General features: G+C 67.0%; 97 protein-coding genes and 1 riboswitch (2 of these 98 cut by a window edge). Of the genes, 64 read left to right on the top strand and 33 right to left on the bottom strand.

What is annotated here, in order from left to right; all coding sequences use genetic code 11:
* Nucleotides 1-2532, bottom strand: partial view of a choice-of-anchor G family protein gene (locus IHE57_RS06035; RefSeq protein WP_209371664.1) — the 5' portion only. Its footprint begins 1113 nt before the window's first position; the window shows 2532 of its 3645 coding nt (coding positions 1-2532); it begins with the start codon at nucleotides 2530-2532; the stop codon falls past the left edge of the window.
* Between the two features lie 627 nt (nucleotides 2533-3159).
* Here IHE57_RS06035 and lhgO point away from each other — a divergent pair.
* Entirely contained in the window at nucleotides 3160-4374 is a 1215-nt protein-coding gene (lhgO, locus tag IHE57_RS06030; protein WP_209371662.1) for an L-2-hydroxyglutarate oxidase, read from the top strand.
* A 93-nt stretch (nucleotides 4375-4467) separates the two neighbouring features.
* Here the strand turns inward: lhgO and IHE57_RS06025 are convergent, their stop codons facing one another.
* Together IHE57_RS06025 and IHE57_RS06020 are read right to left on the bottom strand one after the other, a co-directional pair.
* Complete coding sequence (locus IHE57_RS06025; protein ID WP_209371660.1) at nucleotides 4468-4992, bottom strand: Dps family protein; 525 nt, start codon at nucleotides 4990-4992, stop codon at nucleotides 4468-4470.
* A gap of 76 nt (nucleotides 4993-5068) precedes the next feature.
* On the bottom strand, nucleotides 5069-6121 hold the full coding sequence (locus tag IHE57_RS06020; RefSeq protein ID WP_209371658.1) for a hypothetical protein: 1053 nt from the start codon (nucleotides 6119-6121) through the stop codon (nucleotides 5069-5071).
* A gap of 180 nt (nucleotides 6122-6301) precedes the next feature.
* On the opposite strand from IHE57_RS06020, the gene galE reads away from it, so the two are divergent.
* Both galE and IHE57_RS06010 read left to right on the top strand, forming a co-directional pair.
* Nucleotides 6302-7297: a UDP-glucose 4-epimerase GalE gene (galE, locus tag IHE57_RS06015; RefSeq protein WP_209371650.1), complete on the top strand. Its 996-nt coding sequence runs from the start codon at nucleotides 6302-6304 to the stop codon at nucleotides 7295-7297.
* 83 nt (nucleotides 7298-7380) lie between these two features.
* Entirely contained in the window at nucleotides 7381-8172 is a 792-nt protein-coding gene (locus IHE57_RS06010; RefSeq protein WP_366933866.1) for a DUF3626 domain-containing protein, read from the top strand.
* Between the two features lie 9 nt (nucleotides 8173-8181).
* Here the strand turns inward: IHE57_RS06010 and IHE57_RS06005 are convergent, their stop codons facing one another.
* Nucleotides 8182-8733, bottom strand: a complete 552-nt coding sequence (locus IHE57_RS06005) for a YdhK family protein (protein WP_366933865.1) — start codon at nucleotides 8731-8733, stop codon at nucleotides 8182-8184.
* Nucleotides 8734-8872: 139 nt separating this feature from the next.
* On the opposite strand from IHE57_RS06005, the gene IHE57_RS06000 reads away from it, so the two are divergent.
* Both IHE57_RS06000 and IHE57_RS05995 read left to right on the top strand, forming a co-directional pair.
* Nucleotides 8873-9433, top strand: coding sequence for a CueP family metal-binding protein (locus tag IHE57_RS06000; protein WP_209371644.1), 561 nt, complete (start codon nucleotides 8873-8875; stop codon nucleotides 9431-9433).
* Between the two features lie 112 nt (nucleotides 9434-9545).
* On the top strand, nucleotides 9546-11252 hold the full coding sequence (locus IHE57_RS05995) for a formate--tetrahydrofolate ligase (protein ID WP_209371642.1): 1707 nt from the start codon (nucleotides 9546-9548) through the stop codon (nucleotides 11250-11252).
* Between the two features lie 226 nt (nucleotides 11253-11478).
* Here the strand turns inward: IHE57_RS05995 and IHE57_RS05990 are convergent, their stop codons facing one another.
* From IHE57_RS05990 to IHE57_RS05970, 5 genes are all read right to left on the bottom strand, one after another.
* Nucleotides 11479-12273: an NAD(P)-binding domain-containing protein gene (locus tag IHE57_RS05990; RefSeq protein ID WP_209371641.1), complete on the bottom strand. Its 795-nt coding sequence runs from the start codon at nucleotides 12271-12273 to the stop codon at nucleotides 11479-11481.
* Nucleotides 12274-12395: 122 nt separating this feature from the next.
* A complete protein-coding gene (gene bla / locus IHE57_RS05985; protein WP_209371638.1) occupies nucleotides 12396-13310 on the bottom strand; it encodes a class A beta-lactamase in 915 nt (304 codons plus the stop codon).
* 308 nt (nucleotides 13311-13618) lie between these two features.
* A complete protein-coding gene (locus IHE57_RS05980) occupies nucleotides 13619-14455 on the bottom strand; it encodes a MetQ/NlpA family ABC transporter substrate-binding protein (RefSeq protein WP_209371636.1) in 837 nt (278 codons plus the stop codon).
* A 64-nt stretch (nucleotides 14456-14519) separates the two neighbouring features.
* On the bottom strand, nucleotides 14520-15194 hold the full coding sequence (locus tag IHE57_RS05975) for a methionine ABC transporter permease (RefSeq protein WP_209371634.1): 675 nt from the start codon (nucleotides 15192-15194) through the stop codon (nucleotides 14520-14522).
* Nucleotides 15194-16162, bottom strand: coding sequence for a methionine ABC transporter ATP-binding protein (locus tag IHE57_RS05970; protein WP_209371631.1), 969 nt, complete (start codon nucleotides 16160-16162; stop codon nucleotides 15194-15196). Before IHE57_RS05970 ends, IHE57_RS05975 begins: the two co-directional genes overlap by 1 nt.
* A 346-nt stretch (nucleotides 16163-16508) precedes the next feature.
* Between IHE57_RS05970 and IHE57_RS05965 the strand changes: the two genes are divergently transcribed.
* The 3 genes from IHE57_RS05965 to IHE57_RS05955 are packed head-to-tail and all read left to right on the top strand — an operon-like array spanning nucleotide 16509 to nucleotide 19645.
* Nucleotides 16509-17492 (top strand): glycosyltransferase, encoded by a 984-nt coding sequence (locus tag IHE57_RS05965; RefSeq protein WP_209371629.1) that lies wholly within the window; start codon nucleotides 16509-16511, stop codon nucleotides 17490-17492.
* Nucleotides 17489-19111 (top strand): hypothetical protein, encoded by a 1623-nt coding sequence (locus IHE57_RS05960; RefSeq protein ID WP_209371627.1) that lies wholly within the window; start codon nucleotides 17489-17491, stop codon nucleotides 19109-19111. Before IHE57_RS05965 ends, IHE57_RS05960 begins: the two co-directional genes overlap by 4 nt.
* A gap of 21 nt (nucleotides 19112-19132) precedes the next feature.
* The gene (locus IHE57_RS05955; protein WP_209371625.1) at nucleotides 19133-19645 is read left to right on the top strand and encodes a GtrA family protein; all 513 of its coding nucleotides are present in this window, start codon (nucleotides 19133-19135) and stop codon (nucleotides 19643-19645) included.
* A 14-nt stretch (nucleotides 19646-19659) separates the two neighbouring features.
* Here the strand turns inward: IHE57_RS05955 and IHE57_RS05950 are convergent, their stop codons facing one another.
* From IHE57_RS05950 to IHE57_RS05935, 4 genes are read right to left on the bottom strand one after another with little or no spacing between them, the layout of a single operon-like run.
* Nucleotides 19660-20862 (bottom strand): DUF6716 putative glycosyltransferase, encoded by a 1203-nt coding sequence (locus IHE57_RS05950; RefSeq protein WP_209371623.1) that lies wholly within the window; start codon nucleotides 20860-20862, stop codon nucleotides 19660-19662.
* A complete protein-coding gene (locus IHE57_RS05945; protein WP_253719940.1) occupies nucleotides 20849-21928 on the bottom strand; it encodes a polysialyltransferase family glycosyltransferase in 1080 nt (359 codons plus the stop codon). Before IHE57_RS05945 ends, IHE57_RS05950 begins: the two co-directional genes overlap by 14 nt.
* Nucleotides 21921-23312, bottom strand: a complete 1392-nt coding sequence (locus IHE57_RS05940; RefSeq protein ID WP_209371621.1) for a polysialyltransferase family glycosyltransferase — start codon at nucleotides 23310-23312, stop codon at nucleotides 21921-21923. Before IHE57_RS05940 ends, IHE57_RS05945 begins: the two co-directional genes overlap by 8 nt.
* On the bottom strand, nucleotides 23312-24283 hold the full coding sequence (locus tag IHE57_RS05935; RefSeq protein ID WP_209371620.1) for a glycosyltransferase family 2 protein: 972 nt from the start codon (nucleotides 24281-24283) through the stop codon (nucleotides 23312-23314). Before IHE57_RS05935 ends, IHE57_RS05940 begins: the two co-directional genes overlap by 1 nt.
* A 191-nt stretch (nucleotides 24284-24474) precedes the next feature.
* Between IHE57_RS05935 and IHE57_RS05930 the strand changes: the two genes are divergently transcribed.
* On the top strand, nucleotides 24475-26232 hold the full coding sequence (locus IHE57_RS05930; protein ID WP_209371618.1) for a polysaccharide pyruvyl transferase family protein: 1758 nt from the start codon (nucleotides 24475-24477) through the stop codon (nucleotides 26230-26232).
* A 165-nt stretch (nucleotides 26233-26397) separates the two neighbouring features.
* On the opposite strand, the gene IHE57_RS05925 is transcribed toward IHE57_RS05930, so the two are convergent.
* The 3 genes from IHE57_RS05925 to IHE57_RS05915 all read right to left on the bottom strand — a co-directional run bounded on the left by IHE57_RS05925 (nucleotide 26398) and on the right by IHE57_RS05915 (nucleotide 30687).
* Complete coding sequence (locus IHE57_RS05925; RefSeq protein ID WP_209371616.1) at nucleotides 26398-27285, bottom strand: N-acetylneuraminate synthase family protein; 888 nt, start codon at nucleotides 27283-27285, stop codon at nucleotides 26398-26400.
* Nucleotides 27282-28631, bottom strand: a complete 1350-nt coding sequence (locus IHE57_RS05920; RefSeq protein ID WP_366933864.1) for a cytidylyltransferase domain-containing protein — start codon at nucleotides 28629-28631, stop codon at nucleotides 27282-27284. The genes IHE57_RS05925 and IHE57_RS05920 overlap by 4 nt, the downstream gene beginning before the upstream one ends.
* Nucleotides 28632-28935: 304 nt before the next feature.
* Entirely contained in the window at nucleotides 28936-30687 is a 1752-nt protein-coding gene (locus IHE57_RS05915) for a dolichyl-phosphate-mannose--protein mannosyltransferase (RefSeq protein ID WP_209371614.1), read from the bottom strand.
* 229 nt (nucleotides 30688-30916) lie between these two features.
* Between IHE57_RS05915 and IHE57_RS16670 the strand changes: the two genes are divergently transcribed.
* The 12 genes from IHE57_RS16670 to IHE57_RS05855 all read left to right on the top strand — a co-directional run bounded on the left by IHE57_RS16670 (nucleotide 30917) and on the right by IHE57_RS05855 (nucleotide 44734).
* Nucleotides 30917-31693, top strand: a complete 777-nt coding sequence (locus tag IHE57_RS16670; protein WP_366933863.1) for a DUF4190 domain-containing protein — start codon at nucleotides 30917-30919, stop codon at nucleotides 31691-31693.
* A 164-nt stretch (nucleotides 31694-31857) separates the two neighbouring features.
* Entirely contained in the window at nucleotides 31858-32340 is a 483-nt protein-coding gene (locus IHE57_RS05905) for a DUF4190 domain-containing protein (protein WP_209371605.1), read from the top strand.
* A gap of 182 nt (nucleotides 32341-32522) precedes the next feature.
* Nucleotides 32523-33041 carry a DUF4190 domain-containing protein gene (locus tag IHE57_RS05900; RefSeq protein WP_209371604.1) on the top strand — a complete coding sequence of 173 codons (519 nt, stop codon included), beginning with the start codon at nucleotides 32523-32525 and terminating at the stop codon, nucleotides 33039-33041.
* Between the two features lie 77 nt (nucleotides 33042-33118).
* Nucleotides 33119-33970: a 16S rRNA (cytidine(1402)-2'-O)-methyltransferase gene (gene rsmI, locus IHE57_RS05895; RefSeq protein ID WP_209371772.1), complete on the top strand. Its 852-nt coding sequence runs from the start codon at nucleotides 33119-33121 to the stop codon at nucleotides 33968-33970.
* Between the two features lie 360 nt (nucleotides 33971-34330).
* Entirely contained in the window at nucleotides 34331-35506 is a 1176-nt protein-coding gene (locus IHE57_RS05890; protein WP_209371603.1) for a type IV toxin-antitoxin system AbiEi family antitoxin, read from the top strand.
* 167 nt (nucleotides 35507-35673) lie between these two features.
* Nucleotides 35674-37389: a methionine--tRNA ligase gene (gene metG / locus IHE57_RS05885; protein ID WP_209371602.1), complete on the top strand. Its 1716-nt coding sequence runs from the start codon at nucleotides 35674-35676 to the stop codon at nucleotides 37387-37389.
* Nucleotides 37389-38420: a TatD family hydrolase gene (locus IHE57_RS05880; RefSeq protein ID WP_209371601.1), complete on the top strand. Its 1032-nt coding sequence runs from the start codon at nucleotides 37389-37391 to the stop codon at nucleotides 38418-38420. Before metG ends, IHE57_RS05880 begins: the two co-directional genes overlap by 1 nt.
* Nucleotides 38421-38636: 216 nt before the next feature.
* Nucleotides 38637-39866 (top strand): ubiquitin-like domain-containing protein, encoded by a 1230-nt coding sequence (locus tag IHE57_RS16545; RefSeq protein WP_209371600.1) that lies wholly within the window; start codon nucleotides 38637-38639, stop codon nucleotides 39864-39866.
* A gap of 470 nt (nucleotides 39867-40336) precedes the next feature.
* Nucleotides 40337-40630: a co-chaperone GroES gene (groES, locus tag IHE57_RS05870; RefSeq protein ID WP_166973277.1), complete on the top strand. Its 294-nt coding sequence runs from the start codon at nucleotides 40337-40339 to the stop codon at nucleotides 40628-40630.
* A 36-nt stretch (nucleotides 40631-40666) separates the two neighbouring features.
* Complete coding sequence (gene groL / locus IHE57_RS05865; RefSeq protein WP_209371598.1) at nucleotides 40667-42259, top strand: chaperonin GroEL; 1593 nt, start codon at nucleotides 40667-40669, stop codon at nucleotides 42257-42259.
* A gap of 280 nt (nucleotides 42260-42539) precedes the next feature.
* The gene (locus tag IHE57_RS05860) at nucleotides 42540-43316 is read left to right on the top strand and encodes an ABC transporter ATP-binding protein (RefSeq protein WP_209371597.1); all 777 of its coding nucleotides are present in this window, start codon (nucleotides 42540-42542) and stop codon (nucleotides 43314-43316) included.
* Nucleotides 43313-44734, top strand: a complete 1422-nt coding sequence (locus IHE57_RS05855) for an FtsX-like permease family protein (RefSeq protein WP_209371596.1) — start codon at nucleotides 43313-43315, stop codon at nucleotides 44732-44734. The genes IHE57_RS05860 and IHE57_RS05855 overlap by 4 nt, the downstream gene beginning before the upstream one ends.
* 32 nt (nucleotides 44735-44766) lie before the next feature.
* Here IHE57_RS05855 and IHE57_RS05850 read toward each other — a convergent pair whose 3' ends face one another.
* Nucleotides 44767-45852, bottom strand: coding sequence for a bile acid:sodium symporter family protein (locus IHE57_RS05850; RefSeq protein ID WP_209371595.1), 1086 nt, complete (start codon nucleotides 45850-45852; stop codon nucleotides 44767-44769).
* A gap of 76 nt (nucleotides 45853-45928) precedes the next feature.
* On the opposite strand from IHE57_RS05850, the gene IHE57_RS05845 reads away from it, so the two are divergent.
* Nucleotides 45929-46831, top strand: a complete 903-nt coding sequence (locus IHE57_RS05845) for a LysR family transcriptional regulator (RefSeq protein ID WP_209371593.1) — start codon at nucleotides 45929-45931, stop codon at nucleotides 46829-46831.
* 79 nt (nucleotides 46832-46910) lie between these two features.
* Here IHE57_RS05845 and IHE57_RS05840 read toward each other — a convergent pair whose 3' ends face one another.
* Nucleotides 46911-48443, bottom strand: coding sequence for a class I adenylate-forming enzyme family protein (locus tag IHE57_RS05840; protein WP_209371591.1), 1533 nt, complete (start codon nucleotides 48441-48443; stop codon nucleotides 46911-46913).
* 93 nt (nucleotides 48444-48536) lie between these two features.
* Here IHE57_RS05840 and IHE57_RS05835 point away from each other — a divergent pair, with 93 nt between their 5' ends.
* Both IHE57_RS05835 and IHE57_RS05830 read left to right on the top strand, forming a co-directional pair.
* A complete protein-coding gene (locus IHE57_RS05835; RefSeq protein ID WP_209323552.1) occupies nucleotides 48537-49220 on the top strand; it encodes a TetR family transcriptional regulator in 684 nt (227 codons plus the stop codon).
* Nucleotides 49217-50899 carry an acyl-CoA dehydrogenase family protein gene (locus IHE57_RS05830; protein ID WP_209371589.1) on the top strand — a complete coding sequence of 561 codons (1683 nt, stop codon included), beginning with the start codon at nucleotides 49217-49219 and terminating at the stop codon, nucleotides 50897-50899. Before IHE57_RS05835 ends, IHE57_RS05830 begins: the two co-directional genes overlap by 4 nt.
* Before the next feature lie 37 nt (nucleotides 50900-50936).
* Here the strand turns inward: IHE57_RS05830 and IHE57_RS05825 are convergent, their stop codons facing one another.
* Nucleotides 50937-51389, bottom strand: a complete 453-nt coding sequence (locus IHE57_RS05825; RefSeq protein ID WP_209371587.1) for a hypothetical protein — start codon at nucleotides 51387-51389, stop codon at nucleotides 50937-50939.
* A gap of 148 nt (nucleotides 51390-51537) precedes the next feature.
* Here IHE57_RS05825 and IHE57_RS05820 point away from each other — a divergent pair, with 148 nt between their 5' ends.
* The 15 genes from IHE57_RS05820 to IHE57_RS05750 all read left to right on the top strand — a co-directional run bounded on the left by IHE57_RS05820 (nucleotide 51538) and on the right by IHE57_RS05750 (nucleotide 70005).
* Entirely contained in the window at nucleotides 51538-52536 is a 999-nt protein-coding gene (locus tag IHE57_RS05820) for a pseudouridine synthase (protein WP_209371585.1), read from the top strand.
* A 92-nt stretch (nucleotides 52537-52628) separates the two neighbouring features.
* Nucleotides 52629-53291, top strand: coding sequence for a GntR family transcriptional regulator (locus tag IHE57_RS05815; protein ID WP_209323548.1), 663 nt, complete (start codon nucleotides 52629-52631; stop codon nucleotides 53289-53291).
* A gap of 190 nt (nucleotides 53292-53481) precedes the next feature.
* Nucleotides 53482-55008, top strand: a complete 1527-nt coding sequence (gene guaB / locus IHE57_RS05810; protein ID WP_209371583.1) for an IMP dehydrogenase — start codon at nucleotides 53482-53484, stop codon at nucleotides 55006-55008.
* A 640-nt stretch (nucleotides 55009-55648) separates the two neighbouring features.
* On the top strand, nucleotides 55649-57148 hold the full coding sequence (locus IHE57_RS05805) for a pyridoxal phosphate-dependent decarboxylase family protein (protein ID WP_209371580.1): 1500 nt from the start codon (nucleotides 55649-55651) through the stop codon (nucleotides 57146-57148).
* Nucleotides 57145-58515 carry a lysine N(6)-hydroxylase/L-ornithine N(5)-oxygenase family protein gene (locus tag IHE57_RS05800; RefSeq protein WP_209371577.1) on the top strand — a complete coding sequence of 457 codons (1371 nt, stop codon included), beginning with the start codon at nucleotides 57145-57147 and terminating at the stop codon, nucleotides 58513-58515. The genes IHE57_RS05805 and IHE57_RS05800 overlap by 4 nt, the downstream gene beginning before the upstream one ends.
* Entirely contained in the window at nucleotides 58512-61112 is a 2601-nt protein-coding gene (locus IHE57_RS05795; protein WP_209371574.1) for a GNAT family N-acetyltransferase, read from the top strand. The genes IHE57_RS05800 and IHE57_RS05795 overlap by 4 nt, the downstream gene beginning before the upstream one ends.
* 183 nt (nucleotides 61113-61295) lie before the next feature.
* Nucleotides 61296-61880 carry a GNAT family N-acetyltransferase gene (locus tag IHE57_RS05790; RefSeq protein ID WP_209371571.1) on the top strand — a complete coding sequence of 195 codons (585 nt, stop codon included), beginning with the start codon at nucleotides 61296-61298 and terminating at the stop codon, nucleotides 61878-61880.
* A gap of 210 nt (nucleotides 61881-62090) precedes the next feature.
* Complete coding sequence (locus IHE57_RS05785) at nucleotides 62091-63158, top strand: LacI family DNA-binding transcriptional regulator (protein WP_209371556.1); 1068 nt, start codon at nucleotides 62091-62093, stop codon at nucleotides 63156-63158.
* Nucleotides 63159-63252: 94 nt separating this feature from the next.
* Nucleotides 63253-64347, top strand: coding sequence for a substrate-binding domain-containing protein (locus IHE57_RS05780; protein ID WP_209371553.1), 1095 nt, complete (start codon nucleotides 63253-63255; stop codon nucleotides 64345-64347).
* Between the two features lie 90 nt (nucleotides 64348-64437).
* Complete coding sequence (locus IHE57_RS05775) at nucleotides 64438-65262, top strand: ATP-binding cassette domain-containing protein (RefSeq protein WP_209323540.1); 825 nt, start codon at nucleotides 64438-64440, stop codon at nucleotides 65260-65262.
* Entirely contained in the window at nucleotides 65259-66470 is a 1212-nt protein-coding gene (locus IHE57_RS05770) for a sugar ABC transporter permease (RefSeq protein ID WP_209323539.1), read from the top strand. The genes IHE57_RS05775 and IHE57_RS05770 overlap by 4 nt, the downstream gene beginning before the upstream one ends.
* Before the next feature lie 59 nt (nucleotides 66471-66529).
* Nucleotides 66530-66648: riboswitch (TPP riboswitch) on the top strand.
* The gene (gene thiM / locus IHE57_RS05765) at nucleotides 66636-67559 is read left to right on the top strand and encodes a hydroxyethylthiazole kinase (protein ID WP_209371551.1); all 924 of its coding nucleotides are present in this window, start codon (nucleotides 66636-66638) and stop codon (nucleotides 67557-67559) included. It overlaps the preceding riboswitch by 13 nt.
* Entirely contained in the window at nucleotides 67556-68311 is a 756-nt protein-coding gene (thiE, locus tag IHE57_RS05760) for a thiamine phosphate synthase (protein WP_209371548.1), read from the top strand. The genes thiM and thiE overlap by 4 nt, the downstream gene beginning before the upstream one ends.
* Nucleotides 68308-69219, top strand: a complete 912-nt coding sequence (thiD, locus tag IHE57_RS05755) for a bifunctional hydroxymethylpyrimidine kinase/phosphomethylpyrimidine kinase (protein WP_209371546.1) — start codon at nucleotides 68308-68310, stop codon at nucleotides 69217-69219. The genes thiE and thiD overlap by 4 nt, the downstream gene beginning before the upstream one ends.
* Before the next feature lie 30 nt (nucleotides 69220-69249).
* Complete coding sequence (locus IHE57_RS05750; RefSeq protein ID WP_209371544.1) at nucleotides 69250-70005, top strand: TenA family protein; 756 nt, start codon at nucleotides 69250-69252, stop codon at nucleotides 70003-70005.
* 99 nt (nucleotides 70006-70104) lie between these two features.
* Here IHE57_RS05750 and IHE57_RS05745 read toward each other — a convergent pair whose 3' ends face one another.
* The 6 genes from IHE57_RS05745 to nadA all read right to left on the bottom strand — a co-directional run bounded on the left by IHE57_RS05745 (nucleotide 70105) and on the right by nadA (nucleotide 76011).
* Nucleotides 70105-70629, bottom strand: a complete 525-nt coding sequence (locus tag IHE57_RS05745) for a DUF1648 domain-containing protein (RefSeq protein WP_209371541.1) — start codon at nucleotides 70627-70629, stop codon at nucleotides 70105-70107.
* Between the two features lie 57 nt (nucleotides 70630-70686).
* Nucleotides 70687-70902, bottom strand: a complete 216-nt coding sequence (locus tag IHE57_RS05740) for a hypothetical protein (RefSeq protein ID WP_209323533.1) — start codon at nucleotides 70900-70902, stop codon at nucleotides 70687-70689.
* A gap of 103 nt (nucleotides 70903-71005) precedes the next feature.
* The gene (locus tag IHE57_RS05735) at nucleotides 71006-72220 is read right to left on the bottom strand and encodes a cysteine desulfurase family protein (RefSeq protein ID WP_209371539.1); all 1215 of its coding nucleotides are present in this window, start codon (nucleotides 72218-72220) and stop codon (nucleotides 71006-71008) included.
* A 1-nt stretch (nucleotide 72221) separates the two neighbouring features.
* Nucleotides 72222-73073, bottom strand: a complete 852-nt coding sequence (nadC, locus tag IHE57_RS05730) for a carboxylating nicotinate-nucleotide diphosphorylase (protein WP_209371536.1) — start codon at nucleotides 73071-73073, stop codon at nucleotides 72222-72224.
* The gene (nadB, locus tag IHE57_RS05725) at nucleotides 73067-74722 is read right to left on the bottom strand and encodes an L-aspartate oxidase (RefSeq protein WP_209371534.1); all 1656 of its coding nucleotides are present in this window, start codon (nucleotides 74720-74722) and stop codon (nucleotides 73067-73069) included. The genes nadC and nadB overlap by 7 nt, the downstream gene beginning before the upstream one ends.
* A gap of 5 nt (nucleotides 74723-74727) precedes the next feature.
* Nucleotides 74728-76011, bottom strand: coding sequence for a quinolinate synthase NadA (gene nadA, locus IHE57_RS05720; protein ID WP_209371529.1), 1284 nt, complete (start codon nucleotides 76009-76011; stop codon nucleotides 74728-74730).
* A 331-nt stretch (nucleotides 76012-76342) separates the two neighbouring features.
* On the opposite strand from nadA, the gene panB reads away from it, so the two are divergent.
* Together panB and panC are read left to right on the top strand one after the other, a co-directional pair.
* Entirely contained in the window at nucleotides 76343-77341 is a 999-nt protein-coding gene (gene panB, locus IHE57_RS05715; RefSeq protein ID WP_253719937.1) for a 3-methyl-2-oxobutanoate hydroxymethyltransferase, read from the top strand.
* Nucleotides 77341-78198 carry a pantoate--beta-alanine ligase gene (gene panC / locus IHE57_RS05710; RefSeq protein WP_209323528.1) on the top strand — a complete coding sequence of 286 codons (858 nt, stop codon included), beginning with the start codon at nucleotides 77341-77343 and terminating at the stop codon, nucleotides 78196-78198. The genes panB and panC overlap by 1 nt, the downstream gene beginning before the upstream one ends.
* Nucleotides 78199-78223: 25 nt before the next feature.
* On the opposite strand, the gene IHE57_RS05705 is transcribed toward panC, so the two are convergent.
* The gene (locus IHE57_RS05705; RefSeq protein ID WP_209323527.1) at nucleotides 78224-78931 is read right to left on the bottom strand and encodes a LysE family translocator; all 708 of its coding nucleotides are present in this window, start codon (nucleotides 78929-78931) and stop codon (nucleotides 78224-78226) included.
* Between the two features lie 144 nt (nucleotides 78932-79075).
* Here IHE57_RS05705 and IHE57_RS05700 point away from each other — a divergent pair, with 144 nt between their 5' ends.
* The 8 genes from IHE57_RS05700 to IHE57_RS05665 all read left to right on the top strand — a co-directional run bounded on the left by IHE57_RS05700 (nucleotide 79076) and on the right by IHE57_RS05665 (nucleotide 86744).
* Nucleotides 79076-79987, top strand: a complete 912-nt coding sequence (locus tag IHE57_RS05700) for a LysR family transcriptional regulator (protein WP_209371517.1) — start codon at nucleotides 79076-79078, stop codon at nucleotides 79985-79987.
* Nucleotides 79988-80079: 92 nt separating this feature from the next.
* Nucleotides 80080-81213: a GuaB3 family IMP dehydrogenase-related protein gene (locus IHE57_RS05695; protein ID WP_209323525.1), complete on the top strand. Its 1134-nt coding sequence runs from the start codon at nucleotides 80080-80082 to the stop codon at nucleotides 81211-81213.
* Nucleotides 81214-81244: 31 nt separating this feature from the next.
* On the top strand, nucleotides 81245-82258 hold the full coding sequence (locus IHE57_RS05690; protein WP_209371514.1) for an SURF1 family protein: 1014 nt from the start codon (nucleotides 81245-81247) through the stop codon (nucleotides 82256-82258).
* A gap of 2 nt (nucleotides 82259-82260) precedes the next feature.
* A complete protein-coding gene (locus tag IHE57_RS05685; RefSeq protein WP_209371511.1) occupies nucleotides 82261-82698 on the top strand; it encodes a DUF3817 domain-containing protein in 438 nt (145 codons plus the stop codon).
* Nucleotides 82699-82854: 156 nt separating this feature from the next.
* Complete coding sequence (guaA, locus tag IHE57_RS05680) at nucleotides 82855-84438, top strand: glutamine-hydrolyzing GMP synthase (RefSeq protein WP_209371502.1); 1584 nt, start codon at nucleotides 82855-82857, stop codon at nucleotides 84436-84438.
* A gap of 157 nt (nucleotides 84439-84595) precedes the next feature.
* A complete protein-coding gene (locus IHE57_RS05675; protein WP_209371500.1) occupies nucleotides 84596-85300 on the top strand; it encodes a biotin transporter BioY in 705 nt (234 codons plus the stop codon).
* Entirely contained in the window at nucleotides 85297-86025 is a 729-nt protein-coding gene (locus IHE57_RS05670; protein WP_209371497.1) for an energy-coupling factor ABC transporter ATP-binding protein, read from the top strand. The genes IHE57_RS05675 and IHE57_RS05670 overlap by 4 nt, the downstream gene beginning before the upstream one ends.
* Nucleotides 86022-86744, top strand: a complete 723-nt coding sequence (locus IHE57_RS05665; RefSeq protein WP_253719935.1) for a CbiQ family ECF transporter T component — start codon at nucleotides 86022-86024, stop codon at nucleotides 86742-86744. The genes IHE57_RS05670 and IHE57_RS05665 overlap by 4 nt, the downstream gene beginning before the upstream one ends.
* Nucleotides 86745-86802: 58 nt before the next feature.
* Here the strand turns inward: IHE57_RS05665 and IHE57_RS05660 are convergent, their stop codons facing one another.
* On the bottom strand, nucleotides 86803-87984 hold the full coding sequence (locus tag IHE57_RS05660) for a glycosyltransferase family 4 protein (RefSeq protein ID WP_209371494.1): 1182 nt from the start codon (nucleotides 87982-87984) through the stop codon (nucleotides 86803-86805).
* 206 nt (nucleotides 87985-88190) lie between these two features.
* Between IHE57_RS05660 and IHE57_RS05655 the strand changes: the two genes are divergently transcribed.
* From IHE57_RS05655 to IHE57_RS05645, 3 genes are all read left to right on the top strand, one after another.
* Nucleotides 88191-88796 (top strand): LemA family protein, encoded by a 606-nt coding sequence (locus IHE57_RS05655; RefSeq protein ID WP_209371492.1) that lies wholly within the window; start codon nucleotides 88191-88193, stop codon nucleotides 88794-88796.
* A complete protein-coding gene (truA, locus tag IHE57_RS05650) occupies nucleotides 88793-89647 on the top strand; it encodes a tRNA pseudouridine(38-40) synthase TruA (RefSeq protein ID WP_209371490.1) in 855 nt (284 codons plus the stop codon). The genes IHE57_RS05655 and truA overlap by 4 nt, the downstream gene beginning before the upstream one ends.
* Nucleotides 89648-89828: 181 nt before the next feature.
* Nucleotides 89829-92294 carry a bifunctional metallophosphatase/5'-nucleotidase gene (locus IHE57_RS05645; RefSeq protein WP_209371487.1) on the top strand — a complete coding sequence of 822 codons (2466 nt, stop codon included), beginning with the start codon at nucleotides 89829-89831 and terminating at the stop codon, nucleotides 92292-92294.
* Nucleotides 92295-92585: 291 nt separating this feature from the next.
* Here IHE57_RS05645 and IHE57_RS05640 read toward each other — a convergent pair whose 3' ends face one another.
* Complete coding sequence (locus tag IHE57_RS05640) at nucleotides 92586-94841, bottom strand: hypothetical protein (RefSeq protein WP_253719933.1); 2256 nt, start codon at nucleotides 94839-94841, stop codon at nucleotides 92586-92588.
* Nucleotides 94838-97327 carry a hypothetical protein gene (locus IHE57_RS05635; RefSeq protein ID WP_209371484.1) on the bottom strand — a complete coding sequence of 830 codons (2490 nt, stop codon included), beginning with the start codon at nucleotides 97325-97327 and terminating at the stop codon, nucleotides 94838-94840. Before IHE57_RS05635 ends, IHE57_RS05640 begins: the two co-directional genes overlap by 4 nt.
* Nucleotides 97328-97647: 320 nt before the next feature.
* Here IHE57_RS05635 and rplM point away from each other — a divergent pair, with 320 nt between their 5' ends.
* The 5 genes from rplM (at nucleotide 97648) to IHE57_RS16870 (ending at nucleotide 101809) form a co-directional block, all read left to right on the top strand.
* Nucleotides 97648-98091, top strand: a complete 444-nt coding sequence (gene rplM, locus IHE57_RS05630; protein WP_209323514.1) for a 50S ribosomal protein L13 — start codon at nucleotides 97648-97650, stop codon at nucleotides 98089-98091.
* Between the two features lie 32 nt (nucleotides 98092-98123).
* Complete coding sequence (gene rpsI / locus IHE57_RS05625) at nucleotides 98124-98636, top strand: 30S ribosomal protein S9 (protein ID WP_209323513.1); 513 nt, start codon at nucleotides 98124-98126, stop codon at nucleotides 98634-98636.
* A gap of 173 nt (nucleotides 98637-98809) precedes the next feature.
* The gene (glmM, locus tag IHE57_RS05620) at nucleotides 98810-100162 is read left to right on the top strand and encodes a phosphoglucosamine mutase (protein ID WP_209323512.1); all 1353 of its coding nucleotides are present in this window, start codon (nucleotides 98810-98812) and stop codon (nucleotides 100160-100162) included.
* Nucleotides 100163-100383: 221 nt separating this feature from the next.
* On the top strand, nucleotides 100384-101418 hold the full coding sequence (locus IHE57_RS05615) for an FAD-binding oxidoreductase (RefSeq protein ID WP_209371482.1): 1035 nt from the start codon (nucleotides 100384-100386) through the stop codon (nucleotides 101416-101418).
* Between the two features lie 193 nt (nucleotides 101419-101611).
* Nucleotides 101612-101809: a BBE domain-containing protein gene (locus tag IHE57_RS16870; protein WP_209371480.1), complete on the top strand. Its 198-nt coding sequence runs from the start codon at nucleotides 101612-101614 to the stop codon at nucleotides 101807-101809.
* Here IHE57_RS16870 and IHE57_RS05605 read toward each other — a convergent pair.
* The 3 genes from IHE57_RS05605 to coaA all read right to left on the bottom strand — a co-directional run bounded on the left by IHE57_RS05605 (nucleotide 101742) and on the right by coaA (nucleotide 106670).
* Nucleotides 101742-103478, bottom strand: a complete 1737-nt coding sequence (locus IHE57_RS05605; protein ID WP_209371478.1) for an AfsR/SARP family transcriptional regulator — start codon at nucleotides 103476-103478, stop codon at nucleotides 101742-101744. The genes IHE57_RS16870 and IHE57_RS05605 overlap by 68 nt on opposite strands.
* Before the next feature lie 96 nt (nucleotides 103479-103574).
* Complete coding sequence (locus IHE57_RS05600) at nucleotides 103575-105437, bottom strand: ABC transporter ATP-binding protein (RefSeq protein WP_436627483.1); 1863 nt, start codon at nucleotides 105435-105437, stop codon at nucleotides 103575-103577.
* A gap of 195 nt (nucleotides 105438-105632) precedes the next feature.
* Nucleotides 105633-106670 (bottom strand): type I pantothenate kinase, encoded by a 1038-nt coding sequence (coaA, locus tag IHE57_RS05595; RefSeq protein ID WP_209323508.1) that lies wholly within the window; start codon nucleotides 106668-106670, stop codon nucleotides 105633-105635.
* Between the two features lie 195 nt (nucleotides 106671-106865).
* Between coaA and glmS the strand changes: the two genes are divergently transcribed.
* The 4 genes from glmS (at nucleotide 106866) to IHE57_RS05575 (ending at nucleotide 112124) form a co-directional block, all read left to right on the top strand.
* On the top strand, nucleotides 106866-108740 hold the full coding sequence (gene glmS, locus IHE57_RS05590; protein WP_209371477.1) for a glutamine--fructose-6-phosphate transaminase (isomerizing): 1875 nt from the start codon (nucleotides 106866-106868) through the stop codon (nucleotides 108738-108740).
* A gap of 10 nt (nucleotides 108741-108750) precedes the next feature.
* Complete coding sequence (locus tag IHE57_RS05585) at nucleotides 108751-109215, top strand: holo-ACP synthase (RefSeq protein ID WP_209323506.1); 465 nt, start codon at nucleotides 108751-108753, stop codon at nucleotides 109213-109215.
* Between the two features lie 26 nt (nucleotides 109216-109241).
* Nucleotides 109242-110507, top strand: a complete 1266-nt coding sequence (locus IHE57_RS05580) for a M20 metallopeptidase family protein (protein WP_209371475.1) — start codon at nucleotides 109242-109244, stop codon at nucleotides 110505-110507.
* Nucleotides 110508-110570: 63 nt separating this feature from the next.
* A complete protein-coding gene (locus tag IHE57_RS05575; RefSeq protein ID WP_209371472.1) occupies nucleotides 110571-112124 on the top strand; it encodes a bifunctional ADP-dependent NAD(P)H-hydrate dehydratase/NAD(P)H-hydrate epimerase in 1554 nt (517 codons plus the stop codon).
* A gap of 67 nt (nucleotides 112125-112191) precedes the next feature.
* Here the strand turns inward: IHE57_RS05575 and IHE57_RS05570 are convergent, their stop codons facing one another.
* On the bottom strand, nucleotides 112192-112872 hold the full coding sequence (locus IHE57_RS05570) for a hypothetical protein (RefSeq protein ID WP_209371470.1): 681 nt from the start codon (nucleotides 112870-112872) through the stop codon (nucleotides 112192-112194).
* Nucleotides 112873-113014: 142 nt separating this feature from the next.
* Here IHE57_RS05570 and alr point away from each other — a divergent pair, with 142 nt between their 5' ends.
* The 3 genes in view from alr to tsaB are tightly spaced (each overlapping or abutting the next) and all read left to right on the top strand, a layout consistent with a single transcriptional unit that may run on beyond the window.
* Complete coding sequence (gene alr, locus IHE57_RS05565) at nucleotides 113015-114220, top strand: alanine racemase (RefSeq protein WP_366933862.1); 1206 nt, start codon at nucleotides 113015-113017, stop codon at nucleotides 114218-114220.
* A complete protein-coding gene (gene tsaE / locus IHE57_RS05560) occupies nucleotides 114217-114828 on the top strand; it encodes a tRNA (adenosine(37)-N6)-threonylcarbamoyltransferase complex ATPase subunit type 1 TsaE (protein ID WP_209371467.1) in 612 nt (203 codons plus the stop codon). Before alr ends, tsaE begins: the two co-directional genes overlap by 4 nt.
* On the top strand, nucleotides 114825-115343 hold the 5' portion of the coding sequence (tsaB, locus tag IHE57_RS05555) for a tRNA (adenosine(37)-N6)-threonylcarbamoyltransferase complex dimerization subunit type 1 TsaB (RefSeq protein ID WP_209371458.1). Its footprint extends 267 nt past the window's final position; only the first 519 of its 786 coding nucleotides appear in the window; the start codon lies at nucleotides 114825-114827; its stop codon lies beyond the right edge, outside the window. The genes tsaE and tsaB overlap by 4 nt, the downstream gene beginning before the upstream one ends.

The following is a 115343-nucleotide window of genomic DNA, read 5'->3' as shown; positions in this document are numbered from 1 at the left end:
AGATGCGGCGGCCGAAGCGGTAGCGTTCGCATTCGCCGTGGTGTCGTTGCTGGCATCGGAGACCGTGGAATCATCGGCGTCTGCTGCGGCGGCTGCCGAAGCTTCGGACGAGGAATCAGCAGTTGCTGCCGAGCTGGCAGCGGCAGAGGCGTTGGCATTCTTCGCGGACGAAGCTTGAGAGTTCATCGTACCCGAATCATCGGCGTTCGCCGCAGCGTTGGCTGCCTGCTGAGCTGAAGCGTTCGGGTCGGACGAGACATCCGCAGTCGTATCCGTCGATGCTTCCTCGGTGGCTGCTGCCCGAGCGGCCGCTTCGGCCGACGTGTCGGCTGCCGCAGATGCCGTTGTTTCGGCATCGTTGTCGGCTGCTGCCTGAGCAGCTGCCTGAGCAGCAGGATCGCCGTCGACGTCAGCGTCGGCAGATGCCGAAGCCGAAGCCGCTGCGTTCACGTTTGCATCTGCTTCATCAGCTGCAGCCGCGTCGGGGTCGGCGTCTGCGGTCGGATCGGCATCGGCGTCTGCCGCGGCATTTTCCGAGGCCGTTGCCGAGGAGTTCGCGTTCGACGCTACTGAAGCGGCCGCCGCCGGGTTGGCGTTTGCTGCTGCCGAGCCCTCGGCATTGGTGTCAGCTGAGTTGTCCGACTGCGCAGCAGCCGCCACTGTTGCCGAGGCGTTGGACTCTTCGGTGGCATCAGCAGATGCTTCCGACGACGCATCATTGGTAGCAGCAGATTCGGCCGCGGCTTCTGCAGACGCATCTGCCGCTGCTGACTGATTTGTGCTTTGGTCTGCCATTGCTGCAGCCTGAGCAGCTACCTGGGCAGATGCATTCGAGTCATCATCAGCGGTCGCCGATGCTGCGGCAGAGGACGCGGCGTTCGTGTTCGCATCTTCATCACCAGGCTCTTCAGGAGCCTCAGCTACAGCACGTACCGAGGACGACGCGAGGTTGATGTCGGCAAGCGGACCGCTTTCAAGGTTGGGCAACAGCTCAAGGCTCACTGCATTGACAGTGAAGCCTGGACCGTTGTCTCCGGCGACCTCACTCGAACCCAGGGAGGACTGGGCGTTGGCCTCCGACGATGGGTTCGGGGATTGTTCGTTGATCGTCAGGTCGACTACTTGGTTGAGGCCCTCGAGCACCGGTGAGAGTCCATCAAAGAGAGGATCTGTGATTCCATCCAGAGCTTCAGACAGCTGGTCAGTCGTCGCGGTAAGAATTGGACCGATCGCGCCCTTGATCGGCGTGAGCAACAGAGGCACGAGCCGGTCGGTCAATGGATCAAGCAATGCGTCGATCGATAGCCCGAGAAGATTGCCAGACGCGTCAACCTCGGGTTCGCCGTCGGCACTGCCTGCAAACTGACCCAGGGTTCCATTGACTGTGATGGTGATGTCGGATGTGCTCCCTATAGGGGGAAGTCCGACAGTGAGCTTAGCGGGAACAGTGATATCGAGTTCAAGGTTGTTCACGACGTCTGTGACTGCCGTAGTCGCCTTGGAAGTGACTGTTCCGAGTGCGTCGTCGAGCGCTTTGGTGATCGTCTTTAGAGTAGAGGCGCTCAAGACTTGAGTGTTTGGATCCAAGCCGTTGAGATCCGTGGCGTCTTCACCCGCCACGACCTTGGCAAGGTCGACCTTGATATCACCCTGCTTGAGGTCGATTGACACGATTCCATTGTCATCGACGAGTGGTTCCTCGATCAGCGTCTCTGCCGCATCTTTCAGGGCAGTATCGACGCCATTCACTTTGGCGGTACCTCCGCTCAGGTCGACCTTGGCGATGAGCAGGTCGAGGTCGGCCGCGTTTGTAAGGCCCTTGACGATCGAGTCGATTGCACCGTCTGCACCGACAGCCTCGTTAACCGCGGTGCCGGAGTCATTGATAACGCCTTGAAGAGTCGTGCCGAGCTCGCCCACCAGGTCACTCGAGACAGTGAGTGTTCCGTCTGCGACCACGTACTCAGAGTTGTAAGTTTTTCCATCACTGTCGGCGTTCGAAGCGATCGCGCCCAGATCGACGCTGAGTTCGTCGATAATCCCGTCCGTGACGCCATCAATTTCGAGCTGGTCGAAGACAGAGGTGAGATCGACGCTTGCGTTTCCACTAGCCGCAGGATTGTCGGGATCAAGATTGATGGCACCGTTTTCACCGACTGCACCGGTGCCAGCTGTTGCCGATTTGTAGCTCGGTGCGTGAGCGTAGGAGTTCAAGGCACCGGCATTTCCAATGTGAAGCAAACCAGCTCCACCCTCCGGAGCTACCAAGGGGAGGCCGATGTTTGGCAGTTGGACGCCCAGTGTCCGCAGTGCTTCGATGTTGAACGCCTGGTTGTCTGCGGTCTTGCCGTCATCCGTTGGCGAGCTTCGATACGCCGACGAGACGTTGAGGAGGTCAGCTGTGATCAGATCGGTGTCAATCAACTGAGCATATGCCTCCGCGTCTTCTTTCGGATTGACCTCGCCGGCTGTTGCCGGGGACACGGTCATCGCAGTCAGCGCCAACGCCGAGGCAGCGGCGACTGTGCCCACAGCTATCTTTCGACCGGCGCCAGGCCGGCCCCTCAGTATTCTCATGGTTCTCCACATCGTTCGGATCCTGATCATTCACAGACGGGAGTCTGGATGGAAACGGGCAGTCTCCTGGCAGATCCCTCACAAGATTACGGAGTCATTGAAAAGTAATCAGTGAATCACTCACAAAGTTATATGCTTGTTATAGTTACGCACGGGTAGAGGAGTTTCGTGCGCGTCGCAGTCCGTAATTCATCAAAGGTAACTTGTTTAGCACCTCTTGGTGCACGTTTGCGACCTCGTCGCGTGGTGTATCTGACGAAATGGAAGCGATTGGTGTTTTCCGAGGTCAAGCCCGGTGTCATCTCGCGTAGATAGTGTGCCGCACGCTGAGCTGGAGGATGTTCGTGGTCCAGGTACGGAAGCAGTGTGCTTGGCAGAGGGCCGACTCTGGCGGCTCCCAGTAGATGAAGCTTTCGTCAGCAGCATAGTTACGGCTCTGACCGAAATATTTCAGAAACGTTGGAAATCATGGCCTCTGAGCAGCCCGGAGAGCACAACGCTCACTTAGCGGACGCGGATTGCAGCGTCATCATGAGCTGAATAGAGTCTGAACGTCGAGTCATCCAATGGAGAGGTTGCGGAATGGCTGCCGAACGGTGGGCGGTGATCGGTGCGGGAATCATCGGCGCGGCCGTAGCGCGCGAGATCCTCACTCGCCACGAGCACGCAGACGTCACTCTCTTCGAAAAAGAGGGCCACCCGGCCGCGCACCAGACCGGCCACAACTCCGGTGTCGTCCACGCCGGCCTCTACTACGAACCCGGCAGCCTCAAAGCCAGACTCTGCCGCCGAGGCGTCTCCCTGCTCCTCGACTTCGCCCACGAACACGACGTCGCCGTCGACGAATGCGGCAAGGTCGTCGTCGCCACCGATGAGGTCGAGGTCGAACGCCTCCGCGCCATCCACGAGCGTGCACGAGCCAACGGCGTCCCCGATATCGCTATGCTCGACCGGGATGGGCTTCACACAGTCGAACCCCAGGCCGAAGGCTTGGCTGCCCTGCACTCACCCCACACCGGCATCATCGACTATCCGGGACTGACCGAAGCCCTCGTCGCCGACTTCCGTCGACGCGGCGGCCGAGTCCGGCTCTCCACTCCGGTCAGGGACATCGCCCGTCGAGGCAACCCGGCCGGCAGCGACTCCGCCATTGTCCGCACCCCGGTCGACGCTCAGGAGTTCGACAACGTCATCGTCTGCGCAGGCCTCCAGTCCGACCGCTTGGCATCACGATCGGGCGAGAGCCGGAATCCGACGGTCGTGCCCTTCTTCGGCCAGTACTTCATCCTCGAGCCGGAGAACAACGACCTCGTCAACGGGCTCATCTACCCCGTGCCCGACCCGAAGTACCCCTTCCTCGGGGTCCATGTGACCCGACGGATCGACGGGGGACTGATGATCGGACCCAACGCCTTCCTCTCCTTCTCCCGCGAAGGATACAAAGGGCTCGGGCTCAATCTGCCCGATGTGATGGCAGTAGCGACCGACCCCGGATTCTGGCGCTTCGCGTCCGGCAACATGGCCACAGCCGTCAGAGAACTGCCCGGAGTCATCTCGATCGAGAAGTTCGTCGACGAGGCGGCCCGCTACGTCCCCGAGCTCGCCGGTGCCGGCGGCCACCGGGCCACCCGCGGCATCCGCGCCCAGGCGATGAACCGGGACGGCACGCTCGTCGATGATTTCGTCATCGATCGCGCGGGAGCCACACTGTTCGTCAGGAACGCGCCCTCACCGGGAGCCACCTCGGCGCTGGCCATCGCCGAACACCTCGTCGACACAGCCGAGGGTCGGGCCTGACGGGATCGAGCGCACACGACGACGGGCCGCCTCCTCGTCGTGGGGACGAAGGAGGCGACCCGTCGTTGAGTGTGCCGGATCAGCCGCAGCGACTCACTTGGGTACGCGAGTCTCGGCGCTGACGAACCACGCCTGCTGCTCGAGCTGGGAGATGTAGTCGTGGAAGATGTCGGCGGTCGTCGGATCCGCCGAATCGACCTCGTCATGGCAGTTGCGCATCGAGGCCACGGTCGCCTCAATGGCGGCGACCATATGGTCGATGGCGTCGTGGGTGGTGATCTCCCCATTCGGGAACTCCGGCAGACCGGACTGCTCGGCCACCACCGCAGGGCGACCGTCCGGGGAGGCATGGAGAGCTCTCATCCGCTCGGCGATCTCATCGCTGCCGGCGCGGGCGATGTCCGTGACCTCGTCGAGGTTGAGGTGGAGGTCACGGAAGTTCGTCCCCACGATGTTCCAATGCGCCTGCTTGGCAGTGAGGCTGAGGGCGATGAAGTCGACCAGCACCGTCTGGAGGTTCTTGCTCAGAGCGTCGGAGGCGACGAAGCCGCGTTCGGCGTTCTCTCGTGTGGTCTTCTCCGAGCCGTGAGGATCGGGAACCGTAACTGTCTCTGTCATTGCACTTGCTCCAATCTCTTCGAAAGCTGAAGGATGTCTTCACCATAACGCCTGTACTGAAAGCCCGTAACCCCCTTCAGGCCGTGCCGGCCTCGCCATCGTCAGCGGTGTAGATGCGGGAACGCAGACGCTGGGCATGGGTGAGGTTCCGGACGTCGATGTCGCTGTCGAAGCTCGATCCCAAGGCGCCGGCGACGACACCCATCGCGGCGCTCAGCCAGGCGATGTCGAGATAGTTGTTCAGCCGCGCATCCGGGCGGTTGATGGTCTGGGCCATGAAATCCGGGTCGATGACGATGAGACCACCGGCGAGGATGCCCACCACCAGTGCGCCATAGAGCGCTGCCACGCAGACGAGGAGTGTGAGCACCGTGGACAGGTTGTAGTAGAACACGACCTGAGTCAGCCGCTCGTTGACCGGTCGGTCCCACAGTCGGTTGAGCGAGATCAGCCAGCCGACCATCACCGCAATGGCGATGGCGCCGATCGAGATGAGCCGGAGAGTCGACAGGTGGTGGGACATCTGCCAGATGGAGCTGTAGAAGATGCCGAATGCCCCCGTCGCGGTCGCGGCCGCCATGGCGCGCGAGAGCTTGCGGGACATCCGCAGCGGCTCATTGGCCATCGTCATCCCCAGGACGAGGCGCGGCCCGCCGGTGAAAGTGTGCGCGTGGAGCGTGCGCCGACCGGACTCGGCTCGGCTCGACCACCGACCCCAGCGGGGCAGACGATGCGTCTTCGCCGGAAGGTGCTCCTCGGGCAGGAGCTGGTTGAGGCAGCTCATATAGATCTTGAGCAGCCGACTCTTCGTCGGCACACCGAGAGTGGGAAAGGAGATCACGGCGACATTGCGGTCGGGCAGAACCTCGGCGATGAGCGGTTTGCCCTGGGTGTGGCGCGGAATGTCGGTGAGCATGATGACGAGATCGGCATCGGGGTAGCGATCGACGATCGCATCGAGCGTCGACAGCTCCAGCCGATGGTCGGCCTGGACGCGCAGCGTCTCGGTGCAGACGTCGACGGTGACCTCGGCATCGAAATCCTGCCGGAGGTGCTCGCCGAACTCATCCTTGATCGAGGCCACACGGCGGCTCGGGCGCCCGGGGTCGGAGATGAGGAGGAGGTGCATTTTCCCACTCTGGCAGTGCAGGCCGCCCTTGGCCAGGCCGACGGCGAATTCCGACGCTTTCCCCACAGCACTTTCAGGCGCGGCTGATGGCAGGTCGATGGACCCTGCGGCGAGCACGTATTCTGATACCGAGGATTTTCTGATGTCGACGAGTCGACGAGACGAAGGAGAGCGCGGCCCATGGCAGTTCTGGTGACCGGCGGAGCAGGATATATCGGCTCGCACGTGGTGCGGCTGCTGACCGACCGCGGCGACGACGTCCTCGTCGTCGACGACTTCTCGACCGGCCTCGAAGCCCGCGTCGACGGCCTTCCCGTCGTCGATCTCGACCTCGCGGCAGCCGACGCCGCAGAGCGCCTCATCGCCGCCATCGAGGAGCACTCCGTCGACTCGATCATCCACTTCGCCGCGAAGAAGCAGGTCGGGGAGTCCGTCGAGGAGCCGGTCATGTACTACCGGCAGAACATCGGGGCGCTGACGAACATCCTCGCCGCCGTCGAGGCGACCGGGATCGAATCGCTCGTGTTCTCCTCCTCGGCCGCGACCTACGGCATGCCCGACGTCGACATGGTCGCCGAGGACCTCGACTGCCGCCCGATCAACCCCTACGGGCAGACCAAGCTCATCGGCGAATGGATGATCGACAACGAGATCACCGCGGCGAAGATGCGCGGGACAACGTTCAACGCCGTCAAGCTGCGCTACTTCAACGTCGCCGGTGCCGGCTGGACCGAACTCGCCGACACCGCGGTGATGAACCTCATCCCGATCGTGCTCGGCCGCCTCGCCGACGGCAAGGTCCCGATCATCTTCGGCGATGACTACGACACCCCCGACGGGACCTGCATCCGCGACTACGTCCACGTCAAGGACCTCGCCGAGGCCCACATCGCCGCCCTCGACTACATGCAGGCGGGCGGGACCACGGAGACCGTGTTCAATGTGGGCACCGGAACCGGCGCTTCGGTCAAGGAGGTCATTGACACCGTCGCCGAGGTGACCGGTCGTGACATCGTCCCCGAAATGGGCGAGCGTCGTGCCGGAGACCCGCCGGCGCTGGTCGCCGACGTCTCACGCATCAGCGCCCTGCTGAGCTGGAAGGCCGAGTTCGGCCTCGAGGAGATCGTGCGCAGCGCCGTCGAGGCTGCGGGAATGCTGCCCGACCAGGAACGATGAGCGCGCCGGACCCGGTCGCCGCAGCGCTTGACCGGGTCCGATCACGCTCTGCGCCGGGGCAGGAGTTGCCGGCTGGTGCGCGGGTGGCGCTGCATTTCCATCCCGAAGCCGACGCCACGGGGGCCGGAGTGCTGGAGTCGATCCTCGAGCGCGGACAGTATGTCTCCCAATTCGTCACGGGCACGAGCAACGGAGGCCTGACCGCGTTTCCCGGTGGTGACCGATGGAACTGGGAGCAGCGGTTGTTCGGCGGAACCTATGATCATGTGGACGACGCGAGTCGACCGGTCTACGGGGCCCTCGACCTCGACGGCGACCCTTATGGTCCGGCACCACGGTTCGGGTCGGCCCACCTGCGGCTTCGCCCGGAGACCCTTGCTCGCTCGACCTTCGCTTACCCGGACAGCACCTTCAGTCCGGAGCTCTTCGGGGTCGCTGACCGCATGGGGCTCATCGCCGAGTATCGTCGCGACGGTCGGGCGAAGAGTGACCCGGGGAGCGGCTGGTGTCGCGACCCTCTCGATCACTACATCGAGGCGCATGTCCACGGAGGGGTGAGGGTGCCCGAGGACGTCGAAGCGCTGGTGATCGACCCCAGCTTCGACGATCACACGGTGGTGGAGGCGGCAGGCCGCTGCGGACTCGTCGTCGAGATTCACCCCGGCTATGTCGCCGGGATCGCCCACATCGCCGCGCATCCGGAATATCGTGGCCAGGACGTGGCCGACCTCGCAGAGCGGATCGCCGAGGTCCTGGCGAACTCGGCGCAGCTGAGGCCCATCCATGTGGCACGAGCCCGCCGGGCATGGGACCTCGACCGGCAGCAGATCAAGAAGGTCTGGCACTGCCTCGCACGATTCGGGCGGACCTGGTGAGCCGCACGGTCACTCGGCGGGCTTCATCTCGCTTTCGATGACCCACTTGTGGTTCGTCATCTCCATCTCGTCGGTCTCGATATCGACCATGTAGACGGTCTCATCGGTCGATGAGTCGATCGTCGCCTTCGCGCCCTTCATCCCGGGCATGTGATCGGCCTCGACGGTCGCCTCGGCGCCGTCCTGCAACGGTGCGTCGCCCGGATCCTTGAGCTCTTCGTGGACGACCCACTTGTGGTTCTTGACCGGGTCGCCGCCATCGGTGGGGGTGTAGCTGATCGCATAGGTCGTCGTGTCGAAGGCTCCGGACACGGTCGCCTCGGCGCCCTTCATCCCCGACATGTGATCGGCCGAGAGGACGACGGTGTCACCGATGTCGAACTTCGGATCGGCGGCCTTCTCGATTCCCTTCGGCGGAGCGCCGCCTTCCTCGGCGTGGCTGCCGTGGCCGCCGGAATCGGCGCCGGAGTCCTTGCCGCCACCATCGGCGGACGAGCAGCCGGCCAGGATCAGTCCGATCGCGGCGGCGACAGCTGAGAGGCGAATGGTGGGCTTCTTCACGTGCGATCTCCTTGCGGTGGCCGTCGTTTCCAGCGGCCGTCGGCAGGGCCGCTGCGGCCACCCTATACCCCTTAAGGGTATGATTGCGAAAACGGCTCTGGTGCTCTGCACCCGTAGTGACATGGGGAAACAGTTGACAATGAAGCGAATCACCATCGGCATCGCCGCGCTCGCCCTCGCGCTCACCGGCTGCTCCGCGCCCGAGGCGGACGGGGATTCGGCGACGGAGTTCCTCGCCGTGCACGACCTCGCCGATATGAGCGCCGCCGAGGTCATCGACCACCTCGACCGGCTGCCGGTGAGTGAACGCCCCGACGACCTCATGGCCTCCGTCCAGAACGCGGAGCTCGTGCTCACCGACGGGGCGCAGGAAGTCGCCATGGCCCTGCCCGAGGAGAAGAGCTACGTCTCGATCGCGCCTTTCGTCGATGAGACGCACGACTGCTTCTATCACAGTCTCACGACCTGCCTGGGCGAGATGAGCGAAAAGCCCGTCGACGTGTCGATCACTGACTCCGCGAGCGGGAAGGCAGTGGTCGAGGAGTCGGCCACGACCTTCGACAACGGGTTCATCGGCTTCTGGGTGCCCTCAGACACCAGCGGCACGATCGAGATCTCAGCGGCGGGCAAGACCGGGTCGACAGAGTTCTCCACCGAGGACGACGGCGCCACCTGCGTGACCGATCTGCAGCTGCAATGACTCTCCCGAGGAGTATGACTGAGCGTTGCGCTAGACGGAACTCAGCGCGCATTGCGCAAACTCTCGGGACGTCGATGGTCACAAATCTCCGCAGAAGCGGCATGATGGCCTTATGACCACAGATATGGATATTGCGCTCAGCGCCGAGCTCGATCCCATCGTCGATGTCGCCGCTGGGCTGGGTTTGGACGCAAAGGACATCATTCCCCACGGGTGGACCAAGGCCAAGGTGCCCATCGACGTCCTCGACAGGGCGGCCGAGAACGCCACGGACGGCAGACTCATCCTCGTCACCGCCATGAGTCCCACACCGGCGGGAGAAGGCAAGACCACGACGAGCATCGGCCTGGCCGACGGACTCAACGAGCTCGCCCGGAGCCGGCCCGAGGTCGGCCAGGCCGTGCTGGCACTGCGCGAGCCGAGCATGGGCCCGGTCTTCGGCATGAAGGGTGGCGCGGCCGGCGGCGGCTATGCGCAGGTCGTGCCGATGGAGGACATCAACCTCCACTTCACCGGTGACTTCGCGGCGATCGCGGCGGCGAACAACCTCGCCGCGACGATGCTCGACAACCACATCCACTTCGGCAACGACCTCGACGTCGATCCTCGCCGCATCCACATCCGCCGCGTCGTCGACCTCAACGACCGTGCCCTGCGCGGAGTCGTCGTCGGCCTCGGCGGCATCAACGGGGGAGTGCCTCGCGAGGACGCCTTCGACATCGTCGTCGCCAGCGAGGTCATGGCGGTGTTCTGCCTGGCCACCTCGCTGAAGGACCTCAAGGAGCGGCTCGGGCGGATCGTGCTCGCCCACAGCCGGGCCAGGGAGCCGATCACCGTCGCTGACATCGGTGCGGCCGGGGCGATGACTGCGCTGCTGCGCAACGCGCTGGCGCCGAACCTCGTCCAGAGCCTCGAGCACTCGCCGGCCTTCATCCACGGCGGACCCTTCGCCAACATCGCCCACGGCTGCAACAGCCTGCTGGCGACGAAGGCGGGACTGGCGCTGGGGGACTGGGTGGTCACCGAGGCCGGATTCGGTGCCGACCTCGGGGCCGAGAAATTCCTCGACATCAAGTGCCGGACCGCGGGCATCTGGCCCTCGGCCGTGGTGGTCGTCGCGACCCTGCGGGCGCTGAAGTACCACGGCGGCGTCGACGTCAAGGACGTCAACGACACCGACGTCGACGCGGTGCTCGAGGGCATGAGCAACCTCGAGCTCCACTGCCGGAACCTCCGCGAGATCTACGGGCTGACCCCGGTGGTGTGCTTCAACCGGTTCCCCACGGACACCGATGAGGAGATGCGTGCGGCGATCGACCATCTGCAGAGCATCGGGGTGGCCGCGGTCGAATCGACCCACTGGGCCGACGGCGGCAAGGGCGCACTGGCGCTGGCCGAAGCGGTCGTCGACGCTGCGACGGGAAGCGATGGGGGCGGCGAGTCCGGTGGGAGATACTCGTACGAACTCGACCGCCCGCTCGAGGAGAAGATCCGCACCATCGCGCAGCGCATCTACCAGGCCGCCGACGTCGATCTGCCGGCGAAGGTCAAGCGCAAGCTGCGCCAGTTCACCGAGGAAGGTTACGGCGACGCGCCCATCTGCGTTGCCAAGACCCAGTACTCGCTGAGCACCGATGGCAGTCTGCGCGGGGCTCCGACCGGACACATCATCGAGGTCAAGGACGTGCGGCTGTCGGCCGGCGCGGGATTCGTCGTCGTCATCGCCGGAGACATCATGACGATGCCCGGCCTGCCGCGGGAACCCTCCGCACTGAAGATCGACGTCACCGAGGACGGGAACATGACCGGGCTGTTCTGAGGCCGGCGGGCGTCCCTCGGACCGGGCCGGGCTGCGCCGCACTCGGCATTCGGCATCCCTCACCGCTAGCGCGAAAACCTCCTGCAGGAACGAGGGGTTGTGGCAGCAACGGTGTGGGATGCTGCGCGGTCGGGAGGGTGTGAAGCTTCCAGGTGGTTGTATCACGGCGGGGAGGCAGTGGCGGGAACGGTGGGGATGCTCTAACCGCGCATCCGCCTCGGCGAGTTCAGTCGGCCGAACCGGTCACGCGGGCGAAGACGGCGTTCAACGCGGCGGCGAGGCGGTCGCGGTTGGCCTCGTCCATCCACTCGTGATTGAGCTGCTCATTGAGCCCGCCCGGCGTCTCGTGGTCGGCGACGAGCTCCGCGATGGGAGTGTCGGTTTCGGCGAGGGTGGTGCCGAGTCCGACGAACTGCCCGCGGATGAAGTGGTCGGCATCGGCCTGCTCCCAGCCCTGGCTGACCAGCCACGAGGTGATCGTCTGCAGGAACGCGAAATGCGCCGACATCGTCGCTGTCGTCGCCGAGAGCGTGCTGAACATCGTCTCGTCCGCGGCCGTGACCGATCCGCCGAGGTGGCTCAGCAGTTCCTCGATCGCCTGGCTCGCGGGGTACATCGCGGTCACGCCCTTGCGCTCGCGCACCGCGGGCAGCGGTATGATGCGCACGATGGTCGGGGAGTGGGGCAGGTGCTCGGCGAGTCGATCCGTGGCCATCCCGGCGACGGCACTGACGAGGGTTCTGTCCGCGGGGATGTCTAGTTCGTCGAGAACGGCGGCCGCCTGCTGGGGGAGGACCGCGAGGACGATGAGTTCGCTGCGATCGACGACTTCCTGGTTGCTGTCGCACACCTCGGCGGTCTCGACCGTCGCAGCCAGATGCGCCGAACGGTCTGCATTGCGCGGGGAGAGGAGGAACGAGTATCTGTCTTCGGGCGCGGCGACGGTTTCGGTGGCCGCGTGCAGTCCTTCGACCATCGCCGAGGCGATCTCGCCGACTCCGATGAATCCGATCGTGGTCATGTTGCCCTCCTGCAGGTGACGTCGCTTCAGTCTCGCATTGTTCCATCGCGTGCGGAGCGCCACCAGTGTGCGTTCCCGACCGAGGGGAGGAGTCGCCTCGGTGAGGGGGTCGCTCGCGCACATCATTCGAAGCTGTGCAGAATCACCTCGGCGACGGCTTCGACGAGGGCCGGCCCCTCTTCGGAGTCGGGGTCATCGGTCTCGGTGAGCACGGACACGACGATCGGGTCCTCGCCGGGAGGGGAGACGACGGCGATGTCGTTCTGGATGCCGTCGGAGTGGCCGGACTTGTCCTTGACCGTCCAGCCCTCGGGAGCCCCGGCGCGGATGAGGGGATCTCCGGTCTCGTTGTCAGACATCCACTCCAGCAGCAGGTCTCTGTCATCGGTCGACAGCCGTTCGGGGTCGATCAGCCCCTCGAGGTCCGAGGTGAAGGCCTCCGGCGTGGTCGTGTTGTCGGCGCTGCCGGACTTGACGTCGTTGAGGTCCGGCTCCTCATTGACGACCTCGGTGGTCGCATCCCCGTGGTCTTCCAGTGCCGCGTCGAGTCCCTCGGGGCCGCCGATCTCGTCGAGCACGATGTTCATCGCGGCATTGTCGCTGACGCGCAGCGCCGCCTCGGCGATTTTCTCAAGCGGCAGGCCGTCATCGACGTGCTTCTCGGTCACGGGCGTCCAGCCTGCTTGATCGACATCGGCCTGTGACCATGTCACACGCTTGTCGAGCTCTTCGGGCGTGGTGCGGTCGAGAAGCTCGGCGACGGCGAAGACCTTCAATGACGAGGCGAAGCCGAAGCGCTCATCGGCCCGATGGCCGACCGTGGTGCCGTCGGAGGTGTCGAGGGCACTGACACCGACTCTGGCGTGGAAGTCCTTCTCGAGGGATTCGAGCTTCGCGGTGACCTCCGCCTGCTGTGTGCGGTCCTCGGTCGGCTCGGCGTTGCCGACCTCCGTCGGATCGGCGCTCGGGGAGCAGCCGCTGAGGGCGAAGGCGGTGAGCGCTGTGGCGGCGAGGATCTGCAGTGATGGTCTGGTCATGGTGTCTCAGCCTCTCATATGTCTGCGTGTGCCTCTGGTCGATGTCGGCATCGTGAACGGCACTGTGCTGAACTGGCGTTCGTCACGAGATGTTCGCATGCTTCTCCTACACATAGCGCCATAACATCCTGCAGGAACAGGAGGTTATGGCGCTAGCGGTGTTGGGTACTTTGCTGCGGGGAGGTTGTGACGCCGCCGGGCGGTACTGGCACTTACGGTGTGTGATGGGAGCGGCCCCCGCGCAGGAGCGGCCCCCGCGCAGGAGCGGCCCGCGCGCAGGCTCAGCCCCCAGTCCAGACCCTTCAGCCTCAGAAGCTCGGCAGAACCGACCCGTCGGACCACTTCTTCTCGATGAATTTCTTCACCTCGGGGGAGTGGAGCAGCTCGTCGAGCTTCTTGATGTTCTCATCGTCCTTGTTCTCAGTGCGCACGGCGAGGAAGTTGCCGTAGGGGTTGTCCTCGGCGGACTCGAGGAGGATGCCGTCCTTGGCCGGGCTCAGACCCGCCTCGAGGGCGTTGTTGCCGTTGATGACGGAGGCGTCGACGTCTTCGAGGGTGCGAGCCAGCTGCGCGGCATCGGCCTCGACGAACTCGATGTCCTTCGGGTTCTCCGCCACGTCGGAGAGCTTGGCATCGACGGCGTCGACTCCGTCCTTGAGGGTGATGACCTTGGCCTCCTCGAGCATCTTCAGCGCCCGGCCCTGGTTGGCGGGATCGTTGTTGATGCCGATCTTCGCGCCCTTGGGCAGATCGCCCACGTCCTTGATGTCCTTCGAGAACAGGGCGAAGGGTTCGAGGTTGATCGGGTCGAAAGCGGTGAGCTCGTACCCCTGGCCCTCGACCTCGGAGTCGAGGTAAGGCTTGTGCTGGAAGTAGTTCGCGTCGAGATCGCCGTCCGACAGCGCCTTGTTCGGCAGCGTGTAGTCCGTGTACTCGGTGACCTCGATGTCGAGCCCGGCGTCCTCGGCGAGGTTCTCATCGACGAAGCGCAGGATGTCACCCTGCGGCACCGGAGTCGCGCCGACGGTGAGCTTCGTCAGCTCCCCGTCCTTCTGCCCGACGGAGTCGGTGCCGCCGCCGACGAGTCCGCAGCCGGACAGCAGCAGTGTCGCACTCGCGGCGATGGCGATGAGCTTGGTCTTCATTGAGATTCTCCTTGGTGTGTTCGCTGTGTGTGGAGTGCGGAAGGCTGCAGTTCGCCGAGGCGGCTCAGCGGTGGTCGACCAGGCGGGCCAGGCGGTCGCCGATGAACTGGATGATCGTGACGATGAGGACGAGGACGATGATGCAGGCGATCATCGTGTCGCCCTGGTAGCGCTGGTAGCCGTAGGAGATCGCCAGAGCACCGAGTCCGCCGCCGCCGACGGCACCGGCCATGGCCGTATAGGACACGAGGGTCACCGAGGTGACCGTGGCGGCGCCGATGAGGCCGGGCTTGGCCTCGGGGATGTAGACCTGACGGACGACCTGGCCGTTCGAGGCACCCATCATCAGGGCCGCCTCGATCTTGCCCTCGGAGACCTCGCGCAGTGAGTTCTCGACGAGCCGGGCGTAGAAGGGGATCGCGCCGATGGTCAGGGACACGACGGTGGCCTGCCAGCCCAGTGCCGAACCGACGACGAATCGGGCGAAGGGGATGAGGGCGATGATGAGGATGATGAAGGGGATCGAGCGGGTGACGTCGACGATGAATGACAGCACCCGGTAGACGAATGCGTTCGAGTTCAGTCCGCCCTTCGATGCGGTGAACAGCCAGATGCCCAGGGGCAGCCCGACGAGCACGGCCAGTCCAGTGGACCAGGCGGTCATGAGCAGCGTCTCGACGGTCGCGGGCCACATCTGATCCGTGATCGCGGGGTTGTCGAACCATGTCGGGTCGTTCATCAGGCTGCCTCCTCCGCGTAGATTCCATCGGCTTCCAGGGCGCTGATCAGGCTCTTCGCCTGCTCGGCCGAGTCCACGGTGAAGCGCAGCCGGCCGATCTGCCGGCCCTCGATCGTCTCCACGGCACCGGCGAGGATCGCCTCGGCGCTCACTCCGGCCTTCTGCGCAGTGGTGAGCACGGTGGGCAGATCCGTGCCGGCCAGGGACACCTCGACGAGGCGGTTCGCCTCATCGTCGATCCCGACCGGGGGAAGGGGGACGAGGTCGCGGGCCAGGTCCGAGCCGGGCTCGGCGATCACCTCGGCGAGTCTGCCGGTCCTGGCCACCTGGCCGTCGGCCAGCAGCGTCACGGAGTCGCAGATCTCGCGGATGACGGACATCTCATGGGTGATGATGAGGACGGTGATGCCCAGACGGTCGCGCAGGGAGCGGATGAGGCCGAGGATCTGAGCCGTCGTCGACGAATCCAGCGCCGAGGTGGGCTCATCGCACAGCAGCACCTTGGGCTCCGCGGCCAGCGCGCGGGCGATGCCGACGCGCTGCTTCTGCCCGCCGGAGAGCTGGGCGGGATAGTTGTCGACGCGGTCGCCGAGGCCGACGATCTCGAGCAGCTCACGGGCCTTGGCCAGGCGCTCGGCCTTGGCCACTCCGGCGATCTCGAGGGGATGGGCGACGTTCTTCAGCGCGGTGCGCGAGTCGAGGAGGTTGACGTGCTGGAAGACCATGCCGATGCTGCGGCGGGCCTCGCGAAGCCCGGCGCCCGTGCGGCCGGTGAGATCGACGCCGTCGATCGAGACCGTGCCCGAGGTGGGGGACTCGAGACCGGTCAGGCAGCGGATGAGCGTGGACTTGCCGGCTCCCGAGCGGCCGACGATGCCGTGGATCTCTCCGGCAGGGACCGTGAGGTCGATCTCCTCCAGGGCGACGGTGTCCGCGAACACCTTTCGCAGTGCGCGCAGTTCGATCACAGGCGCCTCCTCGTGTGGTCGGTCAGCGCCGACCACGGTGGTGGGCGGCGGATCAGGGGATGGGTCGGCCCGCGATCCAGCAGGGCCGACGATTCAGGATGGCAAGGCAGCGCATGAACTTCACAGGCAGATGTCATAAAAGGACGCATAATCGGCAGTTCGTGACCAAGCGCATAACGCGGACGGTCCTGCATCCGTGCTTTTGGGTCATGCTCAGTCGAAGATGCCGTGCCGTTTCCTCCTTCGTAACCCCCAGTCCATGTCCGCCGCGTAGACCGGAGGAATCGACAGAGCAGACTGCCGGCACAGCCTCGGCGGTCGCAGACCCACCACGATTGGACAGGGCATGCACGAAGGACCGGACATCGCGGCGATCGTTCCCTGCCACAACGAGGAGATCACCGTCGCCAAGGTGGTCACCGACCTCAGGGCGGCCGTCCCCGGCATCACGGTCTACGTCTACGACAACTGCTCGAGCGACCGGACCGCGCAGCGTGCGGTCGAAGCCGGGGCCATCGTGCGCAGGGAGGACACCCCGGGCAAGGGCAATGTCGTCCGGCGGGCCTTCGCCGACATCGACGCCGACATCTATGTCATGATCGACGGCGACGACACCTACGAGGCGGCCCACCTGCCGGAGATGATCGACACACTCATCTCCGGCCCCTACGACCACGTGCTCGGCGTGCGACAGGATAATCAGGAAACCACCTCGTATCGGCCCGGCCATGAGACCGGGAACCGGATGTTCAACCAGCTGACCGGATGGCTGTTCGGCTCGCAGGTGTCCGACATGCTCTCGGGCTATCGCGTGTTCTCCCGCCGCTTCGTCAAATCCTTCCCCGCGATCAGCCGCCGATTCGAGATCGAGACCGAGCTGACCGTGCACACGATGTCCCTGCGCCTTCCCAGCACCGAGGTGGCCGTGGACTTCCGCGACCGACCCGACGGCAGCGAGTCGAAGCTGTCGACGTTCAAGGACGGCTTCCACATCCTCGGGCTCATCTCCGCGCTGGTCCGGCACGAACGCCCGCGCCTGTTCTACGGCACACTCACCGTGCTGCTCGCGGCACTGTCGCTGGTGTTCGGGCTGCCGGTGGTGTGGGAGTTCTGGCAGACCGGGCTCGTGCCCCGATTCCCGACGGCGATCCTGGCCGCGGCACTCATGGGGCTGGCGTTCCTGCTCGCCAGCGTGGGACTGACACTGGACGGGCTCCGCCGGGCCAGACGGGAGACCTCGCGGCTGGCCTACCTCAGCCTGCCCGCCGTCGGTGACCGAGCCGCTGCTGCCGGGGTCGACGCACGGGTGCGGGCACGCCTGGCTTCATGAGCGAACCACGACCGAAAACTGCGCGAATTCTCCAGTCCGCTCGTCGCCCCGTCGGCTCGGGGACGCCCCTGCGGCTGGACTCGCCGCTGCTGTGGGATCTGCTGCTGGCGGTGCTCACCGCTGTCTGGTCGCTGCTCTTCATCCGGCTGTTCTACCCCGGACGCGTCAACGTCGATATCGCCGAACAGTACCTGCAGGCGACGGGAGAACACCCCTTCACCGACTGGCACCCTCCGGTCATGGCCGTGCTGTGGCGCGGGCTGCTGGCACTGACCGGAGAGGCCGGAAGCCTGCTCGTGCTGCAGGTCGGCTTGCTGGCCGTGGCATCCTGGCTCATCGGTGTGCTGGTGCACCGCACGGGCGCTCCGAGGTGGGTCTCACTGCTGGGGCCGGCAATCATGATCACCCCGTGGGTCGTCTCGCAGATGACGACACTGTGGAAGGACACGCAGATGGCCGTCGCGCTTCTGCTCGGCGCGGTGCTCATCATCATCACTCGTTTCGCTCCGAAGACGTGGCCGCTATGGTTCCCTGCCTTGGCGCTGCTCGTGTATGCGGTGGCGGTGCGGAAGAACGCCGTCTTCGCCGTCGTGCCGATCGCCGTCTTCGGCGGATACTGTCTGCTCGGCCTGTGGCGAGAACATCGACGACTCGGGCATCGGCAACGCCGAGCCGGTCGCCGGGACCGCCCCTTTCTTCCCGTTGCCGTGATGTCGCTGGTCGTGCTTGCGCTCATCGGCGGAGGTCTCAAGGTCACCGAAGCAGCCATCGCTTCACAGGTGGAGGTCGAGAAGACCGGCCAGATCTCGCAGATCATGCTCGACGACGTGATGTTCTCCGTCCCCGATGCCGAGCTCATGGCCGCCGACGCCCCGACCGAGCTCAAGGAGCACATCAGCTCCGCCCGCGACAGATGCCTGGAGAAGAAAGAGATCTGGGACTCCTACTGGAACTGCTACGGCAAAGGGGAAAGCGGAGAGGACTTCTCTCCGATCGCCTACCAGGATGAGCTCCGTCAGCTGTGGCTGCACGAGGTGATCACCCATCCCTTGCGCTATGCCGAGTACCGCACGGCAGTGTTCTCCCACTACTTCTTCACCTCTGCCCTCGAATACTGGCCGGCCGAATGGCACGGCGAAGCCGAGAAAGCCGGGATCGAGCCCGGCAACGCCAAAGCCGACTACATCGTCAGACCCTATGTGGAGGACTTCGCGCTGGGGACGTTGCCGATGCTGTTCACCCCATGGTTCTGGACGCTCGTCGCCGTCGTACTGCTCGGTCTCGGATGGCGCACGCATAAGAAGAGAAGGCAATCGGTTCTCGAAGAGCGCGCCTCAGCCACCCGCGCACGCTCCTTCTGGCCCGAGATCACGGCCTTGGCCACCTCGGCGCTGTGCTATGTCATCGGATATTTCCCGATCGTGCCGGCCAACCATTTCCGTTACACGTTCTGGCCGGCACTGGCGGTGAGCGCGGCCATGGTGCTCGCGCTCGAGATGTGGCGACGCGACTCGCGAGTGCCGCCGAGCAACGCTGCGGCTTCGTCGGCCTCCGATGCGGTTTCGCCGGACAGCGCAACCACTCCGACCGGCCCGGCATCCAGCGAGTGCGAAACCTAGCGACATAGACTGGGGGCAGTTATGAAAGAGCCTGTTTCGGTCCGACTTCGGCGCCTCGCGGTGGAAGCCTTCAAGTTCCTCACCGTCGGCGGCCTCGGCTATATCGTCGACGTGGGACTGTCCAACGTGCTCGCCTACGGGCTCGGCCCGATCCCCGCACTGCTCGAGGGCAGTCCGATCAAATCGAAGATCATCTCGACCGTCCTGGCCATGATCGTCGTCTGGATCGGCAACAGACTCTGGACCTACGGAGACCGGACCACCCAGTCGAACATGCGCGGCGTCGTCCTCTTCGTCGCCGTCAACCTCGCCGGAATGATCATCTCCGTCATCCCGCTCGGCGTGACGTGGTACCTGCTGGATATGCGCGATCAGCTCACCTACAACATCTCGACGAACATCGTCGGCATCGGTCTGGCCACACTCTTCCGCTTCTACGCCTACCGGACGTGGGTGTTCAAGGACGAAGCCCCCGACACCGAGGTGGTCGTCCCACTGGAAGAACCCCGCACCGTCCCCGACGACCGCGGCTGAGGCTCACGATCTCCTCAGCCCAGGCAGCGCAGCTTCCGGTAGGCGCTGATGACGGGGGCAGGGGTGACCGTGCGCAGCTCGGCGCGCAGCAGCACACGCTTCTGCCTGAGCACGTCGGACCTACGGTTCGGCAGCTGAGCGGTCCGGGCGCGGGTGGCCAGCAGCCCCAGACTGCGGCGCAGCTGACTGTCCTCGGAGTGGAAGTAGTTCTCGGCCAACCATTCAGGGTCGGGAAAGCCGATCGCCCCGGCGGCCACCTCGGCGAGAGTCCCGGTCGCACCGGAATCCGCGAAGACCTCATTGAGCAGACCGGGGTCGAAGCCGAAGTCCGAGATGAGCAAGGTCGGGATGCCGCGGTCGATGGACTCGAGGGCCGCCGTCGACGACACGGTGACCAGCCCGGCCCCGGGAGTCAGGAAGTCCGAGAGAGGGCCGAAACCCAGCTCGATGTCTTCAGCCCCCGGAACACCCCGTCGGCGAAGGCCCTCGAGGATCTCGACGTAGGAATGGTGCTCGTGGTGGGTTTCGAACTCGCCGGGGCGGGAGCGCATCTTGATGATGGCCCTCGAACCGTCGTGACGATATGCGAATTCGGCGAGGGCCGCAACGATCGCCTCTCGCTCCTCCAGGCCGTCGGGAACCTTGGCCTGCGGGGCGAAGACCAGGGTGCGGGGAGCCTCGGCGATGAGCTGCGGGATTCCTGCAGATCGCAGCATCGGCAGACGCGCCAGCAGGACCTCGCAGGGCACCTGCGTTCGGTTGCTGGCCTCGGTATAGGCGGCCGCCTCGGCGAAGGAGTGGGTGATGAACGCATCCATCAGTCGGCGATAATTCATCCCCTTGCTGCGGGCGGGCAGCCCCATTCCCGGCAGGCCCGAGACCAGGGCCGGGCGATGCGCGAGCATATGTGCGGTGAGGAAGACCTGGGCGACGATCGGGCCGGTGGCGGCGCCGAGGACGATGTCGGGGGAGTGGTCGGCGATGACCCGTGCCAGGTCGCGGCGGGTGATGACGGGGATCTCCCGATGCTGCCAGGCGGTGCCGGCGACGGCGCTGGCGATCTGTTCGGCAGTCGGCAGGATCGGGTTGTCGATGAGGACGACGCGACCTTCGACGTCGGGCAGGCTGCTCAGCAGCTGGGTCGCCCATTTGAGGTAGGACTCGCTGTCGGAGACGGAGAGGATGCGGACGGTCTCCGGTGGTTCAGGAATCCACATCTGCCTTGACCGCCTGGGCGTTGAGGGACTTCCGCAGACTATCGGGCGAGGCACCGGTCCACCACTGCGCGGGAACCTCGGTGACGCTGATGGTCACGTCCGGATTGAGCACGGCCAGGGACACCGCCGCGGTCGAGGGCAGGCTGCGGATCGTCGAACCGGGCGGCAGGTTGACCAGGCGCAGTTCGATCGGCAGGCCGACGTGCTTGATCCGCACGCGGTCGTCGCGGGCGAGGTCGGCGAGGAATTCGTCGGTCTCGCGCCGATGCGGATAGTAGGTGATCGAGCCGTGGGTGTCGGTGATCTCGTCGACCCACACTCGGTAGGCGGCTGCGTCGATGAGCCCGTCGGCGGCCAGTGCCGAACCGATGACGGGGTTGTCGCGCGGGTGGCTGCCGCCGGTGGGCAGGGTCTGGAGGTGTTCGAACCTGTGTCGGGTGATCTCGCCGCCGGTCTTGAGGAAGGCCTTGCGCAGAGGTTTGGACACCGGCAGCGCAGTGTGCCAGCGCAGTCGGCCAGCCATTGCCAGGCCGCGCAGACGGTCGGCGACATGAGCGGCCATGACCGTGCGCGAAGCCTTGAGCTTCTGCCTGGGCCGGACGAGGGGACCGCGCTTGGCGGTGAGGATCTCGACCGTCGAGTAGGTGGCCAGACCGTCGTCGAGGATGACGACCTCGGGCATGCGACGCTCCAGATAGGCCAGCGACAGCGCCTTGTGCACCTGTCCCGAGCAGGCATCGCCGAGGTAGATCCGGTCGAAGTTCGCCTTGCGCAGCACACCCGGTTTCGCGCCTTCGCGTTCGAGGCGCACATTCTCCGGCAGCCAGGAGGTGTCGAAGGCGTCGAGGAACGAGGTCATGCCCTTCGCGTTCGCCCGCGCGCGGATGAGCAGGTCCTCGTGCGGCTCATGGGATTCGAGCGCGGAGAGGAACTGCAGCGGGGATTCGACGAACGCAACCGATGCCAGCCGGGTTCGCTTGTTGCCGGGACGCTTGCCGGGCTTCTCGTCGGGCTTCTTGTCGGGCTTCGGGGTGTCGTTCTTCGCAGTCATCAGCAGCTCAGCCATTCTTCCTCAGCTTCGATGCATCGACGGTGATGCCATAGTCCTTGAACACGCGTTGGGTGCGTTTCGCTCCGGCGGTCAGACGTCGCTTGGCCGCGCTGAGAGTCTTCCGGTGCAGCGGTGCCTGCAGCCGTCCCGGCAGGTCGAGCGCGGTCAGGCGCTTGCGTTTGAAGTACTTCATGTCCGGCCCGCCGACCGCCGAGCGCAGGAAGTCGATGGCGCTGCCGCGCAGATGCCCGGCGGAGCTCGGCTGCATGCAGTAGGTGACGGCGTCGATGAGCCCGTTGAGGTCGTCTGCGCCCCTCCCAGCCAGGCCGCCGGGCAGTTCGAACCGACCCGAGTGGAGGGCGTCGACGATCGTCAGCGGAATCCGGTTGCTGTTCTGATATGGAGCCAGATCGGCCAGCAGCCTCTCGGTGCCGACGGCGGCGGTCTGACAGCCATAGAGTCCCTTCGCCGTCGCCAGACCGGTCGAGAAGCAGGAGACGACGAGTTCGGGGCGGGTGGCCGAAACGACGATCTCGGCGAGCAGCGGGACATCGGCGAGGACGAAATCGAGGCCGGCCTCCTCACAGCGGCGACGCAGCGGTTCGATCGTCGTCCGCGCCGAGGTGGGGTGCGGTTTGAAGACCACCGTGCTCAGCCCGCTGTCCCTGACCACGTCGATCATCTGCCGGTGCAGCTCGAGCTCCTCCTCGCCGGTGATGAGGTCGAGCTGAGCGAGGTACTGCCCGAGCACGAGCGCACTGCCATCGATCCGCGAGTCCAGGCCGGCGGCTGCCAGTTCCTCGGCCACCTCGGCGGTCATATCGTCGATGACCGAGGCCAGTTCCGCGGTCGGCAGCACCTCCCTGTCCGGGTTGTGCTCGGCCAGCTGACGTGGGGTGATGCCCGGCAGCAGATCCGTGTAGAAGATCGCCCGCAGCCGCTGCCACTGCGGCAGGGTGAGCGGATTGCGGATCGGTCCGTAGCTCATCAGTCCGTCCGAATGGACGCTGATCGCGGCGGTGGCGAAGATCTGCGTCAGCGCCCCGGCAGGGTGGCCGGGCAGGGACTCGACGATGAGCTCGACCGGCTCACGATCGCCGATGTCCCACTCCCGCCGCAGGGCACGCTCCATGATCGGGGCGCGCTCGCCGGAGATGCCGAAGGCCTTCGGGTGATTCGGCCAGATCGCGGCATTCCAATCGATGACCGCATCGAAGTCGGCGAGCAGACCGCGCGAGCCGGGCATGGCATCGGCGGCCGGGGTCAGCTCCGGGGCGAAGGAGTTGTTGGCCACCACGAGGATGCGGCGAGCCTCGGCCTCACCGAGGCGGCCGGACCGGATGAGGGCGACGACGTTCGCCAGCTGGTACTGGGTGGAGATCTCGATGATCTGAGCCATCAGCGGACCCTCCTGACGATCGGGTCGATGACGGGCAGTCGGCGTTCGCCGAAGTTGGCCAGGGCGAGATCGATGACATCGCCGCCGACCGATCTCAGCGTGTTCACCGCCCCGATGTTCAGCTTCTCGCGCACGGCCCGCGACATCGACGAACCGCGGTTGACGATCTGGAAGTAGAGGATCGACAGGAAGTTGCGCACTGCCTTCTGCTCGAAACGGCGGAGGCCCGGGTCTGCCTCGAGCATCGCGAAGACGGAGCGGAAAGCGGGGATGAAGTCGAGTTGACGCTCGTCGAAAACGGCCGTCAACGAGGTGGTGCTGCCCTTGCGGTAGCACAGCCCCGCGGTGTCGACGACGGCGAAGGAATCGGCCTCAAGGTGGTGGCGCCACGTCCAGGGCCGGTCCTCGCAGGTGCGCAGGGACGGATCGAAGTCGAGCAGTCCGCGCTCGGCCATCGACCGGGAGTAGATGCCCGTCCAGCATTCGGGGAAGTCGACCATCGTCGAAGCGTCATGGGGAAGGATGAAGTCCCGCGGATTCAGGGCCGTGTTGTGCTGGGCGCAGGGGGCTCGGCGAAGCTTGCGGTTGAAGCCGTTGACGATGAGGTAGTTCGTCTTCACGAAGTCCACACCCAGTCCGGTGATGGCGCCGGTCAGGGAGCGCAGGTGGCCCGGGGCGTACCAGTCGTCGGCGTCGAGGTAGGTGATCGTCTGCCCGGTCGCGGCTTCGAGGGCGGTGTTGCGAGCCGTGGAGACTCCGCGGGAGTCCGCGTTGTGGATCTCGATGAGATTGAGCCGCTCGGAGTATTCGCCGATCACCCCGGCCGTGTCATCGGTGGAGCCGTCGTTGACGACGATGACCTCGAGTTCATGGGCGGCGAAGTCCTGGTTGACCAGGCTCGTGAGAGTCCCGCCGATGGTGGCCTCGGCGTCCTTCGCTGCGATGATGACGCTGACGACTGGTGTGGGCATTGGGTCCTTTCGCGCGCCGGATGGGGCAGGTGGTCGCCCCTTCCGCGGTTTCCGGGAGCTGGCCGGGGTCGGGTGCTGTGCACGTCCGAACGATCGTAGAGGCGGCAGGAGAACAGAAGGTGGCGAGCAGGTGTACGCACACGCCCCCGCCTGTTCACCCGGTGTTCTTCCGCCGGCCGTAGTCTTGGCCGATGGCGGCTCTGAGACTCTTCCACTTCGACATTCCGACCTGGGGCAATTTCGGCGACAAAGCACTGTTCCCCGTCGTCAGGGACGCCTTCCGAGTCCTGGGCGGAACGGATTCGGCAGGGACGGCGCCGAGGTTCACGTTCACCTCGGCGGCGGCCCTGCGACGCGAAGTCGACGAGGCGGCCGTCGAGCGGATCAACGCCACCGCCGATGCCGTGGTCGTCGGAGGGGGAGGGCTGTTCCTCCAGGACACGAACCCGAACCGCCTGTCCGGCTGGCAGTGGAAGATCTCCGCCGAGGTGCTCGCCGCCCTCGAGGTCCCGCTTATCGTCTATGCGCCCGGGGACAACCGTTTCCCCGGGCAGCCGGACTTCGACGAGCTCATGCGCTCCCATGTCGGCCGAGTGCTCGAGCGGTCGGTCTTCTTCGGCCTGCGCAACACCGGCAGCATGGAGACCATGGGGCGGCTGCTGGGCGAGCGGGACCGCATCGCCTATCAGCCCTGCCCGACGACGATCCTCGACCACCTCTATGCACCGCTGGCGGGCAGGCGTCCGGACCCGGCCGAGAGGACCGTGGCCATCCAGATGCTCGTCCATCCTCGCCAGATCGCCGCGGGCTTCGATGCGGAAGCCATCCACGAGGCAACGGTGACGGCCGCGCGGATCCTCGCGGGCAGGGGGTGGAAGGTGCTGAGCACGCCGTTCCACCCCGACGACGCCGAGGTGTCCAGGCGCCTGATCGCCGAGGTGCCCGGGGTGGAGGAGGTGCGCCTAAACGGTCATGACGTCGGGTTCTTCACCGGCATCGACGTCTTGAGCTCCGTGCCGTATGTGCTCGGCGGGCGGGGGCACGCGCAGATGATCCCCTTCGGGGTCGGGGCGATCCCGATCTCGCTGGATCTGCACGCCAAGCTCGGCTATTTCGCCGCCGACATCGGCCATCCTGAGTTCGTGGTGCCGGTCGGGCCCGAGGGGATGCGCGGTCAGACGCCGGGTGGGAGCATCGACCCCGCCGAGGCGGCCGCGAGCGGCGATGTGACGGACGGTGCGCGGCCCGCCGATGTGCGAAAGGCGCGCGCCGAGGCGCTTGCCGAGCGCATGGTCGCAGCCCTCGAGGATGCCTATGCTTCCGGCAGTGATCTGCAGGCCGACCTGGCCGATACCCGTGCCCGCTTCGCCGAGGTCACTGCCGAGAATCTCGCCGCCATCAGCCGCTCGCTGGGCCCGTGTTCCGGGGTGAAGGCCGTTCCGGCAGATGACGGCCGAAGCCACGCAGCCTTCGTCGGTGCGACTGGTGGCGTGCTCCGGACCTCGGAGGACATCCGCGCCGAGGAGTTCCATGTCGCCGCGGTCTCCGAATCCGAGGAGGTCGCCGCGCAGCAGTCCCGCACCCTCGCCCGCACTCGTCGAGAGCTCACACACGTCCGACGCGGCAACGAGCAGGCGCAGAGTGAACTGAGGGAGTTGAAGGCGCAGTCCGAGGCGCGACTGAATCTGATCGAGGCCGAGCGCGACGAGGCGCGAGCCGAACTCGCCCGAACACGTATGGACATCGCAGCCCTCGAGCGGGAGAACACACAGCTCGGACAAGAGGTCACGGCGCTCACCGGCGTGGTCGCGCGAGAGCGGGAAGCGCTCGCGGCCGAACGCAGCCGGACCGCCGGCGAAGAGGCGAGAGTGCTCGCTCGCAAGCTCCGGCACGGTGTGCAGTGGCGGGCCCGCCGGGTGATTCGGAGGCTCCGACGCCTCGGCGGGTGACGGCGCAAGAGAGGCACCATCCTCTGGGGACGGGGTCGTATTCGGTGCAGCCGAACGGGATCGGCCCCACCACTTCGGCGGGTGACGGCACCGAATCGGCCCCACCACCTCGGCGAGGTGATGGGGCCGAACTGTCGGCTGCGGTCGCGGCGGTCCGATCTCGGCTCAGACAGTGACCTTGCGCAGCGAATCGATCTTCGATTCCTCGCCCGGCATGACGCGCTTCTCGCCGTCGCCGAACGCGGTCTCGAGCACGCGGACGCCCTTGACGAGCGAGGCGAACTCGCGCGGTTCCATCGACGCGGACTGGTCCGAGCCCCACATCGAGGAGTCGAGGGTGATGTGGCGTTCGATGGTGACGGCTCCGAGGGCTGCGGCAGCGAAGGAGATCTCGAGGCCGAGTTCATGGCCGGAGTAGCCGACGGGCACACCGTAGCGCTGCCGCATGGCGGGGATCGCCATGAGGTTGACCTCGTCGGGAGGCAGCGGGTAAGTCGAGGTGGCGTGCATGAGCACGAGCCTGTCGCGGTCGAAGATCTCGACGGCGCGGTCGAGGGTCTCCCAGTCGGACATGCCCGAGGAGCACAGGACGGGCTTGCCGGTGGCGGCGATGGCCCGCAGCAGCTCGAAGTCCGTCAGCGAGGCCGAGGCCACTTTGAAGGTGAGCGCATCGAACTCGGTCTCGAGGAAGTCGACCGAATCGGTGTCCCACGGAGAGGCGAACCACTGCAGTCCGACTTCTTTGGCGTAGCGGTCGATCTCGGAGTATTCGTCGATGCCGAACTCGACGCGGTGCTTGTAGTCGATGTAGGTCATCTCGCCCCACGGGGTCGAGCGCATCTTCGACTTCTGGTGTTCGGGGACGGCGACCTCGGGGTTGCGCTTCTGGAACTTCACGGCCTGCGCGCCGGCGGTCACGGCGACATCCATGAGCTGCTTGGCGATCTCGACGTCTCCGTTGTGGTTGATGCCGATTTCGCCGATCATGTACACGGGCTGACTCGGGCCGACGAGGTGGTGTCCGATGGCCACGGGGGTGAGTCGATCAGTCATGAAACCTGCTTTCGGTTGGCACGCGCCGAGGCTGCGTGGTTGGTGAGCAACGGCTGTTGCTGTCGGATGGGCGGTTGACGGTCGGGGACGGTGGAGGGGTGTCCGCCTGGGAAGGCGGCGGACACAGGGGCCAGGGTCGGGCTCGGACCTGATCCGGCCGCCTCGGCGGGGATGGGGATGAGGTCGCAGACCTCACGGACTGCGCCCCTGCCGCCGGACCGGTCGAGGACGATGCGGGCGGCGGCGAGGACCTTGGGGTGGGCGTCGGCGACCGCGATCGGCCAGCCGACGACGTCGAAGGCTTCGAGGTCGTTGATGTCATTGCCGACGTAGGCCACGCGGGCGGGGTCGAGCCCGTTGGTCTCGATCCAGGCGCTGAGGATGTGCGCCTTGCTGTCGATGCCCTGCGCGACGTCGACCTGCAGCTTCTCCGCGCGGCGGGTCACGACCGGGTTGCGCTCCTTCGACAGGATCATCACCGGCACCCCGGACTGCACGAGGCGGGAGATCCCCATGCCGTCGCCGCGGTGGACGCGGACCTGCTCGTTGCCGTCCTCATCGACGTAGGCGCCGTCGTCGGTGTGGACGCCGTCGAAGTCGGTGACCAGCGCGTCGACGTCGATGACCTGCGCGGTCTCCTGAGTGGAGGCGATGGCGCGGACGAGGCTGAGGTCGGACATGTCGTCGATCTCGCGGGCGTGTTCGGGCGGGACCTCCTCGATGCCGATGCGGCCGAAGAAGCGGTGCCCGTGTTCGAGCAGGCCGGCGGTGCGCATGACGTAGAAGGCCCCGGTCTCGTTGAAGTGCTTGGCCCGGTCCTGGCGGCGCGGCCGGTAGGCGGCCTCATGGCCGACGGCCACCGCCTGGTCGCCGTCGTCGATCCGCCACAGGAAGGAGTGGTCCTCGACCGCGGAGAACACGACATCGGCTTCGTCGTCGCGGACGGCGCGCACCGCGTTCTCGACGGAGGCGGAGTCGATGAAGGGGGAGGTGCACTGCATGAAGACCGTGATGTCGTAGTCCTCGTCGAGGGTCGACAGGGTGTGGATGAGCGCGGATTCGCTGGTCGCGGTGTCGCCGGCGATCTCTGCGGGACGGTGGGACACCTCGGCGCCGGTGCGCAGGGCTTCGGCGGCGATGCCCTCGTGGTCGGTCGAGACGACCACGCGGTCGATGCTGGGGCTGGCCTGGGCGGCGTTGATGGCGCGAGCCAGCAGCGAGATGCCCGCGACCTTCTGCAGGTTCTTCAGGGGGATGCCCTTGGAGCCGCCGCGGGCCGGGATGATGGCCACCGCCCGATGTGTGCCGGGTGCGGTGGGTGCGGGGGTCGCCGAAAGATCATTCACAATGATTCGACGCTAACGACGCGGTGTTACCTCAAGGTGAACGTGCCATGTCGCCGAGGCGACCCTTCGATGGCGAAGCCGTGACGGACCGTCCGACGCCATGATTCGGCGGCGGGAGCCGCCTCGAACCGGCGGTCGGGACGACGTCTCGGATCGGCAGTGACGACGTCTCGGATCGGCGGGTTGACGGCGGAAGTCGCTTGTTCAACGACGCGTCAGGGTTTCGATGCGTGGCAGGCGCTAAATCCTGATTCGTCGTTGAACGAGGCATCGAGCCGAGCGTCTCACGCGCCGGGATCGGGGGTCAGCGCCAGGTGATGTTCCACATTCGGTTGTTCCACGCGGTGAACGGGATGACTTCGCCGGTGTAGATGGGCCAGAAGTAGGCGAAGGCAAGAACGGCCGCGGCCAGGATGATCCCGACGCTCATGCGGCGCGCGAACAGGGCGGCCGAGATCCGCGCGAGACGTGGACGGTGCCCCGAGGCTTGCCTCCCCGGTGCCCGACCCCACAGCAGGGTGAGGCAGTAGGTGACGGCGAGGACGACGAAGGGCACCATGACGATGGTGTAGAACGTGAAGATGGTCCGCTCCTGGTAGGCGAACCAGGGCAGCCAGGTCGCGGCCAGTCCGGCGAGGATGACGGCCGGGCGGACATCGCGGCGGATGATCCACACGATGAGGCAGATGAGGACCGCGAACGGCGCCAACCCCCAGATCACGGGATTGCCGACCGAGGTGATCGCCGAGGAGCACTTGTCCGCCAGGCACCCCATGTCGCCCTGGTCGTAGGACTCGTAGTAGAACGAGGTCGGCCGCCATTGGACGATCCACCCCCACGGGTTCGACATATAGGGGTGTTCGGAATCGAGTCCGACGTGGAACGAGTACGCCGTGTAGTGGTAATGCACGAGCGAGGGCAGCCACTGCAGCCATTCCGGCAGCGACTGCCACCAGCCGAAGTTCTCCGCCGCCCACTGCCGATCCCACGCATCGTCCGAGCGGATCCACCCGCTCCAGCAGGCGAGGTAGGTCACGAAGGCGGTCGGCACGAGTTTGAGGAACGAGGGAATGCTGTCGCGGATGAGCATGCCCAGCCACGGATGCACGACCCCGGCCCGATACCGCGAATGCACGTCCCACGCGACGAGGAGGATCCCGAACGCGGCGGCCGCATAGAGACCCGACCACTTCACCCCCATGGCCAGGCCCACGCTGATGCCGGCGGCGATGATCCAGGGACGCACGCCGAGGCGGGGCCCGAAGTTGATCTCATCCCTTTCCTTCCGGTCACGCCTGCGTCGGGCTGCCGCGGTCGGGGGAGCCGCCTCGGCGACGGGGGATTCCGACCGGTGCGGATCCGCAGTCGATGGCGTCCACCGGGCGAGGCGCTTCGTCACCTGTTCTCGGTCGAGGAGGACGAAGAAGAAGGCGAGGAGGACGAAGGCCATGAGCACGATGTCGAGCAGGCTCGTGCGGGAGTGGACGAAGTGCTCACCGTCGATGGAGAGGAGGCCGGCGGCGACGCAGGCGAAGAACGCCGAGCGGAAGAGCTTCCAGGCGATGACGCCGATGAGGAAGATCGTCAGGGTGCCGATGATCGCGACGGAGAAGCGCCAGCCGAACGAGTCGTCGGCGCCGAAGAGGTCGATGCCGATGCCGATGAGCCATTTGCCCAGCGGCGGGTGGACGACGTATTCGGGGGTCGGTTCGATGACGCTGGGGTCGCCGGCGTTGAAGGAGTCGTCGGCGTTCTCGGGCCAGGAGCGTTCGTAGCCGAAGTTGAAGACCGAGTAGCCGTCCTTGACGTAGTACGTCTCGTCGAAGATCAGGCGGTGGGGGAAACCGAGACGGAACAGGCGCAGGGCCGCGCCGATGCCGGTGATGACCAGCAGGGCAGGCCACATCCACACCGGTGCGCGGGTGGCCCACATGCCGGCGTGGAAGGTCTCCCGACGCATCGCCGCAGCTCCGGCGCGCACCTGTTCGCGTTTGCGCGCGAGGCGCTCGCGGGCGATGCGCCTGGCGGGGGAGGGGGAGTCTGCCGTGTGTGTCATCGTCTTACAGTCTAGAGTTCGCGCCTGCCCGGGCTCTCATGCGACCCGCAGGGCCGGTGGGAGTCTCAGGTGATCGGCAGGGGCGGGGACGCTTGCGATCGGCAGGGCAGGGACGCTTGTGTTCGGCAGGGCCGGGGACGACGAAGGGCGGGATCGTCGCTTGCACACGAGATTCTTGGGCATTCGCCGACGTGCACGACTAAAGTGGTGGGGTACAAGCAGTGTCTGAGTGAAAACGGTGCAGAACGTGTCCCACAACCCCGAATACCGCCCGAGTGATCCACCTCAGGTCGGCTCGCAGCAGTTCAACGCCAACTATGGATCCCAGCCGCAGAACGGTTCCGGGCAATACTCGCAGGGTCAGCCTGATGGGAGTGGACAGACATACTCCCAAGGTCAGCCGTACCCGCAGGGATACGGCCAGGGCGGGGGTTACGGTTCGCAGGGTGGAGGCTATGGTTCGCAGGGATACGGCCAGCTCGGCGCCTACGGTTCGCAGGGCGGGTACAGCCAGCCCGGTGCCTACGGTTCGTACGGACAGTCGGGATCGTACAGTCAGCCAGATCCATACAGTCAGTCCGGTGCCTACAGTCAGGCGAGTGCCTATGGCGCCTACAGCCACCCGGGTGTCTACAGCCAACCGATGACCTACGGTGCGCAGCCGATGTTCGTGCGCCCCGTGCCCAACAAGTTGGCCGTGTGGTCGATGTGGATGGGCATCATCGGAATCGGCGGTGGGTTCGTCTGTGGGCTGCTGTCGTTGCTGCCGCTCATCGGATTCCTGTTCAGCATCGTCGCGATGTTCCTGTGGGTCGCACCGATCCTCGCTGTCATCTTCGGCCACATCGGACTGCGCCAGATCAAGCGAACCGGCGAAGACGGCCGTGGTCAGGGGATCGCAGGTCTGATCATGGGTTACGTCAGCATTGCCCTCGGCCTGTTGGGGCTGATCATCATGATCGGCGTCTTCGGACTCGGCTTCATGGCGATGATGAGCGGCTACTGAGCCGCCTCGGCGGGTGCGATTTCGGCCCCGTCACCCGTGGTGCAGGACTGCAACACGATTCGGTCTCCGAGCGCTCCTCACCTCGATAGCGTTGTGACCAGACATCGGGGGCGCCGCTGACAGGCCTCCCGGAAGACGACCACAGCTTTCGGAGCGCAACTGATATGTACACTCGTCAACTGCCCATCGGCAGCACGTACACCGGATCGAGCCACTCCTCGGCGAAAGTCGGAACAGTCCCTGCCGCTCAGGCTCGGGTGGCGATGCGGGCGCCTGTCACTTACAGCAATTCGGCACCGGTCACGTACGGCAGCTCGGGTCCCGTCACCTATGGCAGCTCGGCACCGGTCGTCGTCTGCCAGCAGCTCGCACCGACGAACTCCTCAGCGATCGTCGCGTTCGTACTCTCCCTCATCTCGTTCGTCTCCTCCGTTTTCCTCCTCGGCTTCGTCGGCATCATCTTCGGCCACATCGCCCGCTCCCAGATCAAGCGCCGAGGCGAACGCGGCAACGGAATGGCGGTGGCCGCGCTGTGGCTGAGCTACCTGAGTGTGATCTTCTGGATCCTCTTCTGGCTGGCCTACTTCGGAGTCATTGCGCTGATGATCGGCTTCGTCATCGTTGCAGAAGGCGCGACGATCAGCTGATGCACCGTCACGATGCGCTCAACTGCTCCGCGGCCGATCGCGGGCCGGTGCCGCGCCAACACCCGGGCCGGGGCCGAGCCGCCGCCGCGCGCCCCGCAACTGTGACAGACCTGTAACCACGCCGCCTTTTGCCGGTATCGCCGACTCTGTACCGTTGAAGGCAGACGCAAGGAGAATTCGCCATGAGCAGTCAGGACAACTGGAACAACCCGGACATGTACTACCAACAGCCCCAGTCGAACCCCGACGGGGGACACGGTGCACAGTCCTACGGAACCAACACGGGCTACGGATCCAACACGGGCTACGGATCCAACACGGGCTACGGATCCAACACGGGCTACGGTTCCAACGCCACCTACGGTTCCAACGCCTACGCGGCGAACGCGCAGTACGCCGGTGGCCCGGGTTACGTCTACCAGCCTCTGCCGCCGACCAACGTGCTCGCCATCGTCGGTATGTGTGCCTCGATCTTCGGAGTCATTTCGTCGTTCTTCATCGGCGGCATCGCCGGGATCATCATGGGGCACATCGCGCGCAAGCAGATCCGGGAACGCGGAGAGCGCGGTGACGGCATGGCGGTCGCGGCACTGTGGGTCGGATATATCGGCACGGCTCTGTGGATCCTCTTCTGGGCCTTCATGGCGCTCCTGTATCTGGGCATGTTCGCTGTGATCTTCGCCGGAGCAAGCGCTTCGTGACGCAGGAATCCGATGTCGCGGAGCGGGAGCTCGACGTGGACGCTCCACTCGCCGCCACCGAGCCGAACCCCACCGAGATGAACCCCACCGAGCCGAACCCCACCGGGGGACGACTCGTCCTGGTCGGGACTCCGATCGGCAACCTCGGCGATGCGAGTCCGCGGATGCGGCAGACCATCGAAGCCGCCGATGTCATCGCCGCCGAGGACACGCGCCGCTTCCTCTCCCTGGCGCAGCGTCTGGGCCTGCGGCACACGAACCGCGTCATGAGCGTCTTCGACCACAACGAGAGCTATCGCGCTCCCGAGCTCGTCGAGCTCATCGCCGCAGGTCAGACCGTCGTCCTGCTCTCCGATGCGGGCATGCCCGCCGTGTCCGACCCCGGCTATCGCGTGGTCAAGGCCTGCGCCGAGGCGGGCCTTGCGATCACGTCCACGCCCGGTCCGTCCGCGGTGCTCATGGCGCTGGCGGTCTCCGGTCTGCCCAGCGACAGGTTCAGCTTCGAAGGGTTCCTCCCGCGCAAGTCGGGCCAGCGCAAGCGGCTGCTCGAGGAGCTCAAGGCAGAGAAGCGGACGATGGTCTTCTTCGAGAGCCCGCACCGCATCGCCGACGCGATGGACGACTTCGCCGAGGTGATCGGCGCCGACCGCCCCATGAGCATCAGCCGCGAGCTCACGAAGACCTACGAGGAGACCCTGCGCGGAACCGTCGGCTCACTGCGGGAGGCGGCCGCCGCTGGCCTGCGCGGGGAGCTGACCCTGGTACTCGCCGGTGCCACCGAGGTCGAGTCCGCTCCGGAGGACCACCTCGGCGAGGTCAGCGCACTGGTCGACTCCGGTGTACGCGCCAAGGATGCGGCCGGGCAGGTGGCCAAACGCTTCGGGCTGTCGAAACGGGAGGTCTACGAGGCCTGGCTCCACCGCGAGTGACGTGCTCGGCCGTGGCGTGCTTTCACCTATCGGGAGGTGGGCCCAGCGCGTGTGGTGCGCGCAGCCGGGGGCGACTCGTGCGCTTCTCGGTGTGGGTGGGCTGACGTTCAGCCGACAGCTCGGTCCACGATTGAGGGCTCGGTATGGAACTAGTGCTTTCTGTCGTAGATCGAGCTCTCGCAGGGGGCGGCGCGGACTAGGCGACATGTGAATGTCGCTCTCAGCAGGCTCGACTTGAGCACTGGTCACTGTGGGTTTCGCCATGACTCGCACGCAGATGCCTTGTGGGTGCATCGTCCGCTTCCACAAGCAGAGCGCGCCGGATGGCCACAGATGCTGCGAGCAGGCCAGCCTGGCCGGATGTTCAACATCGTCTACTACCAGGACCTGAGAGCGGCGGGGGCCGCAAGCGCTCTCGTCCGCGAATCCCTTGAATGCTGCCTGCTGAAGTTGGGGCGGGGCGTGTACTCGGTGATACGCCGTTGTGTGAACGAGCGTCACCTTCTGTTCGCACAGTTCATCGACAATGATGAGTGGATCCGCTATCACGAGGGGCAGGACCAGCGAGAACAGCAGGGGCGCGACCCGGCACTCGAAGCGCGCTATCGCGAGCACCTGAACCGTCTGAGAATCCTCAGCTACCCCTCGTATCGCAGCGGGGATGCGGCGTGGGGTATCTCTGCCGCATATCTTCATCGCATCAGGATGTTTGATGTGCCGCGAGGACCGATTTCAGTCATCCACCCCCGTGACAGCTCACGGACTGCTGAAATCGAACGGCGAAGGCGTCCGACCGGTGACGACGTGGAGATGCACGAGGGGATAGTGACGACAACTCCTGCACGAACTGCCGTGGACCTCATTTCAGTTCTGGGACCGGCCGCCGGATTCGCGGCTATGGAGCAGGTGCTGCGTCGGCATCTTCTCGGCGATGATGAAGAACTGATCTTCCGGCTCGGATATCCGCCGCAGCTGATGGACGACGTGCCCGGAGCGGTCGAAGAGCTGTTCGCCGGACCGATCTCGCGGATGACCCGCGGCAGTGTGCGAGCCAAGAAGCTGGCGAAGTTGGTCTCACCTCTGTCGGAAAGCTACGCGGAGAGCCGGACTTCGCTGCTTCTCCACCAGCTGGGGCTGCACGAGTTCGTTCAGCAAGTCACGGTATTCGACGGCAGAAAGAAGCTGACACGGCTCGACTTCCTCCTCGATGGGCCTGTGGAGCCGGGCCCAGCAGACGGTGTTGGAAGTTTCCGGGACCCAGCAGACGGTGCTGGAAGCTTCCCAGCTGGACGAGGGGCCGGAGCTCGTGCGAAACCTCGAGTCGCCCTCTATGTGGACGGCACACAGAAGTATGCGGATGGTGGTTTCGACACGATGAATAAGGAAAGCCGACAGCACAATCGGCTGCTGGCAATGGGCTACAAAGTCATCCGCTTCAAGTTCAATGAGGTGATGTCGCTGTTCACTTTCAAGCAGAAACTGTTCTCACAGGCACCTGAATTGAAGCAGCTGTGTGATCGCCACCTGCTGTTGTGAGTGGGCTGGAGGGTGCCACGGCGGTCGACGGAGCGGTCTACGACTGAGAGCTCGGTATGGAACCAGAGCTTTCTGTCGCAGACCGAGCTCCCGGGACACCCCTGCACTCTGCGCCCCCGCGGACCTGTGCGCGCCGGGAGCGGAGCGTCCCTTAGACTGAGTGGCCTATGGGTTACTACTTGACGACAGCGATTGCCTACCCGAACGGGGCCATTCACATCGGGCACGCCTATGAGTACATTGCGGCCGACACGATCGCCCGGTTCAAGCGACTGGACAATCACGAGGTCTTCTTCTGCACCGGCACCGATGAGCACGGGCTGAAGATGCTCCAGGCGGCGAACAAGCTCGGCATCACACCCAAGGAGCTCGCCGACGACAACGCGAAGAACTTCCGCGACACGCAGCTCGCCCTCGGCTCGACCTTCGACCGGTTCATCCGCACGACCGACGAAGACCACTACGCGACCTGCCAGGCCATCTGGCGCAAGCTCGAAGAGGCCGGTGACATCTACCTCGACACCTACTCCGGCTGGTACTCCGTCCGCGACGAGGCCTACTACACGCAGGACGAGACCGAGGTCGTCGACGGTGTCCGCCTGTCCAAGGAGACCCACACCGAGGTGACCTGGACGGAAGAGGAGTCCTACTTCTTCCGGCTGTCGAAGTACCAGGACAAGCTGCTCGAACTCTACGAGAACCACCCTGAGTTCATCGGCCCCGACTCCCGTCGCAACGAGATCGCCTCCTTCGTCGCCTCCGGGCTCAAGGACCTCTCGGTCTCCCGCACCACCTTCGACTGGGGCGTGCCGGTCCCCGGCAACGAGAAGCACGTGATGTACGTGTGGATCGACGCCCTGACGAACTACATCACCGCCGTCGGCTACCCGGACGACGAAGAGAGGTTCGCCAAATGGTGGCCTGCCGACGTCCACATCATCGGCAAGGACATCATCCGCTTCCACAGCGTGTATTGGCCGGCCTTCCTCATGAGCGCCGGCATCGAGCTGCCCGGACGCGTCCACGCCCACGGCTTCCTCTTCAACGCCGGCGAGAAGATGTCGAAGTCCGTCGGCAACGTCGTCGATCCCATCGACCTCGTCGACGCCTTCGGCCTCGACACCCTGCGCTTCTTCCTCTTCCGCGAGTTCTCCTACGGCAACGACGGGTCCTACACGAAGGACTCGATCATCACCCGCAAGAACGCCGACCTCGCCAACGAATACGGCAACCTCGCCCAGCGCTCGCTGTCGATGATCGCGAAGAACTGCGACGCCCAGGTCCCGCAGCCCGGCACCCTCACCGAGGCCGACGAATCCCTGCTCGCGCTCGCCCGCGCCGTGCCCGACACCGCACGCCGCCACGTCGACACTCAGGCCCTCCACCTCTACGTCGAGGCCTGCTGGAAGGTGCTGACCGAGGCCAACCGCTACTTCTCCGCCCAGGAGCCCTGGAAGCTGAAGAAGACCGACCCCGAGCGCATGGCCACCGTGCTGTGGGTGACGATCGAGGTCGTGCGCATCATCTCGCTCCTCATCCAGCCCGTCATGCCCGATTCCGCCGGCAAGATCCTCGACCTCCTCGGCGTCCCTGCAGGAGTAGGCGAGGCCGGTGCCAAGGTTCTGCCGACCGCCGTCGAGTCCGGGTCCGGCGCCGAGGCGATGGAGACCGTGACCGCGGGTGCCGGCATCGGTGTCGCCGCGGGTGCGGCCTACGCTTCGGCCGGCCTGGCCCCGGACGTCACCGAGGCGGCCGCCGGTGGGCTTGCCGCCGCCGAGGTCGATCCCCGGTCGTTCGCGGCCGTGGCGTTCCCGCTCGAGCCGGGCACCCCGCTGCCGAAGCCCGAGCCCGTGTTCCCGAAGTTCGTGGAGGAGACCGAATAATGGCTTCGCGCGCCGCCGGAACCTATCCACCGGTGCCCGAACCGCTCGCCTTCCCCGCCGTCGACACCCATACCCACCTGGACATCTGCACCGGTGTTCGGCTGCCGCTGGGTGCCGGCGAACCCGAGCCGGAAGTCCGACCCGATGAGGACGAGGAGTTTCCTTCCCTCGACTTCTTCTTCGACACCGCGCAGGCCGCCGGGGTGCAGCGGATCGTCCAGATAGGCTGCGACCTTCCGGCAGCCCGGTGGACGACCGCGCTGGTGGCATCGCAGTACGCCGGTGCCGCCGAGGCGGGCGCTGCGGCTGCGTCGGGTGATTCCGCTGCGCAGGCGGGGGCAGGTTCACCCGCCGAGGTAGCCGACTTCCGGACCGTGCCGACGCCCCCGTCTGAGGGGCGCACATGGATGCTCGGCGGTGCCGCCCTGCACCCCAATGAGGCACCGAGGCTGGCCGAACGCGGGCTGCTCGATGATGCGCTCACCGAGATCGAGTCGCTCGTGACCTCCCACGACCGCATGCGCGTGGTGGGGGAGACCGGGCTGGACTACTTCCGCACGGGTGAGGAGGGTATCGCCGAACAGCAGCGCTCCTTCCGTGCCCACATCGAGATCGCCAAGCGCACCGGCAAGGCCCTGCAGATCCACGACCGCGAGGCTCATGCCGATGTGCTGCGGATCCTCAAGGAGGAAGGCGCCCCTGAAGTCACGATCTTCCACTGCTTCTCCGGCGATGAGCAGATGGCCAGAGAATGCGCGGCCCAAGGCTACTTCATGTCCTTCGCCGGCAACCTCACCTTCAAGAACGCCGAAGAGCTGCGTCGCGCCGCGGCGGCCGCGCCCCTGGAGCTGCTGCTGACCGAGACCGACGCTCCGTTCCTGACTCCGCACCCGCACCGTGGGAAGCCCGGAGGACCGTACCTGACCGCGGTCACCGCCCGGAAGCTCGCCGAGGTGCGGGGTATGAGCGAGGAGGAGCTGTGCTCGGCCGTGTGGAACAACGCAGAGACGGCACTCGGCGGCTGGGACTGAACCTGCTGCACCTCGAAACGTGAGCGAGATTACGGCACTGCAGGGCCGCCTCGCCGGGTGAATGTCACGACCGCAACACTGCCGAAAACACGGGGAACTCCTGGTCAGGCGGCCACTCAGGAAACTCGCACCGTTACATTTCCGTGATGTTTTGCGAACCGTGTAACGAATCGGTTACAGTGAACGGGTCGATAAACTCTGCTCAGGGATATTTTTGTGATTGATTTTCTCAAGAACCGCAAGGTTCAGATCGCTGCACAGGCGGTAGTGATCACCGGACTCGTGGGTGGCACGGGGGCCGTGGTGACCATGAATAAGCCTGTGACCTTGGACGTCAATGGACAGAGCGAGGAGGTCCGGACCTTCGGTGGAACCGTCGGTGACATCCTCGACAGCCACGACATCGATCTCGACAAGCGTGACAAGGTCAAGCCCGGCGTCGATACGAAGGTCGACCGGGACATGACGATCACCGTCAACACCGCGAAGAAGGTCTCGCTCTCCGTCGACGGCAAGGAGACCGACGAGTGGACCAACGCGAACACCGTGGGCCAGGCGCTGGCCGACCTCGGGGTCGATGCGAAGGGCGCCGACCTCAACACGAAGGCCAACCAGCGGCTGAAGGAAAAGGGCAACGACATCGATGTGACCACATCGAAGGACCTCACCGTCGTCGCTGATGGCAAGGACCACAAGGTCTCGTCCGCCGTGGGCACCGCGAAGGAAGCGCTCAAGGAGACCGGCATCGAGCTCAAGAAGGACGACTTCCTGTCCGTCCCGATGTCCGCCAACGTCTCCGATGGTCAGGTGCTGACCGTCAACCGCGTCGAGAAGAAGACCGTCAAGGACAAGCAGGCCATCGAGGCCAAGGTCGAGACCAAGAAGTCCTCCTCGCTCTACGAGGGTGAGACCAAGGTCGAGTCCGAAGGCAAGGACGGCGAGAAGCAGGTCGTCTACAAGGTCAAGACCATCAACGGCGAAGAGGTGAAGAAGGAGAAGAAGGACGAGAAGGTCCTCTCCGAGCCCAAGGCGAAGGTGGTCATCCAGGGTACGAAGAAGAAGGAGGAGGCTCCGGCCGACACCGGTGGCTCCGACTCGGGCGATTCGGGTGACTCCGGTGACGCCGGTGATTCCGGCGGCTCTGATTCCGGTGACTCGAGCACCGGCGGCGACTCCGGTTCGGGCGGCGGCTCCATGAGCACCGCAGAGATCAAGGCGATGCTGGGCGGACCCGGCTCCAAGTGGTATTCGGTCGTCGAGTGCGAGTCGAACTTCGACCCGAAGGCCTCGAACGGCACCCACTTCGGTCTGTTCCAGTTCCTGCCTTCGACCTGGCACAACATGGGCGGCAGCGGCAATCCCTCGGATGCCAGCCCGCAGGAGCAGTTCCAGCGTGCGAAGAAGCTGCAGGCTCAGGAAGGCTGGGGACAGTGGACCTGCGCCTGATCGCCGACCAGTCCTGACCGCAATCGACACATGAGCTGAGCCGGTCAGTGAGAAGCGCCGGTCCCGGGAGTGATCCCGGGGCCGGCGCTTCTCTGCGTCCAGATATCGGCTCGGTGGGTGAGGTCCGCATACGCGGGGCTGGCGCTTCTCTGCGTCCAGGCATCGGTTCCGTCAGGTGAGGTCTGCGTGCGCCGGTGCCGGCGCGGGCGCCGGCGTCGGCTCCGTCGGGCGGAGTCCGCGGGTGCCGACAGCCGCCGATCTGAGCTTTCGCCCAGAGCATGACGAATTGCTGGCACTCAAGTTGACCGAGTGCTAAGAGCGTTCTAAAGTCGAATTAGCACTGACGCTCAATGAGTGCCAGTTTCACAGGACGGTCGAATCGCTCGGCACCCGCGACGACGAGAGGTTCATGGCAGCAGCCGCCGTCTGACTCAACGAAGAATGAACCCAGCGAAGGGAGAGGGCCCGATATGTCGGTCTCCATCAAGCCACTCGAAGATCGGATTGTCATCCGTCAGGTCGAAGCAGAGCAGACTACCGCCAGTGGTCTGGTCATTCCCGAAACCGCCAAGGAAAAGCCTCAGGAAGGCGAAGTTGTCGCAGTGGGCCCCGGCCGTGTCGCTGACAACGGAAACCGCGTGCCGGTCGACGTCGCCATCGGCGACAAGGTCATCTACTCCAAGTACGGAGGCACCGAAGTCAAGTACGCAGGCGAAGAGTTCCTCGTGCTCTCGGCTCGCGACGTGCTCGCCGTCATCGGCTGAATCCTCTGAACAACTACTTCACTGATAGGAGGACGAATGCCTAAGACTCTGGAATTCGACGACGAAGCTCGTCGCGCACTCGAAAAGGGTGTCAACACTCTCGCCGACACCGTCAAGGTGACGCTGGGACCCAAGGGCCGCAATGTCGTGCTCGACAAGAAGTGGGGCGCCCCCACGATCACGAACGATGGCGTGACCATCGCCCGTGAGGTCGAGGTCGACGACGCGTACGAGAACCTCGGCGTCCAGCTGGCCAAGGAAGTCGCCACCAAGACCAATGACATCGCCGGTGACGGAACCACCACCGCGACCGTACTCGCTCAGGCCTTCGTCAACGAAGGACTGCGCAACGTCGCCGCAGGTGCTGCTCCCGGTGCCCTCAAGCGCGGAATCGAAACCGCCGTCGAGGCCGTGTCCGAGCAGCTCGGAACCATCGCCCGCGATGTCGCCGACTCCTCGGAGATCGCGCACGTCGCCGGTCTGTCCGCTCAGTCCGAAGAGATCGGCAAGCTCATCGCCGATGCCTTCGACAAGGTGGGCAAGGACGGCGTCATCACGATCGATGAGTCCCAGGCCGCATCGGTCGAGCTCGAGATCACCGAGGGAATGCAGTTCGACAAGGGCTTCCTCTCACCGCACTTCGTGACGGATGCCGATCGTCAGGAGGCTGTGCTCTCCGACGCTCTCATCCTCATCAACCAGGGCAAGATCTCCAACATCCAGGAGCTCCTGCCCGTCCTCGAGAAGGTGCAGCAGGCCGGCAAGCCGCTGTTCATCGTCGCCGAGGACATCGAGGGCGAGGCTCTGTCGACTCTGGTCGTCAACAAGCTGCGCGGCATCATCAACGTCGCCGCCGTCAAGGCTCCCGGCTTCGGTGACCGCCGCAAGGCCATCCTCGAGGACCTCGCCGTCCTCACCGGTGGCCAGGTCGTCACCCCGGACATGGGCATGAAGCTCGACCAGGTCACCCTGGAGGAGCTCGGCAACGCCCGCACCATCACCGTCACCAAGGACAACACCACCATCATCGATGGTGCTGGCTCCGACGATGCTGTTGCCGGTCGTGTCGCCCAGATCCGCGCCGAGGTCGAGAACACCGACTCCGACTGGGACCGCGAGAAGCTGCAGGAGCGCTTGGCCAAGCTCTCCGGCGGTGTCGCCGTCATCAAGGTCGGCGCCGCCACCGAGGTGGAGCTCAAGGAGCGCAAGCACCGCGTCGAAGACGCCGTGTCCGCAACTCGTGCCGCCATCGAAGAGGGCATCGTCGCCGGTGGCGGGTCGGCTCTGATCCACGCCGCCAAGGTGCTGGCCGGAGACGACCTGAACCTGACCGGCGATGCGGCCACCGGTGCTGACATCGTCCGGCGCGGAGTCGTCCAGCCGCTGCGCTGGATCGCCGAGAACGCCGGCCGCGACGGCTACGTCGTAGTGTCGAAGGTCGAGGACCTCGAGTCCGGCCAGGGCTACAATGCCGCGACCGGTGAATACGGCGACCTCATCGGCGCCGGAATCATCGACCCCGTCAAGGTCACCCGCTCGGCGCTGCGCAACGCCGCTTCGATCGCTGCCCTGGTTCTCACCACCGAGACCCTGGTCGTCGAGAAGAAGGACGAGGAGGACGAAGACTGAGCACTCCGCTCGGCCTGAGTCGCCTCTGAGAGACACCCCAGTGGCCCGGAACAGCTTGTTCCGGGCCACTGGTGTATTCACACGCACCACTGGTTCGCCGAGAGCTCGCTCTACGACAGATGGCTCTGGTTCCTCGTCGAGCTGTCTGTCGCAGAGCGAGCTCTCGGCGGATGCCCTCGGCACAGCCTGCTCACAACTACTGGCCAGTCAGCTCTCATGTTCCTGACCGCGGATCCTCGTTAGTCTGGACAAGACCGATTGCAGCAACCGTTGAGGACCCATGACGACTGTCTCGCCGATGCCCATCGCCCGACTTCGCAACGTCTCGAAGATCTTCGACCCCGACGGGGCGGCAGTGACCGCTCTCAACCGTGTCACTCTCGACATCGCCCCGGCCCGGCTCACCGCCGTGATGGGGCCCTCGGGTTCGGGCAAGTCCACCCTCATGCACATCCTCGCCGGACTCGACCGTCCCACCTCGGGCACAGTCCATCTCGGCGAGAAGGAGATCACGGGTCTGCGCGAGGAGGAGCTCTCGGCCCTGCGCAGGCGGAGGATCGGGTTCGTCTTCCAGGCGTTCAACCTCGTGCCCACGCTCACGGTCAAGGAGAACATCCGGCTGCCGTTCGAACTCGACGACCGGCGACCCAATGCCGAGGAGCGGGCCTGGATCTCGACCATCGTCTCCCGGTTGGGTCTCGAAACGCGCCTGAAGCACCGGCCGGGTGAGCTCTCGGGCGGTCAGCAGCAGCGCACCGCGATCGCCCGGGCACTGGCGACCAGGCCCGACATCCTCTTCGCCGACGAACCGACCGGCAACCTCGATGCCCGATCGGGTCGCGAGGTCATGGCGATCATGTCCGAGGCCGTGCGCGACCTCGGGCAGTCGATCGTCCTGGTCACCCACGATCCGCTCGTCGCCGCCCACGCCGACCGTGTCGTCTTCATCGCCGACGGCACTCCCGTCACCGAGATGAACGAAGCGATCAGCGCCGAGGCGATCGCACAGACGATGCTCGACCTCGACGAGCGCGCCGAGAGCGGGAGTCGCCGATGAATCCGATGCGAGAGATCCTGGCCAATCCGCGCCAGTTCTTCCCCAGCTTCCTGGTCGTCTTCATCGCCGCTCTCTTCGGCACCGCCATCATTCAGGGCATCACGATACTGACCGCCTGGCTGTCCTCGGCCAAGATCGTCGCGGAGTCGGACACCGCACAGAAGCTGCTGACCACCGTCGGATTCGCCTTCTTCCTCATCGCGCTCTTCGTCTCGGCGATCGTCATCGCCAATACTTTCTCGATCATCATCGCCGGTCGCAGCCGTCAGCTGGCCCTGCTCCGGCTCATCGGTGCCTCGTCGGCACGGCTGCGTCGGGCCGCCTCGGTGGAGGGGCTGCTGATCTCCGTCCCCAGCGCCGTCCTGGCATTCCTCGCCTCGACCGCGCTGGCGTGGGCGACGCTGCACTACCTCGGCGGGCGGATCACCGAGGAGGTCGGACTGTTCGACCCGATGATGGCCGTCCCCGCAGCCGCCACCATCGTCGTGACCTGGCTGTCGGCGTATCTGGGCGCCCAGCGCATCACCGGTATCTCCCCGATCGAGGCCACCTCGCAGGCCGTCGAACGGCGCCCCGAGGATGCGCGCGCCTCGATGGGGGCGCTGACGGCGGCTCTCATCCTGCTGTCGACCGGGCTCACCTTCCTCGTCAGCGCCGTCATCGGGGCCAGTGAGAACCGGTTGAGCATCGTCGGCGTCTTCCTCGTTGCGCTCGGGGCGGCGCTGACCTTCCTCGGCATCATCGTCGGCAATCCCTGGATCCTGCCGCCGCTGCAGGCGGTCGTCGGATGGCTGCTCGGTCGCACTGCGGTCGCTCGCCTGGCCGCCTCGACGATCGCCCGCCACCCCACGCGCAATGCCCGCACGGTCATCGGCCTCGTCATCGGCATCACCCTCATCGTCATGTTCGCCACGGCCATGACCACCTTCCGCGACCAGCTACTCGCCTACGCCCGCTCGCTCGGCGAGGAGGGCTGGAACGGCTTCGAGGACGCATTGGCGACGGTCGTCGACAAGACGATGCTCTTCTTCCTCGGCATGATCCTCTTCTCCGTCATCATCGCCGTCATCGGCGTCGCGAACGCCCTCATGCTCTCGGTGCGACAGCGCACTCAGGAGATCGGACTGCTCATGGCCCTCGGCCAGACCCCGAAGCGAGTCCGGCGCATGATCGTCGCCGAGGGCCTGCAGCTGAGTCTGACCGCGTGCCTCGTCGCCGTGCCGCTGGGCGTGGCCTACGGCTGGATCGGGGCGCTGACCCTGCTGTCGCCGCTGACCGGACTCTTCGCCCCCAGCGTCCCCTGGTGGGTCATCGCCGCCGTCGTCGGCGGCACCTTGGTGGCCGTGGTGGCCGCCAGCCGCGAACCCGCCCGTGCGGCGACGTCGATCAGTCCGGTCGAAGCGCTCGAAGCCGTGTGATCGGTCGGCTCACCGACTCGCCGAGGCGGGGCTCAGGATTTCGCGTCCGTGTCCTCACGCTCGGCGACGGCTGCAGCGGCGTGGGAATCGTCGACGCCGGGTTCTCTCCCGGCCGCGTCGAACCGATCCTCTTCCCCGGCCGCGTCGAACCGGTCCTCCTCCTCGGCCGCCTGGCGTGCGTAGCGCTTCGCGATGACGGCGCAGACGAGGAGCTGGATGATGTGGAAGATCATCAGCGGCAGAACGTAGACGCCGACATCCTCTGCGGGGAAGAGGAGGAATGCCATCGGCAGGCCGCTGACCTGACTCTTCTTCGAACCGCAGAACAGCAGGACGATGCGGTCGGCGCGATCGAATCTGAAGACCCGCCCAAGGCCGATGAAGAGGCCGAGCACGAGCGCGAGCAGGACCGAGGACAGGGCGATGACCTTGAGCAGATCGACCGGCGGAACGATCGTCCACAGCCCCTGGGTGACGCCGGTGCTGAACGCGGCGTAGACGACGAGCAGGACCGAGCCCTGATCGACGATGGAGACGAGGATGCGGTGCTCGGCAAGCCAGGAGCCGATGTACCGGTGCAGGAGCTGACCAGCGATGAAGGGCACGACCAGCTCGCCGATGATCTCGAGGATCGACTGTGGGGTCACCTCGACGTGGGAGCCCAGCAGTGCGGCGGCGAGCATGGGGGTGAAGACCACTCCGAGGACGTTCGACACGGATGCCGAGCTCACGGCCAGTGCCACATTGCCGCGCGCGACCGAGGTGAACGCGATGGAGGACTGGACGGTCGATGGCAGCAGGCAGAGGAACAGGAATCCGGTGGCGATCACCGGGCTGATGACGGCCGTCGGCAGAAGCGTGATGAGCAGACCGATGGCGGGGAAGATCACGAATGTGCCGACGAGGACGAGGATCTGGAACGGCCACCGCCGGAAGCCCGCGAGCGTCTGAGCCGGAGCGAGCTTCGCACCGTGGAGGAAGAAGAGCAGGCAGATCGCAGCGATGGTCAGAGTGTCGAGGGCCTCGGCGGCGCCATCGCGAACAGGGAACAGCGTCGCCGCCACCGGGATGAGCAGCAGGGCGGCGAGGAACGGATCGATGCGGCGGAAGATACTCATATGACCACCGTCGCATCGAACCGGCATGCTGATATCGTCATTGAGCTGGACACTGTTATCGGATAATTTGATAAGCATGTCAACCGAGCTGAGCCAGCGACATCTGCGGACCTTCATCGCGGTGAGTTCCGAGGAGAGTTTCACCCGCGCTGCGCGGCGGCTCGGCATGAGCCAGTCCGCGGTGAGCAGTCAGATCCGCCAGCTGGAGGCCACGGTGGACATGCCCCTCCTCAGCCGCGACACCCACAGCGTGGAGCTGACTCCGGCGGGGGAGCGCCTGCTCAGCTACGCGCAGCGGATCACCGCCACGATGGACGAAGCGATCCTCAGCGCCCGAGACCTCCCGCAGCGCGAACGGGTCCGCTTCGGCGTCTCCGAGGATTTCGCCTTCACCCACCTGCCCGACTTCCTCGAGCGGCTGCGCAGCGAGCTTCCGAATCTCGAAGTCGTCCTGTCAGTCGAGCTCAGCGCCACGCTGCATAGGCAGCTGCGCGCCGGGGAGCTTGACATCATCCTCGCCATGCGCCCGCCGGCGAGCGTCGACTCCGTGTCGTTCGCCTCCAGTGAGCTCTTCACCGATGCTCTGGCCTGGGTGGCTCGGCCCGGGTTCGGCCTCGAGGAAGAGGAGCCTATCCCGCTCGTGCTCTACCCCCGTCCCAGCGTGACCAGGGAGATCGCCTTGGATGTGCTGGAGCGACATGGTCACCGGTTTGCGACGGCCGCGACATCGACCAGTTTGGCGGGACTCCGGGCGGCAGTGCTCGGCGGCCTGGGCATCATGCCGTTCGCGAAGTCGCTCATTCCGGAGGGGGCGGTCGTCATGGACGAGCCGCGGCTGCCCGGGCTGCCGGACCTGACCTTCGTCGTCGTGACGAGGAACCCGAGCACTCGTGCGGCCGCAGCAGTCGCTTCCGTCCTTCAGCGCCACAGCCCCGAACTGCGCACCCGACGACCGGAAGGGGCCGCCGAGCCGGGCTGAGCGCCGCGAGACGCTCACCCTGCGGCGATGCTCGCCGCGACGCGGCGCCTCACCGGCGGAGCGCCTCGCCGCGAGACGCTCACCCCGCGGCGGGGGTCCCCGCGGCGACCTCGGCGCGCAGCTTGTGTTTGAGCAGCTTGCCCGAGGGGTTGCGCGGCAGATCATCGGTGAGGATGACCTCGCGCGGAAGCTTGTAGCGGGCGAGCTTGTCGGCCAGATAGTCCCGCAGCTCCTCGACATCGAATTCCGAACCGTCGGTGGTCGTGATGAATGCGACGACCTGCTCGCCCCACTCGGGGTCCGGTTTCGCCACCACGGCCACATCGGCCACCCGCTCATGGGCGATGATGGCCTCTTCGACCTCGAGGGAGTAGACGTTCTCACCGCCGACGATGATGACGTCCTTGGACCGATCGACGATGAACAGATAGCCGTCCTCATCGAGTTTCGCGATATCGCCGGTCCGGTACCACTCTCCTTCGAACGCCGCAGCGGTCGCTTCGGGGCTGCCCAGGTATTCGCGCATGCGGGTGTCACCGGAGAACCAGATCTCACCGGACTCTCCGGGGCCCGCCTCGGTGCCGTCGGCCTTGACCACGCGCATCGCATTGCCGAGCATCGCGGTCCGCCCGACCGAGCCCGCCTTGCGCAGCTGGTCCTCGGGGCGCAGCAGGCAGCCGGTCGGACCCATCTCGCTCATGCCGAAGAGGTTGTAGAACTGGTCCGTTCCGTAGGTCTCGATGAGCATCGCCGCCGTCGAGCGGTCGATGGGCGAACCGCCGTAGTTCCAATAGCGGATGGTCGAGAAGTCATAGTCGGCGAAGTCGATGCCGAGCTTCTTTGCGGTCATGATCGGGGCGACATAGGCCACGGTCGGGCCGAAGAAGGTCGTGATCTTCTCCTCGGCGATGATCGCCATCGAGTCCACCGGGTGATAGGACCGCTGCAGGACGACGGTGCCGCCGGTCTGAAGCGTCGGCATGAGGCTGATGTTCAACGGCGCCGAATGCCAGATCGGCATGCACACGAGGTAGCGGTCGTCGCTGCGATAGCCCATATTCAGATTGATGAGCGTGGCGACCTGCGCGATGCTGCGGTGGGTGTGCACGCAGCCCTTCGGCGCGCTCGTCGTGCCCGAGGTGTAGAGGATCTGCGCCACCTGCTCATCGGTGAAGTCGCCGGGCACGGTCTCCTCGGCGGCTGCGAGCTGAGCGTCGAAGCTGTCGGGCGCATCCGATTCGGTCTCGAGCCAGGTGATGTCCGGGGCCCCGGACCGGGCGGTCTCGGCCAGTTCGGCGCTGACGATGCCGAGCCCGGCCCCGGAATGCTCGATCGTGTATCTGACCTCCGGCGCCTGCATCTTGTGGTTGACCGGCACGACAGTGGCGCCGAGGTACCACGCGCCGAAGGCTGCGAAGACGAAACCGGGGACATTGAAGGTCATGATGCCCACGACATCTCCCGCGCCGATGCCGTTGTCCTCGAGCACGCGGGCGGCCCTGAGCGCGCGGCTGCGCAGCTGCGCATAGGTGAAGCGCTCGTCCCCGTAGACGAGGGCCTCCTTCTCGGGGTCGCGCAGAACCGTCGTATCGAGCATCATGCCAAGCTTCATTGCTTCTCCTTGTGACGAGTGTCATACTCAGTACAATTGAATCATGATTCATTTCTTGAAGGAAGTGAAATCCGACGCCGAGGAGGGGGAGCTATGGCGTACAGGCCCACCGCCCGCACGCGGGCCAATGCCCAGCAGCGGCGGTTGAGCATCGAAAGTGCCGCGCGCCATGTCATCGCCCGAGGCGGGTTCGCCGCCGCGAGTGTCGCCGCCGTCGCCCGCGAAGCCGAATGCAGCACCGGGCTCATCTACACCTACTACGCCAATCGCGATGAGCTCCTGCGAGCCGTGTTCGCCCGCGCCTCCGGACACGAGCTCGCCGTGATCGAGACTGCCGTCGCGCAGGCGAGCACCGCCGCCGCGATTGCGGAGTCCGTCGCCGAGGTGTTCGTTCGCCGCGCCGTGACCGGCCGCAGGCTCGCCCACGCACTGCTGTTCGAAGAGGTCCCCGATGCGGTCCAGCTCGAACGTCTCATCCTGCGCCGCGGCTATGTCGCGTCCGTCGCCGCGGGGCTCGACCGGGCCAGTGGCCACTCGCACCCCGTTCGGGCCGGGGCCGAATCGCCCTCCGCCGCCGGAGGAGCGGCCCGGGACGTCTCCACCGTCCCCGCCGAGGTGGCCGCCCGGTTCATCGTCGGCGGGATCGCGGAGAACCTCGTCGACGTCCTCGACCCGACCACGCCGCCACCGCGCCCCGACGAGATCGAGGCACTTATCAGCGCACTGTCCGCCTTCACCCGATCCGCTCTGGGATCCGATCCTCTAGGAGAGAAATGACCGCCGAAGCCCTCGCCACACCAACGGCCGCCCCGCACACCACGCATACGGTGTTCAACCAGGCCCTGCCTCGGCGGGATGTCAACGAATTCACCCTCAACACAGCGCTCCTCGACGGGCTCGACCGCTACGGAGCGCAGGCTTCGCGGAGCGAACTCGAACGCATCGGAGCGCTGGTGGGAAGCGCGGACTTCATCGAAGACGCGCGTCTGGCCAACGAACACGGTCCGCAGCTGCGCACCCACGACGAGTGGGGCAACCGCATCGACGACATCGAATTCCACCCCTCCTACCACCGGATCATCGGAGAGTCGCTGCGCAGCGGGGCCCACTCGCACGCCTGGACGAATCCCGGTCCCGGAGCCAATGTCGACCGGGCCGCACGGTTCATGCTCTTCTCCCAGATCGAACCCGGTCATGCGTGCCCGGTGTCGATGACGCACGCCGTCGTACCCTCGCTGCGGGCGGACCGGGAGCTCGCCGACTTCTGGCTGCCGAAGGCCACGGCGAGCGACTACGATCCGCGACGCATCGATCCGGCGGAGAAGACCGCAGTGACCTTCGGCATGGCGATGACGGAGAAGCAGGGCGGATCGGACATCCGGGCGAACACCACCCGCGCAGTCCCCTCGGGCGACCACTACCTCATCACCGGCCACAAATGGTTCTGTTCGGCCCCGCAGTCCGATGCCTTCCTCGTCATCGCCCAGCTCGACGAGGGACCCAGCTGCTTCGTCGTACCCCGAGTGCTGCCCGGGGGCGGGCTCAACACGGTGCGCATCCAGCGGCTCAAGGACAAACTCGGCAACAAATCCAACGCCTCCTCCGAAGTCGAGTTCGATTCGACGGTCGGCTGGCTGCTCGGCGAGCCCGGCAGGGGAGTGCGCACGATCATCGAGATGGTCTCCCAGACGCGGCTCGACTGCGTCCTCGGGTCGGCGGCGGGCATGCGCCAGTCCGTCGCCGAGGTCGCCTGGCACACCCGGTCCCGAGCGGCCTTCGGCTCCACGCTCATCGACGCCCCGCTCATGCGCGCAGTTCTCGCCGACCTCCAGCTCGAGTCCGAGGCCGCGACCTATACGTCCCTGCACCTGGCCGCTGCCTATGACGACGACAGCTCCGATGCCGCGGACTTCCGTCGGCTGGCCACGGCGGTCGGCAAATACTGGGTCTGCAAACGCGGGCCCGAACACGCCTATGAGTCCCTCGAATGCCTCGGCGGCAACGGCTATACGGAGGCCTTCCCGCTGGCCAGGCGTTACCGCGAACAGCCGGTGATGGCCGTATGGGAGGGCTCGGGCAATGTCATCGTCCTCGACGTGCTGCGCGCCCTGGCCCGCGAGCCGCGGACGGCGAAATCGTTCCTCGGCTTCCTCGAAACCGGTCTGGGCAGGCACGCGGACTTCGACTCCGCCTTTGAATCCCTGGCCGGCTCACTGCAGGCGGCGGTCCAGGACGTGTCCGGGGGCGATCCGAGTGCGCTCGCCGCGCTTCAGGCCCGCGGTCGAGTGCTCGTGGAGAAGATGGCGCTGCTCATGCAGTCGGCGATCCTCTTCGAATCCGCCCCCGCCGAGGTGGCCACGAGCTTTGCCGCCGCCCGTCTGGGGGCCGACCGGGGTCGGGAGTACGGTGCTCTTCCGGCCGGTGTCGACATCGATTTCCTCGTCGCGCGGGCCTGAAGGGGCTGAATCCGGCGGAGTTCGTCCGACCTCGGGCTCAGCCGCGGCGGTGAGCCGACAGGCAGCGTCGCCGGTCGAGCCGCAGGACTCGGGCGCCGATCCGCAGCCGGCGCAGCGTGCAGTCCGCGGGACCGTGAAACTCGGGCCGAGGAGGACGGCTGATCGCAGACGGCCAGAGTCCTCCGTAGACGGCGCCGGCTTCCCAATCCGAGGTTCGGTGGGCGCCGAACTCCGACGCCTCGATGAACGATGTGAACTCGTCGACGAGCCGCTGCTGCATCTGCAGGAGGCTCTCTGTGCTTCCGGGATAGTCGAGGAGGACTTCGACGGCCTCCCCGCAGACGACGATTCTTGCGGTGAGCCGTCGTGCATCCTTGGGATCGCGGATCATCGCAATGCTGTCCCATTCGTCATCGGCGAACATGCCGAGGACGACCGGAGTGACGACCTTCTCGCTGAAAAACTTCTCCGTCAGTTCGGTGTGGTCCATGCCTTCCACCATAGGCCCAGTCGGATCGAGAAGTCCTCTTGGCCGCGGATGTCCCGCATGTCGAGAGGTCCTCTGCACGGACGGGGAGAAGTCTGCCCGGGCTTCGGCCCTGAACAGCCTGTCCGGGCTTCGGCTCTAGACTGAGGGGATGCCACGCAGTCCGCTCCCACCTCGAGAGGGCATCTCGGCGACCGCGCTGCGCGCCCCGGGCGGGAAAGCCACGCACGCGAAGAGCCACCTTCCAGTGCCCGAGACGATCGGGGCCTGGCTGGAATCCGAATTCCCCGAGGCGAGTCCGGCCGCTCGCCGCGGCCTGCTGACCGAAGGGGGCATGCGCGACGAGGCGGGCCGTGCGGTGGCGTGGGAGGATCCGGTCATCCCCGGCGGGTTCTACTTCTTCCATCGTCCGGTGCCGACTGAGGAGCGGATCCCCTTCGAAGTCGGCATCGCGTTCGAGGACGAGGACCTCCTCGTCGTCGACAAGCCCCACTTCCTCGCCAGCACCCCCAACGGTCGGTTCGTCCGCGAATGCGTCGTCACCCGCCTGCGCGTCGACCTCGATCTGCCGGACCTCGTGGCCATTCACCGCCTCGACCGGATCACCGCAGGGCTCCTCATCCTGTCGAAGAGACCGGAGACTCGTGGCCGCTACCAGCGCCTGTTCCAGGACAGACTGGTCAAGAAGACCTACCGGGCATTGGCCCCGGTCCCGCCTTCGGGCCTGGAGTTCCCGCTGGTGCGGCAGTCACGGCTGGTCAAGCCCGCCGGAGGCCGGCAGGTCCTCGAAGTCGATGGTGAGCCGAACGCGACCAGCAGCATCCGGCTGCTCCGGACGATCACACCAGCTGATCATTCCGAGGCCAACGCAGGTCCACCTCGGCGAGGGGGCGCGGTCGAGGTCGCCGAATACGAGCTCGAACCGGTCACGGGCAAGACCCACCAGCTGCGAGTGCACATGAACGCACTCGGGCTGCCCATCCTCGGCGATCCGGTGTATCCGGTCGATCTGGCACCCGATCCCTACGACTTCAGCTCGCCTCTGCAACTCCTGGCATCGGAGATCGCGTTCGACGATCCGCAGACCGGGCACCCGCGCCGGTTCACCACACAGCTGAACCTCGACCCGACGGCTGTCGCGGCGCCCTGAGCCATCGGGCTCGGTCGGTCCGACGCCGAGGTCCGCCCACCCACGGCGCCGAGGTTCGCCCACCTGCGACGGGGACACGGTAGCCTGGTGTCATGAGTCCACATGCCCCCGGATGCACCTCAGAGGCCATCGTCGCCCTTGTCCGCACCCGCATCACCACCGGTGAGTACCCGGCCGGAAGCCCGGTCCGCGATGGTGCATTGGCCAAGGAATTCAACGTCTCGCGCAACACCGCACGCGAATCGCTCAGCCTCCTGCGCCACGCGGGACTGCTGACCCAGGAGCCCAACCGCGGATTCTTCGTCAGCACCTTCGGCATCGACGAGCTCAAGGACCTCTACCGCGCCCGCCGGGTCTTCGAGATCCGCGCTGTCCAGGAATCCCAGGACGCCACCGACGAGGCGATGGCCGCCGTCGAAGCCTCAGTCGTCCGGGCTGAGACAGCACCGAAGAACGAGTCCTGGACCGACGCGCAGGAGCATTCGGCCTCCTTCCACCGGGCGATCGTCGGACTGCTCGGCTCCCCGCTGCTCGACGAGTTCTACCTCAACCTCATGGCCCGCCTGTCGACGACGTTCTCCCGCTCGCCCGAACCCGGCAAGTACCACTCGCACTGGGCCAACCCGCACCGTGACATCCTCGAGAAGATGAAGTCGGGCGACCGGCAGGGTGCCGAAGGCCTGCTGCGCATCCACCTCGACGACTCCGAAGCCTCGACGCTCGACCTCGCACGGTCGGTTGGGGAGGGGCGCTGAGGCACGCTGGCGTTTCCGCGGGTCCGTGTGGGGTTCCGCGGGACCGGCGTGGGGCCCGTGTTCGAGCCGTTGCCGGCGTCCCGATCCGTGTAGTCAGTCTCACAGTGCTCGGTGCTTGAAACCATAGCCGTCGCCTATTCGACTCCGATACCATTGACGCACCGTATCTTCGTGTCGAAAGGCTGTTTTCATGGGGAACCCTGAGCAGGAATCACAGGCCGCAAACGATCCGTTCTCCCTCACGGGACTCACCTACGACGATGTCCTCCTCCTGCCAGGCGACACCGATGTCATCCCCTCCGAAGCCTCCACGACGACCCGTCTGACCAAGGAGATCGAGCTCAACATCCCGCTCGTCTCCGCAGCCATGGACACCGTCACCGAATCGCGGATGGCCATCGCCATGGCCCGCATCGGCGGCCTGGGCATCATCCACCGCAACCTCTCGGCCGAGGACCAGGCCGACCAGGTCGACTACGTCAAGCGCTCCGAATCGGGCATGATCAACGACCCGCTGACGATCACCGCGGACAAGACGCTGACCGAACTCGACGAGATCTGCGGCAGGTACCGGATCTCCGGACTGCCCGTCGTCGACGACCACGGCGTCCTCGTCGGCATCGTGACCAACCGCGACCTGCGCTTCGTCACCCACAGCGAATTCCCCACCCGCACCGTCGCCGAGACGATGACGAAGATGCCGCTGGTCACCGCACCCGTCGGCGTCTCCGCGGAGAAGGCCTTCGAACTGCTCGCCGAGCACAAGGTCGAGAAGCTGCCCCTGGTCGACGACAACAACGTCATCAAGGGCCTCATCACCGTCAAGGACTTCGTCAAGACCGAGGAGTACCCGCTGGCCACGAAGGACGACGAGGGTCGCCTGCGCGTGGGTGCGGCCGTCGGCTTCTACGGCGACGCCTATGAACGCGCAGGAATGCTCGCCGAGGCGGGCGCAGACGTCCTCGTCGTCGACACCGCCAACGGCCACGCCCGCGGAGTCACGGACATGATCAAGACGATCAAGTCCGACCCGGCCTTCGCCCACGTCCAGATCATCGGTGGCAACGTCGCGACGAAGGAGGGCGCCCAGGCGCTCATCGACGCCGGCGTCGACGCCGTCAAGGTCGGCGTGGGGCCCGGATCGATCTGCACCACCCGCGTCGTCGCCGGCGTCGGAGTCCCGCAGGTCACCGCCATCCACCTCGCCGCGCAGGCCGCACGCGCCGCCGGCGTCCCGGTCATCGGCGACGGCGGGCTCCAGTACTCCGGTGACATCGGCAAGGCCCTCGTCGCCGGTGCCGACACTGTCATGCTCGGCTCCCTGCTTGCAGGCTGCAACGAATCGCCCGGTGAGCTCATCTTCATCAACGGCAAGCAGTACAAGGCCTACCGCGGCATGGGGTCGCTGGGCGCCATGGCACCGCGCAAGGGCAAGTCGTATTCGAAGGACCGCTACTTCCAAGCCGACATCGCCACCGACACCGATCTCATCCCCGAGGGCATCGAAGGTCACGTCGCCTATCGCGGACACCTCAAGCACGTCGCCCACCAGCTCACCGGCGGACTGCGACAGACGATGTTCTACGTCGGCGCGCGCACCATCGACGACCTCAAGGCCAAGGGCAAATTCGTCCGCCTCACCACTGCGGGGCTGAAGGAAAGCCACCCGCACGACATCCAGATGACGGTCGAGGCCCCGAACTACGTCGTGAAGTGAGGCTTGAGGCTCCGAAGTGAGGGGCGGGTCAGCCGCAGTCTCTGCCGAGTTGTGCAGGGGCTGCGGCCTTTTCGTGTCTTCGGCGGGTGCTGGTGCAACGAGTGGTCATGTTCGGATATTTTCCAGCCCATAAAGTATCCGAACATGACCTCTGGTCGGCCGGGTACCGGTTGCGGCGTTGCGGGTCGGAGGCGACCACTGATTGGTCGGGCAGGCGTTTGCTGCTGCGGACCGTAGCGCGCCGCGGTCGTCACGCATCGTCTGTCTCACGATGCTGGACGACTCGCGTGGATGTGACGGATGCCACTCTCCCGTTTTTGCGCCCGTGCACCTGTAGTGCAGACAGGCTCCTTGCCGCGTGATTTCGGGGGAGGAGCGGCCTCGCCCGGGACTCATCTGCGACAGCAGTAGTCATCGCACCTGGTCAGAGCCCCTTCGGAATCGGAGATAGTTAGGGTAGGTTTCCCTAATGCGAACCGCGCTCCGCGGTCCGTTCATCGAAGGAGGAAACCACACAGTGACGACTTCTCTGCTTTCCGATACCGCAGCGATACCACCAGCAGCGCCCCTTCACGCCCCCGATTTTCCCCATAGCGACGCCCTACTCGGCGCCCACAGCGCCGACGAATACACATCACTCATGCACGACGTCGTCGACGCACTCGGCGAACGCTTCCGCACAACTGAGCGGGCCGCCTCGGCGAAGGACCGCTCCGGTCTGCAGGCCGCGGTCGACGCCGTCGATCTCGACACCGCCGGAGTCGGCAATGCCGAAGCCCTCCGCGAAGTCGACGCCCTCTACGCCGACAATGCGGTGTGGTTCCACCACCCCAGCTACGTCGCCCACCTCAACTGCCCGGTCGCCGTGCCCGCCGTCGCCGCCGAGGCGATGCTCGCAGCCATCAACACCTCGGTCGACACCTACGACCAGTCCGAAGTCGCCACCCTCATGGAACGCCGCCTCATCGACTGGACCTGCGGGCACATCGGCTTCCCCGCCGGCGACGGAATCTTCACCTCCGGCGGCACCCAGTCGAACCTCCAGGCGCTGTTCCTCGCCCGGGAGAACGTGCTGGCCGGACTGACCGATCATGCCGACGAGTCCGACCGTGGCGAGGCCGCTGATGCCGAACCTCGCCGAGGCGGCCCCTCCGAGCCGTCGGACCGGTCAACCCGCCGTGACCAGCTGCCCCGCCTGCGCATCCTCGCCACCGACCAGGCCCACTTCTCCGTGGCCCGGGCCGCGTTCCTCCTCGGCCTCGACGCCGAGGCGGTCGTGACCGTGCCGACCGATGCCGACGGGCGCTTGGACGCCGAAGCGCTGCGGGCGAGCCTGCTCGCGATCGACGCGAACGGCGCCATCCCGATGGCCGTCGTCGCCACCGCCGGAACCACGGATCTCGGGGTCATCGACCCGCTCGTGCCCATCGCCGAGGTCTGTGAAGCCGCGAACGTGTGGCTGCACGTCGACGCCGCCTACGGGGGAGGACTCCTCTGGGCCCCACGCCGTGCTCACCTGCTCGACGGGATCGGTCGGGCCGCCTCGGTGACCATCGACTTCCACAAGACGTTCTTCCAGCCGGTGTCGTCCTCGGCGCTGCTGGTCAGGGACACAGCGGCCTTCGACCCGACCATCCACCATCACGACTACCTCAACCCCGAGGCCGAAGCGCAGTCCGCCGACGCCGAACCGAACCAGGTCGACAAATCCTTGCAGACCACCCGCCGCTTCGACGCACTCAAGCTCTGGGCGACGCTGCGCGCCCGCGGGGCCGGGGAGATCGGTGCAATGATCGACACCGTCTGCGACCTGGCCGATGAGGTGCGCGAACTGCTCGAGGACCAGGCCGACTTCGAAGTCCTGGGCGGCTCGGACCTGTCGACCGTGCTCTTCCGCTTCGCCCCGCCGAACGCGGACCGGCAGACGTGTGATGAACTCGTGCCGATCATCCGCCGCGTCCTCTTCCGCTCCGGCCGGGCCGCCGTGGCCCGCACCGTCATCGCCGGCACCCCGTGGCTCAAACTCACCCTGCTCAACCCCGACACCGGCATCGACGACATCACCGCCGTCCTCGACCTCGTCCGCGCCACCGGACACGGAATCCTGGCCGGACGCACCCTCGAAGGAGGTGCGGCATGAGCGCACATGACACCCACGACCTCCTCGGCGTCGGCATCGGCCCCTTCGGCCTCGGCTTGGCCGCGCTGTCGGAACCGCTCGGCGACGTCGACGCGGTCTTCCTCGACCAGCGCCCCGAGTTCCGGTGGCATCCGGGCATGATGATCGAAGGCTCGACCATCCAGGTGCCGTTCCTCGCCGATCTCGTCACCATGGCCGATCCGACCTCCCCGTACTCGTTCCTCAAATTCCTCAAGGAACAGGGCCGGCTCTACCCCTTCTACATCCGCGAATCCTTCTACCCGCTGCGCGCCGAATTCGACGAATACTGCCGGTGGGTCGCCGCCCAGCTGGACTCGCTGCGCTGGAACCGACGTGTCGTATCCGTGACCCGCGAGGACGGAATCTACACCGCCCTCGCCGAGGTGACCGACGCCGCCGGATCAGTCGTGACGACCGAGACCTACCGCGCCCGCCACCTCGTCCTCGGCGTCGGCACCCGCCCGGTGCTGCCCGAGGCACTGCAGGGCATCGGAGCCGAGGAAGGGGTCGGTCCGCTCATCCACACCGCCGACTACCTGGACACTCGCGAGGCCCTGCTCGAGTCCGGTGCCGTGACCATCGTCGGCAGCGGACAGTCGGCGGCCGAGATCTACCGGGATCTCATCGACGATGCCGAGGACCGCGGGGTTCGACTGGACTGGGTGACCCGTTCACCGCGGTTCTTCCCCATGGAGTACACGAAGCTCACCCTCGAGATGACGTCCCCGGAATACACCGACCACTTCCGCGCCCTGCCCGACGAGCTGCGCGACCGCCTCGGCCGCGAGCAGCGCACCCTGTACAAAGGGATCTCCGCCGACCTCGTCGACGACATCCACGACACCCTCTACCGCCTCAGCCGCTGCGGTCGGACACTGCTGACCAATCTCATCTCCGAAGCCGAACTGCAGACGGCGACGGTCGATCCGATCAGCGGCGAGTACCTTCTCGACTTCCGCAACACCGCACTGGACAAGACCTTCACCCGACGCAGCGGAGCCGTGGTCGCAGCCACCGGCTACCGTTCGCAGGTGCCGGACTTCCTCGCTCCGCTCGGCGATGACGTGCGTCTCGACGCTCACGGCCGCCTCGACGTCAGCCGCCACTACACGATCAACGACGAGGGCACCATCCATGTGCTCAACGGCGAAGAGCACACTCACGGCGTCACCGCTCCTGACCTCGGCTTCGGCCCCTGGAGGGCCTCGGTCGTACTGGCTGCGGTGACCGGCCGCGAGCCCTATCCGATTGAGAACCGGATCGCGTTCCAGACCTTCGGGGTGCCCGATGACGATCCCGCCGCCGCCCTCGACCTCGACGACTCCAAGGAGATGTCACACGCATGACCACCGAACTCATCACCGACCCGACCGACACACCGACCACCGCCCCGGCCGAGGCGGCCCACCCGGCTTCCGAGGACGCGAACCCGACCGCGAACCCGATCGCGGGTTCGACCGTCGAGCCGACGGCCGCCTCGGCGAGGGTGACCATCCGGCCGCTCGACGTCGTTCGGGACACCGCCCAGCTCCACGCCTGGCTCAGCCACCCGCGCGCCCAGTACTGGATGATGACCGACCTCGACGAGTCGGCAGTCCGCGACTACCTGACAGGCATCCGCGACTCCGCCGACGACGCCGGCTGGATCGGATCCGTCGACGGCACCGACTGCTTCTACGTCGAGACCTACACCCCGGACAGCCTCATCCCGCAGAACGTCCTGGCCACCGGTCCGGGCGACATCGGAATGCACCTGCTCGTGGCACCACCGGCGGGGCCGGCCGTGCACGGGCTCACCGACCGGATCATGGCCGAGGTCATCGACTTCTGCCTGCGCCCGACTGACCAGGGCGGGCGCGGCGGCCACCGCGTCGTCGTCGAACCCGACGCCCGCAACGACGCCATCATCGAAAAGAACCGGGCAGCCGGCTTCCACCCTGTGCGGCAGGCGACGATCCTCATGGGCGAAGTGGAGAAGCGAGCCCTGGTGAGCGTGTGCTCGCGGGCCGACTTCGACGCGAGCGAGCTCGCCGGCCTCGTGGGGCATGGGCGCGACACCGACCAGGACGCCTCGCTTCCGCAGGCCTACGCCCACCTCAACGCCGATGCCTTCGCCGTGTCTCAGCGCCACCTCGTGGCCAAAGCCCTGTCCGAATTCGCCCACGAACGACTCATCACCCCGGTGCGCTCGTCCTCTGGCGGCGCCGGAGAGGGAAGGAGCCCCTCGGACGGTGGCGCTGCCACGGACGGCGGTGGCGCCGCCACGGACGACGGCGGCGACGCCTCGGCGGTCGGCGACACTTGGGAGCTGGCGATCGACGGCGCCACTCGCTACACCTTCACGGCCCGCCTGCTGCCGCTCGAGCACTGGGTCATCGACGAAGACAGCATCAGCCGTTGGCGCGACGACACCGAGGTCCCACTCGACGTGCAGGAGCTCATCGTCGAACTCCAAGACGATCTCGCCCTGCCCGAAGACCTCATCTCGACCTACCTCGAGGAGCTCGCCTCGACGCTGGCTGGCGCCGCCTTCAAACTCGAGGACGCCCGGGCCGGGAAGCGACCGGATGCGCGCGGACTCGTCGACGCGGACTTCCAAACCACCGAGGCGGCCATGACCGAAGGCCACCCCGGATTCCTCGCGAACAACGGACGCATCGGATTCGCCCTCAGCGACTTCCGCACCTGGGCACCGGAGAACGGCAGACGCAACCGCCTCGAATGGATCGCTGTCAGACGCGAGCACAGCCATCTGTCCCTCGGAGACGGACTCGACGAATCCGACCACCTCGACCAGGCGCTCAGCGAGGCTGAACGCGAACTCTTCGACGCCCGCATCAGGGCGGCCGGGCAGGATCCCGAGGACTTCCACCTCATGCCGATACACCCCTGGCAGGCCGACCACCGCCTGGCGATCACGTTCGCTGCCGACATCGCCCGCGGAGACCTGCTGCCGCTGGGAGAGGGATGTGATGAGCACCAGGCGCAGCAGTCCCTGCGCACCTTCTTCAACCACTCGCGCGCCGGGGCCCCGTACGTCAAAGTTGCGCTCGCCGTGCAGAACATGGGATTCCTGCGCGGACTGTCGCCGAAGTACATGCGCAACACCCCGGCCATCAACGACTGGGTCGCGGACCTCATCAGCTCCGACGACACCTTCGCCGAGACCGGATTCCGGGTCCTGAGGGAACGGGCGGCACTCGGCTACACCGGAGATGTCTACCACCGGACGAAGGAGACGAATCCGCATCGCAAGATGCTCGCGGCGCTGTGGCGAGAGAACCCTCTCGCACAGATCACACAGGGTCAGAAGCTCATCACCATGGCCGCTCTGCTCCACCGCGATCATGAGGGCCGCTCCTTCGTCGGTGAGCTCATCCGCGCATCGGAGCTGGAGCCGGAGGACTGGGTGCGCAGCTATCTGCGCGTCTATCTGCGACCGCTGCTCCATGCCCTGCTCGCCCACGACCTCGTGTTCATGCCGCACGGGGAGAACCTCATCCTCGTCCTCGACGACAGCACGGTCACCGGCGCGTTCATGAAGGACATCGGTGAGGAGGTCGCCGTGCTCGGCCACCGCGAACTGCCCGAGGAGGTCGAACGCATCCGCGCCGTGGTCTCCGGCGAGGAGAAAGCGCTGTCGGTGTTCACAGACATGTTCGACGGAGTCCTGCGCCACCTGTCGGGAATCCTCGATGCCGACGGACTCATCAGGGCCGGGCGCTTCTGGGGCCTCGTGGGCGAGGTGCTCGACGACTACGAAAGCGAGCACCCTGAGCATTGCCGCGGGGTCAGCGGAGACGTCGACCTGCGCGCTCCGCGCTTCGACCACTCCTGCCTCAACCGCCTGCAGCTGCGGAACACGAAGCAGATGGTCGACATCGGCAACCAGGCCGAATCGCTGCTCTACGCCGGCACCATGCCCAACCCCGTGGCCCGCTGACCACGACGAACACCAGCATCGCCGAGGTGGGGCGCCGTGGCCGAGCTCCACCTCGGCGAGTCTATGCATCGGTCGGATGCGGTGGCGAAGATTAAGCACTATGCAGGCCCCGCTGAATATCCGTACCGCTCTTGCCGGAGGTATGCTCCACGCAAAAGTGAAAACGGAGAGCAGGAGGCGCCGATGCCGCACGCCGACGACGAATCGGCACTAGCGCTGGCTACCGAGCAGAAGATCTATGACGTCGTTGAGCCTTTGGGTGACAGCGACCGAATTGGACGTGCCAAAGTTCTCTTGGCGCGAGGATTATCTCCGCCGATCGTTCCTGATCGGCAGATCACCTTACAGCCTATTGCGACCGAAGAAGCGTGGAATCGCTATGCTTGTGAACGCGTCGCGGTCGAGGCCGATTTCGGCGTCACCGAGTCGCGCGCCCGCGCCATGGTTGACGAACTTCGGCAGCGTGCGAAGCGTGTCGGTATGACGCTGTTCTTCGCGGTCGCCGGACACGACGTCGTAGGAGCTATTGGGCATTTCAAGCTATCGGTTCCACACGGAGATTGCGTACGCCTGCAGGAGGTTGACATATTTCCACAATGGCGTGGCAGAGGATATGGGACGTCCATGCTCTTGGAGATGCTGCACCACGTGGCGAATCAGGGGTGCACCATGGCTGTCATCGGCGCAGACGAGGACGACTGGCCTCTGGGCTGGTACCGCCGACATGATTTCTTCGATGTACTGCGCGTCCGGTCTGCCCGTCGCTAGGTGTTTGACCGACCATTGGTTCCGCAGCGCAACCGCCAAGCCTCATCGCTGCACAAGCGGTGCTGGGGAGGGCGAAACTGACAGCACGCAATTCATCTTCTTCGGTTCTATGGGTCCTCGTGCGCGCAGGGCATACGGCTATCATCAATCCAGCGGCTGCTGATCTTTGCGGCCGTTCACGAACCGGTTCTCGGACTCAAAGGTGTGGTCATGGCGAAGCAGAACGAGCGGCCGACGCTGGCCACCGTCGCTGCGCATGCCGGAGTGAGCATCAAGACCGCCTCCCGGGTGCTCAACGGGGAGAAGCACGTCGCGCGTGCGACGGCGCAGAAGGTCGAAGAGTCCGCCGCCGAACTCGGCTTCCGCCTCAACCCCACAGCCAAGAGGCTGCGTGCCGGTGGGCGCTCGCCCTATGTCGGCGTCGTCCTCTCCGCCGCCGACGATGCGCTGCAGACCCGCGCCTTCACCGCTCTCGAGGCGGAACTCTCGGCCGTCGACCTCCGCCCTGTGGTGACCGTGATCGGGGACAGCCCGGACCGCGAAGAGGCCTTCCTCGACGAATGCCTGTCCAACGACCTGTCGGGAATCATCGTCCTCCGGGCCCACCCGGACATGACCGGGATCTATTCCCGGGCCGCCGGCTCCGAAGTCAGGATCGTCTCCTTCGACCCCGCAGTCACCGGGGCGGGAGTGACCGTCATCGCCGGTGACGAAGTCGCCGCCGGGCAACTGGCCGCCAGGCAGCTGCTCGATCACGGGCACCTCGCCCTCGGCGTCATCGGCGATCATTCGACGAGCCTCGTCACCATCCGCCGCCTCGAGGGCATCCAGTCCGCTTTCGCCGGCCGCGGCGATATCGGCTGGCGGGCCTATATGCGCGAGGACGCCCATGACGAGGCCAGTGCGAAGAACGTCGTTGCCGCCTGGCTCGGGTCCCGCAGCGCCCCGAGCGCGCTCATCACCCTGTCCGCCACGCTCACCCAGGGTGCCATCGACGCCTGCCGCCGCCTCGGCGAATGGCCGGCGCTCGTGGGCATCGACGATTTCCCCACCGCCGAACTCCTCGACGTCACCGTCGTCGACCGTGACATCGAGGCCATGGCCGCCGAGGCGGTCCGCCGACTGCAGGCTCCGGCGGGGAAAGGCGACGGCTGCCTCGGTGGGAGCGGCGGCGACGGACTCGATGGCGGAGCCGATCGCACCGGCGGGGGACAAGACGTCTTCCCGGTTGCCCTCATCGCCCGGGGCAGCGGCGAGGAACCGCCGGATCGGCGGTGAAGACTTTCGCAGCGAAACAGTTGACACCGGGGGTCGATCGGCGAATCATATTCAACAACCTGACAACGTTGTCAGAATGATTGAAAGGTTCACAATGAGGCACAACCTGAAGTCCCACAAGAAGCTGGCCCTTTTCGGTGCCTCGGTCGCCATCGGCGCGCTCGCGCTCAGCGGCTGCGGCAATCAGAAGGGCCAGGGCAATGCGGAAGCCGACAGCGGTTCCGGCGGTGACGGGGACGTCACCATCGCACTGCTCCTTCCCGAGTCGAAGACCACCCGGTACGAGTCCCTCGACAAGCCGAACTTCGAGAAGTACGTCGCCGAGGCCAACCCCGACGCGAAGGTCGAATACCGCAACGCCAACCAGGACGCGACCCAGCAGCAACAGCAGTTCGAAGCGGCGGTCACCGAGGGTGTGGACGCCATCGTCCTCGACCCAGTCGATGCCTCTGCGGTGTCATCGGCACTGTCGAAGGCAAAGGCGAAGAAGATCCCGGTCATCGCCTACGACCGCTTCTTCGAAGGTGCCGACTACTACACCTCCTTCGACAACAAGAAGATCGGCAACCTGCAGGGCCAGGCCGTGCTCGACGGCCTCAAGGCCGAGGACGTCGACCCGAAGTCGGGCCCGGTGTGGATGGTCAACGGTGACCCGAAGGACCCGAACGCCGCGGACTTCAAAGCCGGGGCCGAAGAGACCCTCAAGGACGCCGGCGTCGACATCGCCGCCAGTCACGACACCCTCGACTGGAACCCCGACGACGCCCGCCAGTGGGTCGAGGGCCAGCTGCAGGGCAAGGGCGAGAAGCCGATCGCGATCTACGCGGCCAACGACGGAACCGCAGGCGGCGTCATCGCCGCGACGAAGAAAGCCAAGGTCGACCCCGTCGTCACCGGTCAGGACGCCGAGGTCGACGGCCTGCAGAACATCCTCAAGGGCGACCAGTACGCCACGATCTACAAGTCGATCCCGCCCCAGGCCGAATTCGCCGCGAATGCCGCCGTCGCGCTGGCAGGCGGCGAGGACGTCGACGCCGGAACGACCTACAAGGACACCCCGACGGACTTCGTCGAGGCCAAGGTCGTCACCAAGGACTCGGTCAAGGACATCGTCGGCGATCAGATCAAGGCCGACGACATCTGCACCGGCAGCGTGAAGAAGCTCTGCGCAGACGCAGGAGTGAAGTGACTCAGCGACGGTGCAGACGCGACATGACAGCCCACCTGCCGGCGGCCCTCCGGGTCGCCGGCAGGTGGGGGCGGCGACAGCGAGGAACAGATGACATCTGAGACACCCGAACCGACCCCCGCGGCGGCGCAGGCGCCGGGAGACAGCAGCGAACCCGTGCTCGAGCTGCGCGGAATCAACAAGAGGTTCGGGGCCGTGCAGGCCCTGACCGACATCCACCTCACCGTCGGCCGCGGCGAAGTCGTCGGGCTCGTCGGCGACAACGGCGCCGGCAAGTCGACGCTGATCAAGGTCATCGCCGGCGTCCACGCCGCCGATGAGGGCGATCTCGTCATGAACGGCACGAAGCAGAGGTTCTCCTCACCCAAGGACGCACAGAAGGCCGGAGTGGCCACGGTGTTCCAGGACCTGGCCCTATGCGAGAACCTCGACGTCGTGGCCAATCTGTTCCTCGGGCACGAGAAGACCCGTGGGGGAGTCCTCGACGAGGTGGCCATGGAAGCGAAGTCCTGGGAGCTGCTGCGCAGCCTGTCGGCGAAGATCCCGAGCGTGCGGGTGCCGATCGCGGCCCTGTCCGGCGGCCAGCGGCAGACCGTTGCCATCGCCCGGTCCCTGCTGGGCGAGCCGTCCCTGGTCATGCTCGACGAGCCGACTGCCGCCCTCGGCGTGGCACAGACGGCCGAGGTGCTGAACCTCATCGAGAGGCTCAAGGAACGCGACCTGGGTGTGCTGCTCGTCAGCCACAATATGGCCGATGTGCAGGCCGTCGCCGACCGTGTCCACGTGCTGCGGCTGGGCAAGGACGTCGGCGACTTCCCCGGGGACGAACGCACCGATGTGCTCGTCGCCGCGATCACCGGAGCCAGCGACAATGTCGTGACGAAGAGGGCCGCACGCAGGGGTGAGCGCCGATGACTCGCAACTCCTTCATCACCGATGAGCGGATCTCCAGCGAGGGGGTCGTCGGCACGTTCGTCCGACGGGTCAAGGAGGGGCAGCTGGGGGCGTTCCCGGTCATCCTCGCGCTCGTCGTCATCGTCATCGTCTTCCAGACGGCCGATTCCAACTTCATCTCACCGGCCAACCTCGTCAACCTCTCCACCCAGGTCGCCTTCCTCGCGATCCTTGCGCTGGGCATCAACCTCATCCTGCTCCTCGGCGAGATCGACCTGTCCCTGGCGCAGCTGGGCGGGTTGGCGGCCTCGCTGCTCGGTGTGCTCGTGGTCCGGCAGGGTGTGCCGCCGGCCATCGCGCTGATCATCATGCTGCTGCTCGGGCTCGTCGTCGGAGCCGTGCAGGGATGGTTCTTCGCCGTCGTCGGCATCCCCGCCTTCGTCGTCACCCTGGCCGGCCTGCTCGCCTTCACGGGGCTGACGCTGACGACCTTGGGCACGCAGAAGAACCTGTCGATGTCGGAGACCTTCGCCTTCGACTTCGCCAGCTACTATTTCCCGGCCATCTGGGCCTACGTCTTCGGGGCGGTCGCGATCATCGGCTTCGGTGCCGGAATCATCCATTCGAAGCTACGTCGGCATCGTGAGGGGCTGAACGCGCCGAGCTGGACCTCGGTGATCGTGCGCATCGTGCTGCTGGCCGCGATCGTGTTCGGGTTCCTCATCCTCGTCAACCAGGACTTCGGGCTGGCCATGCCCTTCTTCCTCATGATGGTCATCGCGATCGTCATCGATCTGGTGCTGCGCAAGACCCGCTACGGCCGCTCGATCTACGCCGTCGGCGGCAAGGTCGAAGCCGCCAGGCGAGCCGGCATCCGCGTCACCTGGGTGCGCATCAGCGTGTTCATGGCCGCGGGCGTGCTCGCCGCACTGTTCGGGTTCATCAAAACAGGGGTGACGACGAACGCCGGATCGACCCTGGTCAGTACCCAGGACCTGCTCAACGCGATCGCGGCAGCCGTCATCGGCGGCACCTCGCTCTTCGGCGGACGCGGTTCGGCCTGGGCCGCCGTGCTCGGTGCCCTGGTCGTCGGAGCGATCAACAACGGTCTCTACCTCATCGGCTTCAACTCCGATGCGCAGCAGATCATCACCGCGCTCGTCCTCCTCACCGCCGTCGTCATCGACGCCCTCAGCCGCCGCGGCCAGAGGTACGTCGGCCGGGGGTAGGGGAGTCCGGCCCTCACCGTGCGGACTCGCCCCGTCCCGGTGGGGCTGATACAGTCGAAGCCAATGACATGGGGTGCCTCATGACGATCCGCGGCAGCGGAGTTCGGCGAGGCTGAGAGAACACCCATCGAACCTGATCTGGGCCATACTAGCGAAGGGATCGTCATGGTTGACTTCGACCTGCGTTCTGCCAACGCACGACTGCGTGCGGGACATCCGCTCATCCAATGCATCACGAACACCGTCGTGCAGCAATTCAGCGCGAACGTGCTCCTGGCCGTCGGTGCGTCCCCGGCGATGCTCGACCATGAGGCCGACGCCGGGCAGTTCGCCGGCATCGCCGACGGCGTGCTCATCAATTTCGGCACCGCTTCGAATCATCAGCTGCTCGCCGCCGATGCCGCCATCGACGTCGCCGCTGCCGCCGACAAGCCCTGGGTGCTCGACCCCGTCAGCGTCGGCGCGGTCGACTTCCGCACCTCTCGCATCCGCCGCGCCGCCGCTGACCGACCGACCGCGATCCGCGGCAACGCCTCGGAGATCGCGGCTCTGGCCGGAGTCGGCCTCGGCGGACGCGGAGTCGACTCCACCGATGAGGTGGACGCCGTCCTTCCCGCCGCCGCCCAGCTGGCACGCACGACCGGTGCGATCGTCGCGGTGTCCGGGCCCAGTGATGCCGTCGTCGCGCACATCGACGGAACCGACCATGTCGCCTATATCGACGGCGGCCACGACTTCATGCCGCTGGTCATCGGCACGGGCTGCTCCCTCGGCGCCGTCACCGTCGCCTACCTGGCCACCGCGGACTCCAGCACTGCAGGCCCGGACTCCGCAGCAACGGTCCAGGCAGCTGAGGCGGCCGGGGAATCGGCCACCGACAGTGCGGCCGCCCTGGCGAGATTCGAAGCCGTCGTCGCCGCCCACGCGCACTTCGCCGTCGCCGGAGAACTCGCCGCCGCCGGAGCGCAGGGGCCGGGCAGCTATTCGGTCAGCTTCCTCGACGCACTCCACGCCGTCACCGGTGACCAGCTGGGCCAGGCGCGGGTCAGCCACCGGGCGCTGACCGCGGACGAAGGCGTGCAGGCATGACCGCCGGATCCGCCCACACCGCAGACAGCCCCCACGACACAGGGGACCAGGGCGTGACCGTTCAGTCTCAGGACCGCTTCGCCGGCATCGACACCCGCCTCTACCTCGTCACCGACTCCGCTCAGTGCGAAGCGGCCGGCCGCACCGTCGCCGAGACCGTGCACGAGGCCGTCGCCGGGGGAGTGGGAATCGTCCAGGTCCGCGACAAGGACATCGACGACACCGCCTTCTACTCGCTGACCCGCCAGGTCATCGCCGCCGTCGACTCCGCCACCGCAGGCACCGATCGCACAGTCCCCATCGTCCTCAACGACCGCGTCGAGGTGGCCCGCCGCCTCATCGACGAAGGCGAGATCGTGCACATCCACGTCGGCCAAACTGATGCCACCGTCGCCGAGGTGCGCGCCACCTTGGGCGAGGCACCGCTGATCGGTCTCTCGGCCGCGAACAGCGCCGAATTCGCCGCCGCCCGCGACACCGGAGTCGTCGACCTCATCGGCATCGGGCCCGTCTACGACACCACGACGAAGGCCGACGCCCCCGACGGCATCGGACCCGAGCGCCTCGGCGAACTCGTCACCGAAGCGGGCATCCCGGCTGTCGCGATCGGCGGCATCAGCATCGACCGGGCGCCTGAGCTGCGCGACCGCGGACTGCTCGGCATCTGCGTGGTCTCGGCCATCTGCACCGCCGAGGACCCGAAGGCCGCGGCCGAGCAGCTGCTCGCCGCCTTCACAGGAGGCCACGCATGAGCACCCGCCCGCCCATCACCCTGTCCATCGCCGGCACCGACCCCTCTGGGGGTGCCGGCATCCACGCCGACCTCAAGACGTTCACCGCGCGGGGGACCCTCGGCACGACCGTGATCACCGCGCTCGTCGCGCAGAACACGCACGGGGTGTCTCGGGTCTATCCGATCGACGACGACTTCGTGGCCGACCAGTTCGACTCCGTGCTCGACGACATGCCCGTCGACGCCTCGAAGTCCGGGATGCTCGGCACCCGTTCACTCGTCGAACTCGTCGCCGCCCGCGCCGCAGCCGGCAGGCTCGGATTCTTCACCGTCGACCCGGTGATGATCGCGACCTCCGGGCACCGGCTCCTCGAAGCCGATGCCGTCGATGCGGTGCGCACCCACCTGCTGCCCGTCGCCGACCTCATCACCCCGAACCTCCCCGAGGCGGCCCTGCTGCTCGGAGACGACGAACCCGAAGCGGGATCGTCCGCACAGATGCGTGACCAAGCCCGGCGCCTGCTCGACCGGGGGCCCGGCGCCGTCCTCCTCAAGGGCGGACACGGCAGCGACGGGGACGTCTCCGACATCCTCGCCACCCGCGACGGGCAGATCCGCGAATTCACCCACCCGAGGCTCACCACCCCGAACACGCACGGCACCGGATGCACGCTGTCGGCGGCGATCACCGCCGAGGTGGCCGTACTCGGCCGCGAACGCGCAGTGTCCGCGATAGGGGCGGACGGCGACGCAACAGCAGCGTCCGCGGCAGGTGCCGACCTCCTCGGCGATGCCGTCAGCAATGCCCTGGATTTCCTGGCCCGCGCCCTGGCCTCGGCCGCCGACTGGCAGGTCAGCCTCGACCCCGTCGGCGCCCACGGACCCGTCGACCATCAGGTCGACATCATCCGCGGTCAGCCCGCCTGAACCACGTCACACGAGCACAAAGGAGTTCCCATGACCGTCGATTTCGCCGCCGGCCCCCAGACCACTCAGCTGTGGGAGCGCGTCCGCCCGATCGTCGAACAGATCGAAGACCTGCCGTTCCTCGCCCAACTCGCCGACGGCAGCCTCGACGTCACGGCGTTCACGAACTACATCATCCAGGACGGCATCTACCTGAACGGCTACGCGAAGGCGATGTCCTTCCTCGCCGCAAAGACCGTCGACCGCGACGAGTCCCGCTTCTGGGCCGGCTCGGCGGCCGAGGCGATCACGGTCGAGGAGGGCATGCACGAAGAGCTGCTGGCCGATTCGCGTCTGGCCGCCGCACATGCCGGGCTCACCGGCGCCAGTGCGGGTGCCAAGGCTTCGCCGACGACGCTCGGCTATGTGTCCTTCCTCGTCGCCACGGCTGCCAGCCGCTCCTACGGGGAAGGCGTCGCCGGAGTGCTGCCGTGCTTCTGGGTCTACGCGCACATGGGCAAGGTGCTCATCGACGAGGCCGGGCAGATGGCCGCTGACCATCCGTACCGGGCCTGGGTCCAGACCTATGACTCACCGGAGTTCGACGAATCGACCCGCCACGCGGTGCAGATCCTCGAACAGGAGCTCGCGAAGGCCCCGGACGAGGAAGCGGCACGGATGCGCGCGGCCTTCGAACAGGCGTGTGTCTACGAACTCCACTTCTGGGCCTCGGCACACGCGATGCAGAACTGGGACGCCTCCATCTTCCTGCCGCAGGGTGCTGCGGTCGAAACCGCGAGCGTCTGAGGGAAGCTGCTGAGACCGTCTCTGCCATGACGGCGCTGAAGCCGACGCGCCGCTGCTCCGCTTCGCCGAGGCCGGCCCGCTGAGCCCATGGGCCCGGGCTCACCTCGGCGGGCGGAGCCGGCGGACAAGGTTGATCAGAGCCGCTGCGGTGATGATGAGGAAGACGCCGGTGGGAAGGAACGTCATCCCCGTCGGCATCGTCGCCCCGCGCCCCTCGCGCATGATCATCACGAGCACCGTCGTCAACAGCAGGGCCATTGCCCCGCCGAGGATGCGCATGAACTCCATGAGGCAGTCATAGAGGTAAGTGCGCTCGCCGTGTGCGAGCCAGTACTCCTTGAACGGGATGTTGACGATGGAGCTCGGGAGCTTCTCCCAGATCCAGCGGATCGAGAAGAGCAGGGGAAGACCCACGCCGATCGGCACGAGCCAGCCCAGCGTGCCTGCCTTCGACGACCAGTCGTCGGGCTGTCCCGAGGAATCGAAGTGGCTCGCGACGGTGTCCGGGGCCTGGATCCAGAACCACACGGCGGTGCCGATGAACACGAGGATCGACACGGCTGCGAACACGAGCGCCGCGAAGGCCCCGAACGGGTTCTGACGTTGAGGTGCAGAGGAAGTCACCCTGCCACTTTAACAACAAGGGAAGTTCTGTCATTCAGCGGCAGGCGCGAGCGAACCTCAGGCGTGCGCTGTGCCGGACGATCCGTCGGGGTAATGGGTGAGCGGTCCGAACGATCCGAGCGCATGCCAACCGCGGCGCAGCGTATTCCACAGGAGCACGTGATCGACCTCCATGAGAGGGACGCGATCGTGCCTCGGGCACGCGTATCGCCCGACGAAGAACACGATCGTCGAAAACATCACGGCAATCATGAACAGAATCAGCAGATCCATGGTGGCCCCCTCACACCCGGTACGAATGCTTGCCCCTATTTTCTCCCCGAATCGCGAAGAATGATAGGGGCGTCTCGCCTGGTGGGTGTGAGAGTGGACACAATCAGGTGTAGCTGAGGGCGAGACTCTCGGCCGCCTCGATGACCGCCTGCGAAGCGAGGCGCCCCTGTTCGTCCGTGACACCGGCGGGGAAGGTGAAGCGGACGCTCGTCTGAGCGACCTCGGCCTCGATGCCCAGAGCCACGAGCACATGCGAGGCCTCATCGGAACCGACCGCACAGGCAGATCCGCTCGAGGCCGTCACGCCGAGGCGTTCGAGCTCGAGGAGGACGGCCTCACCGGAGGTGTTCGGGAAGCAGAAAGACGCATGATTCGGGGTCCGCGCTTCCGGGCTGCCCGTGAGGAAGGCTCCCGGAACCGCGCTCAGGACGGCGGAGATGAACGCGTCGCGCACGGCCCGGACACGGTCGGCGGCTTCGAACCGCTCCGCCTCGGCGAGTTCCAGGGCCGTTGCGAAGGCGACCGCCAGGGCCACGTTCTCCGTGCCCGACCGGCGGCCGGATTCCTGCCCGCCGCCGTGGATGAGCGGTTCGACGGGGATGCGGGCGCGGATCGCGGCCACACCGATGCCCTTCGGCGCACCGACCTTGTGCCCGGCCAGGGTGAGCGCGTCCACGCCGAGACCCGACAGCGGCAGCCACCCGGCCGCCTGCACCGCATCGGTGTGGAACAGCGCGCCCGAGGCGTGCGCGACCTCAGCCAGGGCGGGGACGTCGGCGACGGTGCCGATCTCATTGTTCGCATAGCCGAGGCTCACGACCGCGGTGTCCGGCCGCACAGCAGCCTCCAAAGCCTCGGGAGACACCGTCCCATCGGGGCCGAGTGCGACCTCGGTGACGTCGAATCCGTGCACTCGGGTGAGGAACTCCGCCGAGGCGAGCACCGCTTCGTGTTCGATCGCCGAGGTGACGATATGTCGCCGAGGCGGCCCGCTGCCACGTGGATGTGCCCCGCCCGGGGCCCCTCGTCCGGCCTGCGTACCGACGAGGGCCTGGGTGCCGAGGGCCATGCCGATGATCGCGAGGTTGTCCGCCTCGGTGCCGCCGCTGGTGAACGTGATGTCCGTGCTGCGCATGCCGAGCACCCGCGCCACCCGGGACCGCGCGTCGGCGAGGGCCTCCGACGAGATCCGCCCGATCTCGTGATGGCTCGAGGGATTGCCGAAGGCGCCGGCCAGATACGGCCACGCGGCTTCGAGGGCCTCCCGGCGCACGGGTGCCGCCGAGGCCGTGTCGAGGTACAGTCGGCCGCCGTCCATCTCAGTTCTCCAGGCTCAGGTCGAGACCGAGGTCGACGGCGCGCACACTGTGGGTCAGCGCGCCTGAGGAGATGACGTCGACGCCGGTGGCGGCGATCTCGCCGATCGTGGCCAGGGTGACATTGCCGCTGGCCTCGACGATGGCGCGGCCGCCGATGAGCTCGACGCCCTCGCGCAGCCGGGTGGGGCTGAAGTTGTCGAGCATGATGATATCGGCGCCGCCGTCGAGCACGGCCGGAATCTGGTCGAGCCGGTCGACCTCGACCTCGATCACCGTCGTGTGCGGCAGGCGGGCCCGTGCGGCACGGATCGCTTCGCTGACATCAGCCCCCTCGCCGGCCAGGACGGCGAGGTGGTTGTCCTTGACCATGACCGCGTCCGAGAGCCCGAAGCGGTGGTTGTGCCCGCCTCCGCACACGACCGCGTGCTTCTCGAACGCCCGCAGCCCCGGGGTGGTCTTTCGGGTATCGGCGATGCGTGCACGACCGGCTGCAGCATCCACATAACTCCTGGTCAGAGTTGCGATGCCGCTCATCCGCTGACAGAAGTTCAAGGCGATCCGCTCGGCCCGCAGGACTGCTCTGGCCGGGCCGCGCACCGTGGCCAGGACATCTCCTGAGCGGAAGGGTGCGCCGTCGGAAGACCGCAGTTCGACCGCGACCTCGTCGTCGACGAGTCCGAAGGCGCGGGCGAAGACCTCGATACCGGCGAGGACCCCGTCCTCCCGGGCGCGCAGCGCTGCGCGTGCCGAAGCGTCGGCGGGGACGAAGGCCTCCCCGGTGACATCGCCCCAGGGCGCGTCCTCGTCAAGGGCGAGGCGGAGTGCGGAATCGATGGTGGCGTTCGTCAGCATGCGGTGGTCTCCTCGAGCAGGTCGGTGGACGTGGCGCGGGGCGCGAGTGCGCTCGCCGGCGGGGTATCGGTTCGGGTATGGGCACCGAGGCTGAGCGGGCGCGCCAGCGCATGCCGGGCCATGTGTGCGGCGATGAGGGCGAGGTTCGACGTCTCGACCCGATCGACGAGAGAATCGTGACGCATCATGTCGGTCGCGGAATCGTGCCGCATGTCGGCTCCGGTCAGATGCCCAGCGGTCACCGGAGCCTCACCGAGGCGGCTGAGCAGGAGGCGCAGACCGGCGGCGTGTCGTTCCACGCCGAGGTGGGCCCAGGTCAGTTCCCGCAGCTCGGCCCGTGTCAGGCCCGCCCGACGAGGCAGCCGGCGATCGCCGGTGCGTGCGGGTTCCGTGCCGGCCCGGCCGGGGGTGTGAACGGCCCCTGCGGACACCGAGCCGAGGTTGGCGCGGTGCTGGCCGGCGACGTCGCCGAGCTCGGCTTCGATCGCTCGAGTCGCGCGCTCGCCGAAGACCGCTCCCTCGAGCAGAGAGTTCGAGGCCAATCGGTTCGCCCCGTGCACCCCGGTGCATGCGACCTCACCGACGGCGAAGAGCCGGCCGATGCTCGTCCGTCCCTCGAGGTCCGTGGCGATTCCGCCCATGAAGTAGTGCGCGGCAGGGGTGACGGGAATGAGATCCTGCTCCGGGTCCAGACCACGGGCGGCAAGGCCTCGGGTGATGCTCGGGAATCGAGCCGCCACCTCAGGCACCCGCCTGGCATCGAGGAAACAGGGCCGACCGTCCTGGGCGGCAGACCGGCGGTGCAGGGCCAAGGCCACGACATCGCGCGGAGCGAGCTCGGCCCGGTCGTCGACCTCGCGCATGAAGCGCCGTCCCTGTTCGTCGACGAGCAGGGCCCCGGCGCCGCGCACGGCTTCGGAGATGAGGAGACCGGGTCCGGCCAGCGCGGTCGGATGGAACTGGAAGAACTCGAGATCGCGGACTCGAGCTCCGGCTCGGAGGGCCGCGGCCAGTCCGTCCCCGGTCGCCGCGGCCGGGTTCGTCGTGTGTGCGAAGAGCTGCCCGGCACCGCCGGTGGCCAGCACGACCGCATCGGCGGACAGACGCTCGAGGCGACCGCCTCGGAGGGCGGTGATGCCGGTGCACTCGCCGCGCGCGCCGTGTTCCTCGGTGACGAGGTCGACGAGCATCGTTTGCTCGAGCACGCGCACTCGCCCCGCGGTCGCCTCGGCGCGCAGACGACCGGTCAGTGCCACGATGATCGCTCGACCGGTCGCATCGCCGGCGGAGTGGAAGATGCGCGGGTGGGAATGCGCCCCCTCCATGCCCCGGGCCCAGGCACCGGTCCGGTCCGAGTCGAACTCGACTCCTGCCTCGGCGAGGTCGACGACGGCCGCACCCCCGGCCTCGCACAGCACGCGCACTGCCGACTCGTCGCAGTGTCCGGCACCGGCGGTCAGGGTGTCCGCCGCATGGGCCTCGGCCGTGTCCTCGGTGCCGATGACCCCGGCGATTCCGCCCTGCGCCCACTCGGTGTTCGACTCGCCGAGCGCGCCCTTCGTCACGAGCGTGACCTCGTGACAGCGGGCCAGCCGCAGTGCCGCTGTCAAACCGGCGATGCCGGAGCCGATGACGATGACCTGTCCCATGGGACTCAGATCCGCGGCTTCGCGGCGAGCATCCGCGTCAGCGACACTCTGGCGGGGTCGGCCACCGAGGCGTCGACCGAGATCTGATTGACGACCTCCCCGTCGAGCAGCGACTCGAGAACCCAGGCGATGTAGCCGGGATGGATCCGGTACATCGTCGAGCACGGGCAGATGACCGGATCGAGACAGAAGATCGTGTGCTGCGGATGTTCGGCGGCCAGCCTCTGCACGAGGTTGATCTCGGTGCCGATGGCGAAGGCGGTCGGCTCGCTGGCCTCGGCGATGGCCTTCGTGATGTAGGCGGTCGAGCCGGACTCATCGGCGGCGGCGACGGTCTCGCGAGGGCACTCGGGGTGGACGATGACGCGGACGTCCGGATGCTCGGCCCGCGCCTTGTCGATCTGCGCAGGGGTGAAGCGCTTGTGCACTGAGCAGAAGCCCTGCCACAGGATGACGCGAGCGTCTTCCAGCGCGTCGGCGGTGTTGTTGCCCAGCGGCCGGGCCGGATTCCACAGCGGCATCTCGTCGAGGCCGATGCCCATATTCACCGCCGTGTTGCGCCCGAGGTGCTGGTCGGGGAAGAAGAGCACGCGCTGTCCGCGTGCGAACGCCCACTCGAGGACCACCTCGGCGTTGGAGGAGGTGCACACGATGCCGCCGTTGCGGCCGCAGAAGCCCTTGATCGCGGCCGAGGAATTCATGTACGTGACGGGGACGACCGGGACGCGGCCGTCGGCATCGGGCTCCGTGCCGAAGATCTCTGCCAGCTGCTCCCAGCAGTCCTCGACCTGGTCGATGCTTGCCATATCGGCCATCGAACAGCCGGCGGCGAGGTTGGGCAGGATGACCGACTGGTTCGGCTGCGAGAGCAGATCGGCGGTCTCGGCCATGAAGTGCACGCCGCAGAAGACGATGGCTTCGGCCTCCGGGTGGTTCTGAGCGGCGCGGGCGAGCATGAACGAGTCGCCGATGTAGTCGGCGTGCTCGACGACCTCGACGCGCTGGTAGTGGTGCCCGAGCAGCACCACGCGATCGCCGAGAGCCTCCTTGGCCCGACGGATCCGAGCGTCGAGCTCCTCGGCCGAGGCCTGCTTGTACTCGTCCGGGATCTCGCCCTGACGCGGGGCTCCGACCGGGATCGGATCGGCCAGCGACGCGCCGGGGCCGTAGCCGGGGCGGACATCGATGTCCCACGGCGCATCGAGCAGCTCCGTCGAACACATATCGTCCTTCGCGCCCGCAGCCGAGATGTCCTTGAGGGTGAGTTCGATCGAAGCTGTGGTGGTCATCATCGTCCTTCGCGTCGGTGGGTGGAGGCGCGACGGGATCCGCCCGTCGGCACCACTCGAAAAATTTTGCGCAGAAGTGCTTTAATGGTTTGCGCAGAAGTGAGCTTAATCGCGTGGGTCGGCGATGTACAACTCCGGCCAGGGGGAGCGCCGATGCCGTGCCGGGATGGGCGGGGGCGCGCGGGATGTTCTAGGCTGGGGTCCGGCTCGCAATCCGAGTCGATGCGCACTGCGGAGGGCACCCGTGGGAGAGGCCGCTGCTTCAGACCGGAGCACAGACCCCGACCCGCCCGCGCCTGCACCGACGACATCGCACCAACGAAGGATTCCCATGCCCGATGCGGCACATTCGAACCAGACAGCACCAGCGAAACCGACAACGCCCATGAACTCCGCCGAGGAGCCGCCCCCGTACGGCGGGCCCGGCTCGACCGACTCGACCGGCTCGACCGGCGTTTCCGACTCGCCCGGCGCCTCCGGGGCGGCCGGCGGCGCACCCCGGGCGGCCGGCGCGGATGCCCCCGCGGCACCGCCTCGGCGAGTGCGCACCCTCGACTTCATCAAGGCCAAGTCCGAGGGCCGACGCTGGGCCATGCTGACCAGCTACGACCAGTACACGGCCGCACTGTTCGAACAGGCCGGAGTCGAGGCCCTGCTGGTCGGCGATTCGGCGGCGAACAACGTCTTCGGCCACGCCACGACGCTGCCGGTGACCGTCGACGAGCTCATTCCTCTGGCCCGCGCAGTCGCCTCGGCGACGAATCGTGCGCTCGTCGTCGCGGACCTGCCCTTCGGCAGCTACGAGATCTCCGACGAGCAGGCGGTGGCCACGGCCGTGCGCTTCATGAAGGAAGCCGGCGTCCACGCGGTCAAGCTCGAGGGCGGGGCGACGATGGCCTCCCGGATCAAAGCGATCACCACGGCGGGGATCCCGGTCATGGCCCACATCGGCTTCACTCCGCAGGCCGAGCACAACCTCGGCGGGTACAAGGTCCAGGGCCGCGGCGAGGCCGGTGCCGCTCTGCTCGACGATGCTCGCGCCGTCGCCGAAGCCGGCGCCTTCTCCGTGGTCATGGAGATGGTCCCCTCGGGGCTGGCCGGGCAGGTCACGTCCGAGCTGTCGATCCCGACCGTGGGCATCGGCGCCGGTGCGCAGACCGACGCTCAGGTCCTCGTCTGGCAGGACATGGCGGGTCTGCGCACGGGCCGGGCTCCGCGCTTCGTCAAGCGCTACGCCGATCTGCACTCGGTGCTCACCGAGGCGGTCGGAGCCTATGTCGACGAGGTGAAGTCCGGGGCGTTCCCCGAACCCGAGAGGGGCTTCGACTGATGGAGGTCGGAGGCATCCAGGCGCTGCGTCGGTGGCGGGCCCGGCAGTCGGGCAAGGTGGGCCTCGTGCCGACGATGGGCGCCCTGCACTCGGGGCATCAGGCGCTGATGACCCGGGCGCGGGCCGAGTCCGACCTGGTCGTGACCTCGATCTTCGTCAACCCGCTCCAGTTCGGCGCCGACGAGGACTTCGTGCAGTATCCGCGCCCGTTCGCCGCCGACCTCGAGAAATGCGAGGAGGCCGGAGTCGACTTCGTCTTCGCACCGGCGCTGGGGGAGATGTACCCCTCGGCGCCCGAGGTCAGGGTCAGGGCCGGGCGCATGGGTGCGGTCTTCGAAGGCGAGGCCCGGCCCGGGCACTTCGACGGCGTGCTCACGGTCGTGGCGAAGCTGTTCAACCTCATCGCACCCGATGTCACGGTCTTCGGCCTCAAGGACATCCAGCAGTTCTGCCTGGTCAAGAGGATGATCGCCGACCTCGATTTCGATATCGAGATCATCGGTCTGCCCGTCGTCCGCGACGGCGACGGACTGGCGATGTCGAGCCGCAACGAATACCTCACCGGGGCCGATCGGAATCGCGCCTTGGCGATTCCGCGGGCCCTCGAAGCCGCCGCCGAGGTGGCTGCGGAGGTGCCGTCCGGAGGCGGGGGAGGGCCCGCCGCGGTCGAGGCGGCGGCGCGAGCCGTACTCGATTCCGCGGCCGAGCGCGGAGACCTCGAGGTCATCTATCTCAGCCTTGTGGATTCCGCGGACCTGCGCCCGTGCGGCCCGGACTTCCGAGGGTCGGCACTGCTGCTCGTCTCCGCGACCGTCGGCGGCACTCACCTCATCGACAACCTGCCGCTGGAATTCTGAGCGCTTCCGGCTGCCGGCTGTCGGCTCAGATCGGGATCGCGATGACGGCGATGCCGATGATCAGGAGGATGCCGGCCGAGGCGGCTTCGATGAAGAAGTCGGCGCTGCGGTGGGCCATCGCCGAAGCCGCCAGGCTCGCGGTCAGGGCCAGGACGATCTGGTAGGACAGCAGCACTCCGAGGATCAGGGCGATGAGCACCGCATAGTCGACGCCGCTCGGCGAGGCGGGTACGAGCGTGGGCAGGATCGCGAGGAAGAACAGACCGACCTTCGGATTGCTCAGGGACGAGACGATGCCGCGACGGTAGGACACCACCGATCGCAGGTGCCCCCAGGAGCTCGACTCCATGACGGTAGCGATCTCACTGACCGGGCCCTCAGGGGTGTGGTCGGCCGGTTCGGTCGAGGGCGTCGCCTGGGCAACGGACGCCGACAGCTCACGGCGCAGCCGGACCGCCTGCCTGGCAGCCAGCACTCCGAGGAAGCACAGATACAGCCCGCCGACGACCTTGAGGACCTGCACGGCCGCAGGATAGACGGTGAGCAGGGCGGAGACCCCGGTCAAGGCGAGCACCATCCAGATGACGGTACCGGTGGCCGTGCCGAGCGCGTAGACCATCCCGGCCTTCCGTCGCAGCGAGGAGAGGCGGATCGTGAGGATCGTCTCGGGCCCGGGCGTGACCGCAAGCGCGGCAGCGGCACCGGTGATGGTGAGGATCTCGGGACCGGTCACGGCTCTCCTTCGAAGAAGTGGGGGACAGAACGGCACACATCGCGTGGGACTTCTCCATTCTGACGGCAGAAACCTGTTGAGAAAAGCAATTGATTGCTAATGATCATCAGGTGCTGCCGAATGGTTCTCCGCTAGGCTGGGAGCATGTGGGATCTCAACCGGCTCCGAGTCTGGCGCGCCGTAGTCGCCACGGGATCCGTGGTCGATGCCGCGAGGAGCCTCAACTTCACGCCGGCGACGGTCAGCCAGCACATCACCACTCTGCAGAAGAGCCTCGGCGTGCCCCTGTACCGGCGTTCGGGACGCGGCATCGAGATCACGGAGTTCGGCAAGCGTCTGGCCGAGGAATCCGGCGAGGTCTTCGCCTCCGTGACCAAGCTCGACGATCTCGTCGAGAGCTTCCGCAGCGTCAGTCGCCCGCGGATGCGCATCGCGGCCTTCACCTCCTTCAACGCCCGACTGCTGCCCGGCATCATCGAATCCGTCGCTCGTGACCACCCGAACCGGCGCTTCGACATCCAGCTCAACGAACCGGCGAAGGTCCGGCGCAGCCACTGCCTCATCGAGATCCGCAGCGAGGTCCCGCAGGAGGGCGAGATCCATCTGCCGGAGATGACGCGCGTGCCGCTCTTCGACGATGACTACAGGGTCGTCGTCTCCGAGCGGCACGAATTCGCCGGTCTCGACTCCGTGCCGTTCAAGGACCTCGAGGATCAGCCCTGGGTCGACTACGACCTGTGGTCGGGGCCCACGAGCAAGGTCGTCGACCTCGCCTGCGCCGCAGCCGGCTTCGAACGCAGGAACTTCGCTGCCTCCGAGGACGATTTCGCCGCCCTTGCCCTCGTGTCCTCCGATCTGGCGATCACCGTGCTGCCGCGACTGTCGACGCTGCAGCTGCCGCCCGGTCTCGTCGCCGTCGGCCTGACCGATCCCGTGCCGATGCGCCGAGTGGTCATGCACGTGCGTGAGAGGGATGCGCACCTGCCGCATGTGCGTGCCTTCGTCACAGCCGCCGAGGCGGTCGTCGCCGCCCACCTCGACCGCACCGCCCCCTGATCTCAGGCAGCAGTCGTCCCTGCCAGAGAGACCAGGTGTTCCTCATAGTGGGCTGAGACCTGGCCCGGAGGGCGGTGGGATAGGCTGTTGGCGTGAGTTCTGAAATCGAGATCGGCAAAGGCAAGCGCGGCCGTCGCGCCTATTCTCTGGACGACATCGCCATCGTCCCCGCCCGGCGCACCCGCGACCCCGAAGACGTGTCCCTGAGCTGGCAGATCGACGCCTACCAGTTCGAACTGCCCTTCATCGGCGCACCGATGGACTCGGCCATGTCGCCGGAGACCGTCATCGCGCTGGGCCAGTTCGGCGGCCTCGGCGTGCTCGACCTCGAAGGACTCTGGACCCGCTACGAGGATCCGGCCCCGCTGCTGGCCGAGATCGCGCAGCTGCCTTCCGAGATGGCGACCTCCCGGATGCAGGAGCTCTACTCCGCTCCCATCCAGGCCGAACTCATCACCGCCCGCCTCGCCCAGATCCGTGAGGCCGGAGTCACCGTCGCCGGTGCCCTGACACCGCAGCGGACCCAGGAGTTCTACAAGACCGTCGTCGATGCCGGTGTCGACATCTTCGTCATCCGCGGCACCACGGTCTCGGCCGAGCACGTCTCGACCCACACCGAACCGCTCAACCTCAAACAGTTCATCTACGAACTCGACGTGCCCGTCATCGTCGGCGGAGCGGCCACCTACACTGCGGCCCTGCACCTCATGCGCACCGGCGCCGCCGGCGTCCTCGTCGGCTTCGGCGGGGGAGCGGCGGCCACGACGCGCAAGACCCTGGGCATCCACGCCCCGATGGCCACGGCCGTCGCCGATGTCCACGCCGCCCGCCGGGACTACATGGACGAATCCGGCGGCCGCTATGTCCACGTCATCGCCGACGGCGGCCTGGGCACCAGCGGCGAGATCGTCAAGGCCTTCGGCGTCGGCGCCGACGCCGTCATGCTCGGCACCGCACTGGCCCGGGCGACCGAGGCACCCGGGCGCGGCATGCACTGGGGCGCCGAAGCCCACCACCCGGAGCTGCCGCGCGGCCACCGAGTGGAACTCGGCACCGTCGGCAGCCTCGAACAGGTGCTCTTCGGCCCCGGCCGCACCGCGATCGGCGAACTCAACCTCGCCGGCGCCCTGCGCCGTGCCCTGGCCACCACGGGCTACCTCGACCTCAAGGAATTCCAACGCGTCGACGTCACCGTCTCGCCCTACCAGACTGGTTCGGTGGTCTGAACTGTTCCGCCTGGCGCTGACCCCCAAATGGTTGGGGTCCCTGCTCCTCGTGCTGGTGCTCGTCACCTGCTTCGTCGGCCTCTCCTCGTGGCAGGTCAACCGCGCACAGCACAAGAACGACGTCGCCGATTCCGCCGGGGTCGAGAAGCTCAAGGACTTCAACGACGTCATGGACGCCCAAGCCCCGATGCCCGGCGTCCTGGCCGACCAGCGGGTCAGCCTGAGTGGACACTGGGTCCGCGACGCCCAGGTCGTCGTCCCCGGACGCGTCCAGGACGGTGACACCGGGTACTGGGTGGTCACGATGTTCGCCCCTGACGGGGCCCACCTCGGCGAGGGGGTCGAAGCGGCGAACGCCGATGAGAAGACGATCGCGATCCCCGTCGTCCGCGGCTTCACCACCGACGAAGAGCTGGCTGCGAATTCCCGCGCCGCCGCAGGCGATGTCGAGCTCACGGCCCGGATCGGACCCATCGAGGGTCCACAGCCGGGCAACGATCTGCCCGACGGCCAGGTGCGCACGGTCTCGACCTCGCAGATCATCAACATGTTCCCCGATCTGCTCACCTACTCCGGGTTCCTCATCCCAGAGAGCGCGAGCGGGGCCGCCGCCTCGGTCGGCACCGACGGACTCGAACAGGTTCCGACCACCACGACCCGCGACGAGGGCGGATTCGATCTGCAGTCGGCGGTGTACGCCGTCGAGTGGCTCATCTTCGCCGCCATGGCCCTCTATATGTGGTTCCAGCTGCTGCGTGACGACTATATGCGCCGCCGCCTCGGCGAGGATTCCCAGGATTCGGAGAACCGCGTCGAGTATGTTGTCGTCAAGGCCGCCGGTGCCTCGAGCATCGACCCCGAGGTGATGTCGGGCCTGACCGGACTGCCGGCCCACCGCCACGGTGGGAAGAAGCCGGGCAGGCGCCGCCGCGGCAGCCGAGGCGAGGACCGCGCCGATGGGTCGTCCGGCGATCAGCCGAAGGGCACCGACGCAGGTCCGGCCGACAATTCAGACACCGATACCCGCACGACCGGAGGAAACTGAGCGTGAGCGAAGAACACGAGTCCTTGGACTCCCGCCCCGACTTCGATGAGTCCGATGTGTGGAGCGTCAAGCGCTTCACCTCGGCGCGCAATGCGCTGAAGTTCTACCGGGTGATGGCCTTCATCACCGGTACGATGCTGCTCATCCTCACGGTCGAGATGATCTACAAGTACCTCATCGCCGCCGACTCCGAGACCGCGCTCAACTTCGGCGGGTTCAACCTCGCCGCAGCCATCGCGATCTGCCACGGCTGGTGCTACGTCGTCTACCTCATCGGCTGCTTCTGGCTCAACCAGCAGATGCGCTGGAGCCTCGGCCGCTACCTCGTCCTCGCCCTGGCCGGCGTCGTGCCCGTGATGTCGTTCATCCTCGAGCGCCGCATCCACCGCCAGGTCGACGCCGAGCTCGAAGCCGCCGTCGTCGTCGCGCCCAAGAGCTGAGCCCCATCCCCGAGGCGGGAAGCCCGTCGCCGAGGCGGGAGCTCGGCCCGTCCTGTCCGTCCCCGAGGCGGGAGTTCGGCCCGTCGCCGAGTTGAGGCGTCGGAGGTGCGGAACCCCGAAATTGGGCGGCGAGTGGCCGACGCATAGAATTGGACCATGACGCAAACCCAGAGCACACAGGTGCCCCCTGTCCTCGTCGTCGATTTCGGCGCCCAGTACGCCCAGCTCATCGCCCGCCGCATCCGTGAGGCGGGCCTGTACTCGGAGATCATCGCCCACGATGCCACGGCCGCCGAGTTCGCGGCGAAGAAGCCCGTGGCCATCGTGCTCTCCGGCGGTCCCTCGAGCGTCAATGACGAAGGCGCCCCGAGCTTCGACACGGGTGTCTTCGACCTCGGGATCCCGACCATGGGCATCTGCTACGGCTTCCAGCTCATGTCGACTAGCCTCGGCGGTCGGGTGGCGAAGACCGACAAGCGCGAATACGGCTCGACCCCGCTGTCGGTGACCGACACGGGTTCGCTGCTGGCCGAGACCCCGAGCAGCTACAAGGTCTGGATGTCCCATGGGGACTCCGTCGCCGAGGCGCCCGCCGGCTTCGACGTGCTCGCGTCCACCCCTGACACTCCGGTCGCGGCCTTCGAATGCCCGACCAAGCGCTTCGCCGGCGTGCAGTGGCACCCCGAGGTCCTCCATTCGGAGAACGGCCAGAAGATCCTCGAGAACTTCCTCTACAATGTCGCGGGCCTCGAAGCCGACTGGACGAACGCCTCGGTCATCGACGAACAGGTCGAGCTCATCCGGGCCCAGGTCGGCGACAAGAAGGTCATCTGCGGACTCTCCGGAGGCGTCGACTCCTCGGTCGCCGCGGCGCTCGTACATAAGGCGATCGGCGACCAGCTCACCTGCGTCTTCGTCGACCACGGCCTGCTGCGCGAGGACGAGAGGAAACAGGTCGAGGAGGACTACGTCGATTCGATCGGCGTCCGCCTGGTCACCGTCGATGCGCGTGAGCGGTTCCTCTCCCAGCTCGCCGGAGTCACCGACCCGGAGGAGAAGCGCAAGGCCATCGGCCGCGAGTTCATCCGCACCTTCGAGACCGCTGCCGCCGACCTCGTGCTCGAGGCCCAGGAGGACGAGGGCGAGGACATCGCCTTCCTGGTCCAGGGGACCCTCTACCCCGACGTCGTCGAATCCGGAGGCGGATCGGGCACCGCGAACATCAAGAGCCATCACAACGTCGGCGGCCTGCCCGATGACATCCAGTTCGAGCTCATCGAACCGCTGCGCGCCCTGTTCAAGGACGAGGTCCGCGCCATCGGCCGCGAACTCGGCGTGCCCGAGGGCATCGTCTCCCGTCAGCCCTTCCCCGGGCCGGGACTGGGCATCCGCATCATCGGCGAGGTCACCGAAGAGCGTCTGAATATCCTCCGCAAGGCCGACGCCATCGCCCGTGCCGAGCTGACGAAGGCCGGCCTCGACGGGGAGATCTGGCAGTGCCCGGTCGTCCTGCTGGCCGACGTGCGCTCCGTCGGAGTCCAGGGCGACGGCCGCACCTACGGCCATCCCGTGGTGCTGCGTCCGGTCTCGAGCGAGGACGCGATGACCGCCGATTGGACGCGCATTCCCTACGATGTGCTCTCCGTCATCTCCAACCGCATCACCAACGAGGTCGACGACATCAACCGCGTCGTCCTCGACGTCACTTCGAAGCCTCCGGGCACCATCGAATGGGAGTGATCGACCGGCCGTGAGAGACACGGTCGGTGCCGAGGCGACTTTCGGATGACCCCCGATTTCGGGTCCTGAACAGTGTTCAGTTACTGTGGTGGGTGTCCGGGGTCGCCTCGGGTGCGTCCGGAATCGGACCGGATGGATCACGAACTATGGAGTACTTATGTCTCAGGCACACAGCACCGCCTCGGCGGGCATCCCTCGTCCCCGCTCCGCCGGTCGTGCCGGCGATATCGCACTCATCGCGGTCTTCGCCGCCATGCTCGCAGCCTTTGCGATGATGCCTCCCGTTCCCGTCGGTCCTGCCGGGGTGCCGATCACCCTCCAGACGTTCGCCATCGCCCTGTGCGGAATGGTGCTCGGACCCTGGCGGGGAGCCGCGGCGACTCTGCTCTACGTTGTCGTGGGTCTGCTCGGCCTGCCGATCTTCTCGGGCATGAGCGGCGGCATCGGCGTGCTGGCCGGACCGAGCGCCGGTTACATCCTCTCCTTCACCCTCTATGCTCTGGCTGCGGGACTCGTCGCTCGCTGGGCCGTGCGCCGCTTCCATGGAATGCGGCTCGGACTGGCCCTGTTCGTCGGAGGGTTCGGCGGCAGCCTGCTGCTCAACCACCCGCTGGGGATCCTGGGCATGTCGATCAATGCCGATCTGCCGTTGAGTGTCGCAGCCGTCGCCGACCTCGCCTACTGGCCCGGTGACATCATCAAGAACATCCTCGCCGCCTCGGTCGCGGTCCTCATCCACCGGGCGTTTCCCGATGTGCTCCGCCGCCGCGGAAGGGCCGTCGCGTCGGCTGTCGGTGCCGGCGATGCGGGCGCACCTGCTGCGGCTGGTGCCGGCGAGAGCCGGGAGCCTGGCCGCAAGTGACACGTGAGATCCGATTGACCGACGTCGCCGTCGGCGTCCTCGACGAAGGCCCCGACGGCGATGTGGTCCGGCCGATCCTCCAGGACGTCAGCTTCACGCTGACCGAGGACATCGTCGCGGTCATCGGCGCCAACGGCTCGGGCAAGTCGACCCTGCTGCAGCTGTTCAACGGCCTGGTCACGGCGAACGCGGGACAGGTCCTCGTCGACGGGTTCGACCCGGCCCGACAGGGGTCGAAGGTGCGATCGCGCGTCGGCTTCGTCTTCACGGATCCCGCCGCGCAGTTGGTCATGCCGACCCCGGTCGAGGACATCGAACTGTCCCTGCGCAAGTCCGTGCCGAAGTCGGAGCGCAGAACTGCGGCCCTGGCCGTGCTCGACGAACTCGGCATCGCCGATCTGGCAGATCGCAGCGTCTACGAGCTCTCCGGGGGACAGCGCCAGCTCGTGGCCCTGGCCGCGGTGCTCGCCGTCGATCCGCAGATCCTCGTCCTCGACGAGCCGACGACGCTGCTCGACCTGCGCAACAGGGAGCGGCTGCGGGTGCATCTGCAGGAGCTCGTGGCTCGGCGCGGAGTGCGCATCGTCCTCACCACCCACGACCTCGAGTTCGCGCACCTGGCTCAGCGCGCACTCGTCGTCGAAGACGGCCGCATCGCCTGCGATGCCGCCCCCGCCGAGGCGGTCGAGACCTACCGTCAGATAATCATGAGCGATACGCCATGACCCGGGATCCTCTGGCAGGCGCGAACGCTGACGGGGCTGACGCCGGCGGTGCGAACGCTGCCGGGGCTGACGGCGCCGCGGCCACCTGGCGCAAGCATGCCGGGATCAGACCGCGGCCGCAGCTCTTCGGGAAGGTCGCGGCCACCCGCGGTTGGCTGCACGCGGTGCCGACCGGAGCCAAGCTCGGATGCATCGCGGCCATCGGCATCGTGGCGCTGATCTTCCGCGACCCGGTCATCAACTGGTCGATGTTCGCAGTCCTCGTCATCGTCGGGTTCACGGCCCGGCTGCGACTCTCGTACTTCTTGCGGACCTGGCTCTACGTCGCCGTGCTGGTCACCATCGTCATGGCCCTGCAGTACTTCTTCGGTTCCCTGCAGTCCGGTCTGGCCGTCGGCGGCACCGTGTTCGCCTGTGTCCAAGCGGCGCTGCTGCTGACGCTGACGACCACTGTCGCGCAGCTGCTCGACGCCTTCACCGTGCTGGTGAGCCCACTGCGAACCTTCGGCGCCAACACCGAGGCGATCGCTCTGACCGCGAGTCTCATGGTGCGGGCGATCTCCCACATCTCGGGCCTGCTGGGGGAGGCCGAGCGGGCCGCTCGTGCCCGCGGTCTCGATTCGAGCATCAAGGCCCGAGTGGTGCCGGCGATCCTGCGCTCGGTCAAGTATGCCCAGGACACCGGTCGGGCCCTCGACGCCCGCGGCATCGTCGACTGAAGCGGGCGCGGGCGCAAGCGCCTCGGCGAGGCCGGGGCTGCATCGTGCGTCCTCGAGCCTAGTAGGGCAGGGTGTCCTCAAGACCGGGACCGAGCATTGAGCTGAACCCGCGCCCGAGCACCTGCGGCGCAGGATTCTCGATCGCCTGGGAGTAGTGGCCGATGAGCTGGGAGCACACGCTCTTCCAGCTGAGCGAGGACACCTGCTCACGACCGGCCACACCGAAGGCGCGGCGCTTCGCCTCGTCGCCGAGCAGATCGACGACATGAGCACGCAGGGCACCCAGGTCCTTCGGCGAGTAGAGCCAACCGGTCCGTGAGGAGTCGACGAGGTCGAGGGGCCCGCCTCGGGCCGGGGCGATGACGGGAACCTCCGAGGCCATCGCCTCCTGGATCGTCTGGCAGAACGTCTCGAGCTCACCCGGGGTGACCATGACATCGAAGCTCGCGACCGCCTGCGCCAGAGCGTCCCCACCGAGGAATCCCGTGAAGTGCGCTCCCGGCAGGGACCTCTCCAGGCGGGACCGCCACGGCCCGTCGCCGACGATGACGAGACGGGCACCGGGAATATCGGTGAGCACCGCGAGATCCTCGACCTGCTTCTCCGCGGCCAGCCGGCCGGCATAGCCGATGATCTTCTCTCCGTTCGGCGCCACGGAGCGTCGCCACGCCTCGGACCGGTGTCCCGGGTCGAAGCGGGAGGAATCGACCCCGCGGGCCCACAGGGCCACCTCGGCGACACCGAGGCCGGAGAGCTGATCGATCGTGTAGCTCGACGGGGCCAGCGTCAGCGAGGAGTGCTGGTGGATATTGCGGACGTGGTTCCACAGCATCGCCTCGATGCCGTGCATTCCGTAGCGGGCGGCATAGGCGGGCACCTCGGTCTGGTAGATCGCCACGGTCGGCAGGCTGAGTGCCTGGGCCGCGAGCACTCCGCGCCAGCCGAGGACGAAGGGGCTGGCGAGATGGACGACGTCCGGGGCGAAGCGCTGGAGGAGACGGCGGATGCGGGTGATGCCTCCGGGAGCGACGCGGACGCGCCGATACTTCGGCAGGGCGATCGAGGGGACCCTGACGATGGGGACTCCGGCGACCTCCTTCGGTCCGTCGCGGCGGGTGCCCGGGGCGATGACGAGGACCTCGTCACCGCGGTCGGCCAGATGGTCGAGGACTCGCAGGAGTGAGTGGGTGACCCCATTCATATTGGGGAGGAAGGACTCTGCAATGATCGCTACTCTCACGATCCCCAGCCAAGCCCCGCCCGGTGACGACCGCATGGCCCGGAGGCGACGAGGCGGCGACATCTGGTCGAAATCACGTTCGCGAGGCGTCTGAACCCTGCGTAAACTGAGGTGTCGGAAAAGCTCGCCCCGTCTGCGCCTCAACGCGGGCGGTCGAGCACAGTGAACGAACTCAGCGTCAAGCGCACAGTCGAGGGGAGCGGCCCGTGGTCTGGTTCATCGTCGGCGGCTGCATCGTCGCCGCCTTCGTCGTCCTTCTGCTCGTCCTCACCATCCTGCGGTTCAACCAGCTGTCCATGGCCCGGTCGCTGTGCGATGAGGCCAAACGGCAGCTGATCGGAGAGATCCGCGCGCGACACGCTCTCGTGCCGGCCTACATCGGCACCCTCCAGCAGATCGCCGGCCAGGACCTCTCCACCATAGAACTCGCCCTCGCCTCCGCAGAACGTGCTCCCTTCGACCACCGCGGCGCGGCCGCCGAGAACGCGCTGACCGAGGCCGTCGACGAGGCCGCGCTCATCCCCGCAGCCATGACCGAAAGGTCCCTGACCGAGGACTTCGCCCGCTCCGGGCAGGCGGCGGTGAACGAGGAGATCGATACGACGATCCAACTGCTGCACGGTCAGCTGCAGGTGCTCACCGAGCGGATCCTCGCCGCCGCCCGCTTCTACAACACGAACGTCGAACGCTATCACCGGCAGCGCATGCGCCCGATCTCCCGCCTGTTCTCCAACGTCTTCAAACCCCGCGACCCCTTCACCGAGGTCGCCGGTGACGAGGGCGGGCCCGCCTCGGCGAGGTCTGCGGCATGACCCGCTTCCGCATCGACCTCGGCTACCGCGGCACGGATTTCCACGGCTGGGCCAAGCAGCCGGGCCTGCGCACCGTCCAGGCCGCGCTCGAATCCGGGCTCGAACGCATCACCGGCACCGAGGTGGCCACCGTCGTCGCCGGACGCACCGACGCCGGGGTGCACGCCAGGCGGCAGGTCGTCCACATCGACCTGAGCGCCGATGCGATGGCCAAGCTCATCGGCCGATCGAACCGCTCCGCCGAGGTGGCTCTGCTCTCGCGTCTGCGCGGAGTGCTCGGCGCCGACGGCTTCTCCGACATCGTCATCCACGCCGTGACCGAGGTGCCCGAGACCTTCGACGCCCGGTTCTCCGCACTGTGGCGGTCCTATCAGTACCGTCTGGCCGATCATCGGTCATTCATCGATCCGCTGCTGACCGCCGTCACTCCCCGGCACAAGGGCGAACTCGACGCCGAAACCATGGCCGAATCCGCCGCCGAGGTGCAGGGGCTGCACGACTTCCTGCCCTTCTGCAAACCGCGCGAGGGCGCGACGACGATCCGCACCCTCCACGAGCTGCGGGTCGTCCGCGACCAGGACGCGGTGATCACCATCGACCTGCGCGCCGATGCCTTCTGCCACCATATGGTCCGCGCGCTCGTCGGCGGGCTGATCAAGGTCGGCTCCGGCAACTGGGCGATCACCCGACCCGCGGAGCTCATCGCCGAGGCCGACGCAGGTCTCGCCCCCGACGTGCCCATGTTCGTCACCCCCGCCGAGGGCCTCGTGCTCACCGAGGTCGGCTACCCGGCACCGGAGGAGTACGCCGCCCGTGCGGCCCAGACCATGGCCCGCCGCGACCGCGAGTAGGCGCGCCACTTCATCACGCATGTCGTGATTATGAGAGAATCCCCCTTTCCAGATGTGAGAATCCTGTGTAGATTGTCACTCAGGTAACCCTGAGTTCGCATCGGCACTGCGGGACGGAACCGTCTCCCGCTCCTCGTCACCGTTGATGTGTGCCCGATGAATAACCGAAGGAACTGAATACATGTCCAAGCTTGTGTCGAAGGTGTTGGCCGCAGGAGCGGCGGTGTCGATGCTGACTCTGCCCGGTCTCTCACCGGCCGTCGCCGCGCCTGGCCTCGGCGCGGGGCAGTCCTCCACGGCTGGAGCCGGCGACTCGCACAATGACGCGAACAGCGCTGACGAATCCTCCGCGCAGGCCGCCGCATCCGGCACCCAGGTGCAGCTGCTCAACATCACCGACTTCCACGGTCGCATCTCCGACGCCGGCACCCAGGTCGCCTCGGTCGTCGAAGAGGAGCGTGCGGCCTTCGCCGAGAAGGGCGACACGGGCATGCTGTCGGCCGGTGACAACATCGGCGCCTCACCCTACAACTCGTCCTCGGCGAAGGACACTCCGACAATCGACGTGCTCAACGCGATCGGCGTCCAGGCCTCGGCGGTGGGCAACCACGAATTCGATCGCGGCCTCGCCGACCTCTCCGGACGCGTCGTCGACGAGGCCGACTTCCCCTACCTCGCCGCGAACGTCTACGACAAGGGCTCGCAGAACGTCGCCGACGGCCTCGACGAATACACGATCGTCGACGTCGGCGAGGTCAAGGTCGCCGTCATCGGCGTCGTGACGAAGGAGACCGCAACCCTCGTCTCACCGGCCGGGATCGCCGACATCGAGTTCGGAGACCCCACCGACGCGGTCAACCGGGTCGCCGACGAGATCGAGGAGCTCCCGGGAGGCGAACAGCCGGACATGACGGTCGTCGAGGCGCACCTCGGCGCCTCCTCGACCGAGAATCTCGAGGACGCGAAAGCCTCGAACGCCGAGTTCGAGAAGCTCGTGACGAAGGCCGACGCCTCGATCGACGTGCTGTTCACCGGCCACACCCACCTGCCGTACAGCTTCGAGGCACCGGTCCCAGGTGACGCGGACCGGACCCGTCCGGTCCTCGAAGCCGGCAACTACGGCGAATACGTCGGTCAGGTCCAGCTCACCGCCGACGGGGAGGGCAACTGGACGACGGACACGGCCGAACTCATCGACACCGAGGACAAGAGCTACGACTCTCCCGTCGTCGACGAGGTCGAGAAGATCATCGCGGACGCTGACGAAGCGGCCAAGGGACCCGGCTCCGTCGTCCACGGCAAGATCACCGAAGACATCACCCGCGCGAAGATGGACGGCAACGAGGACCGCGGTGCCGAGTCCACGCTGGGCAACCTCGTCGCAGATGCGCTCAAGGACGGCGTCGAGGACTCGCAGCTGCCCGGGGCCGACTTCGGCATCACGAACCCCGGTGGTCTGCGCACCGACCTCCTCTGCGATCACATCTACGGCGAAGAGGAGAAGTGCGAGGTCACGGCTGCTGAGCTCAACGAGGTGCTGCCGTTCGCCAATGACCACGGCGTGGTGACGATGACAGGCGAAGACGTCATCGGACTCTTCGAAGAGCAGTGGCAGCCCGAAGGGGCACGCAACGCGTTCCTCCATCTGGGCATCTCCGACGAAGTCGATGTCGTCTACGACTCGAACGCTGAGCGGGGCGAGCACGTGAAGTCCGTCGAGGTCAACGGTCAGAAGGTCGACCCGAACGCGGACTACCGGGTCGCCACCCTGAGCTTCCTCGCCGCCGGCGGTGACAACTTCTCCTCCTTCGCCAAGGGTGATTTCGAACAGTCGGGACTGACCGACTTCGACACCTGGGTGTCCTACTTCGAGAAGAACACGCCCGTGGCGCCGGATGAGAACGAACGCCAGGCCGACCTGGCCGAAGACGTCATCGACCAGGGCGATCTCACCGCCGAGCTGACCGGCCCGAAGACCATCGCTCCCGGTGAAAGTGCTGATTTCAAGCTCAAGATGAATGCGAAGTCTGAGGTCGCCGGCCCGATCGACGTCAGCGTCGACGTGCCCGAGGGATTCGCCGCCGAGGCAGCCGGAGCTTCGTCCCAAACGGCTTCCGCGAAGGGTCCCGAGGTGAGCACCGAGGCGACTGCGGCGACGATCACCCTCGACTCGATCGCGGCGGGGGAGAGCGAGACCTCGGTGACGGTGACCGCGCCGGAGGACGCCTCGGGAGACGTGACTGTCACGGTCGGTGTGCAGGCGAACTCCGAAGGCCCGTGGTGGGACGACAACCCGCTGCCGATCGCACACGAGTTCGCGACCACCGCTGCCGTATCCGAGGACGCCGGGGCCTCCGCCGGTGATGATGGAGCGGCCGATGGCGGTGCCGCGGGCGGTGGTGACAGTGCGTCCGGGGCGGATGGTTCGGCCGATGATGGTGGTGCCAACGCCGCCGAGGGGGCAGACGCTGCGGCCGACGGCGGTGAGGCGGACGGATCCGGTTCGAACGCGAACGGTTCAGCGGACGGCAGCGATCTGCCGCGCACCGGCTTCGAGACGTTCAATGTCGTCGCCGCGGCTCTCGCGCTCATCGTCGCCGGCGGCACAGCGATCACAGTGGTCCGTCGTCGCAGGATCAGCATCTGAGTCGACGACGGGCAGGCGGGGCCTGAGAGTACGCCGCTGCGCTGTGCGGAACCGTCGCTGTCGGCAGCTCCTCGACCGAGCCTCCCTCACCGTCAGCGCTTCGACTGAGCATCCCTCACCGTCAGCGCCTTCGTCTACAGTCAGCTGCATGTCAGAGCGGTGCACCGGTGCGACGAGGCGCTGCGCCGCTGAAGTGTCACGAACGGTGCGGGCAGCCGCGAACGGTGAGAGTTGCCGCGACCAGAAGGTACTGCCGCGAACGGTGAGGGATGCAGCTTGTCGGTGCCGCTGCTATCGGTGAGTTCCGTCGGCAGGCGATTCATCCGCAGCCGCAGAAAGCTCCTGCGATGTGCGGGCCGTACCTGAACCGTCCGCAGCGGCAGCGTCCTCAGCAGCATGTGCCGGCTCGTCGTCGCCACCCGTCGGCGGCGGCAGAGGTGCTGTGAAGGTCTCCAGGTGAGTGAGGACCGGCACGAGGAAGAGGATGCCGACCGCCGGGACCACGATGCCCGAGTCGTTGATGAGCGTGCCGACTCCCAGCAGGATCGCCAGGCTGATCATCGCCGCGCGCAGGAGCGGAATCCGCCGGTAGGCGTCCTGGAGGCCCCGCAGACCGAAGCGCGCGGGATCGAGCGCCACCCAGAAGACTCCGACGATGATGAGCGGCAGCACCAAGGTCATCCAGGACTGAGTGAGGATGTCGATGTTCATGCCGATCTTGCGGGCGAGCACGTTCAGCGCCTCTCCGCTGATGATCGAGTCGAAGAAGCGTCCGAAGTGTGTGCGCTGCTCGGGCGGGCGCAGCCAGTCGAGGAAGAGCACGGCGAGCATGACGAAGCCGGCGATGCCCACCGTCAAGCCCAGCCGCTTGAGGGAGAAGCGGATGCTCGCGACGGCAAGGACCAGATAGGCCACACCGATGATGAGCGTCGGCACGGAGCCGAACTTCGTGCCCAGACCCGGTGCGGCCAGCAGGACGCAGGACACGATCACCGGCAGTGTGACAATGAGGATGCGGTGGAGTGGCTTGGCAACCAAAGAGGCGAAGCCGGCCACGGCCAGCAGCAGCGCGCAGCAGTAGAGCGCCAGCGCCGAGTTGCCGATTCCGTAGAACCGGGACGCGATGAGCAGCGGCTCGCCGAGCAGGGTCGACATCTGCAGCTGGGAACCGGTGACGACGTCATAGGCGAGCACGCCGACGGTGACGACCGAGACGAAGAGGACGGGGCCGAACTTGTGTCTGCGCCACGGCCCGAGCAACGCCAGCGCACCGAGCAAGAGCGCCCATCCGCCGAGGGCCCCGAGCATCGCGATGTCGGGATTCGTCGCCCGCTCCCATGGCACGGTGTTGACCAGATAGGTCGAGATCGGCATCGCCGCGAAGACGACACCGAGGCGGTAGGCCCCGGAATGGACGAGCTGCCGATGGTTCTTCCGCAGGAACCAGGCCGAAGCGAGGAGCCCCACCATCAATGAGGCGACCACGGGGAAGAACCACGTGGACAGGTCGCTCTGCGTCTTCACGGCCACCTGCCGATCGAGCACGGCCTGATAGCGCGCCTTCCAGTCGGACCCGCTCGAGGTCGAAGTCATCGGGGCGCCGGCGGCATTGTCCATCTCCTCGGCTCCGGAGAGCTCCACCAGGGTGGGGGCGAGATCGGGCACCTGCACCAGACCCGGCTGACGCGTCGACGACGAGGTCAGCAGGCCCGGAGGCTGCCCGGGCCGCAGCATCATCGTCGCCTGCATCGACGAACCCTCGTGCGCGCCGTCAGCGATGGAGGAGAACACCATGGGGGTGCGGCCCTCGCCGAGGCGGCCCTGGCGTTCGTCGCTCATCCACCCTGTCGATTCGAGGATGTCCCCGACCTGCCGGTCGAGCTGCTTGAGCGAATAGCCGTCGGCGGCGGTGTTGCCGAGATCGACGAGGGTGAGCTCATCGTGTGCGGACGACTTCGCCACCTGCGCGCCCAGATCCGATCCGACGGGGGACCAGTTCTCCACATGACCGGAGGGGCTGGCAGCGGCGATCGCGGCCCCGGCGCCGAAGGAGCGGATGTCAGGAACCGCCTCGGCGAGCGCTCCGAGGGAGGCATCGTAGTTGTCACTGCGGGCGACTTGGGCGTAGACGTCCCAGTCGGCAACCCATCCGTCCATCGGCGGGGCCGGCTTGCGGCACTCGTCCCGGGGCTCGTCGGCGGCCCTTCGACCGGATCCCAGCCCCAGCCAGCCGTCGACCGGGCAGCTGGTCGACCGCACGCTGCGGGGCGTGATCGTGCCGATCTGCGCGTTCTTCATCACGACCCACAGATTCGGGGTGGTGCGCGGATCGAGGTCTTCGAAGCTGAACCCGGAGACGTTGATCGAAACCACGCCCTCACCCGACGGATCGTCGCCCCGGTCCGCCGAGTCAGCTGACCGGTCCGAGTGCCCTGATGGCGAGCTCGCACCGGCGTGCACCGCCTGCGGCAGACCGAGGACGACGAGGGTCAGGGCCAGGACGCTGAGGAGAACCCGAGCGGCGGTGGAGAGCGCAGGACCTCTCATGGGCGCACCTCCTCGGCGCCGGTCTCCGACGTCGCCACGGTGTCCTCGGCGTGCTCGGCGCTCAATGCCAGCAGGTAGGGCAGGAGCACCATGGCTCCGGTCGAGGGCACGGCGACGCCGGAGTCGGTGAGCACGAGTCCGACGCCGAGGCCGGTGGCCGCGGCGAGGAACCCGAAGTGGAGGTCGGCGTCGGTGAATACCTGAGGCAGCTTGCCCCGCCACTTGTTGACGAGTCGTCCCGTGCGGCTGTCAGCACTCACGCGGGGGAGGTGGAGCAGGTAGCGCAGGAAGAACAGGACGGCGATGACGGCCAGCGGAGTGACGATGGCCAGAGCGGGGTTGATCTGGATGATGTGGAGGTTCGCCCCGAGCTTCCGTCCGATTACCTGCAGGGCCTCGCCCGTGACGATCTGGTCGAAGAAGGTGCCGAAGTGGGACCGCGCCCCCGGAGCGCGCAGCCAGTCGAGGAAGGCGATGCCGATGAGCACGGTCAGGGAGGCCAGGCCGATGAGACCCAGCCGGAGGATCGACAGCCGGACCTTCGTCAGGAGCGCCAGAAGCACCATGAGTCCGGCGAGGATGGCGATCGTGCCGCCGAACTTCGCCCCCCACGAGGGGTTGCCGGAGACGAACACGGCGAGCAGACCGACGACCACGGGCAGGACGATCACGGCCCTGCGATGACCGCGCGTCCGCAGCCAGGAGATCACGAGGCCCAGGAAGACGAAGAGGCTGACGATGAAGATCGCCGCTCCCTGATTGCCCAGACCGTAGTAGCGGCCGCCGACGATCGGGTTGTAGCCGAGCAGCGAGTTCGCCTGCAGGTGCGAACCGGTCGCCAGATCGATGGACAGGACGAGTAGGTTCGTCAACGTCAGCGCGCCCACGCGCCCGCGCCAAGTCCGTCCCCACGGAGGGATCAGCGCGAGAGCGAACTGCGCGGCGGCGGTGCCGAGCACGGACAGGAGCAGACCGAGGTCCGGCTGAGACATCCGTGACCAGGGGAGGAGCCCGGCGAGGAACGCACCCATGGGCAGGGTCGCGATCGCCAGCGAAGCCCAGCCGAGGAATCTGTGGACGAGCGGCGCCAGGGTGGCCCCGCCTCGGCGGCCGAGGACCGACCTGCTCAGAAGCAGAGCGCAGGCGAGGAAGAGGGAGTAGAAGACGATGTCCAACGTCACGGAGAACGTCGACAGGTGTTCGTAGATCGTCGTCGACTTCTGCGCATCGGCGACGAGATCGTCGATGCGCTGCTGCGGATCGTCCTCGGTCGGGGTCTGTTCGAAGCCGACCGCCCCGGGGGCCGGCACATCGAGGAGGTCGAGGATCCCTGGGGCCAGGTCCGTCAGCTGCAGCAGACCGGGGGTGCGGGTCGTCGCCGAGGACAGGGAGCCGGGTTCGAAGCCGGGACCGGCGGCGATGAAGGCGCGCAGCTGGGGCAGGCCCGAGCTGTCGCCGAGGCCGGCGACGATGATCGTGGGCTCACCGGCACCCTCCTTCGCGTTCTCCTCCACCTCCTGGAGCCGGTCACCGAGGCGGCGGTCGGCCTCGGCGACCCGGTCCTCACGATCGAAGTCGGACGGAACGGTGTAGGAGTAGCTCGGGATCGGGTTGAACAGCCAGGACCGGATCCCGATCGCCCCGAGGTCGACGAAGCCGAGCCGGCAGTCCGTGGCGATCGCATCGTCGGCATAGTTCGCGACCACGCCCTGCTCATCGGCGGCGGCATAGGCGGCTCCGGGACCCTCAGCGGCGACGCACGACTCGAGGCCCCGCCCCTCCTGCTGGGCCATCGTGCCCTCCGATGCGACCTGGCCGTAATCGGCCACCGCGCGGGCGAGCATGCCGTAGTCGACGGAGTAGCCGGAGCCGATATTGGGTTCCTTGACAGCATCGAAGCCTTCGATCCGGGCCGTGGTCGTCCCGGCAGCCGAACCCTGCGCATGAGTTTCGTCACTCTTCTCGCCGGTCTCGTCCTCGTCGGTCGGCTCGGCGGCTCCCTCATCGGAGTCGAGCGCGTCGCCGTCGAGGTCCGTGGTGGGCGCGATCATCGTCGGGCAGCGGGCCGTGTCCTCTTCGTCGGCCGCCTCGGCGGCGGGGGAGGGGCCGGCCTCGGCGCGGGCACCGGCGCCGAAGGACAGCCAACCCGATGCGGGGCAGGTGGCCGAGCCGATCGTGCGCACATTGAGATTGGCGGCGGCGCCCTCGGAGAGCAGACGGAAGAGGTGCGGCGTGCGTTCGCGGTCGATATCGTTGATGGTCAGGCCGGGGATGCCGAAGACGATCGTCTTCCCGTCCGGGGCTCCGGCCTCCTCGGGGATCTGCTCGGTGCCGTCGGCGCTGACCCCGGCAGTGCCGTTCGCACTGATCTCGCCGGTGGTGCTCGCGGCATCGCGCGCGACGCCGTCTTGGGACGCCGTGCCGTCCGCCGAGGCGGGGGCGAGTCCGAGTCCCGTCGTCAGGAGCCCGATCAGGAGACCCAGCACCAGGATTCTGAATGTGGGAAGTCGTGAAGGCAGGCTGGAGAGAGTCGGCACAGCACAATGGTATCGGCTCGGGTCTCACCCCGTCCTGAGACCGCTCTGAGCGTTTGCTCCCCGACTGAATGGGCGTGTATATTTGATTGTCGTTGTGTGTGTCTGTCGCACTCCCTTACATAGCCTCATGCGTTGCAGGCCCGTAGGTGAGGGGAAGGCGTTGGCAGGCTCATCCGATTGAAGACAACCAGTGCTCGAGGCCCAGTGGACTCACGACCCGCCCGGGACCCGGCGCTGCATTTGAAGAAGATACGAAAAGAAGGCTACTTTTGCGTACGTACACACCCAAGCCCGGTGACATCGAGCGCCAGTGGCACGTCATCGACGCCACTGACCAGGTGCTCGGTCGCCTTGCTTCGCAGGTTGCACGCCTCCTGCGCGGCAAGCACAAGACCACCTTTGCTCCGAATGTCGACACCGGCGACTTCGTCATCATCATCAACGCCGACAAGGTCGCGCTGACCGGTGCGAAGCTCGAGAAGAAGCGCGCTTACCGCCACTCCGGATACCCCGGTGGCCTCAAGAGCGTGAACTACGCCGAGCTTCTCGCCACCCATCCCGAGCGTGCAGTCGAGAAGGCTGTCGCCGGCATGGTTCCGAAGAATCGTCTCGGACGTGCCCAGATGCAGAAGCTGAAGGTCTACGCAGGTGCCGAGCACCCGCACGCCGCTCAGAATCCGCAGCCGTACGAACTCAGCCAGGTCGCGCAGTAAGCGCCTGAGCTCTAGACATCCCGAGGAGAACCGTGGCTGACACCACTAACGCGACCGACGTTGTCGACGAAGAGATCGCGACCGAATACACTTCCGAGACTCCCGCATCTGCCGGCCTGGGCGAAAGCACCGCCGGTGGACGCGGACAGTCCCTGACCGCTCCCGGCAACGGAGTGGGCCGCCGCAAGCAGGCCGTTGCTCGCGTCCGCCTCATCCCGGGCACCGGCGAGTGGACCATCAACGGACGTACTCTCGAAGAGTACTTCCCGAACAAGCTGCACCAGCAGCTCGTCAACGAGCCCTTCACCCTGCTGGACCTGAACGGACGTTTCGACGTCGTCGTGCGGATCTCCGGCGGTGGACCCTCCGGACAGGCCGGCGCCGTCCGCCTGGGCGTGGCTCGCTCGCTCAACCAGATCGACGCGGAGTCCAACCGCGCCGAGCTGAAGAAGGCCGGTTACCTGAGCCGCGACGCTCGCGTCCCCGAGCGCAAGAAGGCCGGTCTCAAGAAGGCCCGCAAGGCACCTCAGTTCTCGAAGCGCTGATCGACCTGTTCGAGAAGCTGCGGCTGGTCTGCCACTGAGTCGCAGTCATCGACAGTTCAGTTCGACGAACGTGCGAAAGCGGCCCCGAACCTGGTTCGGGGCCGCTTTTCTCATATCCGGACTCGGCGCGGGAATCGACTAAGATCGACTCCGACAAACGAAAGGAACCCCACATGTCTCGACTATTCGGTACCGACGGAGTGCGCGGTCTGGCCAATCGCGACATCACGGCGAAATTGGCGCTGCAGCTCTCCGTCGCAGGATCACGCGTGCTCAGCCGCGGCTGGACGGGCGAGAGGCGACCCTTCGCGGTCGTTGGGCGTGACACGCGTGTATCCGGCGAATTCCTCTCCGCCGCGCTCAGCGCCGGCATCGCCTCGACCGGGGTCGACGTGCTCGACGCCGGGATGCTGCCGACCCCGGGCATCGCCCAGGTGGTCAAGGACACCGGTGCCGCCTTCGGCGTCGTCATCTCCGCCTCGCACAACCCGATGCCCGACAATGGCATCAAGTTCTTCGCCGCCGGCGGCACGAAGCTCGACGACGCGATCGAGGACGAGATCCTCGCGATCTTCGACGAGGAGTGGGAGCGCCCGATCGGCGAGTCCGTCGGGCACATCTCCCGCTACCCGGCCGCCGCCGACGAATACACCGAACACCTCGTGGCCTCCCTCGGCGCTGAGGGGACACGTCCGCTGTCCGGCCTCAAGGTCGTCGTCGACTGCGCCCACGGTGCCGCATCCATCGTCGGTCCGGCCGCTCTGCGTCAGGCCGGCGCCGAGGTGATCGTCTCCGCCGCCGAGCCCGACGGCTTCAACATCAATGACGGAGTCGGCTCGACTCATCTCGAACCGCTGCAGCGCCTCGTCGTCGAAACCCAGTCGGACCTCGGCGTGGCCTTCGACGGCGATGCCGACCGCTGCCTGGCCGTGGACTCCCGCGGACGTGTCGTCAACGGCGACCAGGTCATGGGCATCCTCGCGATCGGGCTCAAGGAGCTCGGCGAACTCAAGGGCAACACCCTCGTCACCACCGTCATGTCGAACCTCGGTCTCAAGCAGGCGATGGACAGGTACGGCATCGCGACCGTGCAGACGTCTGTCGGTGATCGCTACGTGCTCGAGCGGATGCTCGCCGACGGCTACGTCCTCGGAGGCGAGCAGTCCGGCCATGTGCTCATGCTCGACCACGGCACGACCGGAGACGGTGTGCAGACGGCCCTGCACCTGATGAAGCGCATGGCCGATGCCAAGCGCACCCTGGCCGACCTCGCCGCCGAGATCCCGCAGCTGCCGCAGGCCCTCGTCAACGTCAAGGGCGTGGACAAGCACGGGTTCGATCATCCGCAGGTCGCCGCCGAGGTGGCAGCCGTCGAGGCCGAGCTCGCCGACACCGGTCGGGTGCTGTTGCGCGCCTCGGGCACCGAACCGCTCATTCGCGTCATGGTCGAGGCGGCCACGGAGGACACCGCCTCGGCTCAGGCCGAGCGGCTCGCCGCCACCGTCAAGGAGCATCTGGCGCTCTAGCGCGTTCTGCCGCTCTGCCCGCTCCGCCGCTCGATCAAGGGTTCGCTCGGATGTGCTGCGTTTTGAACGCGCGATATCCGAGCGAACCCTTGACCGACGTGGGACTCCGGGTCGGGGTAAGTCAGATGTAAGCGCAGGCTGGGAGCATCGACACATCCAACGGCGGATGAGTCGAGCGTCGTTGGTGCGAAACCCTCACATCTTCCAACGATCGGAGATCCATGACTCTGCAATCCCAGCCGGTCCTCACCGATGCCGCACGTGAGGATACGACCGATTCCGCCGCCGAACTCGCCGCGATGGTCGGGCCGGTGACGATCCACCTCCCCGGCGATCCCGCGTACGACGAGGCCAGAAGACTGTGGAACACCGCCGTCGATCTGCTTCCCGCAGCGATCGCGGAACCGACCACCGCCGCCGAGGTGTCTGCCGTCGTCACCGCGTCACGAAAGCTCGGGCTGAAGGTCGCTCCGGTGAGCACGGGCCACAACGCGGGCCCACTGGTCCGACATGACCTCACATCGACCGTCCTCGTCAAGCTCTCTTCCATGACCGCGGTCGAGGTCGATCCGTCGACCGCCATGGCGAAGGTGCAGGGAGGAGCTCTGTGGGGTGACGTCATCGACGCCGCCGGGGCTCATGGACTGGCCTGCCTGCACGGATCCTCGCCCGACGTCGGAGTGGGCGGATACCTGCTCGGCGGTGGGATCTTCCTGTACGCGCGCCGACTGGGAATGGCCACCAGCAGTCTCACGGCCGTCGAGATCGTCCTGGTCGATGGCCAACTGGTTCGTGCCGACCGCACACAGCATCAGAGCCTGTTCTGGGCCCTGCGCGGAGGGGGCGGCAGCTTCGGCATCGTCACCTCCTTCGAGTTCTCGCTCTACCCACTGGCCACCGTGCATGCGGGAATGATGGTCTGGGACATCGACGATGCCGAGCGGGTTGTGAGGGCCTGGGCCGAATGGGCTCCTGAGGCCCCCGAGGAGATCACCACGTCGATGCGCATCCTCAACCTCCCTCAGTCCCCGGACATCCCGAAGAAGTGGGCGGCCGTCCGGTCGTCTGCATGGACGGCGCCGTCCTGGCCGACGAAGGCCGTGCGGCGAGCATCCTCGCTCCTCTCAGGCAGCTGTCGCCGCGAGTCGACACCTTCGCGCAGGTGCCGCCCAGCTCGATCGCACGACTCCATATGGACCCCTGGGCCCGACTCCGGTCACCGCGAACACGGCCCTGCTGGGACGACTGACGGATGAAGCCGTCGATGCGTTCCTCGCCCGGGTCGGGCCCGGCACCGAGCACTCCCTGCTCTCGGCCGAGCTGCGACAGCTCGGGGGAGCCCTGGCGCGCAGACACCCCGACGGCGGTGCGCTCAGTCGCCTTGACGGGAGGTTCCTGCTCTTCGCCGCGGCGATCGCAGAGACTGCCGAGAACGAGGCCCGCGGGCGGATGGACGCCGCTCAACTCGTCCGAAGCCTGTCGCCCTGGAGCACCGGACGCAGATACCTCAACTTCGCCGAGGCGCCGGTCGATGTCGGTGACAACTACGGGGAGCGCGAATGGCTGACGCTCACCCGCGTCAAGAGCGCCTACGACCCCGGGAATGTGTTCGCGGCCAATCACCCCGTGCCGCCGGCGCAGCCGTGAGCACCGCATAGGCCTCCGATCCGCTGCCGAACCCGATCGGTGCGGGGAAGTCGATGCGGCGGTAGAAGGACTGTGCCTCATACCGGTGGCGAAGGGCGGAGGACGCCTCACCCAAGTGCTCCTCCGCCTCGGCGAGGCGGTCGGCGGCCCGGCCGGCGAACAGCCAGCATCCCGACCACTGCGCAAGTTCGAGGCCCGCACGTGAGTGCACGGCCGCCGTCTCCGGGCTGCCCCACAGCAGATGGGCCTTCGCCATCGACGCATGCGCGCTTGCGGCCAGGGGCACGCGCATCGCGGTGTGAGCGTGTCGCAGGACCGTGCGGTACCAGTCGAAGCATTCCACCTCGGCTGCATCACGCATCGAGCAGGCGACATCGAGCAGAACCGGGCCGAGGTCGACCTCGGTGCCGGCCTCTCGGCCGATGCCCCAGGCTCTGAGTGCTCCGGCCACGGCGTCGCGGGGTCGACCGGCCCGCCTGTCGATCTGACTGCGGGTCCGCCACCACATCACCTGTCGGGGCTGTGTTCCGGTCGGTTCGCCGGCGGCCATGAGCGAGTCCTCGGCACGACTGAGACGACGCATATGGGTGAGGACGAGAGCCCGGATGATGCGCAGCATCGCGTCGGTCCCCGTCGTCCGTTCGTCGAGTCTCGACGCCGCACCGAGGAGTCGCAGGGCACGGCGCAGATCCCCGGTCAGTCCCATGACCGCGACCATGTCCCGGAGCAGGAGCGCGCACGTGTTCTCATGCCCGAGCCCCGAGTGGAGGGCCTCCAGGCGCTCGAGCAGCGTCAGCGCCTCGCTGTGGCGTCCCTTGCCCATGAGGAGGTAGGCGAGCTCGCGGCGCAGCGCCGATCCGCGCATGCTCGGGTCGGTCGGGTTCTCGCTGGAGGGAATCAGATCACCGGCAGCATCGACGACCGTCAGTTCGGATCGGATCTCCGCTTCCCGGCTGCAGGCCAGAGCGCGGTGGGCGTCGAGCAGGTCCGGGCCCGGGTCCACGCCCAGATCGGTCAGCGCCCGGTGCACCTCACCGAAGGCGCGGTGCACCTCAGCGTCCTGCCCGGTCTGCTGCAGGGCCGACATCCGCAGAACCTGTGCGCGTTCGTTCTCCGGCTGTTCCTGCGACAGCTGTGTGGCCAGATCGAGCGCCGCGCGTCCGTCGCCGAACTCCAAGTGGAACTCGGCGCGCTTGACCTGCACTCGCGCGTACAGGTCTGCCAGCTCGGACTGCCACGTCACGGTGTCTGGAAGTTCGACACCGGGAAACGGCTCACCGTCCCACAGTGATGCGGCAGCCTCGAGTCGTCGGAGGGCGCCGAGATCGTGGGTGGGCGAAGCCTCGGCGAGGGCGGAGCGGGCACTGCGTTCGAAGTGCCATGCGTCGATGGCCTCCGGGGTGAGGTCGAGTCGGTAGCCGCTGGCCGAATTGATGAGGACACCGTGTCCCAGCTGGCGGCGCAGTCGGTGGACCTGGACGTGCAGGCGCGTGAAGGCACGCTCGGACTGATCGCCTGGCCACAGTGCCTCGACCATGAGCGAGGCCGGTGTCCACACTCGCAGCCGGAGAACCAGCACAGACAGAAGGGATCGCTGCGTGCGTCCCTGCACCCCTCGGGCGACACCGTCATGGAGGACCTCCACGCGCCCCATCACGCGCACAATCATGCGGTCAGCGTAGCGGTCGCCCTGAAGACGGGGAAGATCGCGACGAACCTCACGAAAGCCCCGCGTCACTGACGCTGCGGCGTCGGTCCGGCCGGATCAGCTCGAGGCGAACTGGGTGGCGTAGAGCTCGGAATAGCGGCCGCCGCGGCCGACGAGCTCATCGTGGGAACCGGACTCGATGATGCGCCCGGCTTCGATGACGAGGATCGTGTCGGCCTGCCGGATCGTTGAGAGCCGGTGCGCGATGACCAGTGCCGTGCGACCGTGCATCGCCTGAGCCAGGGCCTGCTGGATCGCCGCCTCGTTCGTCGAATCCAGCGCCGAGGTGGCCTCGTCGAGGACGACGATCTCCGGGGACGCGAGCAGCATCCGGGCGATGGTCAGCCGCTGGCGCTCGCCTCCCGACAGACGGTACCCGCGCTCTCCCACGACCGTGTCCAAGCCATCGGGAAGCGCAGCGATGACGTTCGACAGCTGCGCCCGATCGATCGCGTCGCGCATCTGCCCCTCGGTCGCGTCGGGGTTGACGAGGGCGAGATTGGCACGGATCGACTCATGGAAGACGTGACCGTCCTGGGTGACGACGCCGACGGCCTCGCGCAGATCGGCGAACGACAGATCCCGCACATCGACTCCGCCGATGCTGATCGTGCCGCCGGTGACGTCGTAGAGGCGCGGCAGCAGGGAAGCGATCGTCGATTTCCCCGCCCCCGATGAACCGACGAGGGCGACGGTGTGCCCGGCGGGAATCGTGAAGCTCAGATCATGGATGACCTCGTCGCCGCCTCGGGAATCGAGCACGGAGACGTCTTCGAGGCTGGCCAGGCTGACCTGTTCGGCGCTGGGGTAGGCGAAGTCGACGTGATCGAAGACCACATCGAGACCGCTGGCAGGCAGCCGTCGCGGCTTCTCGGGTTCTTTGAAGTACGGCACGAGGTCGAGGATCTCGAACACGCGCTGGAACGATACGACCGCGCTCTGGATGTCCAGGCGGGCATTGGCGAGCATCGTCAGGGGAGTGTAGAGCCTGGTCAGCAGCAGCGCCAGGGTCACGACCTGACCCGCGTTGAGGTTGCCGAGCACGGCCTGCGCACCGCCGACACCGTAGACCAGGGCAAGCGCCAAGGCGGAGACCAACGTCAGCGAGGATACGAACGTCGACTGCAGCATTGCGACCTTCACCCCGATGTCGCGGACCTGTCCGGCACGATCGGCGAACTCCTCATTCTCCTTGCGGGGATTGCCGAAGAGTTTGATGAGTGTGGCACCGGCGGCTGAGAACCTCTCGGTCATCCGCGTCGACATGTCCGCGGAGTTGTTCGCGGCTTCGAACTGCAGAGCGGCGAGCTTCCCGCTGAGCAGGCGGGTGGGAATGATGAACAGGGGCAGCAGCAGGATCGACATCACGGTCACCTGCCAGGAGATCGTGACCATGACGCCCACGGTCAGTGCCAGGGACACGAAGTTCGACACGATTCCGGACAGGGTGTTCGAGAACGCCCGCTGGGCGCCGATGACATCGGTGTTGAGCCGGGAGACCAGAGCGCCGGTGCGGGTGCGGTTGAAGAAGGCGATCGGCATCGACTGGACGTGGTCGTACACCGCCGTGCGCAGATCGAAGATCAGCCCCTCACCGATGCGGGAGGACAGATACCTGTTCGTGATCGAGATCGCGGCGTCGGCGATGGCCAGACCGCCGATGGCCACGGCCAGCCACACCACAGTTGAGACGGGGCCGCCGCCGGTGATCGCGTTGACGACATCGCCGGCGAGAACTGGGTTGAGCACGCCGATTCCCGCGGTGAGGACGGAGAGGACGAGGAAGACGATGAGCTTGCGCTTGTGCCGCGTCGCGTACGCGGCGATCCTCCGGTAGATGCCCGGTTGGATGGTCGTCTGGGGGGTCTTCTGGTTCTTGACCGAGGAGTACATCAGACGGTGCGCGGAGGGCATACTCACAGTGGGTCCCTTTCTGCTGCCGAAGCTCTGCTGCCGATGCGACCGAGCACGCACGGGTCTCACACCCGTGTCGATGCAGGGTTCGCCCGCATCCGATCGCCGCTGAAGGCGGGTGGCTCTCCGACGGAGAGTACAACAATGCACTCAGTGCAACTGTTCAGGGGCCGAAACTATTTCCTCGACCCCGCGCCGGGCTCACAGCTTGCGCAGCTGCACTTTCCGGATCGTGTGATCGGCGGACTTGTGGAGCACGAGGTCGGCCCGGCCCCGGCTGGGCTGGACGTTCTCGCGCAGGTTCGGGAAATTGATGGAGTCCCAGATCTCCGTGGCCAGGGTGACGGCTTCGTCGTCGTCGAGCTGTGAGTAGCGGTGGAAGTAGGAGTCCTCGTCCTGGAAGGCACCGTGCTTGAGCTTGAGGAAGCGGGAGACGTACCACTGCTTGATGTCCCGGGAGCGGGCGTCGACGTAGACGGAGAAGTCGAAGTAGTCGCTGATCGCCAGCCCCACGGTGCCGTCCTGACGGGGGCGTGCGGGCTGCAGGACGTTGAGGCCTTCGACGATGAGGACATCGGGGGAGCGGACGACCACCTCGGCGCCGGGGACGATGTCGTAGGTGTGGTGGGAGTACACGGGGGCTCGGACTTCCGGGGAGCCGGCCTTGACGGCGGAGATGAACTTGAGCAGTTTGCGCCGATCATAGGATTCGGGGAATCCCTTCCGGCCGGTCAGGCGGCGGCGGGCGAGCTCGGCATTGGGGTAGAGGAACCCATCGGTAGTGATGAGTTCGACGCGGGGAGTGTCGGGCCACCGGGCGAGCAGTTCGCGCAGCACGCGTGCGGTCGTCGACTTCCCGACGGCCACGGAGCCTGCCACCCCGATGACGAAGGGCGTGCGCTTGGCGTCCTGCGGCTCCAGTCCCTGCTCGTGCAGCGGCGAGAAGAACTGCCGGGTCATATCGTGTTTGGACCGTCTGGCCGAGACGTAGAGGTTGAGCAGTCGCGACAGGGGCAGGTACACCTGGGCCACCTCGTCGAGGTTGATCCGATCGCCGAGGCCGCGCAGCCGTTCGATGTCGCGCTGTTTCAGCGGCAGGGGAGTGGCCTGGGCGAGCGTGCCCCAGACCTCACGGTCGAACTCCCAGAACGGGGACGTCGAGTCGGGTTCGCTGCGACGGGCAGGGCTGAGTCCGGCGAGCCGGCGCGCGCGGTCCAGCTGGGGGTCGACTGTGCTCATGCGCCCCATTGTGTCATGCGTCATGTTCGCTTCCCTCGCCGAGGCGGCCCGTGAGACGCGCCCGGGCCGCGACCCCGTCCGCCCGGGCCGAGGCCGGGCCCGACGGGTGCCCCACCGCGTGCAGTTGATCACGTTGCCGTGATCATGACTCGCCGGAATGCGCGAGATCGGCCGCGAGTGCGTAAAATCTCCCTCATGTGTGGAATCGTTGGCTATGTATCCAAGGCCCCCATCGACAATGCCGATCATCAGGCGCTCGACGTCGTGCTCGGCGGCCTGAAGCGGCTCGAGTACCGCGGCTACGACTCGGCCGGGGTCGCGCTCGTCACCGCTGACGGTGAGCTCGCCTCGGCGAAGAAGGCCGGGAAGTTCTCCGCCCTGATCGAGGAGATCGAGGCCAACCCGCTGCCGGCCGCGCAGACCGGCATCGGCCACACGCGGTGGGCCACCCACGGCGGCCCCACCGACGTCAATGCCCACCCGCACCTGGCCGACGGCGGCAAGCTCGCGCTCATCCACAACGGCATCATCGAGAACTTCGCGCACCTGAAGAAGGACCTCGTCGCCGAGGGCGTCGAGTTCCTCTCCGAGACCGACACCGAGGTCGCCGCCGCCCAGCTGGCCAAGAACTACCGCGAGATCGGTGACCTCACCGCCGCGATGCGGATCACCGCGACCGAGCTCGAGGGTGCGTTCACCCTGCTCGCCGTCCACGCCGACGCGCCGGGACAGGTCGTGGCCGCCCGCCGCAACTCGCCGCTGGTCATCGGCCTCGGCGAGGGGGAGAACTTCCTCGGCTCCGATGTCGCCGCCTTCATCGACTACACCCGCACGGCCGTTGAGATCGGCCAGGACGAGGTCGTGACGATCACTCCGGACGAGGTCGTGATCACCGACACCCAGGGCAACCCTGTCGAGGGTGAGCGCTTCGAGGTCGACTGGGACACCGCGGCCGCGGAAAAGGGCGGCTACGCCTCCTTCATGGACAAGGAGATCCACGACCAGCCGCAGGCCATCGCCGATACGCTGCTCGGTCGTCTCGACACCGAGGGGCGACTGACCCTCGACGAGATGCACATCGATGAGTCGGTGCTGAAGTCCGTCGACAAGATCGTCGTCATCGCCTGCGGCACCGCCGCCTACGCCGGTCAGGTCGCGAAGTACGCGATCGAGCACTGGTGCCGCATCCCCACCGAGGTCGAACTCGCGCACGAGTTCCGCTACCGGGACCCCGTCGTGACCGAGAAGACCCTCGTCGTGGCGATCTCGCAGTCGGGCGAGACGATGGACACGATCATGGCCGTCCGCCACGCCCGCCAGCAGGGCGCGAAGGTCATCGCGATCTGCAACACCTTCGGCTCGACGATTCCGCGCGAATCCGATGCCGCCCTCTACACGCACGCCGGCCCGGAGATCGCCGTCGCCTCGACGAAGGCGTTCCTGTCCCAGGTCGTCGCCTGCTACCTGCTCGGCCTCTACCTCGCGCAGCTGCGCGGCAACAAGTTCCGCGACGAGATCGCGACCATCCTGTCCGAGCTGCAGACCATCCCCGAGAAGGTCCAGCACATCCTCGATGAGACGAAATCGCAGGTGCTCGCCCTGGCCGATCGCAACCAGGACGTCGGCTCGGTGCTGTTCCTCGGCCGTCACGTCGGCTATCCGGTGGCGATGGAGGGAGCGCTCAAGCTCAAGGAGCTCGCCTACATCCACGCCGAGGGCTTCGCCGCCGGCGAGCTCAAGCACGGACCGATCGCACTCATCGACGACGGCCAGCTCGTCATCATCATCGTGCCGTCCAAGCGCGGCCGGGATTCGCTGCACGCGAAGGTCATCTCGAACATCCAGGAGGTCCGCGCCCGCGGTGCGAACACCGTCGTCATCGCCGAGGAGGGAGACGAAGAGGTCGACCAGTTCGCCTCCGAGGTCATCTCCGTGCCGGAGACCACGACGCTCATGGCTCCGCTGCTGACGACGGTTCCGCTGCAGATCTTCGCGATGGAACTGGCCACGGCCAAGGGACTCGACGTCGACCAGCCGCGCAACCTCGCGAAGTCCGTCACCGTCGAGTAAGGACGAGACGATGGCCATTCTGGGAATCGGCACCGACATCGCCGATGTGCCGCGCTTCGCCGAGCACATCGAACGCGTGCCCGAACTCCTCGACCGGCTGCTGACTCCTGCCGAACAGCTCAAACGCAACGGCAAGCGCCGCACCGATGCCTCCCTGGCCGCGCGGTTCTCCGCGAAGGAGGCGCTGAAGAAGGCGATCGGCTTCCCCGGCTGGCTGCCCTGGCAGTCCGCCGAGGTGGTGCCCGCCCGCTCCGGTGCGCCCTCCTTCCGGCTGCGCGGGCTCGTGCTCGAGCACTTCAGGCGGATCGGCGGGACGAACATCCACCTGTCGATCACCCACGATGCGGACCTGACGATGACCTTCGTCATCGCCGAGGGCGAAGGTCCGTCGCTCAGTCCCGGCATCGAAGGCATCGCCGAGCACTTCAGCCACTCGATGTACCGCCCGGACGGCGGACGGGAACAGACGTCCTGAGCTCAGGAGTCATAGACTGAGGGATCATGAGCTCACTTCCCGATCCCACCGAGGCAGTCGCCTCCTCCGTCCACCTGCCCACCGCCGACGACGCCGCGGACATCGCCCCCGGCCTGGTCGCCCTCCGGCGAGAGCTGCACGAGAACGTCGAGCTCGGCCTCGACCTGCCGATCACGCAGAAGCTCGTGCGTGAGGCCATCGAAGGCCTCGACGTCGAGGTGAGCACGGGAGAGGGCCTGTCCTCCATCGTCGTCGTGCTCCGCGGCGGCGCCCGGAGGAAGGATTCGACCGGCGTCGTGCCCGCAGTGCTCCTGCGCGGGGACATGGACGGTCTGCCCGTGACCGAGGCCACCGGCTTCGACTTCGCGGCCACCTCGGGCAGGATGCACGCCTGCGGCCACGATCTGCACACCGCAGGCCTCGTCGGCGCCCTCAAACTCCTCCACCGGGACCGCGAATCCCTGCCCGGCGACGTCGTCTTCATGTTCCAGCCGGGTGAGGAAGGCTATGACGGGGCCGGGAAGATGATCGGCGAAGGCGTCCTCGACGCCGCCGGCCCACGCGTCAAAGCCGCCTTCGGCATCCACGTCTCCGCCGACGCCGACCTCGGTGTGGCCTTCAGCCGTCCGGGGCCCTATATGGCGGCGTTCTCGAAGATGACGATCACGGTGACCGGCAAGGGCACCCACGCCTCCCGCCCGGCCACCGGCAAGGACCCGATCCAGGTCGGTGCCATGCTTGTGGGCCAGCTCCAGGAGTACGTCACCCGCCGCTTCGACATCTTCGACCCGATCGTCATCACCGTCGGCCAGTTCAACGGCGGCACCGCACCGAACGTCGTCCCCGACAGCGCCTCCCTCGTCGTGAGCGTGCGCACCTTCTCCGAAACCGTCACCGCCCGCGCCGAGGTGGAGCTGCCCCAGCTCGTGCGCGACCTCGTCGCCGCGCACGGTCTCAATGCCGATGTCGACTACGAGTCCGTCCTGCCGCCGACGATCAACGACGATGCCGAGGCCGAGTTCTTCCTGTCCACCTTCGCCGACCTCTTCGGACCCGAGCGTGCGGTGCGCAGAGCGAACCCGCACCCGGGCTCCGAGGACTTCTCCCGCGTGCTGGCCCAGGTGCCCGGCGCCTATGGGCATTTCGGTGTGGCGCTGCCGAACCTGCCGGTCGCAGAGCGCGAGGCCAACCATTCCCCGCGTGCCCGCCACAGCGACGACGGGCTGGCCGACCACGCTCTGTTCCTCGCCCATCTGGCCGGGCGCAGACTCGCGCAGCTGGCCGAGGACTGATCGGGCTGTCGCCGGAGACGGCATACGGTTGAGGCAGAACGTCGAGACGTGAAGGAGCAGTCGATGAGTGTGTTCGCCTATCCGAGCGAGGTCATCCGCGAGGCCGAGGTGCCTCTTCTCGAAGCCGGTGTCGCTCTCATGGCCCGGGCGGCCCGCGCCCTGGCGAACATCGCCGGAGAGACGCTGGCGACTGACAGGGGCCGGGTCACCGGCTCGCGCGTCTGTGTGCTGGCAGGCCCGGGCAACAACGCCGGGGACGCTCTCCTCGCCGCGGCCGCTCTCGCCAGGCGGGGCGCGGCCGTCACGATCATCACCCTCTTCGAGCATACGCACGCCGAGGGGCTGGCCGCCGCCCGCCGCAGCGGGGCCCAGGTCATCGCCTTCGCCGCCGACCCCGCCGAGGCGACTGCCGCCGGCCCCGCCGACCCCGACCACGCCGAAGCGCTGCGGGAGCTGACGCGCGCCGATCTCGTCCTCGACGGCATCCTCGGCACGGGCGGCAGGAGAGGCCTGCCCGAGCACATCGCCGGACTCATCGCCGCCTGGGCTCCGCATCGCAGGGGCCGTCTCATCGCCGTCGACGTGCCGTCCGATCTCAGCCCCGAAACCGCCGGCGCCGAGCAGCGGATCCACGCCGACCGGACCGTGACCTTCGGCGGCCTCAAGGCCGAACTCGTCGATCCGCGAGTGAGCGCATTCACCGGCGCCATCGACGTCATCGACATCGGACTCGACCTCGACCCGGAGCTGGCGACTGCAGAGCTGCTCGACGAGGGCGACCTCGTCACCGGCTTCCCCCGCCCCGCAGACGACGGGCACAAATACTCGCGGGGGGTCGCCGGGGTGCTGGCCGGGTCGGAGGAGTATCCGGGTGCCGGCGTGCTCACGACAACTTCGGCGGTGAATTCGGGGGCCGGCATGGTTCGCTGCCTCGGGTCTGCGGCCGTGGCCGAATTCGTCATCGGCCTGCACCCCGAGGTGGTCACCGCCTCCGGCCGGGTCGACGCGGTCGTCCTCGGCCCAGGAGATCCCGAACCCGAATTCCTCCAACCCGTCATCGACGCGCTGACAGGCACCACGATCCCGGTCGTCATCGACGCGGGCGGCCTCGACATGGTCGGACGCGCCGAGACGATGGCCGACACCTGGCTGGGCGATCGTCCCCTCCTCATCACCCCGCACGCCGCAGAGCTGGCGCGGCTGCTCAGCCGCCTCCTCGGCGAGATCATCACGGCCGGTCGGATCGGTCAGGATCCGCTCGGCTGGGCCCGGCAGGCAGCGGAGCTGACCGGAGCGATCGTCCTGCTCAAGGGCCACCACACGGTCATCGCCGCCCCCGATGGGCATACGGTGCTGCCCGAACCGGGGCCGGCGAGCCTGGCCACGGCGGGAGCCGGCGATGTGCTGGCCGGGGTGCTCGGCGCGCTCTTCGCGATCGCCTCGGCCCGCAGCCGCTACAGCAGCGATGATCGGTCGCTGCTGTCGCATCAATGGGCTCGCCTGGCCGGACTCGCCGTGCTGATCCACAATGCCGCCGGACGGCGGGCGATCAACGCCTCCGGAATCGCCGACGCCCTCGCCGAGGTGGTCGACGCTCTCATCCACGGCCAGGACTGAGGCTCACTCCCACGAGGGCGGGCCGGGGCAGGCCCAGCCACCCGCCCGCCCCGGCCCGAGCGCATCCTCAGTGGATGACGATCTGCGTCTTCGTCGCCCCCTCCCACTTCATCGCCTTGACGAGGCTGGCCTCATACATCGACACGCACCCGGCGGTCTTCATCGACTCGGTGTTCGCATGGAGGAAGATCGCCGAACCCTTGCCCGGAGTGCGAGCCTCGTTGTACCCGATGACCTGGGCGTACTTGTACGGTTTGGGCTGATAGAGCGATTCGCCCGTATACCCCTCGGACTTCAGCTGCATCGTGTTGTAGCCTTCCGCCTTGGTCGCATCACCGTCGACCCAGACATGGTCACGGGTGACCTTCGTCCAGGGCTTCTGCAGACCGGGATTGCTCGACGTGCCGAAGCCCTCGCGCATCCAGAACACACCCTTCGGGGTCTTGCCGTCGCCTTCGCGCTTGTCCGCCGTCGTCCCGTTGTACCCGAGCCGGGCTTTGAACGGACCGCTGTCGCGCACATAACGGCTGCCGGACTTGCGGCACAGATAGATGTCGGCGGTGACCGTCGAGCGCTGTCTGACCTCGATGGCCTTCGCCGCCGTGACCTTCGAGTTCGATTCGATGCCGGTGCAGTGCTTCGCCGCCGCCGAGGCGGCCCCGGCACCCGAGGCGAGGGTGAGGACCGCGGCGAACAGCGCGGTCACGAGCACCATGGCCAGGGTGCGAGCGGATGTGCTGGTGTGCATGACTGTCTCCTTCGTCGTCAATTGCGTCCGCGGCCGCCGGCAGGATCGCCCGTGGCCGCGGGGGTTCATCGTAACGGAGGCCACGGCCGGCTCCGGGGTCCCGATACAGACCGGTCAGAGGTGTCGGCGGTACTCTTGTCCAGTGACATCTTTCGACATTCCCGAGGCGCTGGTGCGGGCGGAGATCGACGAGGCGGCCCTGCGCGACAATGCCGCAGCACTGGCCTCGCAGCTCGCCCCCGCCCGTCTCAAATGCGTCGTCAAGGCCAATGCCTACGGTCACGGAGTCGACATCGTCGCCCCTGCCCTCTTCGCGGCCGGTCGGCGCGAGTTCTGTGTGGCCACGATCCCCGAGGCCCTGGAGCTGCGCAGCCTGCTCGGTCCCGAGGCCGAGATCCTCGCCTGGCTCTACGGGCCGACCACCGACCTCGACGAGGCGGTGCGGGCAGGCATCGAACTCGGCGTCTCGACGGTCGCCAGCCTCGATCGTCTGGCCGCCGCGGCCCAGCGCACGGGCACGACGGCCCGGCTCCACCTCAAGATCGACACCGGGCTGGGCCGCAACGGACTCGCTCCGGATGCGCTGGTCCGTGCCTTCGAATGGCTGCGCCGGGCCGCTGAGGACGGATGCCCGGACATCCGCGTCGTCGGCATCATGAGCCACTTCGCGGTCGCCGACGAACCCGAACGCCCCGAGACCGCCGCGCAGAGTGCGGTCTTCTCCTCCGCTCACGGGCAGCTTCGGGCGGTCCTCGACGCCGCCGACGGTCGCCTCGGCGATTCGGAGGCCCTCGACGTGCATATCGCGAACTCACCGGGCGCGCTCACCCTGGGCCCCTGTCCGGGCACCTCGGCGCGGGTGGGGTTGGCGCTCTACGGTCTCTCCCCGCTCGAGGGAACGGATTCGGAGGCGCTCGGGCTGCGACCGGCCCTGCGGCTGCTGTCCACGGTCATCAACCTCAAGGACATCCCCGCAGGTCACGGCGCCTCCTACGGGCTGACCTTCACGGCCGCGACGGACACCCGGTTCGCGCTCGTGCCCGGCGGATACGGTGACGGTCTTCCCCGGGCGGCATCGAATCGCGCCGAGGTGGCCATCCGCGGCCGCCGCTATCCCGTCGTCGGACGCATCGCCATGGATCAGATGATCATCGACATCGGTGCCGGAAACGACGAAGTCGCCATCGGCGACGAGGTCGTCATCTTCGGCCCCGGCGGCCCCAGCGCGGCCGAATGGGGGACCTGGGCGGACACGATCAACTACGAGATCGTCACCCAGCTCAGCGCCCGCGTCCACCGCTGCGTGCGGGACGAGAGCACGGACGTGACGGAAGGAGGCGGACGATGAGAGTCGAGATCGAATCGCTGGAGCAGATGCGCACCGTCGCCGAGGTGCTGGCCGGACATCTGCAGGCCGGAGACCTGCTCATCCTCACGGGCAACCTCGGTGCCGGCAAGACGACCTTCACCCAGTCCCTGGGCGCGGCCCTCGACGTGGCCGGGCGGATCACCTCGCCGACATTCATCATCGCCCGCGAACACCCGTCACGGGCCGGAGGTCCCGCCCTCGTCCACGTCGACGCCTACCGGCTCGCCGACGGTGAGGAACTCGAGGACCTCGACCTCGACTCCGAACTCGACGAATCGATCACCGTCGTCGAATGGGGTGCCGGGATGGCCGAGCAGCTGAGCAGCGACTATCTCGAGATCACCATCGCCCCGGTGCAGTCTGACGAGCCCAGCGATGCGGCCGCCGGCGGCTCCGGCACGCAGAGGCAGACCGACGCTCAGACGGACGGTGAGGCGGCCGACGACGCCGAGGACGAGGAGGCCGAGGACGAACGACGCACCGTCGACCTCACCGGCCACGGCACCTCATGGGCCGAGCGGCTGCCGCGGCTGCACGCGGCGATCACAGCAGTCGAAGGCATGACGACCGGGGGAGAGAGACCATGATCATTCTCAGCATCGACACCTCGCAGGCGGCGTCCGTGGCGCTCGTGGACACGGACTCCGGTGAGGTCATCGCCGCCGAAGCCGCCGATGACCGACGCCGGCACGTCGAATTCATCGGGCCGGCGCTCGCCCGAGTGCTCGCCGCCGATGCCCGTCCCGACCTCGTCGTCGTCGGCATCGGGCCCGGCCCGTTCACCGGCCTGCGCGTGGGCATCGCCGCGGGAATCGCGGTCGGGCAGGCCCGCGGCATCCCAGTCAGAGGTCTGCTCTCCCACGCCGCGATCGCCGCACAGCTGGTGCGGACCGGGCGGGCGGACGCGGCCGGAACCGGTGTCGCAGCGTCGTCTGCAGACGCGTCCGCTGCCTCCGGCCGTCCGGTGCTCATCGCCTCCGACGCCCGGCGCAGAGAGGTGTACTTCAGCGTCTACGACTCCGCCGAGGCCACTCTGAGCTCCGGTCCCTTCGTGGCCCGGCCCGATGAGGTCGCCTCGGTGCTCGCCGACCACGGCTTCGGC

The sequence above is a fragment of the Brevibacterium renqingii genome (assembly GCF_017808105.1).
GTDB classification, from domain to species: domain Bacteria; phylum Actinomycetota; class Actinomycetes; order Actinomycetales; family Brevibacteriaceae; genus Brevibacterium; species Brevibacterium renqingii.
This window is presented reverse-complemented; position numbering and strand designations above follow the sequence as displayed.

Bases quoted from the DNA above. Each gene is read 5' to 3' on its own strand.
- lhgO (WP_209371662.1), top strand. From the start codon at position 3,160: ATGGCTGCCGAACGGTGGGCGGTGATCGGTGCGGGAATCATCGGCGCG.
- IHE57_RS06025 (WP_209371660.1), bottom strand. From the start codon at position 4,992: ATGACAGAGACAGTTACGGTTCCCGATCCTCACGGCTCGGAGAAGACC.
- IHE57_RS06020 (WP_209371658.1), bottom strand. From the start codon at position 6,121: ATGCACCTCCTCCTCATCTCCGACCCCGGGCGCCCGAGCCGCCGTGTG.
- galE (WP_209371650.1), top strand. From the start codon at position 6,302: ATGGCAGTTCTGGTGACCGGCGGAGCAGGATATATCGGCTCGCACGTG.
- IHE57_RS06000 (WP_209371644.1), top strand. From the start codon at position 8,873: ATGAAGCGAATCACCATCGGCATCGCCGCGCTCGCCCTCGCGCTCACC.
- IHE57_RS05995 (WP_209371642.1), top strand. From the start codon at position 9,546: ATGACCACAGATATGGATATTGCGCTCAGCGCCGAGCTCGATCCCATC.
- IHE57_RS05990 (WP_209371641.1), bottom strand. From the start codon at position 12,273: ATGACCACGATCGGATTCATCGGAGTCGGCGAGATCGCCTCGGCGATG.
- bla (WP_209371638.1), bottom strand. From the start codon at position 13,310: ATGACCAGACCATCACTGCAGATCCTCGCCGCCACAGCGCTCACCGCC.
- IHE57_RS05980 (WP_209371636.1), bottom strand. From the start codon at position 14,455: ATGAAGACCAAGCTCATCGCCATCGCCGCGAGTGCGACACTGCTGCTG.
- IHE57_RS05975 (WP_209371634.1), bottom strand. From the start codon at position 15,194: ATGAACGACCCGACATGGTTCGACAACCCCGCGATCACGGATCAGATG.
- IHE57_RS05965 (WP_209371629.1), top strand. From the start codon at position 16,509: ATGCACGAAGGACCGGACATCGCGGCGATCGTTCCCTGCCACAACGAG.
- IHE57_RS05960 (WP_209371627.1), top strand. From the start codon at position 17,489: ATGAGCGAACCACGACCGAAAACTGCGCGAATTCTCCAGTCCGCTCGT.
- IHE57_RS05955 (WP_209371625.1), top strand. From the start codon at position 19,133: ATGAAAGAGCCTGTTTCGGTCCGACTTCGGCGCCTCGCGGTGGAAGCC.
- IHE57_RS05950 (WP_209371623.1), bottom strand. From the start codon at position 20,862: ATGTGGATTCCTGAACCACCGGAGACCGTCCGCATCCTCTCCGTCTCC.
- IHE57_RS05945 (WP_253719940.1), bottom strand. From the start codon at position 21,928: ATGGCTGAGCTGCTGATGACTGCGAAGAACGACACCCCGAAGCCCGAC.
- IHE57_RS05940 (WP_209371621.1), bottom strand. From the start codon at position 23,312: ATGGCTCAGATCATCGAGATCTCCACCCAGTACCAGCTGGCGAACGTC.
- IHE57_RS05935 (WP_209371620.1), bottom strand. From the start codon at position 24,283: ATGCCCACACCAGTCGTCAGCGTCATCATCGCAGCGAAGGACGCCGAG.
- IHE57_RS05930 (WP_209371618.1), top strand. From the start codon at position 24,475: ATGGCGGCTCTGAGACTCTTCCACTTCGACATTCCGACCTGGGGCAAT.
- IHE57_RS05925 (WP_209371616.1), bottom strand. From the start codon at position 27,285: ATGACTGATCGACTCACCCCCGTGGCCATCGGACACCACCTCGTCGGC.
- IHE57_RS05915 (WP_209371614.1), bottom strand. From the start codon at position 30,687: ATGACACACACGGCAGACTCCCCCTCCCCCGCCAGGCGCATCGCCCGC.
- IHE57_RS05905 (WP_209371605.1), top strand. From the start codon at position 31,858: ATGTACACTCGTCAACTGCCCATCGGCAGCACGTACACCGGATCGAGC.
- IHE57_RS05900 (WP_209371604.1), top strand. From the start codon at position 32,523: ATGAGCAGTCAGGACAACTGGAACAACCCGGACATGTACTACCAACAG.
- rsmI (WP_209371772.1), top strand. From the start codon at position 33,119: ATGAACCCCACCGAGCCGAACCCCACCGGGGGACGACTCGTCCTGGTC.
- IHE57_RS05890 (WP_209371603.1), top strand. From the start codon at position 34,331: ATGTTCAACATCGTCTACTACCAGGACCTGAGAGCGGCGGGGGCCGCA.
- metG (WP_209371602.1), top strand. From the start codon at position 35,674: ATGGGTTACTACTTGACGACAGCGATTGCCTACCCGAACGGGGCCATT.
- IHE57_RS05880 (WP_209371601.1), top strand. From the start codon at position 37,389: ATGGCTTCGCGCGCCGCCGGAACCTATCCACCGGTGCCCGAACCGCTC.
- groES (WP_166973277.1), top strand. From the start codon at position 40,337: ATGTCGGTCTCCATCAAGCCACTCGAAGATCGGATTGTCATCCGTCAG.
- groL (WP_209371598.1), top strand. From the start codon at position 40,667: ATGCCTAAGACTCTGGAATTCGACGACGAAGCTCGTCGCGCACTCGAA.
- IHE57_RS05860 (WP_209371597.1), top strand. From the start codon at position 42,540: ATGACGACTGTCTCGCCGATGCCCATCGCCCGACTTCGCAACGTCTCG.
- IHE57_RS05855 (WP_209371596.1), top strand. From the start codon at position 43,313: ATGAATCCGATGCGAGAGATCCTGGCCAATCCGCGCCAGTTCTTCCCC.
- IHE57_RS05850 (WP_209371595.1), bottom strand. From the start codon at position 45,852: ATGAGTATCTTCCGCCGCATCGATCCGTTCCTCGCCGCCCTGCTGCTC.
- IHE57_RS05845 (WP_209371593.1), top strand. From the start codon at position 45,929: ATGTCAACCGAGCTGAGCCAGCGACATCTGCGGACCTTCATCGCGGTG.
- IHE57_RS05840 (WP_209371591.1), bottom strand. From the start codon at position 48,443: ATGAAGCTTGGCATGATGCTCGATACGACGGTTCTGCGCGACCCCGAG.
- IHE57_RS05835 (WP_209323552.1), top strand. From the start codon at position 48,537: ATGGCGTACAGGCCCACCGCCCGCACGCGGGCCAATGCCCAGCAGCGG.
- IHE57_RS05830 (WP_209371589.1), top strand. From the start codon at position 49,217: ATGACCGCCGAAGCCCTCGCCACACCAACGGCCGCCCCGCACACCACG.
- IHE57_RS05825 (WP_209371587.1), bottom strand. From the start codon at position 51,389: ATGGACCACACCGAACTGACGGAGAAGTTTTTCAGCGAGAAGGTCGTC.
- IHE57_RS05820 (WP_209371585.1), top strand. From the start codon at position 51,538: ATGCCACGCAGTCCGCTCCCACCTCGAGAGGGCATCTCGGCGACCGCG.
- IHE57_RS05815 (WP_209323548.1), top strand. From the start codon at position 52,629: ATGAGTCCACATGCCCCCGGATGCACCTCAGAGGCCATCGTCGCCCTT.
- guaB (WP_209371583.1), top strand. From the start codon at position 53,482: ATGGGGAACCCTGAGCAGGAATCACAGGCCGCAAACGATCCGTTCTCC.
- IHE57_RS05805 (WP_209371580.1), top strand. From the start codon at position 55,649: ATGCACGACGTCGTCGACGCACTCGGCGAACGCTTCCGCACAACTGAG.
- IHE57_RS05800 (WP_209371577.1), top strand. From the start codon at position 57,145: ATGAGCGCACATGACACCCACGACCTCCTCGGCGTCGGCATCGGCCCC.
- IHE57_RS05795 (WP_209371574.1), top strand. From the start codon at position 58,512: ATGACCACCGAACTCATCACCGACCCGACCGACACACCGACCACCGCC.
- IHE57_RS05790 (WP_209371571.1), top strand. From the start codon at position 61,296: ATGCCGCACGCCGACGACGAATCGGCACTAGCGCTGGCTACCGAGCAG.
- IHE57_RS05785 (WP_209371556.1), top strand. From the start codon at position 62,091: ATGGCGAAGCAGAACGAGCGGCCGACGCTGGCCACCGTCGCTGCGCAT.
- IHE57_RS05780 (WP_209371553.1), top strand. From the start codon at position 63,253: ATGAGGCACAACCTGAAGTCCCACAAGAAGCTGGCCCTTTTCGGTGCC.
- IHE57_RS05775 (WP_209323540.1), top strand. From the start codon at position 64,438: ATGACATCTGAGACACCCGAACCGACCCCCGCGGCGGCGCAGGCGCCG.
- IHE57_RS05770 (WP_209323539.1), top strand. From the start codon at position 65,259: ATGACTCGCAACTCCTTCATCACCGATGAGCGGATCTCCAGCGAGGGG.
- thiM (WP_209371551.1), top strand. From the start codon at position 66,636: ATGGTTGACTTCGACCTGCGTTCTGCCAACGCACGACTGCGTGCGGGA.
- thiE (WP_209371548.1), top strand. From the start codon at position 67,556: ATGACCGCCGGATCCGCCCACACCGCAGACAGCCCCCACGACACAGGG.
- thiD (WP_209371546.1), top strand. From the start codon at position 68,308: ATGAGCACCCGCCCGCCCATCACCCTGTCCATCGCCGGCACCGACCCC.
- IHE57_RS05750 (WP_209371544.1), top strand. From the start codon at position 69,250: ATGACCGTCGATTTCGCCGCCGGCCCCCAGACCACTCAGCTGTGGGAG.
- IHE57_RS05740 (WP_209323533.1), bottom strand. From the start codon at position 70,902: ATGGATCTGCTGATTCTGTTCATGATTGCCGTGATGTTTTCGACGATC.
- IHE57_RS05735 (WP_209371539.1), bottom strand. From the start codon at position 72,220: ATGGACGGCGGCCGACTGTACCTCGACACGGCCTCGGCGGCACCCGTG.
- nadC (WP_209371536.1), bottom strand. From the start codon at position 73,073: ATGCTGACGAACGCCACCATCGATTCCGCACTCCGCCTCGCCCTTGAC.
- nadB (WP_209371534.1), bottom strand. From the start codon at position 74,722: ATGGGACAGGTCATCGTCATCGGCTCCGGCATCGCCGGTTTGACAGCG.
- nadA (WP_209371529.1), bottom strand. From the start codon at position 76,011: ATGACCACCACAGCTTCGATCGAACTCACCCTCAAGGACATCTCGGCT.
- panB (WP_253719937.1), top strand. From the start codon at position 76,343: ATGCCCGATGCGGCACATTCGAACCAGACAGCACCAGCGAAACCGACA.
- panC (WP_209323528.1), top strand. From the start codon at position 77,341: ATGGAGGTCGGAGGCATCCAGGCGCTGCGTCGGTGGCGGGCCCGGCAG.
- IHE57_RS05700 (WP_209371517.1), top strand. From the start codon at position 79,076: ATGTGGGATCTCAACCGGCTCCGAGTCTGGCGCGCCGTAGTCGCCACG.
- guaA (WP_209371502.1), top strand. From the start codon at position 82,855: ATGACGCAAACCCAGAGCACACAGGTGCCCCCTGTCCTCGTCGTCGAT.
- IHE57_RS05675 (WP_209371500.1), top strand. From the start codon at position 84,596: ATGTCTCAGGCACACAGCACCGCCTCGGCGGGCATCCCTCGTCCCCGC.
- IHE57_RS05665 (WP_253719935.1), top strand. From the start codon at position 86,022: ATGACCCGGGATCCTCTGGCAGGCGCGAACGCTGACGGGGCTGACGCC.
- truA (WP_209371490.1), top strand. From the start codon at position 88,793: ATGACCCGCTTCCGCATCGACCTCGGCTACCGCGGCACGGATTTCCAC.
- IHE57_RS05645 (WP_209371487.1), top strand. From the start codon at position 89,829: ATGTCCAAGCTTGTGTCGAAGGTGTTGGCCGCAGGAGCGGCGGTGTCG.
- IHE57_RS05640 (WP_253719933.1), bottom strand. From the start codon at position 94,841: ATGAGAGGTCCTGCGCTCTCCACCGCCGCTCGGGTTCTCCTCAGCGTC.
- glmM (WP_209323512.1), top strand. From the start codon at position 98,810: ATGTCTCGACTATTCGGTACCGACGGAGTGCGCGGTCTGGCCAATCGC.
- IHE57_RS05615 (WP_209371482.1), top strand. From the start codon at position 100,384: ATGACTCTGCAATCCCAGCCGGTCCTCACCGATGCCGCACGTGAGGAT.
- IHE57_RS16870 (WP_209371480.1), top strand. From the start codon at position 101,612: ATGGACGCCGCTCAACTCGTCCGAAGCCTGTCGCCCTGGAGCACCGGA.
- IHE57_RS05605 (WP_209371478.1), bottom strand. From the start codon at position 103,478: ATGATTGTGCGCGTGATGGGGCGCGTGGAGGTCCTCCATGACGGTGTC.
- coaA (WP_209323508.1), bottom strand. From the start codon at position 106,670: ATGAGCACAGTCGACCCCCAGCTGGACCGCGCGCGCCGGCTCGCCGGA.
- glmS (WP_209371477.1), top strand. From the start codon at position 106,866: ATGTGTGGAATCGTTGGCTATGTATCCAAGGCCCCCATCGACAATGCC.
- IHE57_RS05585 (WP_209323506.1), top strand. From the start codon at position 108,751: ATGGCCATTCTGGGAATCGGCACCGACATCGCCGATGTGCCGCGCTTC.
- IHE57_RS05580 (WP_209371475.1), top strand. From the start codon at position 109,242: ATGAGCTCACTTCCCGATCCCACCGAGGCAGTCGCCTCCTCCGTCCAC.
- IHE57_RS05575 (WP_209371472.1), top strand. From the start codon at position 110,571: ATGAGTGTGTTCGCCTATCCGAGCGAGGTCATCCGCGAGGCCGAGGTG.
- IHE57_RS05570 (WP_209371470.1), bottom strand. From the start codon at position 112,872: ATGCACACCAGCACATCCGCTCGCACCCTGGCCATGGTGCTCGTGACC.
- tsaE (WP_209371467.1), top strand. From the start codon at position 114,217: ATGAGAGTCGAGATCGAATCGCTGGAGCAGATGCGCACCGTCGCCGAG.